Origin of the sequence: Prosthecobacter vanneervenii (genome assembly GCF_014203095.1) — a bacterium.
GTDB classification, from domain to species: Bacteria; Verrucomicrobiota; Verrucomicrobiia; order Verrucomicrobiales; family Verrucomicrobiaceae; genus Prosthecobacter; species Prosthecobacter vanneervenii.
The window spans coordinates 1-114193 of the sequence record NZ_JACHIG010000012.1 but is presented as its reverse complement, the minus strand read 5'-3'; the positions used below and the strand labels follow the sequence as shown (position 1 = coordinate 114193).

The 114193-nt window shown below is 60.3% G+C and carries 97 protein-coding genes and 1 pseudogene; 56 read left to right on the top strand and 42 right to left on the bottom strand.

Features of this window, described 5'->3' with window-relative positions; genetic code table 11:
* Positions 1–41 precede the first annotated feature (41 nt).
* Entirely contained in the window at positions 42–1286 is a 1245-nt protein-coding gene (gene fabF, locus HNQ65_RS22290; protein WP_184343204.1) for a beta-ketoacyl-ACP synthase II, read from the bottom strand.
* Between the two features lie 118 nt (positions 1287–1404).
* Here fabF and HNQ65_RS22285 point away from each other — a divergent pair, with 118 nt between their 5' ends.
* On the top strand, positions 1405–2037 hold the full coding sequence (locus tag HNQ65_RS22285; RefSeq protein WP_184343203.1) for an outer-membrane lipoprotein carrier protein LolA: 633 nt from the start codon (positions 1405–1407) through the stop codon (positions 2035–2037).
* 66 nt (positions 2038–2103) lie between these two features.
* Positions 2104–3300: a hypothetical protein gene (locus HNQ65_RS22280; protein WP_184343201.1), complete on the top strand. Its 1197-nt coding sequence runs from the start codon at positions 2104–2106 to the stop codon at positions 3298–3300.
* Between the two features lie 76 nt (positions 3301–3376).
* Here the strand turns inward: HNQ65_RS22280 and HNQ65_RS22275 are convergent, their stop codons facing one another.
* The gene (locus HNQ65_RS22275) at positions 3377–4261 is read right to left on the bottom strand and encodes a polyprenyl synthetase family protein (protein ID WP_184343198.1); all 885 of its coding nucleotides are present in this window, start codon (positions 4259–4261) and stop codon (positions 3377–3379) included.
* Between the two features lie 376 nt (positions 4262–4637).
* Here HNQ65_RS22275 and HNQ65_RS22270 point away from each other — a divergent pair, with 376 nt between their 5' ends.
* Together HNQ65_RS22270 and HNQ65_RS22265 are read left to right on the top strand one after the other, a co-directional pair.
* Positions 4638–5843: a sensor histidine kinase gene (locus HNQ65_RS22270; protein ID WP_184343197.1), complete on the top strand. Its 1206-nt coding sequence runs from the start codon at positions 4638–4640 to the stop codon at positions 5841–5843.
* Between the two features lie 4 nt (positions 5844–5847).
* Entirely contained in the window at positions 5848–6510 is a 663-nt protein-coding gene (locus HNQ65_RS22265; protein ID WP_184343195.1) for a response regulator, read from the top strand.
* Between the two features lies 1 nt (position 6511).
* Here HNQ65_RS22265 and HNQ65_RS22260 read toward each other — a convergent pair whose 3' ends face one another.
* The 4 genes from HNQ65_RS22260 to HNQ65_RS22245 all read right to left on the bottom strand — a co-directional run bounded on the left by HNQ65_RS22260 (position 6512) and on the right by HNQ65_RS22245 (position 13054).
* The gene (locus HNQ65_RS22260; protein WP_184343193.1) at positions 6512–7792 is read right to left on the bottom strand and encodes a dihydroorotase; all 1281 of its coding nucleotides are present in this window, start codon (positions 7790–7792) and stop codon (positions 6512–6514) included.
* A gap of 122 nt (positions 7793–7914) precedes the next feature.
* The gene (locus tag HNQ65_RS22255) at positions 7915–10176 is read right to left on the bottom strand and encodes an FG-GAP repeat domain-containing protein (RefSeq protein WP_184343191.1); all 2262 of its coding nucleotides are present in this window, start codon (positions 10174–10176) and stop codon (positions 7915–7917) included.
* Between the two features lie 22 nt (positions 10177–10198).
* A complete protein-coding gene (locus tag HNQ65_RS22250; RefSeq protein WP_184343189.1) occupies positions 10199–12040 on the bottom strand; it encodes a hypothetical protein in 1842 nt (613 codons plus the stop codon).
* 42 nt (positions 12041–12082) lie between these two features.
* A complete protein-coding gene (locus HNQ65_RS22245; protein ID WP_184343187.1) occupies positions 12083–13054 on the bottom strand; it encodes a S1C family serine protease in 972 nt (323 codons plus the stop codon).
* A gap of 90 nt (positions 13055–13144) precedes the next feature.
* Between HNQ65_RS22245 and HNQ65_RS22240 the strand changes: the two genes are divergently transcribed.
* The 3 genes from HNQ65_RS22240 to HNQ65_RS22230 all read left to right on the top strand — a co-directional run bounded on the left by HNQ65_RS22240 (position 13145) and on the right by HNQ65_RS22230 (position 15406).
* Entirely contained in the window at positions 13145–13870 is a 726-nt protein-coding gene (locus HNQ65_RS22240; protein WP_184343185.1) for a uracil-DNA glycosylase family protein, read from the top strand.
* A 118-nt stretch (positions 13871–13988) separates the two neighbouring features.
* Positions 13989–14609, top strand: a complete 621-nt coding sequence (locus HNQ65_RS22235; protein ID WP_184343183.1) for a hypothetical protein — start codon at positions 13989–13991, stop codon at positions 14607–14609.
* A 197-nt stretch (positions 14610–14806) separates the two neighbouring features.
* A complete protein-coding gene (locus tag HNQ65_RS22230) occupies positions 14807–15406 on the top strand; it encodes a hypothetical protein (RefSeq protein ID WP_184343181.1) in 600 nt (199 codons plus the stop codon).
* On the opposite strand, the gene HNQ65_RS22225 is transcribed toward HNQ65_RS22230, so the two are convergent.
* Together HNQ65_RS22225 and HNQ65_RS22220 are read right to left on the bottom strand one after the other, a co-directional pair.
* Positions 15407–16201: a hypothetical protein gene (locus HNQ65_RS22225; RefSeq protein WP_184343179.1), complete on the bottom strand. Its 795-nt coding sequence runs from the start codon at positions 16199–16201 to the stop codon at positions 15407–15409.
* On the bottom strand, positions 16198–17730 hold the full coding sequence (locus tag HNQ65_RS22220) for a hypothetical protein (RefSeq protein WP_184343177.1): 1533 nt from the start codon (positions 17728–17730) through the stop codon (positions 16198–16200). Before HNQ65_RS22220 ends, HNQ65_RS22225 begins: the two co-directional genes overlap by 4 nt.
* 179 nt (positions 17731–17909) lie before the next feature.
* On the opposite strand from HNQ65_RS22220, the gene ppnP reads away from it, so the two are divergent.
* The 9 genes from ppnP to HNQ65_RS22175 all read left to right on the top strand — a co-directional run bounded on the left by ppnP (position 17910) and on the right by HNQ65_RS22175 (position 29417).
* Positions 17910–18239 (top strand): pyrimidine/purine nucleoside phosphorylase, encoded by a 330-nt coding sequence (gene ppnP / locus HNQ65_RS22215; protein ID WP_184343175.1) that lies wholly within the window; start codon positions 17910–17912, stop codon positions 18237–18239.
* A 121-nt stretch (positions 18240–18360) separates the two neighbouring features.
* A complete protein-coding gene (locus HNQ65_RS22210) occupies positions 18361–20310 on the top strand; it encodes a potassium transporter Kup (protein ID WP_184343173.1) in 1950 nt (649 codons plus the stop codon).
* Between the two features lie 196 nt (positions 20311–20506).
* Positions 20507–20590, top strand: a complete 84-nt coding sequence (gene kdpF, locus HNQ65_RS27120; RefSeq protein WP_184343343.1) for a K(+)-transporting ATPase subunit F — start codon at positions 20507–20509, stop codon at positions 20588–20590.
* A 15-nt stretch (positions 20591–20605) separates the two neighbouring features.
* The gene (gene kdpA, locus HNQ65_RS22200) at positions 20606–22318 is read left to right on the top strand and encodes a potassium-transporting ATPase subunit KdpA (RefSeq protein WP_184343171.1); all 1713 of its coding nucleotides are present in this window, start codon (positions 20606–20608) and stop codon (positions 22316–22318) included.
* Positions 22319–22349: 31 nt separating this feature from the next.
* Positions 22350–23408, top strand: coding sequence for a porin (locus tag HNQ65_RS22195; protein ID WP_184343169.1), 1059 nt, complete (start codon positions 22350–22352; stop codon positions 23406–23408).
* Positions 23409–23449: 41 nt separating this feature from the next.
* Positions 23450–25471, top strand: coding sequence for a potassium-transporting ATPase subunit KdpB (kdpB, locus tag HNQ65_RS22190; RefSeq protein WP_184343167.1), 2022 nt, complete (start codon positions 23450–23452; stop codon positions 25469–25471).
* Between the two features lie 4 nt (positions 25472–25475).
* Positions 25476–26060 carry a K(+)-transporting ATPase subunit C gene (gene kdpC, locus HNQ65_RS22185; RefSeq protein ID WP_184343165.1) on the top strand — a complete coding sequence of 195 codons (585 nt, stop codon included), beginning with the start codon at positions 25476–25478 and terminating at the stop codon, positions 26058–26060.
* An 11-nt stretch (positions 26061–26071) separates the two neighbouring features.
* Entirely contained in the window at positions 26072–28723 is a 2652-nt protein-coding gene (locus HNQ65_RS22180) for a sensor histidine kinase (RefSeq protein ID WP_184343163.1), read from the top strand.
* A 31-nt stretch (positions 28724–28754) separates the two neighbouring features.
* Positions 28755–29417 (top strand): response regulator, encoded by a 663-nt coding sequence (locus HNQ65_RS22175; protein WP_184343161.1) that lies wholly within the window; start codon positions 28755–28757, stop codon positions 29415–29417.
* A 242-nt stretch (positions 29418–29659) separates the two neighbouring features.
* On the opposite strand, the gene HNQ65_RS22170 is transcribed toward HNQ65_RS22175, so the two are convergent.
* Positions 29660–31771 (bottom strand): redoxin domain-containing protein, encoded by a 2112-nt coding sequence (locus HNQ65_RS22170; protein ID WP_184343159.1) that lies wholly within the window; start codon positions 31769–31771, stop codon positions 29660–29662.
* Positions 31772–31994: 223 nt separating this feature from the next.
* On the opposite strand from HNQ65_RS22170, the gene HNQ65_RS22165 reads away from it, so the two are divergent.
* Positions 31995–33368: an MFS transporter gene (locus HNQ65_RS22165; RefSeq protein WP_184343157.1), complete on the top strand. Its 1374-nt coding sequence runs from the start codon at positions 31995–31997 to the stop codon at positions 33366–33368.
* A 6-nt stretch (positions 33369–33374) separates the two neighbouring features.
* Here the strand turns inward: HNQ65_RS22165 and HNQ65_RS22160 are convergent, their stop codons facing one another.
* The 4 genes from HNQ65_RS22160 to lpxK are packed head-to-tail and all read right to left on the bottom strand — an operon-like array spanning position 33375 to position 36959.
* A complete protein-coding gene (locus HNQ65_RS22160; protein ID WP_184343155.1) occupies positions 33375–34496 on the bottom strand; it encodes a cysteine desulfurase family protein in 1122 nt (373 codons plus the stop codon).
* On the bottom strand, positions 34493–34915 hold the full coding sequence (locus HNQ65_RS22155) for a hypothetical protein (protein WP_184343153.1): 423 nt from the start codon (positions 34913–34915) through the stop codon (positions 34493–34495). Before HNQ65_RS22155 ends, HNQ65_RS22160 begins: the two co-directional genes overlap by 4 nt.
* Positions 34912–35715 (bottom strand): formate dehydrogenase accessory sulfurtransferase FdhD, encoded by an 804-nt coding sequence (fdhD, locus tag HNQ65_RS22150; RefSeq protein ID WP_184343151.1) that lies wholly within the window; start codon positions 35713–35715, stop codon positions 34912–34914. The genes HNQ65_RS22155 and fdhD overlap by 4 nt, the downstream gene beginning before the upstream one ends.
* A gap of 20 nt (positions 35716–35735) precedes the next feature.
* Positions 35736–36959 carry a tetraacyldisaccharide 4'-kinase gene (lpxK, locus tag HNQ65_RS22145; RefSeq protein WP_184343149.1) on the bottom strand — a complete coding sequence of 408 codons (1224 nt, stop codon included), beginning with the start codon at positions 36957–36959 and terminating at the stop codon, positions 35736–35738.
* 82 nt (positions 36960–37041) lie between these two features.
* Between lpxK and HNQ65_RS22140 the strand changes: the two genes are divergently transcribed.
* Entirely contained in the window at positions 37042–38685 is a 1644-nt protein-coding gene (locus tag HNQ65_RS22140) for a serine hydrolase (protein ID WP_184343147.1), read from the top strand.
* Here HNQ65_RS22140 and HNQ65_RS22135 read toward each other — a convergent pair.
* Together HNQ65_RS22135 and HNQ65_RS22130 are read right to left on the bottom strand one after the other, a co-directional pair.
* Positions 38654–39631, bottom strand: a complete 978-nt coding sequence (locus HNQ65_RS22135; protein WP_184343145.1) for an ArsR/SmtB family transcription factor — start codon at positions 39629–39631, stop codon at positions 38654–38656. The two genes, HNQ65_RS22140 and HNQ65_RS22135, sit on opposite strands and share 32 nt — an antisense overlap.
* Positions 39632–39699: 68 nt before the next feature.
* Complete coding sequence (locus tag HNQ65_RS22130; RefSeq protein ID WP_184343143.1) at positions 39700–40392, bottom strand: hypothetical protein; 693 nt, start codon at positions 40390–40392, stop codon at positions 39700–39702.
* A gap of 155 nt (positions 40393–40547) precedes the next feature.
* Between HNQ65_RS22130 and HNQ65_RS22125 the strand changes: the two genes are divergently transcribed.
* The 9 genes from HNQ65_RS22125 (at position 40548) to rsgA (ending at position 52168) form a co-directional block, all read left to right on the top strand.
* Positions 40548–41252 (top strand): FadR/GntR family transcriptional regulator, encoded by a 705-nt coding sequence (locus HNQ65_RS22125; RefSeq protein WP_184343141.1) that lies wholly within the window; start codon positions 40548–40550, stop codon positions 41250–41252.
* Between the two features lie 20 nt (positions 41253–41272).
* Positions 41273–44185: a DUF1553 domain-containing protein gene (locus tag HNQ65_RS26595; protein WP_221306251.1), complete on the top strand. Its 2913-nt coding sequence runs from the start codon at positions 41273–41275 to the stop codon at positions 44183–44185.
* Positions 44186–44189: 4 nt separating this feature from the next.
* Positions 44190–45644: a DUF1501 domain-containing protein gene (locus HNQ65_RS22110; protein WP_184343139.1), complete on the top strand. Its 1455-nt coding sequence runs from the start codon at positions 44190–44192 to the stop codon at positions 45642–45644.
* Between the two features lie 55 nt (positions 45645–45699).
* Positions 45700–47196, top strand: a complete 1497-nt coding sequence (locus tag HNQ65_RS22105; RefSeq protein WP_184343137.1) for a polysaccharide lyase 6 family protein — start codon at positions 45700–45702, stop codon at positions 47194–47196.
* A 64-nt stretch (positions 47197–47260) separates the two neighbouring features.
* Positions 47261–48244, top strand: a complete 984-nt coding sequence (locus tag HNQ65_RS22100; protein WP_184343135.1) for a C-terminal binding protein — start codon at positions 47261–47263, stop codon at positions 48242–48244.
* Between the two features lie 11 nt (positions 48245–48255).
* Entirely contained in the window at positions 48256–48861 is a 606-nt protein-coding gene (locus tag HNQ65_RS22095) for a hypothetical protein (RefSeq protein WP_184343133.1), read from the top strand.
* A gap of 53 nt (positions 48862–48914) precedes the next feature.
* Positions 48915–49460: a family 16 glycoside hydrolase gene (locus HNQ65_RS22090; RefSeq protein ID WP_184343131.1), complete on the top strand. Its 546-nt coding sequence runs from the start codon at positions 48915–48917 to the stop codon at positions 49458–49460.
* A gap of 78 nt (positions 49461–49538) precedes the next feature.
* Complete coding sequence (locus tag HNQ65_RS22085) at positions 49539–51056, top strand: glucan biosynthesis protein (protein WP_184343129.1); 1518 nt, start codon at positions 49539–49541, stop codon at positions 51054–51056.
* Entirely contained in the window at positions 51044–52168 is a 1125-nt protein-coding gene (gene rsgA / locus HNQ65_RS22080) for a ribosome small subunit-dependent GTPase A (RefSeq protein WP_184343127.1), read from the top strand. The genes HNQ65_RS22085 and rsgA overlap by 13 nt, the downstream gene beginning before the upstream one ends.
* 3 nt (positions 52169–52171) lie before the next feature.
* Here rsgA and HNQ65_RS22075 read toward each other — a convergent pair whose 3' ends face one another.
* Positions 52172–52885, bottom strand: coding sequence for a L,D-transpeptidase (locus HNQ65_RS22075; RefSeq protein ID WP_184343125.1), 714 nt, complete (start codon positions 52883–52885; stop codon positions 52172–52174).
* A 110-nt stretch (positions 52886–52995) separates the two neighbouring features.
* Between HNQ65_RS22075 and HNQ65_RS22070 the strand changes: the two genes are divergently transcribed.
* The gene (locus tag HNQ65_RS22070) at positions 52996–53739 is read left to right on the top strand and encodes a pseudouridine synthase (RefSeq protein WP_184343123.1); all 744 of its coding nucleotides are present in this window, start codon (positions 52996–52998) and stop codon (positions 53737–53739) included.
* 60 nt (positions 53740–53799) lie between these two features.
* Here HNQ65_RS22070 and rtcR read toward each other — a convergent pair whose 3' ends face one another.
* On the bottom strand, positions 53800–55404 hold the full coding sequence (gene rtcR, locus HNQ65_RS22065) for an RNA repair transcriptional activator RtcR (RefSeq protein WP_184343121.1): 1605 nt from the start codon (positions 55402–55404) through the stop codon (positions 53800–53802).
* A 195-nt stretch (positions 55405–55599) separates the two neighbouring features.
* On the opposite strand from rtcR, the gene HNQ65_RS22060 reads away from it, so the two are divergent.
* The 3 genes from HNQ65_RS22060 to rtcA all read left to right on the top strand — a co-directional run bounded on the left by HNQ65_RS22060 (position 55600) and on the right by rtcA (position 58936).
* A complete protein-coding gene (locus tag HNQ65_RS22060) occupies positions 55600–56292 on the top strand; it encodes a hypothetical protein (RefSeq protein WP_184343119.1) in 693 nt (230 codons plus the stop codon).
* A 41-nt stretch (positions 56293–56333) separates the two neighbouring features.
* Positions 56334–57824 carry an RtcB family protein gene (locus HNQ65_RS22055; RefSeq protein WP_184343117.1) on the top strand — a complete coding sequence of 497 codons (1491 nt, stop codon included), beginning with the start codon at positions 56334–56336 and terminating at the stop codon, positions 57822–57824.
* An 86-nt stretch (positions 57825–57910) separates the two neighbouring features.
* Positions 57911–58936 (top strand): RNA 3'-terminal phosphate cyclase, encoded by a 1026-nt coding sequence (rtcA, locus tag HNQ65_RS22050; protein ID WP_221306250.1) that lies wholly within the window; start codon positions 57911–57913, stop codon positions 58934–58936.
* 15 nt (positions 58937–58951) lie between these two features.
* Here the strand turns inward: rtcA and HNQ65_RS22045 are convergent, their stop codons facing one another.
* The 4 genes from HNQ65_RS22045 to HNQ65_RS22030 form a co-directional block, all read right to left on the bottom strand.
* Positions 58952–60028 carry a dipeptidase gene (locus HNQ65_RS22045; protein WP_184343115.1) on the bottom strand — a complete coding sequence of 359 codons (1077 nt, stop codon included), beginning with the start codon at positions 60026–60028 and terminating at the stop codon, positions 58952–58954.
* Positions 60029–60099: 71 nt separating this feature from the next.
* Positions 60100–60783, bottom strand: coding sequence for a response regulator transcription factor (locus HNQ65_RS22040; RefSeq protein WP_184343114.1), 684 nt, complete (start codon positions 60781–60783; stop codon positions 60100–60102).
* Positions 60780–62459, bottom strand: coding sequence for a sensor histidine kinase (locus HNQ65_RS22035; RefSeq protein WP_184343113.1), 1680 nt, complete (start codon positions 62457–62459; stop codon positions 60780–60782). Before HNQ65_RS22035 ends, HNQ65_RS22040 begins: the two co-directional genes overlap by 4 nt.
* Positions 62460–62606: 147 nt before the next feature.
* Positions 62607–63632 (bottom strand): aspartate-semialdehyde dehydrogenase, encoded by a 1026-nt coding sequence (locus HNQ65_RS22030; RefSeq protein WP_184343111.1) that lies wholly within the window; start codon positions 63630–63632, stop codon positions 62607–62609.
* Between the two features lie 441 nt (positions 63633–64073).
* Between HNQ65_RS22030 and HNQ65_RS22025 the strand changes: the two genes are divergently transcribed.
* Genes HNQ65_RS22025 through pncA form a run of 12 tightly spaced genes read left to right on the top strand, consistent with a single transcriptional unit; the run spans position 64074 to position 72967 of the window.
* Complete coding sequence (locus tag HNQ65_RS22025) at positions 64074–64769, top strand: NrtR DNA-binding winged helix domain-containing protein (RefSeq protein WP_184343109.1); 696 nt, start codon at positions 64074–64076, stop codon at positions 64767–64769.
* Complete coding sequence (locus tag HNQ65_RS22020; protein ID WP_184343107.1) at positions 64766–65338, top strand: NADAR family protein; 573 nt, start codon at positions 64766–64768, stop codon at positions 65336–65338. Before HNQ65_RS22025 ends, HNQ65_RS22020 begins: the two co-directional genes overlap by 4 nt.
* Before the next feature lie 8 nt (positions 65339–65346).
* Positions 65347–65976, top strand: coding sequence for a DUF4291 domain-containing protein (locus HNQ65_RS22015; protein WP_221306249.1), 630 nt, complete (start codon positions 65347–65349; stop codon positions 65974–65976).
* Positions 65973–66914, top strand: a complete 942-nt coding sequence (locus HNQ65_RS22010) for an ADP-ribosylglycohydrolase family protein (protein ID WP_184343103.1) — start codon at positions 65973–65975, stop codon at positions 66912–66914. Before HNQ65_RS22015 ends, HNQ65_RS22010 begins: the two co-directional genes overlap by 4 nt.
* Positions 66911–67837, top strand: coding sequence for an ADP-ribosylglycohydrolase family protein (locus tag HNQ65_RS22005; RefSeq protein WP_184343100.1), 927 nt, complete (start codon positions 66911–66913; stop codon positions 67835–67837). The genes HNQ65_RS22010 and HNQ65_RS22005 overlap by 4 nt, the downstream gene beginning before the upstream one ends.
* Positions 67834–68385: an RNA 2'-phosphotransferase gene (locus tag HNQ65_RS22000; RefSeq protein ID WP_184343098.1), complete on the top strand. Its 552-nt coding sequence runs from the start codon at positions 67834–67836 to the stop codon at positions 68383–68385. Before HNQ65_RS22005 ends, HNQ65_RS22000 begins: the two co-directional genes overlap by 4 nt.
* Positions 68382–68888: an O-acetyl-ADP-ribose deacetylase gene (locus tag HNQ65_RS21995; RefSeq protein WP_184343096.1), complete on the top strand. Its 507-nt coding sequence runs from the start codon at positions 68382–68384 to the stop codon at positions 68886–68888. The genes HNQ65_RS22000 and HNQ65_RS21995 overlap by 4 nt, the downstream gene beginning before the upstream one ends.
* Before the next feature lie 35 nt (positions 68889–68923).
* Positions 68924–69958: a hypothetical protein gene (locus HNQ65_RS21990; protein ID WP_184343094.1), complete on the top strand. Its 1035-nt coding sequence runs from the start codon at positions 68924–68926 to the stop codon at positions 69956–69958.
* 27 nt (positions 69959–69985) lie between these two features.
* A complete protein-coding gene (locus HNQ65_RS21985; protein WP_184343092.1) occupies positions 69986–70384 on the top strand; it encodes a hypothetical protein in 399 nt (132 codons plus the stop codon).
* An 11-nt stretch (positions 70385–70395) separates the two neighbouring features.
* On the top strand, positions 70396–71835 hold the full coding sequence (locus HNQ65_RS21980) for a nicotinate phosphoribosyltransferase (RefSeq protein WP_184343090.1): 1440 nt from the start codon (positions 70396–70398) through the stop codon (positions 71833–71835).
* Positions 71832–72371 (top strand): endonuclease V, encoded by a 540-nt coding sequence (locus tag HNQ65_RS21975; protein WP_184343087.1) that lies wholly within the window; start codon positions 71832–71834, stop codon positions 72369–72371. Before HNQ65_RS21980 ends, HNQ65_RS21975 begins: the two co-directional genes overlap by 4 nt.
* A complete protein-coding gene (pncA, locus tag HNQ65_RS21970) occupies positions 72368–72967 on the top strand; it encodes a bifunctional nicotinamidase/pyrazinamidase (RefSeq protein ID WP_184343085.1) in 600 nt (199 codons plus the stop codon). The genes HNQ65_RS21975 and pncA overlap by 4 nt, the downstream gene beginning before the upstream one ends.
* 67 nt (positions 72968–73034) lie before the next feature.
* On the opposite strand, the gene HNQ65_RS21965 is transcribed toward pncA, so the two are convergent.
* Genes HNQ65_RS21965 through HNQ65_RS21950 form a run of 4 tightly spaced genes read right to left on the bottom strand, consistent with a single transcriptional unit; the run spans position 73035 to position 75278 of the window.
* Positions 73035–73793, bottom strand: a complete 759-nt coding sequence (locus HNQ65_RS21965) for an SDR family oxidoreductase (RefSeq protein WP_184343083.1) — start codon at positions 73791–73793, stop codon at positions 73035–73037.
* A gap of 49 nt (positions 73794–73842) precedes the next feature.
* Positions 73843–74286, bottom strand: coding sequence for a DUF5069 domain-containing protein (locus tag HNQ65_RS21960; protein WP_184343081.1), 444 nt, complete (start codon positions 74284–74286; stop codon positions 73843–73845).
* A 33-nt stretch (positions 74287–74319) separates the two neighbouring features.
* The gene (gene trxA / locus HNQ65_RS26865) at positions 74320–74634 is read right to left on the bottom strand and encodes a thioredoxin (protein ID WP_184343079.1); all 315 of its coding nucleotides are present in this window, start codon (positions 74632–74634) and stop codon (positions 74320–74322) included.
* Positions 74635–74690: 56 nt separating this feature from the next.
* The gene (locus tag HNQ65_RS21950; RefSeq protein ID WP_184343077.1) at positions 74691–75278 is read right to left on the bottom strand and encodes a TetR/AcrR family transcriptional regulator; all 588 of its coding nucleotides are present in this window, start codon (positions 75276–75278) and stop codon (positions 74691–74693) included.
* 127 nt (positions 75279–75405) lie between these two features.
* Here HNQ65_RS21950 and HNQ65_RS21945 point away from each other — a divergent pair, with 127 nt between their 5' ends.
* Complete coding sequence (locus HNQ65_RS21945; protein ID WP_184343075.1) at positions 75406–75870, top strand: L,D-transpeptidase; 465 nt, start codon at positions 75406–75408, stop codon at positions 75868–75870.
* Between the two features lie 21 nt (positions 75871–75891).
* Here HNQ65_RS21945 and HNQ65_RS21940 read toward each other — a convergent pair whose 3' ends face one another.
* Positions 75892–76770: an alpha/beta hydrolase gene (locus tag HNQ65_RS21940; protein WP_221306248.1), complete on the bottom strand. Its 879-nt coding sequence runs from the start codon at positions 76768–76770 to the stop codon at positions 75892–75894.
* Between the two features lie 73 nt (positions 76771–76843).
* Positions 76844–77677: a lysophospholipid acyltransferase family protein gene (locus HNQ65_RS21935; protein ID WP_221306247.1), complete on the bottom strand. Its 834-nt coding sequence runs from the start codon at positions 77675–77677 to the stop codon at positions 76844–76846.
* Here HNQ65_RS21935 and HNQ65_RS21930 point away from each other — a divergent pair.
* A complete protein-coding gene (locus HNQ65_RS21930; RefSeq protein ID WP_184343069.1) occupies positions 77676–78116 on the top strand; it encodes a 3-hydroxyacyl-ACP dehydratase FabZ family protein in 441 nt (146 codons plus the stop codon). The genes HNQ65_RS21935 and HNQ65_RS21930 overlap by 2 nt on opposite strands.
* Here HNQ65_RS21930 and HNQ65_RS21925 read toward each other — a convergent pair whose 3' ends face one another.
* From HNQ65_RS21925 to HNQ65_RS21910, 4 genes are all read right to left on the bottom strand, one after another.
* Complete coding sequence (locus HNQ65_RS21925) at positions 78117–80297, bottom strand: sensor histidine kinase (RefSeq protein WP_184343067.1); 2181 nt, start codon at positions 80295–80297, stop codon at positions 78117–78119.
* Between the two features lie 13 nt (positions 80298–80310).
* Positions 80311–80997 carry a response regulator transcription factor gene (locus tag HNQ65_RS21920; protein WP_184343065.1) on the bottom strand — a complete coding sequence of 229 codons (687 nt, stop codon included), beginning with the start codon at positions 80995–80997 and terminating at the stop codon, positions 80311–80313.
* 96 nt (positions 80998–81093) lie between these two features.
* Positions 81094–82263 carry a vWA domain-containing protein gene (locus tag HNQ65_RS21915; protein WP_184343063.1) on the bottom strand — a complete coding sequence of 390 codons (1170 nt, stop codon included), beginning with the start codon at positions 82261–82263 and terminating at the stop codon, positions 81094–81096.
* 41 nt (positions 82264–82304) lie between these two features.
* Positions 82305–84452, bottom strand: coding sequence for a VIT and vWA domain-containing protein (locus HNQ65_RS21910; RefSeq protein ID WP_184343061.1), 2148 nt, complete (start codon positions 84450–84452; stop codon positions 82305–82307).
* 217 nt (positions 84453–84669) lie between these two features.
* On the opposite strand from HNQ65_RS21910, the gene secG reads away from it, so the two are divergent.
* Entirely contained in the window at positions 84670–85203 is a 534-nt protein-coding gene (gene secG / locus HNQ65_RS21905) for a preprotein translocase subunit SecG (RefSeq protein ID WP_184343059.1), read from the top strand.
* Positions 85204–85360: 157 nt separating this feature from the next.
* On the top strand, positions 85361–90454 hold the full coding sequence (locus HNQ65_RS21900) for a PVC-type heme-binding CxxCH protein (RefSeq protein ID WP_184343057.1): 5094 nt from the start codon (positions 85361–85363) through the stop codon (positions 90452–90454).
* 215 nt (positions 90455–90669) lie between these two features.
* Here the strand turns inward: HNQ65_RS21900 and HNQ65_RS21895 are convergent, their stop codons facing one another.
* From HNQ65_RS21895 to HNQ65_RS21880, 4 genes and pseudogenes are all read right to left on the bottom strand, one after another.
* On the bottom strand, positions 90670–92112 hold the full coding sequence (locus HNQ65_RS21895; RefSeq protein ID WP_184343055.1) for an RNA polymerase sigma factor: 1443 nt from the start codon (positions 92110–92112) through the stop codon (positions 90670–90672).
* 75 nt (positions 92113–92187) lie between these two features.
* Positions 92188–92490: pseudogene (locus tag HNQ65_RS21890) on the bottom strand (family 16 glycoside hydrolase); the annotation flags it as partial.
* An 825-nt stretch (positions 92491–93315) separates the two neighbouring features.
* A complete protein-coding gene (locus tag HNQ65_RS21885) occupies positions 93316–94413 on the bottom strand; it encodes an acyltransferase family protein (RefSeq protein ID WP_184343053.1) in 1098 nt (365 codons plus the stop codon).
* A gap of 98 nt (positions 94414–94511) precedes the next feature.
* A complete protein-coding gene (locus tag HNQ65_RS21880; RefSeq protein WP_184343051.1) occupies positions 94512–95222 on the bottom strand; it encodes an FKBP-type peptidyl-prolyl cis-trans isomerase in 711 nt (236 codons plus the stop codon).
* A gap of 126 nt (positions 95223–95348) precedes the next feature.
* Between HNQ65_RS21880 and ilvC the strand changes: the two genes are divergently transcribed.
* A complete protein-coding gene (gene ilvC / locus HNQ65_RS21875) occupies positions 95349–96377 on the top strand; it encodes a ketol-acid reductoisomerase (protein WP_184343049.1) in 1029 nt (342 codons plus the stop codon).
* A 446-nt stretch (positions 96378–96823) separates the two neighbouring features.
* Here ilvC and HNQ65_RS21870 read toward each other — a convergent pair whose 3' ends face one another.
* Positions 96824–98443 (bottom strand): sodium:solute symporter, encoded by a 1620-nt coding sequence (locus HNQ65_RS21870; protein ID WP_184343047.1) that lies wholly within the window; start codon positions 98441–98443, stop codon positions 96824–96826.
* 89 nt (positions 98444–98532) lie between these two features.
* Positions 98533–98853, bottom strand: a complete 321-nt coding sequence (locus HNQ65_RS21865) for a hypothetical protein (RefSeq protein WP_184343045.1) — start codon at positions 98851–98853, stop codon at positions 98533–98535.
* A gap of 169 nt (positions 98854–99022) precedes the next feature.
* Here HNQ65_RS21865 and HNQ65_RS21860 point away from each other — a divergent pair, with 169 nt between their 5' ends.
* Both HNQ65_RS21860 and HNQ65_RS21855 read left to right on the top strand, forming a co-directional pair.
* Positions 99023–99961, top strand: a complete 939-nt coding sequence (locus HNQ65_RS21860) for a tetratricopeptide repeat protein (protein WP_184343043.1) — start codon at positions 99023–99025, stop codon at positions 99959–99961.
* A gap of 60 nt (positions 99962–100021) precedes the next feature.
* Positions 100022–100600 (top strand): class I SAM-dependent methyltransferase, encoded by a 579-nt coding sequence (locus HNQ65_RS21855; protein WP_184343040.1) that lies wholly within the window; start codon positions 100022–100024, stop codon positions 100598–100600.
* Positions 100601–100603: 3 nt separating this feature from the next.
* On the opposite strand, the gene HNQ65_RS21850 is transcribed toward HNQ65_RS21855, so the two are convergent.
* Positions 100604–102046 carry a sulfatase gene (locus HNQ65_RS21850; protein ID WP_184343038.1) on the bottom strand — a complete coding sequence of 481 codons (1443 nt, stop codon included), beginning with the start codon at positions 102044–102046 and terminating at the stop codon, positions 100604–100606.
* 84 nt (positions 102047–102130) lie between these two features.
* On the opposite strand from HNQ65_RS21850, the gene HNQ65_RS21845 reads away from it, so the two are divergent.
* On the top strand, positions 102131–102973 hold the full coding sequence (locus tag HNQ65_RS21845) for an alpha/beta hydrolase family protein (protein WP_184343036.1): 843 nt from the start codon (positions 102131–102133) through the stop codon (positions 102971–102973).
* A gap of 36 nt (positions 102974–103009) precedes the next feature.
* Here HNQ65_RS21845 and HNQ65_RS21840 read toward each other — a convergent pair whose 3' ends face one another.
* Both HNQ65_RS21840 and lysS read right to left on the bottom strand, forming a co-directional pair.
* The gene (locus HNQ65_RS21840; RefSeq protein ID WP_184343034.1) at positions 103010–103621 is read right to left on the bottom strand and encodes a hypothetical protein; all 612 of its coding nucleotides are present in this window, start codon (positions 103619–103621) and stop codon (positions 103010–103012) included.
* A gap of 2 nt (positions 103622–103623) precedes the next feature.
* Positions 103624–105099: a lysine--tRNA ligase gene (lysS, locus tag HNQ65_RS21835; protein ID WP_184343032.1), complete on the bottom strand. Its 1476-nt coding sequence runs from the start codon at positions 105097–105099 to the stop codon at positions 103624–103626.
* A gap of 117 nt (positions 105100–105216) precedes the next feature.
* Here lysS and HNQ65_RS21830 point away from each other — a divergent pair, with 117 nt between their 5' ends.
* Positions 105217–106062, top strand: coding sequence for a hypothetical protein (locus HNQ65_RS21830; protein ID WP_184343029.1), 846 nt, complete (start codon positions 105217–105219; stop codon positions 106060–106062).
* Between the two features lie 308 nt (positions 106063–106370).
* Here the strand turns inward: HNQ65_RS21830 and HNQ65_RS21825 are convergent, their stop codons facing one another.
* Both HNQ65_RS21825 and HNQ65_RS21820 read right to left on the bottom strand, forming a co-directional pair.
* On the bottom strand, positions 106371–107276 hold the full coding sequence (locus HNQ65_RS21825) for a PIG-L deacetylase family protein (RefSeq protein ID WP_184343026.1): 906 nt from the start codon (positions 107274–107276) through the stop codon (positions 106371–106373).
* 334 nt (positions 107277–107610) lie between these two features.
* Positions 107611–109095, bottom strand: coding sequence for an MFS transporter (locus HNQ65_RS21820; RefSeq protein ID WP_184343024.1), 1485 nt, complete (start codon positions 109093–109095; stop codon positions 107611–107613).
* 147 nt (positions 109096–109242) lie between these two features.
* Here HNQ65_RS21820 and HNQ65_RS21815 point away from each other — a divergent pair, with 147 nt between their 5' ends.
* The 4 genes from HNQ65_RS21815 to HNQ65_RS21800 are packed head-to-tail and all read left to right on the top strand — an operon-like array spanning position 109243 to position 113936.
* Positions 109243–109647, top strand: a complete 405-nt coding sequence (locus tag HNQ65_RS21815; protein ID WP_184343022.1) for a BlaI/MecI/CopY family transcriptional regulator — start codon at positions 109243–109245, stop codon at positions 109645–109647.
* Positions 109644–112286 (top strand): M56 family metallopeptidase, encoded by a 2643-nt coding sequence (locus HNQ65_RS21810; protein WP_184343019.1) that lies wholly within the window; start codon positions 109644–109646, stop codon positions 112284–112286. Before HNQ65_RS21815 ends, HNQ65_RS21810 begins: the two co-directional genes overlap by 4 nt.
* Positions 112287–112342: 56 nt before the next feature.
* Positions 112343–113365 carry a methyltransferase gene (locus HNQ65_RS21805; RefSeq protein WP_184343016.1) on the top strand — a complete coding sequence of 341 codons (1023 nt, stop codon included), beginning with the start codon at positions 112343–112345 and terminating at the stop codon, positions 113363–113365.
* Positions 113366–113417: 52 nt separating this feature from the next.
* Entirely contained in the window at positions 113418–113936 is a 519-nt protein-coding gene (locus HNQ65_RS21800; protein ID WP_184343013.1) for a hypothetical protein, read from the top strand.
* The last annotated feature ends 257 nt before the right edge of the window (positions 113937–114193 follow it).

Genomic DNA, 114193 nt, shown 5'->3' with positions numbered 1-114193 from the left:
GTGGGCTTTCGCCACACCCATCTGGAGATTCCAGTTCAGTCTTAGAACTTCTTGATCAGCAGGGCGGCGTTGTGGCCGCCGAAGCCGAAGGAGTTGCTCAGGGCGGCTTCCACCTTGGCAGGGCGGGCGGTGTTTGGCACGATGTCCACGTCCACTTCGGGGTCGAGGTTTTCGACGTTGATCGTCGGTGGGATCACCTGGTCCTTGATGGCCATGACGGAGGCGATGAGCTCCACGCCGCCGGCTGCGCCGAGGAGGTGGCCGGTCATCGATTTGGTGCCGGAGACGAGCAGGCCCTTGGTGGCGTATTCGCCAAAGGTGCGCTTGATGGCGCGCAGCTCGCACAGGTCTCCCACCGGGGTGGAGGTGGCGTGCGCATTGATGTAATGCACATCGGTGGTGTTCATCTTGGCGTGGCGCAGGGCCATTTCCATGCACTTGGCGGCGCCCAGGCCTTCCGGATGCGGGGAGGTGAGGTGGTAGGCGTCTGCCGTGGCACCGTAACCAGCCAGCTCGGCGTAGATCGTGGCACCGCGCTTCTTGGCGTGTTCGAGTTCTTCAATGACCACCACACCGGCGCCTTCGCCCATCACAAAGCCGTCGCGGTCCTTGTCCCAGGGGCGGGAGGCGCGCTCGGGTTCGTCATTGCGCAGGCTCAGGGCCTTCATATTGGCAAAGCCGGCGAGTCCGCAGGGGCGGATGGAGGCCTCGGCACCACCGGCGATCATCACGTCGGCATCGCCAAATTTGATCATACGCCAGGCTTCCCCGATGTTGTTGTTGGAGGTGGCGCAGGCGGTCACGATGACCATGTTCGGCCCCATGAAGCCGTACTCCGCCGCGATCATGCCGCTGGCGATGTTGGTGATCATCATCGGGATCAGGAAGGGGGAGACGCGGTTCGGGCCCTTGTTCAGCAGGATCTCATACTGGGTCTCGATGGTGCTCAGACCGCCGATGCCGCTGCCCACCATCACGCCCACGCGGTGGGGGTCAAGGCTGTCGGGGTTGAGACCGGCGTCCTTGGCTGCCATTTTGGAGGCTGCCATGGCAAACTGGAAGTAACGGTCCGCACGGCGGGCATCCTTGTGGTTGTTGTAGAAGGGCGTGGGGTCAAAGTCCACCACTTCTCCACCGATCTTGCAGTCATACTTCTCGGTGTCCATGCACTGGATGCGGCGGATCCCGCTCTTGCCTGCCACCAGGTTTTTCCAAAAGTCATCTTTATTGTTTCCGTTGGGGGCGATGGCTCCCATGCCGGTGATGACGACGCGACGTTCGCTCATGTGTGTGAAGTAGGGGGTTGGGGTGAAGGGTCAGAGAACACGGTTTGCACGGGGGGGCAAGGGAAATCATGGCCGCGAAACGCTTGAGAACAGGGCGGTTTGGGTGTCTGGCTGTGGGGTGATTCGTCTGCCGATCATCTTTGTCTTCACCTTTCTGCTGTCCCTGTCTGCCCACGCGGCGCCAGATTCCTCCTCCATCCCACCGGTGATGCAGGCCTGGATGGCGGCGCAGAAAGAAATCGGCAGCATCAAGGTGGCTTTTGAGCAGACGCGCACCACCCCGGCGCTGAAGGAGCCGGTGCACACCAGCGGGCGCTTCTGGCGCATGGCGGACGGGCGTTTCCGGCTGGAACTGGGCGCGCCTGCGGCATCCACACTCATTTTTGACAAGGAGTCCGTGCATCTGAGGGAAAGCCCCGAGGGCCCGTGGCAGACCCTGAAGTCCGACGACAGCCGCGTGCGCATGTGGATGAAATTTCTGAGCGGGCGGGAGATGGACACCGAGTCTCTGACGAACAACTTCACGCTCAAGATCACCCAGCAGGAGCCCGGCTACACCACGGTGGCCATGGTGCCGCGCCCCCTGCTGATCAAAAAATACCTGCGCCAGCTGGACATGCAGATCGAGCCCGGCGGCAGGCGGCTGTTAGGCTTCAGAGTGGTGCAAGGGGATGGATCCACCCTGCTGCTGAATTTTGGCCCACCGGAAAAGCTGAGTGGCGGTTTGGATCAACTCTTTCAACCTCAATGATCCAGAAGAATTCTGGAAAATAGCCGAAGAAAGAGCGGACGGCCCCGTTTAGAGCGGGATACCGCCATGGATCCAACTACCGAGATACTTGAGTCCGAGGATGGATCGCCTTCAGAGGTCGTGGGGGCGCACGCTCCCGGAGCCAGGGCAGTGAAGACCTACAGGCAGCCCAACCGCCTGGTGCGGCTGTGGCGCTCTATAGGCGGCGGGTCGCTGACCTTGAGCATCCTGTTTCATGTGGGGCTGGTCGTGGCGGCTGGGTTTATTGTGTTTGCCTCCAAGGTGTATGAAAAGCAGATCGACTTCCTGCCCGGCGGTGGCACGCAGCAGGGAGCGAAGGCCTCTGCAGAGCTGGCGCACAAGGTGCAGGTGAAGCGGCAGCAAAAAGTGCAGAAGTCCATGCCGCAGCAGCGCCTGATCTCCACCAGCATCGACGCCGCGCTGACACTGCCGGAGGCTCCGCCAGCCATGCTGGACATGCCGGACTTTTCCTCCCTGGCCGGCGGTGACAAGCTCGGCAGCACCGGCTTCGGCACTGCCGGAGCAGGCGGCGGTTTTGGCAGCGGAGTGGGAATGGGAGCCATGTCCGGGCGCGCCTTCAAGCCGCTGATGATGTTTGGGAAAGAGCTCAAGGACACACGCAAGATCGCCGTGGTCATGGATGTCTCCCGCTCCATGACCAAGTTTCTCCCGCTGGTGGCCAAGGAGCTGGACAAGGTGGCCTACGGCAGTCCGCTGGTGCTCTACTTTGGCTGCGGGCTGGTGAAGCCGAAGGAGAAGATCGACGACGACATCAATCCGGTGAGCAGCGACAAGTTTCGCACCTTCTGGCAGGTATGGGAGGGCAAGACCCCGCTCAAGATCTCCAAGGAAGAGCGCAAGAAACTCAAGTATGACCCCGCCAAGCCGATGCCGCTGGAGGCCATCTATGACATGATGAGCCAGCGCCGGAACACCTGGTTTGTGGAGTTCAACGGCATCACCTACGCCTGGACTGCGCTGATGTCGAAGGAGGTCATGGAGGCTGACACGATCTACTGGTTTGCCGACTTCATGGACAAGGTGGAGTCCGAGCAGATGGAGGCAGTTTTGAAGACGCTCAAGAAGCGCAAGCAGAAGCTCTACATCCACGCCTCACGCGAAGGGCGTTCTTTTGCGCAGGTGCGCGATGAGCTCGTGATCCCCTCCGGCGGCGAGGTCATTCAGACGCAGTCCGAAGAGCCGCCGAAGAAGAAGGAGAAGGACAAGATCGCGGCGCAGTAGCAGCGGTCCGATCATTCGTAAAACCCTCCCGGCAGCTGAGCCGGGAGGCTACATGTCATTTAAAAAACAACCGATTCTAGTAATCCCGGTTCAGCAGGTAGTCCGCGAGCTGGCGCAATCTGACGGCGGAATCTCCAAACACATCGAGTGCGCGGCTGGCGGCTTCGGTGAGGCGGTGGGCTTCGGCGCGGGAGGCATCCAGGCCCATCAGCGCGGGGTAGGTGCTTTTCTCTGCCTCGACGTCCTTGCCGGCGCTCTTGCCGAGTTTCTCGCTCGTCTGAGTCACGTCCAGGATGTCGTCGATGATCTGGAAGGCCAGGCCGGTGGCCATGCCAAAGTCATGCAGCGCCTGCATCTGCTCTTCGCTGGCGTTGGCGCTCATGGCACCGAGCCTCACGCTGGTGGTCAGCAGTGCGGCGGTCTTGCCTTCATGAATGAAGCGCAGGTCTTCGAGCGGCAGCTTTTTGCCTTCACCTTCCAGATCGGCCACCTGGCCGCCTACGAGGTGCAGGCTGCCTGCGGTGCGGGCCAGCTCCAGCACCATCACCGCGACTGGATGCAGCGGCGCGATGGGCGTGCGGGTGACGAGCTCAAAGGCCAGCGCCTGCAGCGCGTCTCCAGCCAGCAGCGCCATGGCCTCGCCATAGACTTTGTGGCAGGTGGGTACGCCGCGGCGCATGTCGTCATCATCCATGCAGGGGAGGTCATCGTGAATGAGGGAGTAGGTGTGCAGACACTCGACCGCGCAGGCATTGTAGATAGCATCATCGATGGAGCCGCCGCAGGCCTCAGCCGCTGCCAGGCAAAGGATGGGGCGCAGCCTCTTGCCGCCTGCGAACATGCTGTGTCGCATGGCTTTGTGCAGAGTGGCCGGGCGGGTGTCGGCATCAGGGATGAGGCGGTTCAGCGCGGCATCCACAAAATGGCAGCGCTGGGAGAGGTATTCTTTGAGGTCGGACATGAAAGGGTATTTTGAAGCCCCGAGTCCACCTCAATTCAAGCGGGGATTGAGGGCCGATCACTCAATGAAGAATTGATTGAACAGGTGTCATAGTATTTATGTCGCATGATGAAAAATAAGTTCATGAAGCATCTTCAGAAGTTGAGCTGTTTAGGTCACGTTTCTAATTTGTCGCCATGCCCAGCAACAATAGGCGCAAGATAGGCTTCATCAGCATGACTTAAGTCATGAACTGCTAGGAATATTAGCGGATGGGAGAAATCTGTGAAAGTTAACCGCCTGCATGGTCTCAAAAGAGGTGTCAAAACAATCGGATCAACGAGTCACAAAGGAAGAAGGTGCGTGTCAGGAAGGAAAGTACCTCTCAGCCCGGTGGATGGCCTGTGTTGCCAGCGCGATTTTGACATGGGTCAGCCTGATGCCAGTGGTATGGATCGGCTGGCTGCTGGCCGAAGCAAAAATGCTTTTTGATGCATGGCTGCTCGTTGTTTGCGGCCTGCTGGTGTTTGGCTGGAATCTGTATCATCTCCGGCGGTTGCTGCACAATGTTTTTTCAGAAAATTGCCTAGACTGTGCGCTGGTAAATAACGCGGGAAGCATCGCGAGAATCTTTGGAGTGCAGATTCTGATGGCTGCAGCATGTACTCACCTCGCAGGTCCCTTCAATCCAATCGGGCTGCAGCAGTGGTTCTGGATGCCTACGGCGGGTTTTGCGGGGGTGCTGCTGAGGCGGCGAGTGCACATGATCCTGGTGCTCATCGGAACATTGTTTGTCTCCACGGTCCATGAAAATGCAGTGCGAGGTCATCAGTCGGCCTTGTTTTGGATGTGCGGTCAGCTCACTACGAGTGTCTTCATCATGGGCTGTGCCTTTGCGATGACGCAGGCCTCGCGGCAGCGGCTCAGCACGGCGCGTATGGCCGAAGAGCTGCGTGCAGCCAACGCCCGGCTGGAATTGAAAGCGGATCATGCGGCTGTAAAAGCCGTCGAGCAGGAGCGCGGCAGGCTGGCGCGGGAGATCCATGATGCGGTGGGTCGCAACTTCACTGTGGTGGGTGCTCAGCTGGAAGTGGCGGAGGCGCTGATGCGCGAGTCTCCCACCCAGGCACTGGATTCGATCCAGAAGGCGCAGCGCACCAGCCGCGAGGGGTTGGCGGAGATCCGCCGCTCCATCTCCACTCTGCGCGTCGCAGCGTCGGCCGAGCGCGCGTTGGTGGAGAGCCTCACAAAGCTGATCACTGCCGCAGAGCGGCCTGGGCTCAAACTAGTGTTGCAGCAATCTGGAAAATCGCGCCCCCTTCCGGCGCTGGTGGAGATGTCGCTCTACCGCTGCGCCCAGGAGGGCATCACAAACGCCTGCCGCCATTCAGGGGGCTCGGAAATCGTGGTGCATCTCGACTTCACCTCGGAAAAATACGTGTCACTCAGTGTTGCGGACAATGGCAGGGGCTTCAGCAGGGGCCCGGAGAGCGGGCATGGGCTGAGCGGCCTGCGTGAACGCGCGGTTCTGCTTAATGGTGAGTTTTTCGCAGGAACCGATCTGCAAGGCGGAGGCTGCTGCCGCATGGTCATACCAGCATGAAACTATGACCACACGCATCAAAACTCTTCTCGTGGATGACCAGGCCCCCTTTCGTGAGGCCATGCTCCAGCTGCTAGGGCTGGACGGCCGGGTGCATGTGGTGGCCGAGGCGGCTGACGGGGAGGAAGCGCTGCGGCTGACTGCCGAACATCAGCCGCATGTGGTGCTGATGGACCTGCGCATGCCGGTGATGAATGGTGTGGAGGCCACACGCCGAATCCGTGCCGCGCATCCGGAGGTGCGCGTGCTGATGCTGACCATTTTTGACCAGGAAGAGAATGTGTTTGAGTCGCTGCGTGCAGGTGCCTGCGGCTACGTGCTGAAAAACACCCCGGTGGACCAACTGGTGGAGGCCATCCGCACCGTCGCCAAAGGCCAGACCTACCTGCACCCATCGGTGGCCACTCATGTGGTGGCCGAGTTTAACCGCCTCTCTCAGCCGAGCCCTCTGAGCAGCGAGGAGAAGCGAATCGCCAGCCAGCTCTCCCAGCGGGAGGAGGAAATCCTGCGCCATCTGGTGCGTGGCATGAGCAACAAGGAGATCGCCACTGCGCTGTGCCTCACTGAAGGCACGGTGAAAAACTACATGAGCCGCATCCTGGACAAGCTGCAGGTGCCGGACCGCACCAGTGCGGCGCTGATGGCGCGCACGTTGGGCCTGGCGTGAGCTAGCGCGTCAGCAGCTCCTCACCGCGATACACCACGCGCTCCACCATGCCCTGAAGCGTCTGATCAAGGAAGGGGGTGTTGCTGCTCTTCGACTTCATGAAGGCGCGGCTGAAGGTGGTGGTGCGGGCGGGATTGAAGACAATGAATTCGGCAGTGCCGCCTTCCTTCACTGGCACGGGGGCCAGTTTCATGAGGCGGCGGGGTTCGGCGCTGTAGCGCTTGACGATGAGGCCCCAGTCAAGGATGTCCTTGGAGATGTAGCGGTCATAGAGGGAGACGAGAGCGGTTTCCAGCCCGGTGATACCGAAGGGTGCGCTGGCAAAGTCCTGGTTCTTTTCAAACGGCGTGTGCGGCGCGTGGTCGGTGGCAATGACATCAAACCAGCCATCCTTGAGTCCCTGGAGCAGAGCTGCGTTGTCCTCCGGCGTGCGCAGCGGGGGATTCATCTTGTAGTGCGTGTCGTAGTCGCCAATGTGCTCATGGTTGAACATGAGATGATGCGGCGCGATCTCACAGGTGACGCGGATGCCGCGGTCCTTGGCGCGCTTGATCGTGCTCATGCCTTCGGCGGTGGTCACGTGCTGGATGTTGAGATGAACGCCGGTGTATTCCGCCAGCCGGATGTCCCGGGAGATGCAGATCTCCTCGCTGATGCTGGGGATGCCTGGCAGGCCGAGTGCGTAGCTGATCTTGCCCTCGTGCATGCAACCCTTGCCGCTGAGCGCCTTGAGCTCGCAGTGGCTGGCAAGCGGGAGGTCGTAGTCGCGCGCGTACTCCATGGCACGGCGCAGCACCTGGGGATTGTCCACGGCGTAGCCGTCATCGGTGAGCATGACGCAGCCTGCGGCCTTCATGCCGGCGATGCCCGCCAGCTCTTCGCCCTTGCGGCCCTTGGTGATGGCGCCGCTGGTGTAAATGCCGGGACCGATGCGCGTGCGGCGGGCGCTTTCCAGCACGCTCCGGACCACGCCTGCGTTGTCGATGGCGGGGGAGGTGTTGGGCATCATGACAAAGCCGGTGACGCCGCCATTGATCGCGGCCTCGGCGCAGCTGGCGATGTTTTCCTTGTCATCCTGCCCCGGCTCGCGGGCATGCACGTGAATGTCAAACAGGCCGGGCAGCAGGATGCGGCCGGTGCAGTCGATGATCTCCGCATTCTCCACTCCGCTGATGCCTGCGGCTACGCCGATGATGCGGTCTCCCTCGACGAGCACGTCGGCGGTCTGGAGCTTGGGGCTGTCTTCGCTGGCGATCTGGGCGTTGCGGTAGAGGCGTTTCATGAAGCCATGATGTCAGTCAGGTTTTCAGCCTGTGCAAGCCTGTGAAATGAGATCGTGGAATGCGGGGCGTTATCGGTGCCGAATATCTTGGGAGGCTCGTTTTGCAGGCAGGAGTGCCTGCATCACTTTGGCTTCTTCCGCACATACAGCAGCACGCGGTCGTGCGTGAGCAGGCAGAGGTCCAGGTGGCCGTCGCCGTTGAGGTCGAGGGCGGTGTAGTCGTGGGGCTCGTTTTCCAGGCCGGTCTTGCCACGGAAGTGGGGGTCGGTTTCGAAAACGCGGAAGTACATGGCGCTGTCCCATTTCTGCCCTGTGGCGGGCTGGAAGATCTCGACTACGCGGCTCTTGGAGGTGTCCATGAGGGCCAGGTCGTCCACGTCTTCCCCAGAGAATGACGCGGCCAGGAGATCGGAGGGGGAGGTGTCCTTCAGCTCGCTGTCAAAGGAAGCCACGGTGTCCAGCCTGAGGGTGGTGCCATCCAGCGGGGAGAGCTGAAAGCTGGTTTTGCCGAGGAGCAGCAGGCGGGTGCTTTTCTCCACATTCATCAGCACGCACTGCTCCGGTATCATGGCGGGGAGGGCATGGGTGTGGTCGGCGCGATAGACGCGGTCGGCACCGGCGGTGAGTTCGTGCAGCTTGCTGTGCGCTGCATCGATCAGCAGCACAGAGACCTTGCCATCCTTGCGGGAGACGAGCGCGCTGTGCAGCTCTGCGGAGGCATCGTGCGCATTGAACTGCTCCACGATGTTCGCCTTGCCATCGGCATCCACCTTGAAGGCGCGCGCGAGCTGCTGATGGGCGATGATGATCTCCGCCTTGCCATCGCCGTCGAGATCGCCCGTGGAGAGCGCGGCGGGAGCGAGCTTGCTGACAAAGGTGTCGGGGATGCCCTCGACACGCTTGAAGGGGGACTTGGCGTCTGTGGTGCTCAGCAGGAGCTGCAGCGGGCCGAGATTGGAAAACAGCGCGATGTCGCTGCGGCCATCCTGGTTGGCATCGACGACGCGGATGCCGCTGATGCGGCCGGTTTTGACGGCCAGCTCCTGCGTGGTGGCAGTGAAGCCCTTGGCCCCTGCAGTCTTGCGCAGGGTGATGAGCTGCGGCTTGGACTTGATCTCGCTTACACAAAGGATTGCTGAGTCTGTTGTGAGCGTAAGCAACGTCTCGCCCTCTTTGGCCTGGTAGATGATTTCGGGATAAGACAGGCGGTTGCTGTGCCAGCGGGCGATACCGATGGACTGCTCTCCGGGGCTGAGCAGCACGAGTTCGGCTTTCTTGTCATCATCCACATCAGCGATGGCCAGGGATTCCACTCCGCTGAGAATGGGAAACTCACGTCCTTCTTTGAAGGTGCCGCTGGCGCTGCCCTGAAACAGCCAGGCGCGCGCGGCCTTGGGTTCTGAGATGACGACATCCGCGTACCCATCTCCGGTGAGGTCGCCGTAGGCCACCGCGCCGTTTTTGGATTCGGTGGGAGGCATGGCATAGCGGATGGTGGCAGCGCGCTCGGCATTCGGTTCAGCGGCACCTTGGGCCAGCTTGGCTACTTCCACCATGCCCGTTCCGTCCTGGATCCAGGTCACGCCGGTTTGTTTGCCACCCAGGCGCATGGCATGCAGCCAGTGGCGGGAAGTGGGGATCTCCAGCCGCCATTCTTCGCCAAAGGTGGTGCCTTCATGCTGGAGGCGCACCAGCAGCGCATCTCCCTCCGGTGCGGTGTAGAAGATGTCTGCGCGTCCGTCCTCATTCAGATCTGCGCAGTTCAGCCCTGCACAGCGACTCTCTCCCAGCGCGTAGTTTTGCGGCTCCGCCCACTCGCCGGGCTTGGTCTGCAGCAGCACCATGAGGCGCGTGCTGGTCAGCAGGGCGATGTCGTCGCGGCCGTCGCCGTTCAGATCGCGTGCGGCCAGCACCTCAGTGTCGTCTGCAGTGGAGTCGAGTGTAAACTCACGCTTGGCAGTCCAGGCACCTTTGTCGTCCTGCATGCGCAGCTCCAGCTTGTCCTCATCGGTGATGAAGGCGATGTCCGTCTTTTTGTCGCCATTCCAGTCCCCGATGGTCAGGGCCATGGCGGCATGGCCAATGACGAGCGGCTGCTTGTCAAAGCGGGAGACTTCCAGGATGGGATTCCAGCGGTCGGCGCGGGTGGTCTTTTCAGGAGTGCCGGGCTGCACGCCATCCTTGCGCTGAAGCAGGAATTCGATGCGAGCGCGCGCCGAGTTGATGATGGCGATGTCGGTGAGACCATCGCCATTGAAGTCGGCGGCGCGCGGGCTGGAGGTATTCCAGTCGAGCTTCACAATCTCCGGCCCGTCAAAGTACAACTCAGGCTTTTCGGCGAGGGCGCTGGTTGCCAGAAGCAGTGGCAGGAAATGAAGGCGCATGGCAGGCGGCGGAGGTGGGGGCTTACTTTGCCTCGACAGGGGTGGTCAGGTAGTGCAGCTGGATGGCATCTGGGTGCGCATAGTTGACATTCAGCAGGCTGCCAAAATAGCGCTGAAAGGTCTCGTTGGAGGGGCGTGCGTTCGGGTCAAACCAGCTGCTGGCAGCCGGAGCCGCGGCAGGGGTTTCATCCGGGGCCAGGGCTTTCTTGCCCGGGCCTTTCTTTTTGGCGGCAGCCTTGGCCTTGGCTCCGGACTTGCTCTCCAGAGTGGCGGCGGTGGTGGCCAGGAAATTCATAAGGCGTCCGGCATCTGTCACGCCCACGCTGTTGTAGTTTTTGGGAGCCAGGGAGAGCAGGTTCTGCACATGGGCGCTGTCCCAGATGCTGGGGCCCGAGGGATCCTTCATGCGGGACAGCACCTTTTTCAGGGTGTCCTGTCCGCCCACGGAGATGAGGAGGTACTTGCCGGTGTTGCAGTAGGAAACCTCTGTGGCGGCGTTGGCTGTTTGAGAGGTTTTGAGGGTATTGATGGTGTAGCCGAGGTAGTCGCTCTCTTCAAATGCGCCAAAGCCTGCGCCGACGAAGCGTTTGAGCGCGTCCAACGCCCCGCCCAGTTTGGCGGCGTCCTTGATCTTGAAGCCCGTGACCTGGCTCTCCTTGGTGCCGACGCCATCCTGAACCTGGACGACTTCATCTGACAGGCTGCCAAAGAGATCATCGCGGATCTTGAAACCCATCTGAGCTTCCAGCTGAGGGAGCTGCATGGCCACCATCATGGCCATGGGACCCAGCTTTCCGACCATGCCAAGAATGGCGTCATACACAGTACCGATGTCCACCCGGGAGACGCTGGCGCTCATGACACCTGCGGGCATGAAGGGAGGGAGGGCCACCTCATTGGCGGAGCCGCGCATGAGGGAGAGAAGACCGGTGGGCTTCTGTGGGTGGAGAATGGTCACGTCCATGCGCGACTGCGTGTCAGTAAACTCTGTGGAAAACGCGACGGCCTGCAACTCCTGCGCGCCCAGCATGTCCATGACCGTCTTGGGCTTGATGTCGATGCTGAACCCCTTCGGCTTTTCTGCATTCTTCTTTTTGGCCTCATCAGCGGCGGTCAGCGCTTTTTCGGCGTAATCGAGCAGCTTCACACCATTGAAATAGACCAGCATGTCTCCGCTGCCATTGGTGATCTGGCTGATGCGTGCCAGGTGCTCGTGCTGCAGGCCGGGAGGATCACCAGCGTTGTTTTTCAGGGCGCCGATCATGTACTCCATGAGTGAGCGCGCATTGGTTTCCACCATCACATCTCCGATCACCGCCCATGCCGTGACCCACGGTGCGTCCGCAGCATCCGAAGCGGAGGCGATCTGCACGCTCACGCCGCTGATGTCCTCGGTGCGCAGCTTGATATCCGGGTTTGTCTTCTTTTTAGATTCCACCTCGGCGAGCTTATGCGCCTCGATCTCCTTCTGCTTGCCGGCGATCTCGCACAGCGAGACAGCGGGCGGGCTCTTTTTTTCAAAGTCCGCGATGTCGTTGACCACCAGATAGCTGACCACGGCACCAGGGTAGTCTTTGAGCGTGTCGTGCATGCTCTGGCCGTAGGTGTCCTTGAAGAACTTGTCCCAAGGAGCGTCTCCGTCCTTGTGCATGGGGGCCATCCAGCGTTTGGCCTCTTCGTCCTGCATGAATTTGGCGTAGCTGCTCTTGTCCCAGTCGGCGAGCAGTTCGGGCGTGTTTTTCACGGCGATGACGCCAACGGTGTTCTTCGGCATCAGGTTGTACCATTGCTCCAGCGGGTCGGCGGCGGAGGCGGGGAGGATCCCGGCCAGCAGCAGGGACAGTGAGAGAGAGGGGAGTTTCATAAGAGGAGGGAAGAGATAGCGGTCTGCTATTTACCTGAAGCATCAGCCGCCGGTGGTTACAGAATCGGGCTTTGTTTTTTCCTGCGAAGGAGAGGGGGGCGGCAGGTAGCGGAAGCCGCTGTTGGGATTGCGCGGATCAAAGGCGAAGGCCTCGCGATTTTTCAGGAAGAGCTTCAGCACATTGGCGGGAATGGAGAACCCCAGGCCTTCGACGCCTACGCCTGCGGCTTTCATGTTGTTCACGCCCACGACCTCGCCACGCGCATTGAAGAGCGGGCCGCCGGAGTTGCCGGGATTGATCTGCGTGGTGCTCTGGATGTACCAGCGGCCGCTGCTTTCACGCGCGCGGATGCTGACGATGCCTTTGGAAACTGAGCGCTCCAGGCCCAGCGGACTACCGATGGCAAAAACATCCTGCCCCTGGGTGAGGAGGTCGGAGTCTCCTATGGGGACGAAGGGGAGCTTGTCCACGCCAGCGTCGTCGATCTGCAGGATGGCGAGATCGAGGAAGCCGTTCATGGCGATGATCTTCACCTTGGTAAACTGCTGCTTTTCCAGGCCGTCGGGCTTTTTGCGGTAAACCACCACGGTGATCTCGCGCTCTCCGGCGATGACGTGCTGGTTGGTGATGACGTAGCCGAGCTTGTTGATGATGAAGCCGGAGCCCAGGCCGGAGGCGGTCTGGATCTGCACCACGGACTCCGCCACACGCTGGACGTTCTTTTCCACCGTCATGGCCTCGCGCGCAGGCTCCACATAGTAGATGTCTTCTCCCATCACGGCGGCTGTCTTGGCGGCAGTGGCGGAGGCCTTTTCATAGATGGAGATCTCTGTGCGTGGAATGGTCAGCACGTTGTGGCCGAGGTCCAGCACCACGGCGTCTTCGCGGTCCTTGAGCACCTCGCCGCGCAGCTCGGCTCCGTTTTTGAGCACGATCTTGACGTTTTCCGCCAACAGGGATGAGGCCGTGAGAAAGCCAGCCGTCAGAATTCCGAAGCTCAGGTTTTTGCGCATTACGAAGGCAAAGTCTAGCGGGCCCGTTTTTGGATACGAGTTCTTTTTGCGCGTCTTGACTCGGCGAATCTCCACGCATCTCATGCAGGAATGCCTGCCGATGCCCTTGTCTCCGCCGCCCGTGATTTGCGTGAAACCCTGCGTCCGCTGCGCTTTGCCGCGCCGGTGGAGTATGTCTATCAGCCGCTGGACTACGCCTGGACGCCGCATGAGACCTACCTGCGTCGCTTTGGCAGCAGCCGGAAAAAGGTGGTGCTGGTGGGCATGAACCCCGGCCCCTTTGGCATGACGCAGACGGGTGTGCCCTTTGGCGAGATCGCCGCCGTGCGCGACTGGATGGGTATCTGCTCGCCTGTGGGCAAGCCAGAGCGCGAGCACCCCAAGCGCCCGGTGGTGGGCTTTGATTGCCCGCAATCCGAGGTGAGCGGGCGTCGGCTGTGGGGGCTGTTTGCCCAGCGCTTTGGCAAGGCGGAATCGTTTTTCAAAGACCACTTCGTGGCCAACTACTGCCCGCTGGTTTTCATCGAGGCCAGTGGCCGCAACTTCACGCCGGACAAACTTCCCGCCACCGAAACCACAGTCATGGAGGCAGCCTGCGACGCCCACCTGCGCGCTGTCATCGCCGCGCTGCAGCCCAAGTGGGTCATTGGCGTGGGGGCCTTTGCCGAAGAGCGTGCCAATCGCGCCAAGGAAGTCATGGGCGGCAGCTTCAAAACCGGTCGCGTCCTCCACCCCAGCCCCGCCAGCCCCGCCGCCAACCGCGACTGGGCCGGCGCCGCCACGAAGCAGCTCGTGAAGCTGGGGGTGTGGGAGTGATCACGGCACCACTTCAGTCTTGTATGTCACTGTGGATTCTGAATAACCTGCGGCCATGAAGGTGTGGAAAGCAACAGCGGTAGCAATGCTTGTGACGGTGGCTCCGGCGTTCGCCGGCATGCCTTCGCCTCAGCTTTCGGATGTGGCCAGGGCGCGTCTCGATGCGATTTCGTTCTTCCTTTTCGTCTATCTTCTCTGTGCGCTGATTTTTCGCCAACTGTGGAACCTGCTGGCCCAGGACTTTGCGTGGATGCCCAGGCTGACCTTCCGGCGCTCGCTTGCGCTGCTGGTGGTGGCGGGCTTGTTTCTCTACTTTGTGCTCACCATGATCTCGGGTGCGCGAGAGCTGATGACGCCCGGCGCATGGGCGAAGAACGGCTACACCTACAAGCTGCAGTCGCCTGATAGCGCGCCCCAGCCGTGGCTGGACGCCGCACGCAAACACTGGCTGGAAACGCTGCGCGACGCCTTGCAGGACTACGCCGCCAAACACAATGGCAAACTGCCTGCGCATGCCTACGTGAGCGAATTTAATGAGTCCCTGTGGAAAGGTGCGAGCCCCGACTCACAGTGGCTCATCTACATGCCGGGTCAGAGGTTTGGTGCTTCAAGCCGGGTGCTCGTCTATGAACCCGCCTCCTATGGTGCCAAGCGATGGGCGCTCCTCACGGATGGCTCCGTGGTGCAGATGAACGCGGCGGCACTCGATGAACGCGTGCGGAAGGAGCTTGGGCAATGAACACCGCGGAGACAAAGGAGGACGTGCCGACAAGATCGCCTGCGGGGCGGAGATGGCTGAAACGGCTGCTGATTCTCTGGCTCGTTCTGTCAGTGCTGCTGTTCCTCCTGAACCAGTCGTTCGTTCTTTTGGAGCCACCTGTGCGCCTGGCCTTGGGCTGGGTGCTCTACTTGAGAGGGGTCATACCACGGGTCCACATGAATGCGGAACTGCTGCTGTGCTCTCTGGGGGCGCTGGTGTTGGGGATGCTCGGCATGCAGGGGCTCATGCGGCGGCTGGTCACCCAATGGCAGTGGGCCTGGCGGCACACATTTGTCTGGTGTGCTGTGCTGATCGTCATGTTCTGCACCAGCATCGCCGCAGTTGGCATCGTGCATCAGATAGGCTGGTTGTTCCGTCTGCCCAATTTGGGTGTGGAGGACGACATGTCTTCTTTGGTGGTTGCGGAGAGGTATGCGATGCAGGTGGTGTCTCTTGCAAAATGGTATGCGCATGATCATGGGGGCCGGTTTCCAGACACTTTTGCGGAATTCGCCGCAGACCCGGAAATCTTTATGGTGGCCCTGGATCAAGATGAGCCTTTGGAACCTCTTATCTACGTCGGGGAAGGCTTGCGAGATACCGATTCGGGCTATCTGCCCGTGGTCTGGTCATCACGACCAAATTCCGAAGGGCTGCGGGTGGTCGGCCGACTGAATGGTAAAACCGAATTAATCAAAGAAGAGGAGTTTCAGGAATTGCTGGTCGAATTCAGAGAGAGGCAGGTGCTTCGTAAAAAGAGCGCCACAGGCGGGTAATCACGGCCCCGGATTCACTCGCGTCACCTTCAGCCTCATAAACCCCCGGCCGAGCTGCGAAAGGGTGCTCTTTTGCCGAAAGGTCAGCAGGGCGGGTGGCTGCGGGTTGGAGAGGGTGATGGCCTCGACGTCCGAGGTGCTCCATTGCAGGAGGTCGGTGGAGGATTCGATGGTGTAGCTCACATCTGTGGCATAGGGTACGTAGCTGAGGGTGAGGTGGTCGCTGAGCAGGACCGGGGCGGGGAGCAGCTGGGTGTCAGGCACCAGGGCATCGAGGGCCAGGGCGTACTCCATCAGGTTGGGCGTGCCGTCGTTGTCCCAGTCGGCGCTGTCGGCGGCGGGTGCCGAGCCTGCGCTGTCGCCAAAGGTCTGGTAGCGCCATTGATCGACGGGTGTGGCCAGCGCGGTGATGGCAGCTGTGGCGAGACTGCCGCTGGCGGTGATGTCAGTGCCGCCTAAAAGTGTGATGCTGCCGGTGTAGTTGGCCGCTGGTGAGGTGCTGCTCAAGGAGATGCGGAAGAGCGGGCCGGAGTAGGTCTCTCCCGGCAGCAGAATGCCGGGGACGTTGGCAAAGAAGGCATTGCTGGAAAGCGCGGTGTCGCTCTGCGGATCGGCGGTGAAGGCGGCCGTGAGGTCGTTGAGAAACACGCGGTCAGTGGCGCTGGTGTTGGTCAGCGTGCCGCTGAAGAGCGCCTCCGCACCTGCCGAGACGGGCTGCGCCACGGGATTCAGCGTCAGTGTCAGTCCGGCAAAGGCCGTCTGGCCGCACAGCAGCAGACAGAGCATCCACCTCATGGCGCGGCCTCCCCGATGGCGAAGAGAATGGCGTTGGCGATGACATAGATCGTGCCGTCCACGCCGATGACGGAAGGGGTGTAGGCTTCGCCGATTCCCGGCGTGAGCGTAAGCGCTTCGATGAGCGTGTTCGTTTTGAAATCCCAGCGGTACACCTTGCCGTCCTCGCTGTGCACAATGGCGGACTTCTTGGCGCTGTCGATGGCCACGGTATTCACACACCACTCTCGCACAGCGCCGGGGATGTAGGAGTACTCGTCGTCCGGCGTGGGGCCTGTGATGGTGAGAATCTCCTTCATCACCGTGGCTCCGGTCACGGAATCGGCCATCGTGTCATTCGGGTCCAGCACGGCCAGCTTGTTGATGCCATCTCCGCCGACGCCGGCGTAGTTGTTGTACTTGGAAAGCAGCAGGTACTTGGAGGTGCCGTGGTAGGTCGGCACCAGCGCGGCTGGCACGACGGAGGGAGTGTGGTCCCAGCCAAATGCGCCTGATGCCTTGGATTGCGTCAGGGTCGCGTCGTAGTGCCGCAGCCAGCCTCGGTAGTGGTTCACGCCCCAGGAATGCTCAAACACACCGAAGTACACATCGCCATCCGGGCCGACCATGGGCGTGGCGGTGCCGTCATCGAGCAGGCGCGCATCGTCAGTGGGGCTCAGCGCATCCTTGAGCCGCACCTTGCCCGTGGTGGCCAGCGTGCGGCTGTCCAGCGCCAGCAGGTAGCCGAAGCTGTTGCCATCCATCACTGCGAGGTAGAGCGTCTTGTGGTTGTTGCTCAGGGCAGGGGCCAGATTGTGTGGCAGGCGCAGGATTGAGGAGTCGCCCGCCGCGTCGGCCGCGCTGACCCAGGTACCGGTGCCGTCTTCGGCGATGCGTGCGATGCCGCTCTGCAGCGCCGGAGTGGTGGTGCCGCTGACGATGAAGCCGAAGTAGATATTGCCGTAGCGGTCTGCGGTGATGGGCGTGTTGATCCGCACATTGGCATCGAGGGTGGCGGCATCCGCCGTGTAGTTTGACGTGCCGTAAAAAGCTATCCGGCCCGTGGCACCGGAGGCTGCGTCGGGTGTATCGCGGTAAGACACCGTGCCTCCGGAGTCCGCGTAATAGAGGCGGTTTTTGGGCGTCAGGGCAAGGCCGAGAGGTGGCACCCAGTTGTGCGGCGGCAGCGTGTAGGATGTGGGCAGCGTCCATGTCAGGGCGCCTGTCACGGCATCATGCGCCTCGATGCGGAAGCCGTCATTGGCCCCAGTCTTGACCGGAAAGATCACGGTGTTTTGCCGTGTGATCAGCGGGGATCCGTAATGTGCGTAAAGCGTGGTGCCCACATACTGCGGCGCCAGATCCACCGGTGTCTGCCAAAGGATGCGCTGCATGCTTTTGGAGGCGACTTGGGAAAGGGCGGTGTGTTGCGGATCATGCCCATGCCCGCTCCAGGGCAGCGCGATGCTCTGCGCCAGCACCGTCCAAGGCATCATGGCGCAGCCCAGAAGCAGGCGGCTGAAATGAAGGCGATGAAGCTGGACGCGCATCGGGTGGCGCTGGCCAGCACAACAAATCCGACGCCCGAGGTCAACAGTGTATTGGCAGCTGCACCGGGGAATTGTAACGCGTAACCGGCTTAAGACGCTGTCACCGGGGCTGCTGATGAGACTGAATCGCAGCGGTAGGGCTTGCTGAGCGGGCTAATTGTGCTTACCTGACATGACTCATGTCCGCCATCCCCGCAGAATTTTCCGGAGTCACCGCCGTCACGAAGGCCAACGTTTATTTCGACGGCAAGGTCGTCAGCCACAGCATCCTTTTTCCTGACGGCAGCAAAAAAACTCTGGGCCTCATTTACCCCGGCGACTTTCATTTTGGCACTGCCAAGGCTGAGCGCATGGAAATCGTCGCAGGCGAGTGCGTCGTCAAAATCGACGGCAACGAGACCCCGGTGACCTACTCCGGCGGCCAGTACTTTGATGTCCCTGCGAACAGCGGCTTCGACATCACTGTCAGCTCAGGCATCTGCGAGTACATCTGCTCTTTCCTGGATTAATTCCCGGAGCTGCGGGTGGTGTGCCATTGCTGCATGTCATCTTCTTTACATATTTTCTGCCCCGTCATCATCAAGGGGTGCTTACTGGAGGCCGGGCGCCGCCCGGTGAACATCACGTTATATGAGTGACGCTACTGAAAAGACCGGGCATCATCCGAAGCTCTCCACCACCACGCTCGTGATCGCGGCGCTGGGGGTGGTTTTTGGAGACATCGGCACCAGCCCCATTTACACGCTGAAGGAGTGCTTCAGCCCGCACAGCCCGCACCACGTGCTGCCCACGCATGACAACCTGTTGGGTGTCATCTCCCTGGTGCTCTGGGCGCTGATCGTGCTGGTGTGCATCAAGTATCTGGTCTTCGTGCTGCGTGCGGACAACAAGGGGGAGGGTGGCGTTCTCTCGCTCATGGCGCTGGCATCCCACGGCATGGACGAGGTCCTGAAACGCCGCGCAGTCATCGTGCTGCTCGGGCTCTTTGGGGCGGCGCTGCTGTTCGGAGACGGCATCATCACGCCAGCTATCTCCGTGCTCAGCGCAGTGGAGGGTCTAAAAGATGGCGGCCTGCTGGGCAGCGCGCCGACGGACGCCGGTGCCGCCGCTTTGTGGGATGAGAAGATGGAGCTGCTGATCATGGGCATTACGATGGTGATCTTGATCGCGCTCTTTGCCGTGCAGTTTCTGGGCACGGCGAAGATGGGACGTTTCTTTGGCCCCATCACCGGCCTGTGGTTTGTATCCTTGGCGGCGCTGGGCGTGTCTCATTTGATCAGCGGCCCGGAGATCCTTGCAGCCTTCAATCCGCTGCATGGATGGCATTTCCTGACCACGGGTGGGCACAAATCATTTGTGATTCTCGGAAGCGTGTTTCTGGCTGTGACTGGTGGCGAAGCGCTGTATGCCGACATGGGCCACTTCGGCGCCGGGCCCATCCGGCGTGCGTGGTTTTCGCTCGTGCTGCCGGCGCTGGCGCTGAATTACCTGGGACAGGGAGCGCTGCTGATGAAGAACCCGGAAGCGGCGCACTCGCCCTTCTTCCAGATGGCACCGCACTGGGCCACGCTGCCGATGGTGCTGCTGGCCACTGCTGCCACGGTCATCGCCTCCCAGGCGCTGATTACTGGCACCTACTCGCTCACACTTAGCGCCGTGCAGTTGGGCTACCTGCCGCGCCTGAGCATCCGCCATACCTCCGAGCATGCACGCGGTCAGATCTACATCCCACTGGTAAACTGGCTGCTCATGCTGGCCTGCCTGGCGCTGGTGCTGGCCTTCCGAAACTCCACCAACCTGGCCGCCGCCTACGGTGTCGCAGTCACGATGACCATGCTCATCACCACGGTCCTGTTTTACTTTGCTGCACGGCATCTGTGGAAGTGGCCGCTGCTCAAGACGGTGGCTTTGTGCTTCATCTTTGGAGTGATCGAAATCGCCTTCCTCAGCGCCAATCTGGTGAAGTTCTTCGACGGCGGCTGGTTCCCGCTGGTGGTTGGTGTGCTCATCTTCACACTCATGACGACCTGGGCCACGGGCCGCCGTCTGGTGCGTGCCTCTATGGAAAAAAGCGCGCTCAGCCAGGAAACACTGTGCGAGAGCCTCAAGCGCCGCCCGCCAGTCATGGTGCCAGGCACGGCCATCTTTATGTCCAGCACCAGCGGGCGCACCCCCATCGCTCTGCTGCACAGCCTGAAGCACTACCGCGCCATCCATGAGCGCGTCATTTTCATGACGCTGATCACCGAGGACGAGCCTTGGGTGACCCCGGGGCGCCGCGTGCAGGTGGAGGCGCTTTCCGATGGCTTCTGGCGTGTGACGGGCCGCTACGGCTTCATGCAAAAGCCGGATGTGCCGCGTCTGCTGAGGCAGTGCGCCAACCATGGCCTGGAAGTGGAGGCTGAAAAAGCCACCTTCTTCCTCGGGCGTGAGATCATCGTGCCCAGCCATAAGCCCGGCATGGCACGCTGGCGCGAGCACCTTTTTGCCTTTGCCAGCAAGCTGGCGCAGCAGCCTGCGACCTACTTCCAGATCCCCGTGGGCCGGGTGATCGAGCTCGGCCAGCAGGTGGAGATCTAATCTCTCTTTTTTACGCTTTTTTAACGCATCAAGTCCCGCCTTTAACTCGGCAGCATCCGGGAATCGCGCATCGTGGCGGTGGATCAACATCCACCACGCCATGAATGACCTCATCTACCTCGGCATCACCGTAGCGTTCTTTCTGCTCTGCGGACTCTACACACGAGGATGCGAAACCCTCTAATCCCTCGCCACCATGGAAACCATCCTCGTCGGGCTCATCGCCCTGGCCCTGCTCGCCTACCTGATGGTGGCGATGCTGCGTCCGGAAAAATTCTAACCTGCTGCTTTCACCATGCACTCCACCGACTGGCTGCAATTTGCTCTTTTCATCGGCCTCCTGGCCCTCATCACCAAGCCGCTGGGCCTCTACCTCGTGCAGGTGCTGGACGCCGACGGCCGCACCTGGCTGGACCCGGTGCTCAAGCCTCTGGAAAATCTCAGCTACAAGCTGCTGGGCGTGGACCCCAGGCGTGAGCAGACCTGGCTGCAGTACACCTTTGCCATGCTGGCCTTCAGCCTCGTGGGCGTGGTCTTCACTTATGCGATCCTGCGCCTGCAGGATGTGCTGCCGCTGAATCCGCAGGGCTTTCCTGCCTTGAGTCATCACCTGGCCTTCAACACGGCTGTCAGCTTCACCACCAACACCAACTGGCAGAGCTATGGCGGCGAGGCCACGATGTCCTACTTTTCGCAGATGGTGGGGCTGACCTTTCACAACTTCACCTCCGCCGCCGTGGGCATTGGCATCGCCGCAGCTCTGGTGCGTGGCATCTCCCGCAGCTCGGCTAAGACGGTGGGCAGCTTCTGGGCCGATCTGGTGCGTGTGACGTATTACCTCCTGCTGCCGATCTGCCTGGTGTTTGCCATCTTCCTGGTCTCACAGGGCATGATTCAAAACTTTGACGCCTACACCAAGGCGAAGACGTTGGAAGGTGCGGAGCAGGTCATCGCCCAGGGGCCGGTGGCCTCGCAGGTGGCCATCAAAATGTTGGGCACCAATGGCGGCGGCTTCATGAATGCGAATGCAGCGCATCCTTTCGAAAATCCGACCCCGCTTTCCAACTTCGTGCAGATGCTCTCGATCTTCGCCATCGGCAGCGCGCTGACCTACTACCTCGGGCGCATGGTAAAGAACCAAGGGCACGGCTGGGCTGTGTGGGCTGCCATGATGGTGCTCTTTGTCGGCGGTGTGCTTGTGTGTGCCCACTATGAGGCCATGGGAAACCCCATCCATCAGCAGCTCGGCGTAGCCGCCGCGGATGGCAACATGGAGGGCAAGGAGGTGCGTTTTGGGGTTTTCAATTCAGCCCTGTTTGCCACCATCACCACGGCGGCTTCCTGCGGTGCGGTGAACTCCATGCACGACTCCTTCACCGCCCTCGGCGGGCTGGTGCCGCTCTTTATGATCGAGTTGGGAGAAGTGGTCATCGGCGGTGTCGGTGCCGGGTTGTACGGCATGCTTGTGTTTGTCATCCTCGCAGTTTTCATCGCAGGTCTCATGGTGGGACGCACACCGGAGTATCTGGGCAAGAAGATCCAGGCCAGGGAGGTAAAGCTGGCCATGCTGACGCTGCTCATCCTCACACTCAGCATCCTGGGCTTCACCGCCTGGGCCTGCGTGAGCGCCTGGGGCATGGCGGGCCTGAACAATGCCGGACCGCATGGCTTCAGCGAGATGCTCTATGCTTTCAGCTCAGCCACCGGCAACAACGGCAGCGCCTTCGCAGGTCTCACCGCTAATACACCGTGGTATAACACCACGCTGGGCCTTGCCATGCTCATAGGTCGCTTCCTCATGATCGTTCCCATCATGGCCATTGCCGGATCGCTCGCGGGCAAGCAGGCCGTGCCTCCGAGCGCCGGAACTTTTCCAGTCAATGGCGCCACCTTCACCGTGCTGCTCATCGGCACCGTGCTGCTCATCGGTGCGCTCAATTTCCTGCCCGCGCTCGCGCTGGGTCCTGTGGTGGAGCACTTCCTCACAACCCAAGGTCGTTTGTTTTAAATCTGCCAGTTCACCACGTGGGTCTCGCACCATGAAAGCACATTTCTTCAGCCTGCTCCTGCTCGCGCCGTTCGTGTCGCGCGCAGAAAGCGACGCGGTCACCGTGGCCTACAAAGGCTATGCGGACACCTACTATGGCTACGACTTCAACGAGCCCGTGAACCATCGCAGGCCTGGCTTTCTCTACAACCACACCACCACCGATGCACCGGCTGTCAATCTGGCGCTCATCCAGGTCGAGCTTAATGGCGGCTGGTACCACGCCAGCCTGGGGCTCATGGCAGGCACGTATTCTCGTATCAACCTGGCTGCGGAACCTGATCTGCTGCAGCACTTTTACGACACTTATGTCGGTGTCGCTTTGAACCGCAGCCGCACCCTGTGGCTGGATGTGGGGGAGTTCAGCTCGCACATCGGTTTTGAAAGCGCGATCGGCGCGGACAACTACACGCTTAGCCGCAGCCTCATGGCGGAAAACTCCCCTTACTTCCTGACCGGCGGCCGCCTGACCTGGAAGCCGAAGAAAGAGTGGGAGCTGGCGTTTCTCGTGGTGGATGGCTGGCAACGTGTGCGCCCGCTGGCGGGCAACAGCCTGCCGGGCTTTGGCACCAAGGTGGCGTGGACTCCCCATGACCGTCTGCTGCTGAACTGGAGCACTTATGCCGGCAGCGAGTTTCCAGATGACCAGCGCCGCATGCGCTACTTTAACAACCTGTATGCGCACCTGGTGCTGAGCAGTGCTGTGAGCATGTATCTGGGCTGCGACATCGGCTGGCAGCAGCGTGCCACCAGCGGAAACAACCTGTGGTGGTCGCCCAATGCCATCCTGCGTTGGAAGCTGGATGACCGCTGGGCCACAGCCTTCCGCGTGGAGCAGTATAACGACGCCTCCGGGGTCATCGTAAGCCTGCCGGGCAGGACTGCCCTCACAGGCGTGTCATTCAATGTGGACCGCCAGATCAGCAAGAATCTGCTCTTCCGCGTGGAGATGAGATACCTGCGCAACAGCTCTCCGGCCTTTCAGCGCGGAGACTCCCTGTTGCGCAGCAGCACCTCCCTCCTGGCATCCTTCAGCATCCGTTTTTCCTGACACTCATTCATTGAACTCAAAAGGCCCAAGGCCCTACCCCCATGTCACACAAACCCACCTCTCTCTTTGATGCCTCTATCCTCGTCCCCGCTGTCGGCGGGGCGCTGCAGAAGCTGGACCCGCGCCTGATGGTGAAAAATCCCGTCATGTTTGTCACGCTCGTGGGTGCGGTCCTCACTACCGTGAGCATTTTCACCAGCAAGGCCGACCACGGCTTCATCACCCAACTCAGCATCTGGCTGTGGTTCACCGTGCTGTTTGCCAACTACGCCGAAGCCGTGGCGGAAGGTCGTGGCAAGGCGCAGGCGGCCAGCCTGCGTGCCGCAAGAAAAGACACCATTGCTCGCAAACTGAAAAATGGCATCGAGATGCAGACACCCGCTCCCATGTTGGAAAAAGGCGACCTCGTCGTTTGTGAGACCGGCGATGTCATTCCCGCCGATGGCGAAGTCATTGAAGGCATCGCCAGCGTCGATGAGGCTGCCATCACCGGCGAGTCCGCTCCCGTCATCCGCGAAAGCGGCGGTGACCGAAGCGCCGTGACAGGCGGCACGCGCGTCATCAGCGACCGCATCGTCATCCGCATCACCTCGGAGAAGGGAAACACCTTCATCGACCGCATGATCTCGATGGTGGAAGGCGCACAGCGCCAGAAGACGCCGAACGAGATCGCGCTCACGATCCTGCTTTCCGCCATGACGCTCATCTTTCTGCTTGTGTGCATCACGCTGCGTCCGTTCGGCATCTACTCGGCGGTGGAATTCTCCACGCCGGTGCTCATTGCGCTGCTCGTGTGCCTGATCCCCACCACCATCGGCGGCCTGCTCAGCGCCATTGGGATCAGCGGTATCGACCGCCTCATTCGCCGCAATGTCATGGCCACCAGCGGCCGTGCCGTGGAGGCTGCGGGAGACATCGACGTGCTGCTGCTGGACAAGACAGGCACCATCACCATCGGCAATCGCATGGCGTCAGATTTTCGCCCTGCGCCTGGCATCACGGAGCAGCAGCTGGCCGATGCCGCGCAGCTGGCCTCCCTTGCAGATGAGACGCCAGAAGGCCGCAGCATCGTGGTGCTGGCCAAGGACAAGTTCAACCTGCGCGGCCGCGAGCTCGCCGCACCGCATGCCACCTTCATCCCCTTCACTGCACAGACTCGCATGAGTGGTGTGGACCTGGACGGTCGCAGCATTCGCAAAGGCGCGGCGGATTCGATCAAAAATCATGTCGAGTCTCAGGGCGGCGTGTATCCGCCTGAAATTGCCAAGACTGTTGAAACCGCCTCTCGTGCGGGACGCACTCCGCTCGTGGTGTGTGACGGAAACAAGGTGCTCGGCGTGGTGGAACTCAAGGACGTGGTGAAGGGCGGCATCAAGGAGCGCTTTGCCCAGTTGCGCAAAATGGGCATCCGCACCGTCATGATCACAGGAGACAATCCGATGACCGCCGCCGCCATCGCCGCCGAGGCGGGGGTGGATGACTTCATGGCCCAGGCCACGCCCGAGGACAAGTTACGCCGCATCCGTGCCGAACAGTCGGAGGGGCACCTCGTGGCCATGACTGGAGACGGCACCAACGACGCTCCCGCCCTGGCCCAGGCCGACGTGGGCGTGGCCATGAACACTGGCACGCAGGCCGCGCGTGAAGCGGGCAACATGGTCGATCTCGACAGCAATCCCACGAAGCTCATCGAGATCGTCGAGATCGGGAAGCAGCTGCTCATGACGCGCGGCTCGCTCACCACCTTCAGCATTGCCAACGATATCGCGAAATACTTCGCCATCATTCCGGCCATGCTCATGGCCACCTTTCCGGCCATCAGCCCGCTGAACATCATGGGCCTGGCCAGCCCGCAGAGCGCCATCCTGAGCGCCGTCATCTTCAATGCGCTCATCATCATCGCCCTCATCCCGCTGGCGCTGAAAGGGGTGCCCTATCGCCCCATGGGCGCTGCCGCCGTGCTCCAGCGGAATCTGCTCATCTACGGCTTCGGCGGTGTCGTCGTTCCCTTCATCGGCATCAAGGCCATTGATGTCATCGTTGCCACCCTTCATCTCGCTTAATCCCATGAAAGCTCTCTTTTCAGAACTCCGTCCTGCCATCTCCGCCACGCTCGTGCTTGCAGCGGTCACCTGCGGTGTGTATCCCCTCGTTGTCACCGGCATTTCCCAGGCTGCGTTCAAGAGCAAAGCCCACGGCAGCCTAATCACCGACAAAGACGGCGTCGTGCGCGGCTCCTCGCTCTTGGGGCAGAACTTCTCCGGCGCTCAGTACTTTCACCCGCGCCCCAGCGCTGCGGGCATGGGCTATGACGCCACCAGTTCCAGTGGCAGCAATCTGGGCCCTACCTCACAAAAGCTGAATGATGCGTTGAAGGAGCGCATCACGGCGTATCGCACTGAAAACGGTTTCAGCGACAAAGAGGCTGTGCCTGCGGATGCCGTCACCGCTTCAGGCAGCGGCCTCGATCCGCACATCAGCGTGAAGAATGCGGTGCTGCAGGCCGTCCGTGTGGCCAAGGCGCGCAGTCTCAGCGTGGAGAAAGTGAAGGAACTGGTCGCGGCAAATACCGCCAAGCCTGATCTTGGCATCTTCGGCGATGCCGGAGTGAACGTATTAAAGTTGAATCTGAGCCTTGATGCTTTGAAGTAATCCCCGAGGTCATGAACGACGACACACGCCCCGACCCCGATGCTCTGCTGGCGCAGGTGCAGCGTTCGGATGCCGTGGCCAAATCCGGCAAGCTGCACATCTTTCTCGGCATGTGCCCAGGAGTGGGCAAGACCTACGCCATGCTGCAGACCGCGAGGCAGCGTGTGAAAGAAGGGGTGGAGGTGTTGGTCGGCATCGTGGAAACGCACGGCAGATCGGAGACGGCGGCGCTGCTGGACGACATGCAGGTCCTGCCACGCCGGAAGCTGGAGCACCGTGGCTTTACTCTGGAGGAGTTTGACATCGACGCCGTGCTGGCGCAGCGGCCTCAGCTCGTGCTGGTGGATGAGCTGGCGCATACGAACGCCCCTGGCTCCCGCCATGCCAAGCGCTACCAGGATGTGCTGGAGCTCATCGACACGGGCATCGATGTGTACACCACGCTCAATGTCCAGCACATCGACAGCCAGGTGGACATCGTGCGGCAGATCAGCGGGGTCACAATTCAGGAGACGGTGCCGGATTCCATCCTGGATCGCGCGCATGAGATCCAGCTCATCGATCTCAGCGTAGAAAAGCTGCTGGAGCGCATGGCAGATGGCAAAGTGTACCTCGGCGAGCGTGCCGAGCAGGCCGTGAGCGGCTTCTTCAAGGAGGGAAACCTCACTGCGCTGCGCGAGCTGGCATTGCGCTTCACCGCCGAGCAGGTCGACCGCAACCTTGAAGACATCCGGCGCGCCAGACGTGTCAGCAGCGCGTGGAAAACAAATGCGCGTCTGCTCGTGGGCGTGGGCCCCAGCCCGTATGCCGAAAGCCTCATTCGCTGGACGCGCCGTGCCGCCACACGGCTGAACTGCCCGTGGATCGTAGCATGGGTGGAGACCTCCCGCGTGCTCACGCCGGTGGAGCAGGAGCGGCTGACGCGTGCGCTCGGACTGGCGCGCAAGCTGGGTGGCGAAGTCGTGTCCGTGACCGGAGAGAATATCTCTGAAGCACTGCTGCAGGTGGCTCGGGAGCGCAATGTCTCACAGATCGTGGTGGGCAAGCCCGACAAGCCCTCGTGGTGGCGGCAGTCGCTGGCGGATCAAATCATCATAGGCAGCGGTGACATCGACGTCTGCGTCGTGCGGCCGCTGGCGGCTGCGGAGAAGAGCACGTCGGCTGTTTTGCAGGACGCGGATTCCGCTTCCGTCATCGGCGAATACAGCTGGGCGCTGGTGGCTGTCTTTACCATTGCCAGCCTTTGCTGGGGTGTGGTTCCCTATACGGGCTACATGTTTGTGGCGCTGGTGTTTTTGCTGGGCGTGGTGCTGGCGGCCATGCGACTCAGCCGCGGGCCCGTGCTCGTCATGGCCACGATCAGCGCGCTTTGCTGGGACTATCTGTTCATTCCGCCCCAGTTCACTTTTCTCATCAACAAGGCGGAGGACTGGGTCATGTTCATCATGTTCTTCATCGTGGCGCTGAGCATGGGCAGCCTGACCAGCCGCCTGCGTGCCCGTGAGGAGGCTGAGCGTAGGCGTGCGCGCCAGACCGGGGCGCTGCTGCGTGTGACGCAGAGCGCCGCGCTGGCGGCAGAGCCTGCCAAGGGACTGGCAGAGGCACTGCGCAGCATCAATGAACTGCTGCACGTGCAGAGCGCGCTCATCGTGCGTGAAAACGACCGCTCCCTTCCAAAAGCCGTGCATATGGCCAGCACCTTCCAGCCGAGCCTCAAAGAGTGGGGCGTGGTGGCTTGGAGCTATGAAAACAAGCAGTGTGCCGGGCGCTTCACCGATACACTGCCGGAGTCCGAGGCCACCTGGTTTCCGCTGCAGACGGCTACCGCCACCATGGGCGTCCTGGGCCTCCAGTTTGAGCAGGAGACGCGGCTCGACTTCGCCACGCGGCAGATGATCGAGGCCTTTGCATTGCAGCTCGCATTGGTGCTGGAGAAGGAGCACTTCATCCAGGCGGTGAGCCATGCCGAGGTGCTGGCTCAGTCTGAGAAACTGCACCGCACGCTGCTGGACAGCGTCTCGCATGAGCTGAAGACGCCCATTGCCGTGATCAATGCCTCGCTCGAAGGAATGGCGGGGCAAAGCAGCCCGTATCTGACAGAAATCACCACTGCCACACAGCGCCTGCAGCGTGTGGTGGACAGTTTGCTGCAGATGACGCGGCTGGAATCCGATGTTCTCAAGCCCAACCTCGACTGGTGCGATGTACGAGATGTCATTGCGGCAGCGCGGAAAGCCGTGGGCGAACCCTTGTCTGCGCACGAGGTGCGGCTGAATGTGCCGGAAGATTTTCCGCTGCTGAAGCTGGACCATGCGTTGCTGACCCAGTCCGTGGCCAATATCCTGCACAATGCCGCTATCTATACGCCGCCAGGCACGGGGATCGAAATCAGCATCTCCCTGCGTGACCAGCAGCTCAGGTTGGTCATTCGCGATCATGGTTTCGGGTTGCCTGCCGGCACCGAGCTTCGGGTGTTTGAAAAATTCTATCGTGTGCAGGGCTCGCCTGTGGGTGGCACTGGGCTGGGGCTGGCCATCGCGCGCGGCTTTGTGCAGGCGCAGGGAGGAGACATCACCGCAAGGAATCATCCGGGCGGAGGTGCGGAATTTGTGATCGAAATAAACCGGGTGCCGGTTTTCGATCCTGCGGATAAGATGGCATGAGCGAATCTGGAGATTTGCTTTTCACCTCCCCATGACCGCCCTCATCATTGATGACGAAATCCAAATCCGCCGTCTGTTGCGCATGGCGTTGGAGTCCAAAGGCTATACGGTGAGGGAGGCGGACAAGGGACAGCTTGGGCTGCAGGAGGCTGTTTTTCACAAGCCGGATGTCATCCTGCTGGATCTCGGCCTGCCGGACATGGACGGCGTGGAGGTGCTGAAGCGGCTGCGCGAATGGAGCGGCGTGCCCGTGCTCATTCTGAGTGTGCGTGACCAGGAGTCGGTCAAGCTGGCCGCTTTTGACGCCGGTGCGGATGACTATGTGTGCAAACCCTTCAGCACGGCGGAGCTCATGGCGCGACTGAGCGCCATCCAGCGGCGGCATGGAGGGCTGGATGATGCTGTTTTGAAGGCTGGCCCGCTGGTGCTGGACCCGGTGCATCATGAGGCCGCGCTGCATGGGCAGCCGCTCAAGCTCACTCCCACCGAATATGCACTGCTGGCGCAACTGGTGCGGCATGCAGGAAAGGTGGTCACTTTGAAGCAGCTGCTGCGTGCTGTGTGGGGACCGCAGGCAGAAGAGCAGAGCCACTACCTGCGCGTGTATGCCAATCACTTGCGCAAAAAGCTGGAGGGCTCATCCCTGGAGATCAAGAATGAGCCCGGTATCGGCTATCGCCTGGAGGAAGGCTGAGCGCTTTTTCCACACCTTCTTATTGCCCTCTCTGCGGCTGTTTACTGCCGTTTGTGCCGGCATCCACCTGCTGGGTGCTGCCACCCCATACGGGCTATCTTTTTGCCGTGCAGGTCTTTCTGCTGGTCATCTTGCTCGTCGGCATATCTTGGGATTGCGGCCAGTGTTCATGAGCGAAAATGCCGGGCGGCGCATCGTGAGCCAGCTCTGCATTGGCAACCGTCTGGAGGAGGCCTTGGTCACTATTTTTTCTTTTCAATCAAGGCCAGCACCACTGAGGCAGGCACGGCTTCGTTGAGGGTCATCAATGCAGTGGCAGGGGCTCGCGATCCAGATGGTGACGCTTGCGGATTGCCATAGAGGGGGCGGATCCGCGCCACATGACCAATGACGTTGCCAAATTCATCGAGAATGGCGGAGCCGCTGCTGCCCGGCGCCCAGTCGGCGCTTACATCCATGCGTTGCTGGAGCGGGCTGGCCGGAGTGTCCGTCATGGCGGGTCCATGCAGGCGGTTCACCATCCCGGAGCTGAAATGGCCCAGCACATCCCGCGGATCGCTGAAGCAGTAGGCGGTGTCGCCTGCCTGCACATCATGGCTCAGGGGCAGTGGTTGGAGATCCTTGGCGGCCACGCGCAGGATGGCGGTGTCGCCTGCTTCATCTGCAAATACAACGCTGCTGATCTTCAAGACTTCGAGCTCACCACGAACGACAACGGGATGGCCCGAGCCTGGTTTCATGGAGGCAGGCGGGGCCACCACATGGCGTGCTGTGACGACGGTGTCCGGCGCGATGGCGTAGCCCCCTGACAATGCTGTGTGCCAGCGGTCGCACTTGGTGCATTGATACACCCATCCCACGCGCAGATGGGCTGCCGCAGCCCTCTTGGCGATCTCCCTTCCGCGAAGGGAGGTGCTGCCTGGCGGAATCAGCTCCAGGCTGTCTGCCTTGGGATGTGCCAAAGCAGAAAGGAAAGCCCCGGCGGAGATCACGCCGTCTTCAGCTGCCAGTTTTTGCACCTTCGCAGTCAGGGGACTGGACGGCGCATCCGACGTTGTTTTTGGTTCTGCTGAGGGCGTTCCGGTCTTGATCTCCCTGCCCAGATTTGCCAGTGCGTGTTTCACTGTTCCGTGCAGGGCCTCGCCACGGAGGTCCACTGAAGTGGCGACGATGCGACCTGTGTCGCCATCGATGAGCCAGCAGGAGGGGATGCCGCGCACACCGTACTGCCGCGCAATATCAGCCTGCCATCCCTTTCCATCACAGATCTGAGGCCAGCGCATGCCATGGGATTGGAGGAACTCTGGAAGGCCTGCAGCTGTTTCATCCTGGTCAAGGCTCACTCCCAGCACTGCAAATCCGTGCTCAGCAAATTCATCGTGCACCTTTCGTAGTCCCGGCATTTCATTCAGGCAAGGGCCGCACCAGGTGGCCCAGAAATCCAGCATGACCAGCCGACCTTTGTAGTCTTCAGGAAAGCGCACCATTTTGCCATCAAGTGTCTTTGCCTCAAAGGCTGGGGCTGGTTTGCCGAGATCCGCCTCCTGCGCCTTGCGCTGAACTGTCATTTGGGCCGATGCCTGGCTTTGCTTCTGCTCCGCCACCTGGGCCGCACTCTGGCTGGATGCCACCAGTTCAAAACGGGAGCCGTCAGGAGAAAGACTCCTGGCCTCAAACACTGAACCTTGGATAACGAGAGGCTTTCTGAACTGGAACAGCTCTGATCTGGTTTCGATCCGGCCGTCTGCATTCACGTCAATGCACAGACTGGATCGCTCCGGAGTGAATTCGCCTGTGGTGGAATCGTCACTGAGGTAGATGTCCACTTCCCGACCACTGATCGAAACTTTGCCGCTCCGGCCGTAATCACGGCGATAGATGAGCGGGCCGGGGCCAGATGAGGAGCCGTTGCGGTAAAATGCCAGGCCCATGTCCCGAGTGCCGTCAGGGTATTTGATCTGCACGGAGGCCTCACCATGCCATGAAATGATCTTCCTGTCTTCTGGGCCACGCACCGCAGACTCCCATTTGACTTTGGGGTCATTGGTCAGGTCTCCGTCTCCGTTCGCGTCCAGCCACATGTGTGCCTCCTTGGGCGAGCGCTGATCCAGAATGAGCCCCAGCAGCTTGCGCTGTTTCTTGGGCCCTGTTTCCAGAAGGACATACTGCGGACTGACAAGGCCTTCCGGCACCTTGACGATCTCCGCAGGCTTTTCCTGCAGAAATCTGGTCACCGTTGGCGAGTGGTAGTGGACCTTGTAGTACATGCCGGTGCTCATCCACTCCAGCCGGACTTCTTCAGCCGGAGCGGAGGCAAGTGAAAGCAGGCAAAGGCTTAGCATGAAAGGTTTCATAGCAGAAGAGGGGTGGTGGGTTGGGCTGGGCGTCGCAACGAGCGCCGCATACCGAATTAGCCCGGCGGAAATTGGTTGTGACGGGCATGAGGGCCGGCTCGTGCACTCCAAGTCATGCTCGGGTCAAGGTGAAGCATGAATTCAGGCTTTCCGCACGCACAGCCCTGTGGTTAATGGGCGGATGTCTTTGTCCCCAACTCAAGCTGGCACCTCATCACCTGTCATGCGCCGTGCATGGCTGATCGTGGGGCTGCTTTTTCCTGTGGCGCTGCTGAACTACCTGGACCGCCAGATGATCGCCTCCATGAAAGTCTCCGTGATGGGGGAGATCAAAGACATTGGCACCGAGGAAAACTGGGGGCATATGCTGGCCTCGTTCAAATGGGTGTATTCCATCTGCAGTCCCATCGGCGGATACATTGCGGACCGCTTCAGCCGTAAGTATACGATCTGCGGCAGCTTGTTTGTGTGGTCTCTCATCACCTGGATGACGGGGCATGTGGGCACCTTCAATGAGTTGTACTGGGCGCGTACGCTCATGGGCATCAGCGAGGCGTTCTACATTCCGGCAGCGCTGGCCTTGATCGCGGACTATCACATCGGCGGCACGCGTTCCCGCGCCATCGGGGTGCATCAGATGGGCATCTACTGTGGTGTGATGGCAGGCGGTTTTGCCGGATTTGTGGCCGATGCCCCGGCCCTCGGCTGGCGTTTCATGTTCGACTTCACCGGACTCGCGGGCGTGCTTTACGCCATCCCGCTGCTTCTTCTGCTGCGCGATGCGCCGTTCCAATCTGAGGCGACTTCGGAAGCGCCCAAGACCAATGGTGCCACCGAATTGGTCAAGTTTGACTGGCTTCTGCTGTTCCTCTTGCTGGTCCTAGGAGGAACAATGCTTTTGATTTGCATCGTTCTGCTTCATGGCTGGGCTGTTCCAGTTGTTTTGTTCATTGCTATAGCAGCCATTTGGGGGCCACGCAGTGTGTTGGGGAATCTCAAAGAGCTGCTGTTGAATCGCAATTTCGTCCTGCTCGTGTACTATTTCACCCTGCCGGCTCTTGCCGCTTGGGTGGTGCGGGATTGGATGCCCGCCATTCTGCAGCAAGCATTCAATATCAGCCAAGGGAAGGCGGGTGTGTCCGCCGCACTCTATTGGCAAGGGGCGGCGCTTCTCTCGGCAGTCATTGGTGGCTGGCTGACGGATCGCTGGATGCGTCGCAGTCACCGTGGCCGTATTTACGTCAGCGCCATTGGCATGATGCTCATCATTCCGGCCATGTTTGGTGTGGGCAATGCACCTGCGCTGAATTCCTTCGCGCTGGCCATCGCCGCACTCGTCCTCTTTGGCGTGGGCTGGGGTTTCTTTGACTGCAACAACATGCCCATCCTCAGCCAGATCGTGCGCCCGCACCTGCGCGCCACCGGCTATGGCCTCATGAATTTCGTCAGCATGATGTGCGGCGGCCTGGCCGATTGGGGCTTTGGCAGAATGTCAGACATGCATGTGCCACTGAATGTCATCTTCAGTGTCTTCGCGATGGTCTGCGTTCTCTCCCTTGTGCTGGTGCTTATGATCAGGCCAAAGCCGGGCATGTGAGCCCGCCTACTGCGGCCTGCCGCCACGGTTTAGCTCCTCATGCACTTCGAAGAAGGCCGCAGCAAGTGCCTGCCAGTCTTCCGCCGTGCTGTCCCAGCCGCTGCTGATGCGCACCACGCGTCTGAGTTCTGCGGCATCTGCGCCCAGTGCCGTGACCACCACTGAGGAGCCCTCCTTGCCAGAGCTGCAGGCCGAGCCGGTGGAGATGCTGAAGCCGCGTCTTGAGAGCCTTGTGAGCCATTTCAGGTTGTCATGCTCCGGCATCACCATCAGCACGGTGTTCCAAAGACGGGGGGCGGATTCGCTGATCACCCGCAGGGAGTCAAAGCGTGCGCGCAGCGATGCGATGAAGGCTTCGCGCAGACTACTCTGCGTCTTTGCGACCTCACTCAAACGAGGAGTGAACGTCTCCAGCGCAGTGACCATGGCCTCCACCGCAGGATAGTTTTCCGTGCCTGCGCGCCGCCCATGCTCCTGCGGGCCGCCACGGATGAAGCCCAGGCGTGAATCCTCCTGCGGCAGCACGAGGAATCCACAGCCTTTGCCGCCGCCAAATTTATGTGCGCTGCCGGTGATGTAATCGCAGATGCCGAGATCAGCGGAGTCGAGCTTGCCGAGCCACTGTGCGGCATCGGTATGAAAGAGCACACCCTGCTCGCGGCAGAGTGCGGCTAGCTCCTGCCAGGGCTGCAGCGCCCCGCTTTCATTGTTGGCGGCCATCACTGAAACGAGCGCGGGGCGGTGGGTGGAGAGGTGGCTCCTCAGGGTATCGGGTTCCACTACGCCGTCGGTATTTACCGGAAGTTCCACCACGTTACGGCCACGCGCAGCTTCATGCACGCTTGGGTGTTCGATGGCGGAGATGATCACGTGTGCGTCGAGCGGCAGGGTGGCAAAGAGTGCGTTGTTGGACTCCGTGGCCCCTGAGGTGAAGACGATGCGCTCGGCCTCCGCGCCGATCAGCGTGCCCAGCCGTTCGCGCGCCGATTCCAGCTGCTGGCTGGCCATGCCGGCATCGCGGTAGAGGCTCGACGGGTTGTGCCAGTGCCTCTCGCTCGCTCGCAGCCATGCCTCACGTGCGGCCGGGTGCATTGGGGTGGTGGCATTGTGGTCAAAGTAGCCGTTCATGCAGCGGGTTTGAAACGAGATGGCAGCGGAATGTGCAGCAGCATGAGAGCCAGCGAGAGGCCGATGTAGGGCAGCCAGGCATCGCCCTGTCCGTTGGAGAGAATGCCGTTCACAAATCCCAGCACACCGATGCCCTCGCTCAGGGCAAAGACCACGATGTGACCCGCGATGAAGCGTCCGCGCTGCTGCGGACCGTCCAGACCGAGCGCGCCAGTGGTGAAGCCACCCAGCAGAAGCCTGCGCATGAGGAAGCTCAGTGCCATGGCGCTGACTGCTATGAGGGCTATGATCTGGCCCATGGCGCTTGGGGCGCTTTGAGACGGCGCAAAGGTCATCGAGCTCAGCATCACGGCATAAAGCACGAGGGAACTGCACAAAGCCCCCCAGATGATGAAGACAACAAGCTGTACCTGTTTCATGGTGACATCTTCACACGCTGCGGATGCGTGTAAACATTCATGGTTTCTCCGCGCAGAAAGCCCACCAGCGTCTGACCCGCTTCGTGGGCGAAATTCACGGCCAGGCTGCTTGGGGCGGAGATGGCCGCCAGCAGTGGGATGCCTGCGGCCAGCGCCTTTTGGATGATCTCAAACGATACACGCCCGCTCACCAGCAGAATGTGGCGGTCCAGCGGCAGCAGGCCACGCTGCAGCGCGTAGCCAAGGATCTTGTCCAGCGCATTGTGGCGGCCCACATCCTCGCGCAGCACAATGAGATTACCCTCCAGATCAAAGAGGCCGCTGGCATGTAGACCGCCGGTTTTTGAAAAAGTTTCCTGAGCCGCACGCAACTTGTCGGGCAGGCTGGCGATGAGTTGTGGTTCCACCTGCCAGTTTCCTTTCACGGAGGGAAACTGCTGAAACACGCTTTCGATGCTGCTCTTGCCACAAAGTCCGCAGCTGGAGGCGCTGAAGACATGGCGCGTGAGCGAGTCCCAGTTCACCACCGCACCGCCCAGCAGCACATCCACGATGTTGCCATGCTTGTTGTTCACGCTGGGGCATTGGGAGACCTCCAGGATGTCGCGCGGATTTTTCACCACGCCCTCGCTCACGAGAAAGCCGCAGGCCAGCTCCTCGTCGTGCCCCGGAGTACGCATCACCACCGCCACAGAGCGGCCCTCCACGCGGATCTCCAGCGGCTCCTCGCGTGCGGTCACATCATCCACCACAGTTGCAGCACCAGAGGTCGTCACCTTGTGCAGGTGCAAGGCGGCCATGGCTGGATTTTCAGCACTCATCAGGATGCCTCCATGAAATCTGCCGGAAGCACCCCTGCCGGCACACGGCGCGGTTCGGCTATCAGGCGCACCATTTTGTCAAAGATGTCGCGGCCGCGGATGATCTCGATTTCGACGCGCATGAAATAGAAAGGGATGTCGGCCACGGGCAGCTTGGGAAAGCGCACAAAATCCTTCTCCGTGGTGACCATGCAGTGCACATCGCGTCGCACGCAGCGCTCGATGAAATTTTTCAGCTCTGGTCCGCGAAAACGGTGATGGTCCGCGAAGCGTGCGATGACCTCCACTTTGGCACCGAGTCTGCGCAGGCCGTTCTCAAAGCTCTCCGGCACGGCAATGCCTGATAGCGCACCGACAAACTTGTCCCGCAGGCCGTCAATGGGGATGCGTTCGCCGGTATGAATATTTTCAAAGTGCATCGCTCGATGTCGGCACTCGATGATTTCAGCTGCTCGATTATAGCGGCGGATCTGCTTCACCACATCCTCGCTGTCGCCATCGGACTTGGTGATGAAAATGTAGCTGGCACGGCGCAGGCTGCGCGGCGGCTCACGCAGCGTGCCGCGCGGCAGCATGTGGCCGTTGACCCCGAAGACGGCAGTTTTGTCGATCAGCACGATGTCATGCCGGTGCTTGAGCTTGAGGTACTGCAGGCCGTCATCCAGCACGAGCACGTCCGCGCCAAAATGCTGGATGGCAAAGGCGCCGGCCTTCACGCGGTTTTTATCCACCACGACCGGAATGCCGGTGCAGTTCTTGGCCAGCATGAAAGGCTCGTCCCCGGCATTGTGGGAGTCCAGCAGCACTTTTTCACCATCAGAGACAATGCGCGGCGGGGGCTCCGCAGGCTTGGGAATGAAGCCCAGCCGCGCGGCCAGTTTTTTTGTGAAGGGCAGCTTTTTCTGCCGCTTGCTCTTGTAGCCACGGCTGAGGATGCACACGCGGCGGCCGCGTTCGTGCAGGGCCTTTGACAGCATCTCCACCACGGGAGTTTTTCCAGTGCCGCCGGTGGTGAGGTTCCCCACGCTGATGACTGGCACGCCCAGATGATGATCATGAATGTAGCGGTGGCGGTACAAATAAAGCCGCGTGCGCACGGCAGCGGAGTAAATGCCCGAAAGCCCCCGGAACACGACGCGCAGCAATGATGCACGGATGCCTCGGCGATTGTTGATCACCACGTCGATGACGAAGTTTTCGATGTCTTCCAGGGTGTCTTTCACTGTAGGGCATAGGAGGCGGGAAAGCGTGCCGCGTCAATGAGACGCCTTGCTGTTTCCGGCGGAGTTTTGTAGCCTCGGGATAATGAAAAATCTTTTCCGGATGCTGTCGGGTTTGCTGATCGCGGCTCATTCCGCCCATGCGGGCGCTCTGGCAGAGGCCGCTGCGCGCAAGGCCAAGCTTTTGCCGTCGGGCTGCATCGTGACTGGCGAGCGCCTCGGCGACCAAGTGAGCTATGCCATGGTGGGCCAGGCTCCTGAAACTGGAGACACGAAGCCTGAAAAAATCGTGTTTGAGATCGGTTCGATCTCCAAGGTCTTCACCGGACTGCTGCTGGCACAGGCGGTGGTGGATAAAAAAGTGACACTGGAGACCACGATCGGCAGTCTGCTGGAGGAAAAAGTGAAATTTGCCGATCCGCGTGTGGCAGCCATCACTCTCAAGCAACTGGCCACCCACACCAGCGGCCTGCCATGCCTGCCGGACAATGCCATCGCCGGTGCAGTGGAGGAAGATCCTTACGCAAACTATGATGAGAAACTCCTGTGGAATTATCTCGCCACCGCAAGATTGGATGGAGAAAGCCCTTTCTCCTTCAGCTATTCAAATCTCGGCGTGGGTCTGCTCGGGCATCTACTGGGAGGGCTTTATCAAAAGTCATGGGATAAGGTGGTGGTGGAAAAAATTTGCCAGCCGCTGGTAATGAAAGACACAGCCCTATATCCTGAATCCAAGCAGCGGCTGGCTACACCGCATGATGGCGGCAAGGAGGCCAAGCCCTGGCATATGGACGCCTTGGCAGGCTGCGGAGCCCTTCGCAGCACGGCGGCTGATTTGATGACATTTGGAGAGGCGTTGCTCCATCCTGATCAAACTCCGCTGAAGGAGGCATTCACGCTGGCTCTGCGGCCGCAGGCTGACGCAGCTTCCATGGGAGGGCAGATTGGCCTGGGCGTGCTGCTGGGGAAGTTTGACGGCGATGCCACCCTGCACCATGACGGTGGCACCGGAGGGTTCTGCTCCGGGCTGCAGGTGATCCCTGCCAAGGGGATCGTACGTGTCGTCTTGATCAACAACAATACCCTCGCTGGCAGCGAGGTGATCGCTGGCACATCCACGGTCAAACCGGTCGATCCTGCGACCCAGAAAGAGATCACCCTTTCTGCGGAGATGATGAAGCAGTTCCCTGGTCTGTATGATCTCGACCGCGACTCGCGCTTCATCGTGAAGCTCCAGGATGGCCGTCTGTTCGTCAAGCTGACCGGACAGGTGTTTCTGCGGCTTTTTGCCAAGGCACCAGACCGTTTTTTTATGAAGGAAGTGGCGGCGGAGGTTGCCTTTAACCGGCGCGAGGGAGTCATTCACTCGCTGACGTTGTTTCAAAACGGCAATGAGATCACCGCAAAGGTCAGCGCCACCCCTCCGCCGGATTACAAGCTGCGTTCTGCCAAGGCGCTGCAACCTTATGCTGGCGAGTATTCGCTGATGGGACTGCGAAAGGTGACCATCTGCGTGCGCGGATACACACTCTTTGCGAAGCTGGAGGGCCAGCCCGAATTGCCGGTCTTTGAAACCATGCCTGACCGCTTTGAATACGATGTGGTGGCGGCGGCGCTGGTTTTCACGCGCGATGACGACAAACAGATCAATGGACTGACACTTTTTCAAAATGGCATGACCATGCCTGCACCGCGCGTTAAGACCCCATCCAGTGCCCCGAAGCAGTGAGTCGGTTTTCCTTTTCAGCGAGTGCCAGCACGGTCTGAAAATGCGGGCTTTTGTTCTCGCGGTGCACCACGCTGGTCTCGATTTTTTTGAACCCAGCCTTGGTCAGCATGTCATGCAGATCGCTTTCGGAAAAGCCCAGCCAGACATCGGCATACAGCTCGCGCGCCTGCTCAAACTGGTGCTTCAGCAGGTCCAGCACCGCAATGCGTCCGCCCGGGCGCAGAATACTGAAGGCGGCCTTCAGGGCCTTTTCTGGATTCTGCGCATGATGCAGCGCCTGGCTGAGAAAGACGAGGTCCACGCTCAGCGGCGGGATGGGCGGTGCTTCGATGTCGCCGAGACGGAATTCGAGGTTGGTGAACCCATGCTTCTGCGCCAGCTCAGCACCGTAGGACACCATCTTTTCGCTGCTGTCCACGGCGATGACTTTTTTGGCCCGCTCGGCCAGCAGTTGGGAGAGTGTGCCCTCGCCTGCGCCGAGATCGGCGATGACCAGCGGCGGCATAAGCTTGAGCAGCGTCTCGCCCAGACCCTTCCATGAACGGCCGGGAATGTAGTGGCGGCCAAATTTTCCTGCCAGCGCGTCAAAGTAGGCCTTGGCTGTCTGCGCTCGTTTGCGCAGCACGATTTGCAGTGCGTCGGCATCCTTGGCCACCTCGCGCAGCTCAGCACCTGCGGCCTCCAGCAGGGCGAGAAAATGCTCGTGGGTGGGCTGGTCCTTGGTGCCTGGCTGATCCAGCTGGTAGAGGCGGTTCTTGCCGCTGCGGCGGTCACTTACCAGCCCGGCGGTCTTCAGTTTGGCCAGCTGGGCTGAGATATTGGACTGGGGTAGGGACAGCACCTCCTGCAGCTCCGCCACACTCAGCTCCTCCTGCTTGAGCAGCAAAAGGAGCCGTACCCGCGTGGGGTCGGCAATGAGGCTGAGGGATTTGAGTACGGAAGCCAAGGTGGAATCATCGTATCAACGTATGATGATACATCAATGCCAGAATTTTAGCCGGTGCGGCCCTGGCTTTAAAGCTTGGATGCTGCCCAAATGCCCGCTTTGTTCTGCTGTGCCAGTCTGCGCAGCACCTGCAGCTCGAGTGCATAGTCATTGATGGAGCGTGCGTCTCCAGGAAGGCTGGAGGTCACGCCGCCCAACCTGGCGTAGCCGTTCTGCACCAGCAGGTCGGCCAGATACACTTTTTTGCCGGGCCTGACCTCCACCAGGATCAGGGCGTAATAGCGGCTGAGTCCGGGCACTTCTTCCCAGCGTGTCATCACGGTGAAAGGGTGGTCTTTGAGCAGCTGAGTCACATACTGCGTGGCGCGCTGACCTTCCTCGATGATCCGCTGGCTGCTCACGCCAAAGTAGCGCGCCTGGTCCTGCACGCGTTGAGGGTGCGTCAGGGAGGCATCCAGCGCATCCACATAGTAGAGCACAAAGATGTGCTCGTCCTCGGTGTCGCTCAGCTTGACGCGCAGCGTGTCGGCCTCATTGGCACGGCTTTCGATGAGGCGGGCTTTCGGGAAGATCCTGAATTCCGGCAGGGGGGCGCGGCCTGGGTCTGCCTGCACCTGCCCTCCCGGCACCAAGCCCCCTGCGGGGGCAGGTGTCTGCAGTGGCAGCGGGTGGTTTTCCTTCATGAGGATGGCCACAAGCACGATGATCAGCACCAGCACACAGGTGATGGCGAGATTGAGCAAAGTGTCGCGGAATGGCATGCGGCGTGGCAGGAGGTGGGACCGGGCATTGTCCCGCGATTGAGGGGAGGCTCAAGTTTCAACTGCGGTTGGCGCGAGAAAGCAGGGCTATGGAAAATCTGGCCTGAAAGAATGAATTGAAATCTTCGTAATTGGTATGACCTCCTACCAATCGCATGATTATTTCCCCGCTCAAATCCGCCCCGTCGCTCGTGGAGCAGGTCTGCTCTCGTCTGGCGCTTCAGCTTCGGGATGAGGCCGAAGCCGGTGATGGCAAGCTGCCGCCGGAGCGCCAGATGGCCGAGAGCCTGGGCGTGAGTCGTACAGTGCTGCGTGAGGCCACCAAGCGTCTGGAACTGCAGGGGCTGCTGGAGATCCGCCATGGCAGTGGTATCCGGGCGGTGAACCGGCTGCACAAACCGCTGAGCAGCTCGGTGGCCATTCTACTGCCTGAGGCGGCCGAGAGACTGCGCCAGTTGATCGAGGCCCGCGCGGCGATCGAGCCGGAGATCGCACGACAAGCGGCGTTGAAGGCCAAAGCCGCCGATGTGAAGCAGCTGCGCATCGTGCATGAGCGCCTGGTGGCGGCTGAGACGCATGATGACGAGGTGGAGGCGGACATCGATTTTCACCGCACGCTGGCGCGCATCGGCGGAAACGAGATCCTGAAGCTCATGCTGGAATCACTGGCCGATCTGGGGCGTGAAAGCCGCCGTGTCACCATTGGCAATGTGGGCAGGCAGCGTGCCATCGATCATCACGCCGCCATCCTCAATGCTGTGGCAGCGCATGATGCCGATGCTGCGGCTGTGGCGATGAAGCACCACATGGAAGAAGCCGCACGAGATCTGACAGGCGCAAAGCCCAAAGCAAAACGATGAAAACGGCACTCTGCATCCTCATGGCAGCTGCATCCGTGCGGGCTGTTGACTTCGATCAGGATATCCGACCGTTGCTCCAGCAGCACTGCGTGGAGTGTCATGGCGAAAAAAAGCAAAAAGGGGAGCTGCGGCTGGACGCCAAGGTATTTGCGTTCAAAGGTGGCCACGACGGACCCGCCATCGTGGCCGGGAATGCAGGCAAAAGCCTGCTCTATCAGCGCATCGCCTCCGCCCAGGAAGATGAGCGCATGCCGCCAAAGGGGGATCCGCTTTCGAAAGCACAAATCGCACTGATCCAGTCATGGATTGCATCGGGCGCTGTCTGGCCTGAAAACGCCGCCGACAAGGCCGCGACCACCGACAAGCGCCTGCAGCATTGGGCGGTGCAGCCTGTGGCTCCGCAGGCTCAAAAGGCCTCCATCGATTCATGGATCAACGCCAAGCTCGCAGAGAAGAATCTCACGATGTCACCGCAGGCTGACCGGCGCACTTTGATCCGCAGGTTGAGCTTTGACCTCCTCGGCCTGCCGCCTGCTCCAGAGCGCGTGGAGCAGTTTGTGAAAGATGCCGATCCCCAGGCCTATGAAAAGCTGGTGGACGAACTGCTGCGCTCCCCGCACTACGGCGAGCGCTGGGCGCGGCATTGGCTGGACATCGCCCACTATGCCGACACGCACGGCTTTGAGCGCGATCAGCTGCGGCCAAACGCATGGCGTTATCGCGACTATGTCATCCAATCTCTCAATGCCGACAAGCCCTACGATCAGTTCATCCGCGAGCAGATCGCAGGAGATGTGATCGCTCCAAATGATCCGCAGGCTGTCATTGCCACCGGTTTCGTTGCAGCCGGACCGTGGGACTTTGTGGGGCAGGTGGAAACCAAGAGCGAAATGCTCAGGCGCGCCGCCCGTGCAGGCGATCTGGATGATATGGTCACGCAGGTCATCACCTCGACGATGGGCATCACCATCAACTGCGCACGCTGCCATGATCACAAGCTCGATCCCATCACGCAGGAGGAGTATTACCGCCTCTGGGCCGTATTTGCCGGAGTGAAACGCGGAGACCGCGATGTGGACGTGGCGGAGGCTAAACGCGTGGCTGAGGAAAAAGTGCGCCTGAGCAAGGAGCTGGCACAGACGCGTGCGCAGATCGCCAAGCTGGCAGGGGAGGGGTTGGATCTTGCAGCAATGGTGGGCGGAGGTGTCAAAGGCCGTGGCATCGACCTGCGCACTGGTAATCTGACCGCGAACAAGCTCGGATATCACCGCGACATCCAGACGAATCGCCTTCAGCGCATCGAGTGGCCTGCCGAGGTGGCAGACACAGACCGCTTTGTCTCGTGGGTCTTTGTTCCCGATGGCCGGAACCCGGTGCCCGTGGCCCCCAAGCTGGAGGTCAAAGGACTGCCTGCCACCGGCGGTCATACGTGGGACATTATTAGAAACGGCCCGCTAAATGCACAGCGCAGCACCAAAATCGCCGGAGTTGATTACGCAGAGAAAGATCATTCCATTCTCGGGCTGCATGCCAACAGCGGCATCACCTTTGACCTCGTGAAAATCCGCCGTAGCAGCGGTCTAGGGGCCATGCGTCTGGCGGCAGCGCTCGGTTTTGGTGCAGATGCCGGTGCTGCGGCCTCGCGTGCGGACTTCACCGTGCATGTCGATGCGGAGCGCAAGTTTCAGAAGCTCAAGATGCGCAAAGATGAGTTCACGCATTTGGACATCGCCATCCCGGCGGCGGCAAAAACGCTCACGCTTATCGCTACGGATGGTGGCGACGGCATCGGCAGCGACCTGCTGTTTTTGGGCGATGCACGCCTGGTACCCGAACTGGAGCACAGCAGGCTCACGGCTTCCGATCAGGACAAACTGAAACAACTGCGCGCTCAGGCCGCCAGACTGGACGCAGGTCTCAAAGCGCAGGCAGATCCGGCCAAAGTGTACGCTGTTGTGAGCGAAGCGCAGCCGCCTGTGGTCAGGGTGCAGCGGCGGGGCAATCCCGAAGACCCACAGCAAGAGGTGCAGCCCGGTGCCTTTGCCTGGGCACCTCACGCCAGCTGCGACTTTGGCACAAACGAAACGCCCGAGGGCCAGCGCCGTCGCCTGCTGGCTGAGTGGATCACCCATCCGGCCAATCCGCTCACCAGTCGTGTGCTCGTGAACCGGCTTTGGCATCATCATTTCGGACAGGGCATTGTCACGACGCCGAGCGACTTCGGCCTCGGAGGAGACAGACCCTCCAACCCAGAACTGCTGGACTGGCTGGCCGCTGAATTTCAGCGCGGCGGCTGGTCCGTGAAGCACATGCACAAGATCATCGTTATGAGCGCCGCGTATCAGCAGCAGTCTGTTGCGCCGAATGAAACGGCAGGACGGATCGATGCTCAAAACCGCCTGCTCTGGCGACAGAATCCGCGCAGGCTCGACGCCGAGTCCCTGCACGACACCGTGCTTAGCGTGGCCGGCACCCTGAACCCAGCGATGGGCGGCCCCGGCTACCGCGATTTTAATTATACCGAGGCTTATGCCCCCATCTACGACTACCTCACGCCTGACAAGCCTGAGTTGCTGAGGCGCAGCATCTACCGTTTTGTGGTGCGCACCACGCCGCATCAGTTCATGTCCACCCTGGACTGCCCTGATCCCGCCAACCTGACACCAGCGCGTGCGCAGACCACCACCGCACTGCAGGCGCTGACGCTGAGCAACAACGAGTTCATGCTCCAGCAGGCCGCCAGCCTCGCCACTCGCATCGAAAACGAAACCGACTCGCGTGCAGCATCCATCCGCCGTGCGTTCCAGCTTTGCTTTCAGCGGGCGCCCAGCGAGGAGGAACAACACGCTGCCACAGGTCTAGTGACGGAGCAGGGGCTCTTCGCGCTGTGCCGCATGCTGATGAATGCGAACGAGTTTGTGTACATCGACTGATTTTATGAAACCCGCCTTTCCCTGCCGTCGTCGCAAGAAAGCTGTCAGCCGTCGTGATTTCCTCTGGGAACTCGGGGGCGGGCTGGGTGGTGTCGCACTCTCTGCAATGCTGAGCGAGGCGCAGGCTACGACGAATCCTCTCTCAGCCAAGCGGCCTCCATTACCAGCCAAGGCCCGTGCGGTGATCCAGATCTTCTGTCCCGGCGGTCTCAGCCACGTGGACTCGTGGGACTACAAGCCGGAGCTGGCAAAGCGTAGCGGCAAGCCCTTCGATCTGGATGGCAAGGTGCAGTTCTTCGCCTCCAAGCCGGGCAACTGTCAGGGCAGCTACTGGCCCTTCCGACAGCACGGCCAGTGCGGACGCTGGATCAGCGATCTGTTTCCCAAACTCGCCACCTATGTGGACGACATGGCCTTCATCCACTCGATGCAGAGCAAGAGTGCGCTGCATGGCCCTGCTATGTTCATGGCCAACACCGGCTTCATCCTGCCCGGCTTTCCCAGCATGGGCGCGTGGGTGACGTATGGACTCGGCAGCGAGAGCGAAAATCTGCCAGCCTTTGTGGTGCTGCCGGATCCTCGTGGTCTGCCGCCTGGGGGTGGGATCAACTGGGGCGCTGGATTCCTGCCAGCCGTTCATCAGGGCACCATCTTGCAGACGGATGCCGGCAAACCGCCCATCGCGGATCTGTTTCCACCGAAAAGCTTTGCGCAACTGCGCGGCGATTCCGAGGAGGCCAGCCGCGACTTTTTGCAGACGCTAAACCACGCCCATGCCGCCGGGCGTGCGGGCAATACAGAGCTGGAGGCACGGATCTCCGCTTATGAGCTGGCCGCGCGCCTGCAGCTCAGCGCGCCTGAAGTCACCGATTTGCATGGGGAATCAAGTCTCACCAAACAACTCTACCAGCTCGATCACGAGGACATCGGTCCCTTCGGGCGGCAGTGCCTTCTGGCACGTCGTCTTGTGGAGCGCGGCGTTCGCTTTGTGCAGATCTACTGCGGTGCCGAAAATACCATGGCCAAAAAAATTCGCCCCAACTGGGACAGTCACGAAGACTTGGTGCGTGACCATGGCTACTGGGGGCAGGTTCTCGATTCCGGAGCAGCGGCGCTGCTGAGAGATCTGAAATCTCACGGCATGCTGGACAGCACGCTCGTCATCTGCACCAGCGAGTTTGGTCGCCAGCCTGCGGCTCAGGGGAAGGGACGTGACCACAATCCCGGTGCCTTCACTGCCTGGATGGCCGGTGGTGGCATTCAGGGCGGCGCCGCCTATGGCAGCACGGACGACCTTGGCTCCAAGGCAGCTGAAAACCCGGCCTACTGCTACGATTTGCACGCCACCGCGCTTCACCTGCTGGGCATCGACCACGAGAAACTCAGTTTTTACAACAACGGCATCAAACGCCGGCTCACGGATGTGCATGGGCATGTCATCAAAGACATCCTCGCATGAGAAGGAGTTTTTTTGGAAGACACTGGCAGGCTTCTCAGTTTGTCGCCTTCCTGAAATGAAGACGAGGCCATACCACCTGTTCCTGACAATCCTGCTGCTGAGCGCCGCTGTCGCCAGTGCGGAGGTGATCGATTCGATGGAAGCATTCAGCAAATCTTTCTCTTCCCTGGTCCCCGGTTCGGTCATCGATGTGGCAGACGGCACCTACACCACGAAAGGTGGGATCAAGATCGTGGGGAAAAAGGGAACTCCGGAAAACCCCATCACGATCCGGGCGCAGCATCGTGGAAAAGCAGTAATCGCAGGAGCGGCCGGCTTCATTCTCAAGGAGTGCGAGCATGCAGTGCTCGAAGGCTTTGTCTTTGAACACGATGCCGACCAGCAGTCCGTGCTGCTTGAAAACTGCCACCACGTGCGTGTGACACGCAATGTCTTCCACCCTGCCGAGCGTGCCAAGCCGCGCCACTGGGAGCATTGGGTGACCGTGGACGGAGCCCACAGCAGGGAAAATCGCATCGACCACAACTCATTCGGGCGGAAAGTCAACCGCGGCAGCCCTGTCTTTGTGCGTGGGGATGACGTAGCGCTGGTTTGCTCCCAGCATGATCGTGTGGACCACAATCACTTCCGTGATGTCGTCTTTGCTAAAGGGGAGAACGGCCATGAGACCATCCGCACCGGAGGCAATGACCTCGGCGCTTCCGGGTGCAGTTCATTCACAGTGATCGAGGACAATCTTCTCGAACATTGCAGCGGAGAGGACGAGCTCATGTCCCTGAAATCCTCTGACAACATCGTCCGCAACAACACGATCCTCAACTGCCGTGGCGCCATCTGCATGCGTCTGGGCAATCGCAGCGTGGCTTCTGGAAACTTCATCATCGCCACCGAAGACGGTCCCGGCTTCGGCGGCATCAAGCTCTTTGGTTTCGAGCATCGTGTCTTTAACAACTACTTCCAGGGTCTCACCGGCCGACGTCATGAAGCTCCTTTTTCACTGGTGCCGGGCATGCACGACACGCCCACCACCGAAAACATCGGCAAGAAATACGATGACAATACCGCGACAGCTCCAACCCGGTGTTGGGTCGCCTTTAACACTTGGGTGGACTGCGCTCCGCTGCAGTTCGGCTTTGAGAAAGAGGACAAGAAATGGACCAAGCTGCCCACGGACTGTGTTTTCATCAACAATGTGGTGGTTCACACCAAGGCCATGCCTGCACCCATCGTGAGCCTGGGTCTGATCAGCGCATTGAAAGCGAGTGACAATTTGGGCTTCGCTCCTGAGTCGCCCTCCCCGGCAGCATGGAAAGAGTGGTTCCATTTTAAAGATCCCTTGATGAAGAAGACAGAAGGAAATCCCGCCCTGTGGAGGCTGACAGCTCAGAGCCCGGCGATTGATGCCGCCATAAAACAAAAAGCGAAGATCGAGGAGGATGTCTTTGGTCATGCACGCAGCGGCACCCTTGATCTTGGAGCCGAGGAGTTCAGCCATGAGGTGGATCTTCGAGGACCTTTGACGCCGGATCAAGTGGGCCCAGACGCACCTTGATCTGCAAGGCACCGCCAAGCATTCACGCTTTACCTTCATTTCACACGCTTCATCACTTTCCATCATGTCCCAACCTCACATTGCCATCATTGACTGGACCACCTCGCCGCAGGGAGACCCCGACTCAACCATCGAGCGCGAGATCATCGGCAGCGCGGCGCGCATCAGCCGCACGCTCTGTGAGACCGACGCCGACCTGACCGATGAGGTGTGCGAGGCGAATGCCATCATCATTTGGCACAACATGCCGCTCACCGCCAAAGGCATCGCCCGGTTGAAGAACTGCCGCGCCATCATCCGAAATGGCGTGGGTTTTGACAGTGTGGACGTGAACGCAGCCCGCGAACGCGGTATCGCCGTCTGCAATGTGCCTGACTACGGCACCGAGGAGGTGGCAGACCACGCCATCGCGCTTGCCATGGCTCTTTGCAGGCAAATCCTGCCGCTGGATGCCGAGGCCAAGCAGCTCGGCTGGAACATCCGCGTCACACCAAAGCTGCGTCGGCTCAGCGCGCTCACCTTTGGCATCGTGGGTCTGGGCCGTATCGGCACTGCCACCGCGTTGCGCGCCAAGGCGCTTGGCTTTCGCGTGGTCTTTCACGATCCCTATCTGCCCAATGGGGCCGACAAGGCCGTCGGCATCACTCGCTGCCGCAGCCTCGATGAACTGCTCGCACAGGCTGACGTGCTCTCGCTGCACTGCCCGCTCAATGAAGAAACGCGTTACCTGATTTCCGAGCGCGAGCTGGCCCTGCTGAAACCCACTTCCTTTGTCGTAAACACCGCACGCGGTGCCATCATTAAAAAGACCGCCATTCTGGCAGCGCTTTATGATGGACGCCTCGCCGGGGCTGGGCTCGATGTGATCGAAGACGAGCCCCTGCGCTCCGAGGAGGAGGCTGCGGCTCCCAATCTCATCGCCACCTGCCATGCCGCCTTTTGCAGCGTGGAGAGCAAGATCGAGATGCGCAGCACCTCCGCCCGCATCGCATTGGCGGCTGTGCGCAATGAGCCGCTAGAAAACATTGTGAACGGCGTTCGCTCTTAACCCATCATACCATGAACCTCCGCCATCTTTTCGCCGTTTCTCTTGGTCTGCTCGTTTCATCCGCCGCTCTGTCGGAAGACGCCAAACCGCTGCTGCATGACCATACGCTGCCAGTTCTGGCCACGCCTGATTTCAAAGGTCCGCTGGAAGCCAGATTCAGCATCGCCAAGGGAAAATGGACGCCTCAGGACGGGGTGCTCAGCGTGCTGGATCTGCCGGAGCAGAAACACATCCCCGTACTGCATCATAAAGTGGGGCTGGCCAGCGCCACCATCGAAGTGGAGTTCCTGATCGAAGGTCCGGGCAGCTTTCTGGTCGGTTGTGATTCAGACAAGCATGTGGGCCGTGTGGTCGTCAATGCCACGAGTTTGAGCATCGCGGAAGATTCCGTAAAGCCCTCGCATACCATCGCCAAGCTGCCGATGACCGTGAAGCCCAACGAATGGCACAAGCTGCGCGTCGAGTGGCAGGGCGACCAGATGGCCGCCAATCTCGACGGCCAGGAGCTCAAGGCGCAGCATGCCTTTCTGGCTACGCCGAAGCGCCAGAGCTGGCTCGCTGCCGGGAAATCTGTGAAGGTGCGCAATCTCAAGATCAGCGGAGAGACCAAGCCATGAGGCAGCTCGTGTGGTTAATGCTTTTGCTGGGTATTCAGCTCCATGGGGGCGAAGTGAAGACTTTGCTCGAAGAGAGCTTTGCCGACGGCCTGTCCAAAGACTGGTACTGGGGCCTGGGCACATGGACGGCCAAGGATGGCATTCTGCGCGGGTTTGAGTCAGGACTGCGCCGTCACGGGCCTGTGAAGGTGCGCAAATTCCCGCTCAAGGATGGCGTCGTCGAATGCGAGTTCCGTCTGGAGGGCAAAGCCCAGTTTGCCGGCATCATCTTCAATGGTTCCCAAGACCGCGGGCACATCGTGCACCTGGTCATGAGCATCCGTGAGCTGCGCATCCTGGCGCACCCGAAGAAAGGCGAGAGCGCCGAGCTGCTGAAACAGCCAAATGCTCTGGCTGCTGGCGTGTGGCATCAGGTGAAAGTCGTCTTCAAAGGCGAAACCATCACCGCAACGATCGATGGCAAGACGATTTCGGCCAGCCATCCTTGTATTGCAGAGGAAAAACTGACCTTTGGCTTGGGGGGCGAATCTGGCGGCCCTGAGGGCGAGAAAGCCGGGGCGCTGGAGTTCCGCGGGCTCAAGATCAGCCTGGTGCCCTGACGGGGATCTCTGCAGGTATCTTGTGGCACACTGGTTGACTGGCATCCTGCGTGCTGCATCCTAGCACACCCCTCCCGCATGAAATTCATCCTCCCGTTTGCCGCCCTGATCTTAGCTGCATCTCCCAGCCCGGCCCAGGTCACCCTGGAATCGGTCAAAGGCTTTGCCGATCTCGAAAAGGTTGCCGCACAGCTGGCGTTGCAGCCTTATCAAGCGCCCTCCCAGCAGCTGGATCCGTTTTTTGAGGGGCTGAAATATGATGGCCACCGGCAGATCCGCTTCCTGCGTGACAAGGCGCTCTTCGCGGATCAGGGCGATGTCTTCCGCGTGGAGTTTTTCCACCCCGGCTGGATGTTCAAGAAGCCCGTCGTCTTTTACAATATCCAGGATACCAAGACCTCAGGCGTGCCCTTTGACGGCAGCCACTTTGACTACGGCGAGCTCAAAGTACCTGCCGGCGCCAAAAATCCAGTGGGCTATGCCGGCTTCCGTGTGCTGGCGCCTGACTCTCTTGTGAAGCATCCTTTTGAGTTCATGGTTTTCATGGGGGCCAGTTACTACCGCGCGGTGACGACCCAGCTCGGCTATGGCATTTCCGCGCGTGGTGTGGCGGTCAACACCATCGGCGGTGAGCCCGAGGAGTTTCCCGATTTTACCCACTTCTGGTTTCAGCAGTCCAAGCCGGGGGACAAGTCCTTCAAGCTCCTGGCCCTGCTCAATGGGCCCAGTGTCACGGGGGCTTATGAATTTGAGTCCACCCCGGGCGTCAGCACCGAGATGAAGATCAAGGCCACTCTGCACCTGCGCAAGGCGGTGAAGATGCTGGGCATCGCTCCCTTCTCCAGCATGTTCTGGTTTGGTGAAAACTCCCACCCCAAGCCCTACGATTTCCGTCCCGAGGTGCACGACTCAGACGGCATGCAGATCGAGATCGAAGGCGGTCCGAGCATCTGGCGTCCGCTGGATGTCAGCCGAGACATGCGCCTGAGCATTTTTGAAACCGGCAATCTGAAGGGCTTTGGCCTGGCCGAACGTGACCGTGACTTCAATAACTTCCAGGATCTGGAGGCCAACTACCACCGCCGCCCTGCGGTGTGGGTGCAGCCCATCAGCGGCTTTGGCAAAGGTGCAGTGACGCTGGTGGAGCTCTCCAGCGGCGAGGAGACCTGGGACAACATCGTGGCCATGTGGAAGCCCGATAACCTGCCAGCCACCCCGCAGGAGCCTCTCAAGGTGGAGTACAAGCTCAGCTGGCTGGACCAGCACGAGCCTGGCACGCTTTGCAAAGTCATCAGCTCCCGCCGTGGCTTTGTGATGGACTCAGACGACCACCTCTATGTGATCGACTTTGCCAAAGGCGGTGAAAACGGAGCCGGCAAGCCCAAAGACTGGACGCCGGACATTGACGTGGTGCTCAGTGGTGGCGAAGGCAAGGTGCTGGACAAGCGCGTGATGCGGAACAACGAGACCGGCGGCTGGCGCGCCTTCTTTAAGCTCGATATCCCTGAGGCCACCAATCTGCTGGAAATCATGATGGAGCTGAAGGACGAGAAGAAGGTCATCTCCGAACGCTGGATGTATCAATGGCGTCGCTAAGTCTCATCGATCTGGGCTGGAATGACTTCTTTGCGAAGCATTTTGAGCCCTACCATGCCCAAGGCTGGAAGCCTGCGCGCCTGATCCGGGACAACAAGATCAGCTACGGCGCGTTGCTGGAAGACGGTGCCAAGGGTTTTGATGAGTTCGAGGTCATCCTCAGCGGCAAAGTTTATCACGATGCCGAAACCGATGCAGACCTGCCCGCCGTGGGCGACTGGGTGGCTCTGGAAGTGGGAGGCGAAGATGGTGACAACATCATCCGCGCCCGCCTGCCACGGCAGACCTGCTTTTCCCGCAAGGCCTCCGGCTTCAGTGCCGAGGAGCAAGTCATAGCCGCCAATGTGAATGCAGTCATCGTCGTGACCGATGCGGGTCCTGATTTCAGCCTGCGCCGCATGGAGCGCTACTTCACACTCATCGCCCGCAGCGGTGCCAAGGCGGTCGTGCTGGTCAACAAAGCCGACCTCTATCCCGACAGCCAGAACCAGGAGGCCGCAGACTCCATCCGTGCATTGAATGCCGAGGCCGACGTGCATGTGACCAGTGTCAAAAAACGCAAAGGGCTCAAGGTGCTGAAAGATTACTTCAAGCGCGGGCAGAGCGTGGCCATCATCGGCTCCAGCGGCGTGGGCAAATCCGCGCTGGTCAATCTGCTGCTGGGAGAGGACTGGCAGTGGGTGGACGAGGTGAACGAGATCACCGGCAAAGGCCGCCACACCACCACCGCCCGAGAGCTGCTGGTGCTCGATAAAGGTGGCATCATCATCGACAACCCCGGCATCAAGGAAGTCCAGATGTGGACGAATGAGACCACGCTGCGCGAGCGCTTTGCCGACATCGACGAACTCGCCCGGCAGTGCAAATACGGCGACTGCAAACACGGCTCCGATGCCGGATGTGCCATCCGTGGTGCTGTGGAGGCGGGTACTCTGGACGCCGAGCGCTACGAAGGCTACCTGAAGCTGGAAGAGGAAATCGCCAAGCTGCGCAAGCAACGCAAGAAACGCCAGATGACCGTCGAGCGCCGCAACAAGCGCGACCACAAGATCAAGGCGCGCAATCGCGTCGATCGTGAGGACATCGAGCGAGATCTGAAGCCTCGCGCCTGAGTATTAATCCTTCGTCACGCTCACCGGCGTGCCGCTGAGCACCCACTCGTAGAAAAACTTGGCCGGATTGCCATTTGTCAGCGGCACCCGGATGCAGCCGTGGGAGGCGGGGTAATCGGGAACGCTGGTGAAGCCATGGATGAAAATGTTGCCGTTGATCTGCACACTCCATGGCATCGGCGCATTTTGAAAGAGGCTGGAATAGTGCATGGCCGTCCGGAAGGGGCCTGCGTGGAATTCACCTGCGGGCGTGCGTCCGTTGCGGCCGGAGCTGATGTGCGTTTGCATCACCAGGCGGTCGCCCTGCCACCCCTGGAGCACCTGCCGCTTGAGGCTGACCACCACCCGCTGTGCTCCGGCCTTCAGCACGAAACCACGAAACAACCCTCCTACTTTGACGCTGCCATCTTCATCCGGCGGTGTCACTTGCGCTCCGGCTTGGGCCAGGAGCTCTGTGCTTACCAGCTCGGTGCCATCTGGCAGGATGCGCAGTGTCCCGGCCTTCACTTCCATTTCGTTCAGCAGAGAGATTCTTCCTTTATCATCCCGGGCCACCGGCCATTTTAGCTCATCAAGCGCTTCATTGGCAGGCAGAAAAAGCTTTCCCGGTTCAGCAGCAAAAGTGATGGCGTCGATCGTCGCTGCAGATGCGTGAGACGTCAGCAGCAGGCAGGCAAGCAGGAGAAAGATCAGCTTGATTGCGCGTCGTGAAGTCATGAGGTTCGTTATTTCCAAACGAGGTTGATGCTGTAGTTATTGCCTGCGCAGGCCTCTTCACCAGCAGATTCCCCCGGCAAAGCTGTCACGCATGCGCTAACTCTGCCGCCATGTCACAACCGCCACCCACCACCCGCACCGGACTCGCCCGCGCCATGTCAAAGCTGGGCTTCTGCTCGCGCAGTCGAGCCACGGAGCTGATCCGCATGGGCAAGGTGCAGGTGAATCACGTGGTGAGAAAAAATCCTGAATTCCCCGTCGTGCTCAAAAAAGACATCATCATCATGGATGATGTCAGCATCAATCAGGCAAAGCAGGTCTATGTCATGCTCAACAAGCCGCGCGGCCTCGTCACCAGTGCTTCGGATGAGCTCGGGCGTGAGACGGTTTACTCCTGCTTTGAGGGCTCACGCCTGCCGCATCTCTCCCCCGTAGGCCGCCTGGACAAGGCCAGCGAGGGCCTGCTGCTCTTCACCAATGACAATACTTGGGCGGATGCCATCACCAATCCAGACACCCATGTGGACAAAACCTATCACGTGCAGATCGGCGGCACTGTGGATGAAAAGCGTCTCGCCCAGATCCGGCAGGGCGTCGAGGATGAAGAATTAGGCGGCCACCTCTCCGCCAAGGCGGTCAAAATTCTCCGTGCCGGCGAAAAAAACATGTGGCTCGAAGTCATCCTGGATGAAGGGCGCAACCGCCACATCCGCCGCCTGCTGGAAGCCTTCAACATCGAAGTCCTCCGCTTGATGCGTGTGAAAATCGGCACGCTGGAGCTGGGCAGTCTGCCGAAAGGAAAGTGGCGCGAGCTGAGCAAGAACGAGATCGCGAAACTGTGCGTGCAGATGTAGGGCGAACTTCCAAGTTTGTTCTCTTCTTATGAGTCGGTGCTCTCTGCCTGCTTAACCCAATCACTCTGCCAGGTCATCCCAGCGCAGTTTAAAGCGGGCCAGATACTTCTTGAGCCTGTCGGCATCATTCATCTTCGCCCGCTTGGTGCGCGAGACGGCGAAGAGCTTTCGTCCCGCATCCGAGAGCGTTTTGCTCTCTCGGCAGACCTGCAGCACGTAGTCGAGTTGCGCCAGGTCAAAAGGATCAATCGCCGCTCTCTGCTCCTCAGTCAGCACAGGATTTTCTTTCCGCGGCATGTCCGCGTTCACTTCCCGCCAGCCTTCACGCAGGCGTGCCATTTCTGTCTCCACACACTCCACGGTGATCCTGCCTCGGGGTGCCAGCGTGGCCATGCGTGTCACTGCTGCATTCAGGTCGCGGAAATTGGCGCTCCATTTCGCCTCCGGGCTGCGGGCAAATTTCAGGAAGGCCTCCCGAGCCTCTTTGTTCATGCGCACCTGACGCCGATGCGTTTTGGCAAAGCGCTCCAGCTCAAAGTCGAGATTGGCTGCGATGTCCTCACGCCTTTCTGCAAGGCTGGGCAGCGTGAAGGTCCACAGATTGATGCGCGCCAGCAGATCATCACGAAATTTGCCGGCGGTCACCTGCGCACGCAGATCGCGGTTCGTGCCTGCGATGAGCTGGAAATCACTCTGCACCGCCTTGTCGCTTCCCAGAGGGAGAAAGGTTTTGTCTTCGAGCGCACGCAGCAGCATCGCCTGCTCGTCCAGTCCCAGCTCGCCGATTTCATCCAGAAAGATCAGCCCCTTATCCGCCTCCTTGAGCAACCCTGGTCTGTCCGACTGGGCACCGGTGAAGGCTCCGCGCCTGTGGCCAAACAATGCGGACATCGCCTGGTCTCCGCGCAGCGTGGCGCAGTTCACCTCCACAAAGCGGCCGCTCAATCCCGCGCGCTCGCGGCGCAGATCGTAGATGCGGCCTGCCAGCATGGATTTGCCCGCGCCCGTTGGCCCCATGATCAGAATGGGAGCTTTGGAGTTCACCGCCACCAGCTCGATCTGCCCGATGAGCTTGTTGAAGCTTTTGCTCTTCGTGGCGATCCCGCTCTTCAGAAAGTCCAGCGTTCGCTCCTGCTCCTGTGCAAAGCGCGTGGAGAGCCGGTCATACTTCGAGAGATCGAGATCGATGATCTCATACCGCCCTGCAGCGCTCGCATCGCGGCCGCCCTCACGCGAGGGTGAGGTTTGCAGCAGTCGCGCGGGGATGAAGTTCGCCTCGTTCAGCAGAAACCAGCAGATCTGCGCCACGTGTGTGCCCGTCGTGAGATGGATCAGATAGTCCGCCTTGTCCGTGTCGAAGCTGAAGCCACGCGCAAAGTCATAGAGCCGCTCATACACTTCCTGAAAATCCCAAGGATCCTTCAACGGAAACTCATGTATCACCACCTCTGTCTCTGGCGACACCTTCTCGATGTCCGCCTTCACCTGCCGCGCCAGTTCCACAAACTTCGGCTCCACCAGCAGTTCCAGCCGTGAAATCAGCAAATCCTCCTGCTGACACATCGCCACCGTAGGCCGCCATTTTGACCATCTTTCCGGTCCATTGGCACGGTCCAGGTTCGAACCGAGGAATCCGAAGACGATGGTTGATCTGGAGGATGGCATTAAAGATAAAAATGTATCCAATAAGATAATAAAATGTAACAAGACGCAAGGACTGAAGTGGTCTTGAAAAAGGGCTGAAAAGTTTTCTTTCCCTTGTTTTTCAAGGCCTCCAGCCTCACTCGCTCCCCCAGCCTCAGGCACTTGGCACGTGGCTAGCAATAGAGGTTGGCATACGCACTCAACCAACGCCAAGCCATGCTTTCCAAAACGGACATTGAATTCGCGCTCTCCATCCAAAACCGCTGCTTCAAGCTTTTGCAGTGGCTCGGCAATGCCATTCGTGAGGGGGTTGTTCCCGTCATGAAGGCTCATGATGTGACGGACGCAGGCCATGCTGCCAGAATTTGGGTGGAAGCACATTTCTACAATCTCCCGGATGAATGCCGTCCACTGCCAGATGAGATGACGCCATTTGCGAACTTTTTCGGAACTTACTTGGAGACCTCTTTTGACATCGAAGCCCGCCCCAAAGACCGTTATGTCAGCGATGGCGACTGCTTTTGCTCCTATTGCGTGCGTCTGGTTCGTGCACAACATTTGAAGCCTAAATCTCTCACTCGTGCAGACAAGGAGCGTGCTGGCAGGCTGAGGGTGCGCCGAATGGAGATGCTCGCACGCGAGGAAGGTCTCCCATCCTTCGAACTGCAAATCAGGAAGAGCCTCTGCGATGAGGCTTTGCGGGTTCAAGCCTCCCTCTCGGCGTACGGCGCGGCATTGTTGAATCGCCTACAGGGTATTTCAGACGGCCCTGCCGTTCTTGCACTATGGCGTGATTTTGCCTGGACTCGTTCCGGTTCTCCCATTCGCCGGTTCAAACTTCAGTCACGTCACATTTTAGAAGCCGAGCAGAAGCTGCTCGGAGTCATTCAAAGTCACATCAGTTTATAATCCAACTTATTCATCACCTCTTTCTTTTTCAAAACACCATTATGCCAGACTCCCCATTCCACATCACCAACGAAGCCGAAGCCTTTCTGCCTGCGCGCAACAACGCTGGCAAGCCGATCACCGTGATCGGTACCGATGCTATTCGTTCCGGTTTCGACCAGACCTGCATCGATCAGGCTCTCAACTCGCGCTCCGCTCCAGGAGTGACCGATCTCGTCCTCAATCCTGACGCACATGCCGGCTACGGTGCCCCGGTGGGTTGCGTGATGGTTTCGCCAACGCATATCTATCCAGGCCCGGTGGGCGTGGATATCAAGTGCTCCATGTCCCTGCTGCAGATGGACATTCCTGCCGAGGAGATCGTGGATAAAACGATCCGCCGCCGACTCATCGAGGCTATCGTGGCCCGCACACCCACGGGCGCGGGCCGTGGTCAGCGCGAGGCTAAGAAATCGCGCCGCGTCTCTGCGGACCTCGGTGTACAGGTGTGCACCGAAGGTGCGAGCAAAAGCGTATGCGAAGCACTCGGCATCCCGCCGGAGTGGGCGCTGCGCTGCGAGGACAGCGCGCACGTCGGCCACGATGGAAATATCTCCACCCTGCACGATCGGCTGCACAAAATGCGTGCCTTCAACGGCTTCCCTGGCTTTGAGAACAAGATGACTCAGCTCGGCTCCTACGGAGGTGGAAACCACTTTGGTGAGTGCGAGATCGTGCACCTTGCCGATGATCCTGTGATGCGCCGTACCGCCGAGGTCTTCGGCCTGCAGGACAATCGTGTCGCCTTCCTCAGCCACTGCGGTTCCCGTGGTTTCGGCAACATCTTGGCACAGCGTCAGTTCAAGGCGCTGGAAGGCTTCTTCCGCACCTGGGGAATGTCGTTCCCGGCCGATGACAAGCAGCTCGTTTATGCGCCGCTCGGTACGCCTGAGGCGGACGCCTATCTCGATGACATGGCGCTCGGGGCCAACTTCGCCACCGTGAACCACATGCTCATCAATGCGCTCGTTCTTGAAGCCTTCCAGGAAGTGCTGCCAGGGACGAAAGGCCAGCTTGTGTACTTCATCAGCCACAACATCGCACGTCAGGAGGTCGTGGACAACCAGCTCTCCTGGGTGCACCGCAAGGGGGCCACCCGAGCCTTCCCCGGCGGCCACCGCGCTCTCAAAGACACGCCATTTGCCGAGACCGGCCACCCGATCCTGCTGCCGGGAAATCCCCGAGATGGCTCCGTGGTGATGGTGGCGAAGCCCGATGCCGTGAAAAGCTGCTACAGCGTTAACCACGGCGCCGGTCGCTGCATGGGCCGCAAGGCCGCTGCACGCACCCTCGACCAGAAGGCCGTGGACGCCGACTTCGACACCCACGACATCCTCTTCAACTCCCGCCAATACCCGATCGACGAAGCCCCCAACGCCTACAAGGATTTCAAAGAAGTCCTCCGCAGCGTGGAGGCAGCCGGTCTGGCCCAGCAGGTGTGCAAACTGAAGGCCCGCTTCGTCATCAAGGACGCGGCGGAGGCGGATGATTGATCACTGTCGCCTGCTACATGCAGCAGGCGCACCATCTTTTTCATAATGACCCACGAGGTCAGAAACATGACATTTTATTTCTATTCGTGAAATCCACCCCCATCCTCCAAATCTCCGGCGACTCCGGCGGAGGACAACTCCTGCGCTCGGCACTCTCTCTGGCGATGATCACCGGCCTTCCGTTTCGGATGACCAACATTCGTGGCAAGCGGCCCAAGCCGGGCCTCATGCGCCAGCACCTCACCTGCGTTAAGGCCGCCGCAGAAGTCTGTGATGCTTGCGTCGATGGCGCAGAGCTCGGCTCGGTGGAGCTTGTGTTCCGCCCCGGCAAAGTCTCGGGTGGGTATTACTCCTTTGCCATCGGCTCCGGCGGCAGCACCACGCTAGTTTTGCAGACCCTGCTTCCAGCACTGCTGCATGCGGAAAAGGCCAGCACGCTTCGCATCGAAGGCGGTACGCACAATCCCATGGCTCCGCCCTTTGACTTCATCGAGCACTGCTACCTGCCGGTGATCCAGAGCATGGGTGTGAAGGCCTCCGCCACGCTGGAGCGCAATGGCTTCATGCAGGCAGGCGGCGGCGTGCTCACCGCAGAAATCCATCCCATCAAAAAATGGAAGAAGCTCAAGCTCACCGAACGCGGTGCGCTGCATGAATCATTTGGCCGCGTGCTGCATGCCCACCTGCATCGGGACATCGCTGAGCGCGAAATCGCCACCGCCACCCAACTGCTGGAGTGGCCGGTGGGGCAGATCGATCTGCGCTATGCCAATGACAGCACCGGCCCTGGCAATGCCATCCTGCTTGGCGCACGCTTTGAAAACGTTTGCGAGATCAGCACAGGCATCGCCCAGCAGGGCCGGTCGGCAGAAGCTGTCGCCACAGGAGCAGCGAAGGGCCTGCGTTCTTACCTGGCTTCACCCGCACCTGTGGGCGTACATCTGGCGGATCAGCTGCTGCTGCCCATGGCGCTGGCTGGCGGCGGCGTGTTTCACACGCTGTCGATTACTGACCACACGCGGACGAACATGGCGCTGATCGAGCAGTTCCTGCCCGTGAAGTTCACGGTCGAAGAGCTTAAGGCCGGTGTGAAGAAAATCCGCTGCGATTGAGTCTGACTCGTGGCATCACTCCGCCAGGGCTCCACGCAGCAGCCGCAGGTAGTTGCCGTGCATGATGTTGGCGATGTCTTCCTCCTTGTACCCACGCTTCCTCAGCATGTCCGGGATGCGCGCCAGATCAGCAATGGTGTCCAGATCTTCTGGCGTTTGCTCGATGCCGTAGCCTCCGTCCAGATCCGTGCCGATGCCGCTGTGCAAAGCATTGCCCGCCAGCTGGCACACATGGTCGATGTGGTCGCAGATCACTTCCAGCTTCAGACCCATCTCCTTCGGAGTGGTCTTGCCGCGGATCCATCCAGGAACCATCATCCACGCATCCAGCGCCGCGCCCACCACCCCGCCGCGCTCGATCAGTGCCTTGAGCTGCTCATCAGAAAACTGGCGTGGATCAGGCACCAGCGCACGGCAGTTGCTATGGCTGGCCCACACGGTGCCTTGGTGGATCTCCAGCGCCTGCCAAAAGCAGTCATCGCTCAGGTGTGTCACATCCAGGATCATGCCCAGGCGGTCCATTTCCTGGATCAGCTCCTTGCCACCAGCGGGCAGGGGGCCCACCTGATCATGCCCCAGGGCATAACGGCACACACCATAATGCGCAGGCCCCATCGCACGCAGGCCTTGCTCCCACGCTTTTTCCAGATGGCCTACCGTTCGGATCGAGTCAGCACCTTCCAGGCTGAGGATGTAGCCAATGGCCTTCTTGTCATCGGGGATGGAGCTGTCATTCCACAGCGCCACCATTTCATCCAGCTGTCGCACCGTGGTGATCTGCCTCATCTCCCCCGCCTCCTCCATGGCGCGGTACCAGGAGAGCTGGCCCTGCGTCTCCGCCCAGGCTTGCTCCGGAGACATCCATCCCGCGATGGGGGAGGGGCCCGGCATGCACCCTGCCAGTTGCGTGGCCACGCAGAGCCCCACCTTGCCACGCCGCATGTCGGGAAACGCTGTGGTGCCACCGGCACGCCCTTTCCCCGTCATGCCAGCCTCACGCCGACGAATCTCATGCACCGGCAGGCGCAGGTCGCGATTGAATCCGCCTAGGGCATTGAGGCTGAGGTCGAGGTGGGCGTCGAAAGTGAGCATGAGGATAAAGGACGATTATGGGCGGCAGAATGACAGAGGCGAGCGTCATTCTACGCACAATGCGTCCCTCCTCATTCAAACCGATATCCTGCTCCGTGCACCGTGCGGATGATGCGCGGCTGTGCCGGGTCTTTTTCGATGCGCTTGCGCAGCTGCGAGATGTGCTGGTCCAGCGCGCGGCTTTCTGGAAAATAATCCACGCCCCAGACCTCGTCGGCCAGGGTGTTGCGGTCGATCACCTTGCCACGGCGCTCGTAGAGCAGACGCAGCACCTTCACATCGCGCGGGCTCAGGGCTATCTCCACCTTGTCTCGGTAGGCACGCAGCTCTGTCGGCACCACGCGCAGGTCATCCATCATGAAATCATCATCGCCCCTGCCGCCGCCACGGGAGGCGGTGCGCCGTAGGATGGCACGGATGCGCGCGATGATCTCCTTCACCCCAAAGGGCTTGGTCATGTAGTCGTCTGCACCCAGTTCCAGTCCCAGTACCGTGTCGATCTCCTCCGCCTTCGCCGTCAGAAAGAGGATGGGCACCTTCTCATCCTGGCGGCGGATCTGCTTGCAGACCTCGTAGCCATTCAGGCCGGGCATCATCACATCCAGGCAGACGAAATCGGGGTTTTCAGCACGGAAAAAATCCACCGCCTGCAGTCCGTCGCTGGCGGGGATCACTTCGTAGCCCTCCATGGTGAGCACCTCGCGCAGGGCATCCCGCGTATGGTCGTCATCTTCGGCGATGAGTATCTTGGTCATGGCTTGTTGGGTAGGGTGAGTATGAATCGTGCGCCTTCGCGGTAGTTGGGGCACACGGTGAGGGAGCCGCCGTGCAATTGTGCCAGTTCGCGCGAGATGGTCAATCCTATGCCTGTGCCGCTGACCCCCTCGGCCAGGTCCGAGCGCAGGCGCTCAAAGGGCTCAAAAACCGAGCGCCGCTTGCCCGCCGGGATCCCCGGGCCGTGGTCTTCCACAATCACGCGCGTATTCCGCTCGTCATGCTCCGTACGTATGGCGATCCACTTCCCGGAGTTGGCGTATTTTTCCACGTTTGAGATCAGATTGCCGAGGACCTGCTCGATGGCATCCGGATCGGCCATGATCGCTCCGGGCCCGTTCAGGCATGTGACGATTTCAAAGCCCTTGTTCTCCAGCAGCGGCTTCCAGAATTCCACAATACGCGAGACGTTCTCATCCAGCGCCACCTGTTTGGGCTGGATCGTCAGCTTGTCGCGCTGCTGGCGGGCGTAGTTCAGCACGTTCTGGATCAGGCGGTCCAGGCGCGATGTCTCCGCCTCCACCACACCCAGCTGGCGCTTCGCGATGCTGTCTCCCTGCGACTCCGCGCGGTGCGCAGCCATCTCGGCGTAGAGGCGGATGTTCGTCAGCGGCGTCTTCAGTTCATGCGAGATCTGGTTCACGAAAGTCACGCGCTGCTGCGCCACACGGATTTCGCGTGCGCTTTCGTGGAAATACAGCCACCCCACCACAAACACGAGCACAATGCCTGAGCTGACCCCGAGCAGGATGGGAAAGAGGTAGGGTTTTGGAAACTCCTCATTCGCCGGTGTGTAAGACATCTCCCACTGGGATAGCGGCTCAGAGCAGGCACGGTGCGCCGCAGGCGGGCCCTCGGAGCCGGCCAGTCTTTTGCCCCATTCATGCAGGGGTATGCCCTTCACCGTGGTCAGCATCATCCTGCCTGGAGGGATCGCCAGCCCTGGCTGAGGCAGACGCTGAAACAGGGCATTCATGAGCATCTGCGGATTGACCAGCGCACAGCTCAGGCTCCCGTCTGCAAAGCGGTGCCAGTACATAAAGACACAGTCTCCCACATGCCAGCCGCTCCAGCTCATCGGCGCCTCAGAAGGCTGTGGCCGGTCATCAATATGGTAGCCGTGCATTTTGATGTACGTCATCCACTCAGAGTAGCGCTTGCGCTTGCTGGAGAGCTGCTCAGGAGCATACGCCCGCTGAAAGGGCGGCCCGCCACCCTCCAGCACTGCTATGAGCTGCGGCATGCTGTCGGGGTTTTGGGTCGAATCCTGGATGGCCCGCACCCGTTCCTCAGGGCGGAAAATGGAGCCTGGCTCGTAGCCGGCTTTTCCAGCAAATGACTCGATCGCATCTTTTGTCCCAGAAGCCGGGACCGACCACGTCTGCGCCATCCAGGGGTGCTCGGCCAGCCGCTTGGACATCAGGGTTGCAGTGCCGGTGCTCTGCGCTCCCCACTCATCCAGCCGGTCTGTCAGCTGCCGCATGTCGTGCAGAAGGTGCTTGTCTGCTGAGCTAAGTCGCTCGGCCAGAATGGCTTGCATGGAGGCATCCGTGCGCTTTTCAGCATCCCGGATGAGGTAGGTGCCCAGCCACGCCAGCAGCGCCAGTGGCAGTACCACCAGGATGATGAAGAGGATTGTGGAGCGGCGTTGGACCATGCAAGAGGCTGAAAATTTACCCTCGCGATTTATCCGGTCACCTAAAATTTATAAAATCCATAAAAGAACCGGGGCGGACTTTGGGTCCGCCCCGGTCATCAAATGGCTGTTTTCTCTGCCCCTTGACTCAAAGGAGCAGGCTGCTCATCACAGCAGGCACTCGGCAATCTGCACTGCATTCAGCGCCGCGCCTTTCAGGAGCTGGTCACCCACCACCCAGAAGCACAGGCCGTTGTCCAGCGCGCAGTCCAGGCGCAGGCGGCCCACGGCGCAGTTGTCACGACCGGCGATGTCCAGCGCCAGCGGGTACTGCTTGGCAGCCGGATCATCCAGCACGTCCAGGCCAGGGGCCTTGCTCAGGACTTCACGTGCTGCGGCCACGGTCACCGGCTTCTCAAATTCGGCGCTGATGGCGATGCTGTGCGCGCGGAAGACGGGAATGCGCACGCAGGTCACAGACGCACGGAATTTGTCGTGGTGCATGATTTTGCGGCCCTCGTTCTCCATCTTCATCTCCTCCTTGGTGTAGCCGGAGTCGAGGAATGAATCCACGTGCGGGATCGCGTTGAAGGCGATCTGGTGCGGGTACACATGCGGCTTGCTGTCCAGCTTTGCCGCATCCCAGGCGCGGTTTTCACTCGCCCACTCGCGGGACTGGTTCGCCAGTTCCTCAATCGCCTGCGCGCCCGTGCCGGACACTGCCTGGTAGCTGGAGGCAAAAATGCGCTTCACACCAAAGGCCTGGTGCAGCGGATACAGCGCCATCAGGGAGATCGCCGTGGTGCAGTTCGGATTCGCGATGATGCCCTTGTGGTTCTTCACATCGGCAGCATTGATCTCCGGCACCACCAGCGGCACGTTCGGGTCCTGGCGGAAGAAGGAGGAATTGTCCACCACCACCGCACCGGCCTTCACCGCATGCGGGGCAAAATCGCGCGAAATGCCGCCACCCGCGCTGAACAGCGCGATGTCGATGCCCTTGAAGGAATCCGGCGTCAGCTCCTGGATGGTGATGTCTTCACCTTTGAACTTCAGCTTCTTCCCGGCGCTACGTGCGGAGGCGAGGAGGGTCAGCTGGCCCACGGGAAACTTGCGCTCTTCCAGGCAGCGGATCATCTCCGCGCCCACAGCGCCTGTGGCTCCGACGATGGCGACATTCTTCAGGGTGCTCATGATATTCTAACGGTTCTAACGATGGGGTTGGTTCAAGGGGGCCGCGATACTACCCCCTCCCGGCATGGATGCAAGGACCGGGTAAGCCCTGGGGGGCGCAGCCCCCCAATCCTCCTCTTCCTCCTACTCATACTCCTCCTCCCTCGCGGCCTCGTCTCGTCCTCGTCCTCCTACTCGAACTCGTCCTCGACCCATCCGCCCCGCCCTCTCCAAAGCGCCGCATCATCCACAGCATCCTCTTTCTCTCACCTTCCTCCTCCTCCCAGGCCGCTCAACACGCGCCAGCAAAGTAGCTCAGTTGCGCCGCAACTGAGAACCGAACGGCCCCGCCCCTCACCACGCCCCAAACCGCCCACACCCAGTCGCAGCCAACCGGACAACTTCCTCCCTTCCAAAAATCCCATCCTTGACTTCGTGTAAAAAACACACATTACTTCGTGTGTGAAACACACTTATGAATACCCGCGCGCCGCGCTCACCGTGGACTGCGTCGTCTTCGGCTTCGACAGCACACAGGCCGCCCTGCAGGTCCTCCTCATCCGCCGCGGCCTCGCCCCCTTCAAAGACCACTGGGCTCTCCCCGGCGGCTTCGTCCGCGTGGAGGAAACCCTCGACGAAGCCGCCCGCCGCGAGCTGGAGGAGGAGACCAATCTCTCCACCGTCTTCCTCGAGCAGCTCTACACCTTTGGCACCGTGGACCGCGACCCGCGCGAGCGCGTCGTCAGCGTCGCCTACTACGCCCTGACCAAACCCGCCGATCACACCACCGCCGCCTCCACGGACGCCGCCGAGGCCCGCTGGTTCCCCGTCTCAGACCTCCCCCCGCTCGCCTTTGACCACGCCGAGATCTTCGCCACCGCCCTCGCGCGCCTCCGTGGAAAGCTCCGCTACGAGCCCGTCGGCTTCGAGCTCCTCCCCCCCAAGTTCACCCTCACCCAGCTCCAGCGCCTCTACGAGAGCGTCCTCGGCACCCCGCTCGACAAGCGCAACTTCCGCAAAAAAGTCCTCAGCCACGACCTCCTCGTCCCCCTCAAAGAAACCCACCGCGAAGGCACCCACCGCCCCGCCCAGCTCTTCCGCTTCGATCCCGTGCGGTACGAGAAGCTCAAGAAGAAGGGATTCCTTTTCGAGATATGAAAACGACATTACCGCGGACACAGACCGAACTCAGCCAGGCAATGCAGAAGGGATGGCGTCCCAAGTGGGCTTTTTTCTGGGGACATACTCCATCGAAAGACGGGTCTGTGACGAAGTCGTGCTTCAGCCAGTGGTGGGCCGGGCATCCATTCGATGTCGACGGTATACGTTACGCTACTGCCGAGCACTACATGATGGCAGAAAAGGCGCGGCTTTTCCATGATGACGCCACACTCTCAAAAATCGTCGCCGCCAAGAGTCCGGCCATAGCCAAGAAGCTTGGGCGGCAGGTGGCCAATTTCGATGACCGAACGTGGTTGCAGCATCGGTGGGATATTGTCGTGCGCGGTAACGGAGCGAAATTCGCCCAACATGAGGAGCTGAAAATTTTTCTGCTTCAGACTGGTGATCGAGTTCTCGTCGAAGCCAGCCCATATGATCGCATTTGGGGCATCGGGATGTTGGCCACGGATGACAATGCAGAAAAGCCTCAGTTTTGGAAAGGCCTGAACCTCCTGGGGTTTGCCCTCATGGAAGTGCGGGAAAGGCTTCAAGGGACAACACAATGAAAACAAGTTTGAAAATCACATCCTATGCCGGGCAGGCTCAGGCATGGCCGCAATCAGGTCGCCACATCATGGCGCAGTTCGATGACGATTCGATCGTGGTCTATCAGGCTTATCGTCCGGCCATCGCTCGCTTCGCTGTCGAGCATCAGCGCTTTGGTGGCGAGTTCAGCTTTTCGCGTATGAGTTGGATCAAACCCAATTTTCTTTGGATGATGTTTCGTTCGGGTTGGGCATCGAAGGAGGGCCAGGAGCATATTCTGGCGGTGCGCGTGAAACGTACCTTTTTCGACGAAATCCTCGAAGCTTCAGTGGCATCATCTTTCGCCGCCAGTCGCTTTGACGCTCACGAAAAGTGGCAGGAGGCAGTCTCGCAATCGGATGTTCGTCTTCAATGGGATCCGGACCACGACCCCCAGGGTGCTTGTCTTGAACGGCGCGCTGTCCAGCTGGGGCTGCGTGGAGATACACTGCACCGATACGGTCAAAGCGAGCTGATCAGCATTGAAGACATCACTCCCTTGGTCATCGAGCAGCGGGAGAATCTCAAGAATGGCTTCCAAGCACTGCAAACGCCCTGCGAAGAAATTTATCGTCCTCACTCCACCTCTGCCGCACTTGCGGTGGGCATCGACCTATGAACAAGGAAAAACACATACTCGGCGGCCTCTACGGCTCGCTGGTCGGAGACGCCCTGGGCGTCCCCGTAGAATTTGCCCCGCGTGAGGCGCGGCAGAAAGATCCTGTCATGGGCATGCGCGGCGGTGGTGCGCACGGCCAACTGCCTGGAACCTGGAGCGATGACGGCTCTCTGCTGCTCTGTGCGGCTGAAAGCCTGGTGGAAAAAGACGGCTTCAATCCGCAGGACATGGGCGAGCGCTTCCTTCAATGGTTTGAGCTCGGGCACTGGGCGGCGCGCGGGTTGGTCTTTGACATTGGCATTGCCACCCGTCAGGCGCTTCTCCGTATCCGTCATGACATCCCAGCAGTGCAAGCCGGAGGCAGCGGACTCTACGACAATGGCAACGGCTCGCTCATGCGCATCCTGCCAGTGGTGCTGGCCAGTCTGTGTCTCCCTGACGAAATTTTCGTCAGTCGCATTGAGCAAGCCTCAGCCATCACTCACGGGCATGCACGTTCCAAGATGGCCTGTGTCTTTTACGGACTGGTCGTTCGCGGTCTGGTGCGTGGTGAGTCAGCGGCTGCGTCTCTGGTTGCAGCTCAGGAGGCTTTCCAGCATCTCTATGCAGATGCGGAGGAACTCGGCACTTTCCGCACCCTTCTTCGCAAGGATCTCGCTTCGGAGCCTGAACTCCACATTCACTCAGGCGGCTATGTCATGGAGACCCTCACCGCCTCTCTCTGGTGCCTGCTCACCACAAACAACTTCTCAGACTGCGCCCTCAAAGCAGTGAACCTCGGCGACGACACCGACACCACCGGCTGCGTAGCCGGTGGTCTGGCCGGCATCGCCTATGGCTTCGATGCCATCCCTGCCGAATGGCGGCTCGCATTGCCACGCCAGCAAGAACTGCGGGAGCTGATCACCAAGTTCGAACAAAAATTTTCAACTCTATGAATGCCGATAATCAGTCAGACCACGATCAGCGCCTTCAGCGCGCACTGCTCTCGCTCGACGGCTTGTCCGTGGGGGATGCTTTTGGACAGAGTTTTTTCTTTGTCACCGCTGTTACGGCTGATCAACGGCTGGAAGGACGCTTCATTCCACCGCCTCCGTGGTTCTACACAGACGACACCGTGATGGGAGTCGCCGTCACGCGTTGCTTGCAGAAGCATCGGGCAATAGAGCCTGACTGGCTTGCAAAAGAGTTTGCCAAGGAGTATGCCAGAGAGCCGGATCGCGGCTACGGCGGCACTGCTCGTGGCATCTTGCAGGCGATTGGTGAAGGCGTGGCCTGGCGGGAGGCTGCAGGTCGTGTCTTTGATGGTGAAGGCTCTTGCGGCAATGGTGGTGCGATGCGCGCCGCGCCCATAGGTGCCTATTTTGCGGATGATCTGCAGATGGTGATCTCGCATGCCCGCAAATCTGCCCAAGTCACCCATTCGCACGAGGATGGTCAGACTGGCGCAATAGCCGTGGCGCTCGCAGCCGCCTGGATGGTTGCGCAGCGTGACACCTCAAGACCGCAAGAGCTCGAGATGATCCGTTTTGTGCTGGCCAATCTGCCCCAAACGGAAACTTACTGGAGGCTTAAAAAGGCGCTGACATTGCCACATGAGCTGTCGCCCAAGACCGCGGCGTTGATTCTCGGCAACGGCTCACAGGTAATCTCCTCTGACACAGTGCCTTTTTGCCTGTGGTGTGCCTGCCGTCATTCCGATGATTATGCCGAAGCCCTGTGGGCGGCAGTGTCAGTCTATGGCGATATGGACACCAACTGCGCCATCGTTGGCAGCCTGGTAGCCCTTTCCACAGGCCACGCTGGCATCCCAGCCGAGTGGCTCGCATCCCGCGAACCACTCAATTTAGAATTTCAATGAACCCCGCCCAAACAACCCGCGCCAGCAAGTTTCTCAGCCTGGTGCTGCGTCATCAACCTGAAACGGCCTTTCTGACCCTCGATTCCGCCGGATGGACATGCGTGGAAGAGCTGCTGCGTGGCTGCGCCAAGGCAAGACGTCCCATCACCCGCGAGCAGTTGCAGCACATCGTGGACACGAACGCGAAAAAGCGTTTCGAGTTCAGCCCAGACGGTACCCGCATCCGCGCATGTCAGGGCCACTCGGTGGAGATTGATCTCGCCTACGAGCCGCAGGTACCGCCCAATGTCCTTTACCATGGCACCGCCACCCGCTTCCTCGACTCCATCCGCACTCAGGGCTTGCTCAAGATGCAGCGCCATCACGTTCATCTCTCCGGCGAAACCAAGATGACGATGGACGTCGGCGCACGTCATGGCAAACCCGTGCTCCTCACCATCCTGGCCACTGCCATGCACGATGCTGGCCACACCTTCTACCGCAGCACCAACGGCGTGTGGCTCGTGGAGCAGGTGCCGGTGAAATTCATTCGCTTCCCTCATTCATGAAAACCACTCTTGTAGCCCTCCAGGCCGACATTACCACCCTCGATGTCGATGCCATCGTCAACGCCGCCAACTCCTCCCTCCTCGGCGGCGGCGGGGTGGATGGTGCCATTCATGATGCGGCAGGGCCTATGCTGCTGACGGAATGCCGTGCTCTCAAGGGCTGTGAAACGGGGGAAGCAAAGATAACGAAAGGCTACCGACTGAAAGCTCGGCATGTCATCCATACGGTGGGTCCGATTTGGCACGGTGGAGGTGAAGGGGAGCCAGATTTGCTTCGCGCCTGCTACGAAAACTCGCTGACGCTCGCTGCGGAGTACGAGCTGAATAGCATTGCATTTCCGGCCATCTCAACAGGCGCTTTTCGGTTCCCATATGAGCAGGCAGCGGACATAGCCGTGAAAACGGTGCGTGATTTCGTGGCTCGTCCCTCGTCAATCAAGAGGGTGGTGTTTTGCTGCATCGGCCGGAAGTTTTTGGACATCTATCAAAAGCTGATCGCATAAAAGCATGGACTCCCATTCGAACTGATGTCGCAGCCATGAACCAACCTGCTTTGCTTCAAGAAATGGAATGGGATGCCGCGCAACTGGCGGCAGATTTTCCTCCGGTGTGGCGGCATGCGCACAAGCAAGCCGTTTACAAACGTGTGCTTGAGGAAGGCGGGCATCCGCAGGGGCGCGTTCATCTCACACGCTGGAGCATGGGGCTGCTGCCGGAAGAGGTGAGGCTTGGGAGCTGCACAGTGAGGGCTGAGCCTGGTTTCTTCACCTACAGCACCTCAAATGCAGGTGTATGGCATCTGAACTTTGCTGATCCGCGTCTGTTCGCTGCGTATGGATCACCCCTGATGGCGCAGGATGAATGGCAGGTGATGGAACATCCGATCTTGGGATCTATACGAGAGGCGCTTCTGCATGACGAACTGCCAGCGCTTACACGTGCCGATGGGGTGAGCACACCGGTGCTGGTCGCTCATGTGCCGCGACAGTGCGTGCTGGATCTGGCTGGTAGGGCCGCACCTGCCAAGTCCGGGTTGCGTGGCTGGCTGGAAGGTCTTTTTGGCGGTGCGGTCACAAACCTCAGCCCGCTGTATGGGAACGACTTTGGCAAAGCCACGTTGGAGCAGGTGATGAGTGCGCTCACGGTGCTTAAACCAGCGGTTCCCTCAAACATACTGGCGATCTCTTCGCCGACCGGCACCGGCACCTACACTCGCATGCAGATCACGGATATTCTGCAAACGGCGTACAACGGATTTGTTGCAGCCCGGCTTGAATCTCAGCGCGGGAAGGTGCCAGCGAGCGATGTTGAAATCCACACCGGCTGGTGGGGCTGCGGTGCCTTCGGTGGCAACCGCACGCTGATGGGGCTGCTGCAGATCCTCGCCGCGCACATGGCAGGCATAGGCAGGATCATTCTTCACTATGGTGCTGAAGATGGGCGCGTGCCATTTGGCGATGCCATGGCATTCCTCAATCTGGTCGCAGACGGCAGCGTGCGAACAACCACCTCCTCCGTTATTGACGAGGTGGAGGCGCTGCACTTCCGCTGGGGGCACAGCGACGGGAATTGAAATTTAATAGACACGACATTTGCCATCATGACACCCAACCATCAAACAGCACGGCGTCATCACGGCTTCCGCTTTTCCATGAGCGACGCATGCGTGCTTCTACTTGCCGCAGGATTGACCTGGTGGCTGGTGGGCAAGGATTTTGCGCTCTGGTGGGTGGTTCCGGCTGCTGTTGGGCACTTCTTCTTGTTCTGCAATGTCTTCCTTGTCTGGCGGCGGCTGGAGCTGCTGTGGGCGCTGGTGTTTGTGCTCAATGTGGCGGTGCATTTTCTCATGGAGGTATTTGATCCTGCACCGTCGCTACTTTGGCAGGCTCCGGTGACGATCCTGGTGATTGCATTGCAGATGCGATCGCCGTGGTATCACGGAATTTTCGCACGCCGGATCAATCCGCGTCTTGCTGACTACCTCAACGACAGCCTTTAATCACTCCCCCAATGACCACCAGCCCTCTCCTCACAGATCTTTACCAACTCACCATGGCCGCCGGATACTGGAAATGCGGCAAGGCGGAGCAGGAGGCGGTGTTTCATTTGTTTTTCCGAAAGCTGCCGTTTTCGAGCGGCTATGCCATCGCGGCAGGACTTGGAGATGTGGTGAAGTGGCTGCAGGGATTTCGCTTCAGCACGGCGGAGCTGGAGTATCTGGCCACGCTGCCGGGGCGGGATGGGAAGCCGCTCTTTGATCGCGGCTTTCTCGACTACCTCGGCACGCTCGAATGGCGTTGCGATGTGGATGCCATTCCAGAAGGCACCGTTGTTTTCCCACATGAGCCGCTGCTGCGCATTCGCGGTCCGCTGGTGCAGGCGCAGTTGGCGGAGACGGCGCTGCTTAATATGATCAACTTCCAGACGCTCATCGCCACCAAGTCGGCGCGCGTGTGCCTGGCGGCGCAGGGAGAGCAGGTGCTGGAGTTTGGCCTGCGGCGTGCGCAGGGGCCGGAGGGCGCTGTGATGGCCAGCCGCGCGGCCTTCATCGGCGGCTGCTCAGCCACATCGAATGTCCTCGCGGGAATGACCCACGGCATTCCCGTGCGCGGTACGCATGCGCACTCGTGGGTGATGTCGTTTGAGACGGAGCTGGAGGCCTTCGATGCCTACGCCGAGGCCCTGCCCAACAACTGCGTCTTCCTCGTGGACACCTACGACACCCTCGAAGGCGTGCGCCATGCGGTGGAGGTGGGCAAACGACTGCGCGCACGCGGGCATGAGCTCAACGGTGTCCGCCTCGACTCAGGCGATCTCGCCTGGCTCAGCATCGAGGCTCGTCGTATTTTGGACGAAGGTGGTTTCCCCAACGCCTTTATCGTGGCCAGCAACGACCTCGACGAGAACCTCATCGAAAGCCTCAAGCACCAGGGCGCAAAAATCAGCGTCTGGGGCGTGGGCACGCAAATGGTCACCGGCGGTGCACAACCCGCGCTCGGCGGTGTGTACAAGCTAGGCGCCATCCGCAATGAAGCCGGAGAATGGGAGCCCAAGATCAAGCTCAGCGAAAATGCGGTCAAGGTGAGCAATCCCGGCATCCAGCAGGTGCGGCGCTTTATCCTGAACGGCGAATTCCGAGGCGATGCCATCTATGATGAGGAGCACGGCTGCGCAGAGCCCGTGGAGATCATGCATCCCACCGATCCCACGCGCAGCAAGGTCATCGAAGCGGGGAGCTCGCATGAAGATCTGTTGCAGCCGGTTTTTAAAGGTGGAAAACTCGTGGCCGCGCTGCCCACGCTCCCGCAAATCCAGGACCGCTGCCGCCAGCAGCTCACGCATCTGCACGCCACCGTGAAGCGTCTTCAGCATCCGCACGCTTATCCAGCCGGGGTGGAAAGAACATTGCATGAGCGGAAACTGCAGCTCATTCAAAAAGCGAAATCGTGAATGTCTCCCACGCCTTAATCACTGCTGTGGATGTGTGCTACCACGACCACGGAGCCACGGCCGCCGCCATCCAGTTTGCAGACTGGGCGGACGAGCAGGCCTGTGCGCAGTACCTCTGCGATATCCCACAAGTGGCCGATTATCAGCCCGGGCAGTTTTACCGCAGGGAGCTGCCATGTGTACTGGCCGTCTTGAAGCAGTTGCCGCAGCAGCCTTCCATGATTGTCATCGACGGCCATGTCTGGCTCCGGCCCGGAGAGCCCGGCCTCGGCTGGCATCTGCATGAAGCCATAGGAATCCCGGTGATCGGCGTGGCAAAGACGTCCTTCGACCAGTCTCGCCACGCAGCGCATGTCTTCCGTGGCGAGAGCCTGAAGCCCCTCTTTGTCACCGCCATCGGCATGGATCAGCAGGAGGCCGCACGCCACATCGAGTCCATGCACGGCGCGTTTCGTCTGCCCACCTTGCTGAAGCTCGTCGACCACCTCTGCCGCAGTGGCGCGCCAGCCGCATCCCCTGACAATCCCCCCATATGAAAACGCTCCTCCTCATCGACATCCAAAACGACTTCATGCCCGGTGGTGCGCTGGCCGTATCAGGGGGCGATGAAATCATCCCCATCGTGAATGGCCTCATGCCGCAGTATGAGCTGGTCGTCGCCACTCAGGACTGGCATCCGGCAGAGCACGGTAGCTTCGCCGCAAATCACCCTGGCCGGAATGTCTTCGAACAAATCGACCTCGACAGCCTGCCGCAGACACTGTGGCCCGTGCACTGCGTGCAAAACACCGGCGGTGCGCTCTTTGCTCCTGGCCTCGACACACGACGCATCACCCGTGTTTTCACCAAGGGCATGAATCAGCGCATCGACAGCTACAGCGGCTTTTACGACAACGGCCATCGTGCCTCCACCGGCATGGGAGAGTGGCTGAAAGCCCAGGGCGTCACCGAGCTCAGCATCGCCGGAGTCGCGACGGACTACTGCGTGAAGTTCACCGTACTGGATGCGCTCAAAGAAGGCTTCCAGGTGAATCTGATCGAATCTGCCTGTCGTGGAGTGAACTTGCAGCCCGGCGATGTCGCGAGTGCTATTGGTGAGATGAAGGCTGCAGGAGCGACCATTCAAGGCTGATCGGGCGCAACTACCAAAAAGCCCGCGCTCTGCTGTCAGGCAAAGCGCGGGCGCGAGAGAATGGAGGTTACTGTGCCAGGAAGCCACCGTCCACATTCAGCGAGATGCCGGTGATGAAGGAAGCCGCATCGCTGGCCAGGAAGAGCACCGGATTGGCAATCTCCTCCGACCGCCCCACGCGACCCACAGGATGCAGATTGCGCATGTAATTGAGCGCATCTTCATTGCCGCCAGTGAAGCGGTCAAACATCTCGGTCTCGATGGCAGCAGGTGCCACCGCGTTCACACGGATGCCTTGCTTTGCATATTCCATCGCAGCGGATTTGGTGAGTCCCTCCACGGCATGCTTGCTCGCCACATAGACGCCGACGCCGCCCATGCCGATGTGTCCGGCCACGCTGCTGGTGTTGATGATGACGCCGCCGCCCTGCTTCAGCATCACAGGAATCTCATGCTTCATGGAAGAAAGCACTCCCCACACATTGATGTCAAAAACACGGCGGTAATCGGCCTCGGTCACATCCGGGATGTGGCCGGTGGATTCGATGCCGGCATTGTTGAATGCCACATCGATGCGGCCATACGTGGCCACAGTTTTGGCCACGAGCGCGGCCACATCGGCCTCCACGGCCACGTCGGCTTTCACAAAGCTGGCCTCGCCGCCTGAGGCTTTGATTTCGGCCACGACCGCCTGGCCTTCGGTTTCACGACGGCCGCTGACGACGACCTTGGCCCCGGCTTTGGCGAAGGCGAGTGCGCTGGTTTTGCCAATGCCGCTGGTGGCTCCGGTGATGAGGACGACTTTGTTTTGGAATGAGGTTTGCATATTGTTGAATGGGTGTGTTTTGAGAGTGTGGGATTGCAGGGGGATGAACTCAGGCTTTGCCGCCGAAGGAGACGTAGTCGTCGAAATCGAGGAAATCGAACCACGTGCCGATGTCTTCGCGTGCCGCACCGCCCGCCTTGGCGATCTGCGCGCTGATGTACTCGCGGCTCTCGTTGTCGGACGGCACGGCGTTTTCGCGGTATTCGCTCCAGTGGGCGATCTCATAGTCGCTGCGTTTGTGCAGCGCGGTCTTCTCGATCCAGGAGAACATATCAGCGTCTCCCAGGCCCTTGGCGGCCTCGGCCTTCAGTGCTTCAGGGTCGATGCCCGTGAAGCTCAGAAAGCGCTGATCCATCGGGCAGTTGTAATGGTACTCGCCGTTCTTGCCGGCGATCTCGGCGCGGCATTTGTCGAGCAGGCGGGGCAGGATGACATAACCGCCGAGGCGGACACGGGGACTGCGCGGGGGGCGTTGGGTCAGGTCGATGGACATGGAGGGGGGGTTGTTTGGGTTTTCGGGGAAAAATCAGGCAGCCAGTGCGGTTTCGAGGAAGCCCTTGCTCTTCACGCCGGTGATCGTGTTCACGGGCTGGCCGTTCTTGAAGACGATCAGGGTCGGGATGGCGCGGATGCCAAAGCGGGCCTGCAGGTCGGGGTAGGCGTCGATGTCCACCTTGGCGATGGTGGCGCGACCTTCCTGTTCGCTGGCCAGCTGGTCGAGGATGGGAGCCATCATTTTGCAGGGGCCGCACCATTCCGCCCAGAAGTCCACGAGGACGGGCTGGTCGGTGCCGGAGAGCGTGGCATCAAAAGTTTCAGAGGTGAGGGCGATGGGTTGCATAGGATGTGTTTGGGTTTAGATTAGACCAGTCGGTTTATTTACGGCTAAAAAGAAAATCAGGCCGCGAGAAGTGTGCGAATAAAATCCAGCGCCTCGCGCGGCGGGGAGACGTCACGGCACACGATTGAGCGCTGCATGGCCCCATTCCACAGGTCGTGAATGATGCGGGCCATCTCGGCAGGACGGATGGATTTGGCGATCTTGCCCTTCTCGAGGCACTCCTGCAGCACCTGCTCCAGAATGGCGATGGCCTCGCGGTTTCCCTCGGCCAGCACCTCACGCATCGGCTCGCTCATGTCAGAGACTTCAGCCGCCAACTTGAGCACCAGACAGGGGCATTTCCCCTTCGTTTCCAGCACGCGGCAGATCGTTCCCTCGCACATGCTCAGCAGCCTGCGCAGCGGGTCCGGCTCGGGCGTGGGAGAGAGCAGCATCTGCCTTTTGTAGGCATTGGCATCTGACACGTAATGCTTCAACAGCTCCACGCCAAACTGCTCCTTGGACTTGAAGTGGTGGTAAAACGAGCCCTTGGGCACCTTCACGGCTTCCAGGATCTCGTTCAGCCCGACCGAATGAAAGCTCTTCTCGAGCATCAGCCCTTCGGCTGCGTCGAGAATGCGTTCTTTGGTCGTTCGGTCGCTCATGATGATGGAATAATTAGACCGACCAGTCTAATTCGTCAAATGCTTTTTCAAACAGGCGCGCCAGTCGTTCACCGGCGCAGTTCTCGCGTGCAGTCATACGTATGCTAAGGAATCATGCTTTATCGCCATGAATCTCGCCTCCCCACGCCTCGAAGTCAGCATCGGTACGCAGCGGCTGCGTTTGTATGATGGCATGAAGCTCGTGCGCGAATGGCCGTGCAGCACATCGAAATTTGGCATCGGCTTTACGGAAGGCAGCAACAAGACACCGTTGGGCCGCTTTGTGGTCAAAGAAAAGCATGGCGATGGCGCGGAGAGCGGCACCATTTTCAAATCGCGCCAGCCCGTCGGGCGCTGGGTGCCGGGGATGGACACAAAATCCGACTTTGTGCTCACCCGCATCCTCTGGCTGCATGGCACCGAGCCACGCAATGCCAACACCTACCAGCGCTACATCTACATCCACGGCACGAATGACGAAAACGCCATCGGCCGCCCAGCAAGCCATGGCTGCGTGCGTCTGCGCAACCAGGAGATGATCGAGCTCTTTGATCTCGTGCCCGCGGGCACAGAGGTATGGATTGAGGAATAAGCTGGCAGCGCAGGGAAAGCCTCAGTTCAGAAGCCCCAGCGACTTCAGAAACACATCGGTCTTCTGCAGGGTGTCGTCGTGCAGCTCTTTGCTGCGCATGAGGTAGCCGTGGGCCCCACCTTCATTGATGTCGAGCTCGCAGCGGTTGCCCGCTTTCAGCATGGCCTCATGAAAGGCCTTGGCTCCTGCAAAGGGGGTGACGGTGTCTCCGGTACCGTGGAAGATGATCGTGGGCGGCAGGCCGGGGTGCACATGGTGCAGTGGTGACAGCTCCTGCCAGCGTTCGCCGATTTTTTCATTCCCATACCCTTCCTTGGAGGTGTCGATCACGGGAAAGAGCAGCACCAAGGCGTTGGGAGTCGGTGAGATTTTGAGGTCGTCACCTTCTTCGTTCACGTTGTCAAAGAGGGCCGTGGCTGCCGCCAGATGCCCGCCTGCGGATCCGCCGCTGACGATGATCTTCTGCGGATCGATGCCCAGCTCCGCCGCATGGCCGCGCACGTAGCGCATCGCGGAGCGTGCATCCTTCACGCAGTCAAAAACGCTTACGCCTGTCTTCTTGCTGTGCAGACGGTACTGCATGCTGATCCCCACCATTCCGTTCTTCGCATAATGCGCGGCAAAGGAGTACATGCGCTGTGGCACGCCGCCCGTCCAGCCGCCCCCGTGAATGATGAGGAAACAGGCGCGGCTGTCGCCCGGCTTAAAGCCCTCCGGCTCAAACACGTGCAGCTGCAGCTCGGTGTCTCCGACCTTCTTGTAGGGCAGGATGCGCGTAGGTTTGAGCGCTGCCGTCATCTTGTCCACCGCATCGGCGGCTTTTGGCTTGGCCGTTGGAGCCGGGGTTTGGGCATTCAGAGAGCAGGCGAAAAGAAGAAGTGTGAGGCAGAGGCGTTTCATCGTTGCTGGGTGGAACGGTGGTGAACGTGCGCGCATTTCACCGCAGTGTTCGCATGCCTGAGTTCAGGCGGCATCAGGCCTTGGAAGCACTGCCCAGTCGCGATTGAAACAGCTCGTAGAGCCGCTGGTTGAAAGCGGCGGCGCTTTCATCCGGCGGGCTGGCGATGGGCTGACCCAGCGTGATGCGCAGGCGGACCTTTTTGTCTGGCAGACGCCAGAGCGGCCAGCCTTTGCACAGGTAGTCGCTGTTAGTTTCGATAAAGACCGGCCACACAGGCGCGCTGGACTGCGTGGCGATGATGCCGATGCCGGTCTGGAGAATATTGATGCGGCGTTCAGGCTTGCGGGTGCGGGTGCCTTCCGGGAAAAGCAGCAGCCTGTCCCCCTGGCGCAGCGCCTCGATGGCCATCTGCAGCATTTTGGGGGCAGGTTTGTTGGGGATAAAGCCTGCCAGCTTGGCTCCGCCGCGCAGGAAGGGGTTGTGCATCAGGGTGTCCTTCAGGATGCAGCGCAGGCCGTTCACTTTGGAAAGCATGAAGACCGCATCCCACAGCGCCGGGTGGTTGGGGGCGATGATCAGGCCCCCGGTGATGCCTTGCAGCGCCTCAAAGCCGACGTACTCGCACTCATAGATGCCGCATACGCGGAGGATGCCGAGGAAGCCGCGGAAGCCCCAGTACAGCAGCCAATGGCCCAGGGCGCGGGTTTTGTCCGCAGGGAGGATCGGTGCCAGCACCGCGCCCATCAGCAAAAAGAGAAGACCGCCGACGGCCCAATAGCTCATGCTGATGACAAAGACCAACACCATCCAGATGATCATGAGCGCACGGCCCGCCTTGGACGCCGGTGTGCATCGTGGACTTGGAGATTGCTCTGGTGGTGAATCGTGAATAAGAGACTTCAGCATGACATCTTCATCCGAGCTTGTTCAAGCGCTTTCCTCCCTGCCACATGGTTCTGAGTTTCGTTTTATCGACGAGATTGTGGAGCTGATTCCCGGTACGTCCGCCAAAGCATTGTGGAGGCTGAAAGGAGACGAGGAGTTTCTCAAAGGGCACTTTCCGGGTGCTCCCCTCATGCCAGGGGTGCTCATGATCGAGGCGCTGGCGCAGCTGGGAGGCATTCTCCTACAGACGCGCCCGGGCGAGCCTGTGCTCAAAAATCTCCGCCTCACGGCCGTGCGGCAGATCAAAATCCTGGGCAGCATCACTCCAGGTCATTCCCTGCATCTCAGTGCCACGCTCCAGGGAGTGCTGGACACCCTGGGGCAGGTGAGCGGGGAAATCCGCGATGATGCGGGTAATGTCATCCTGACTGGTGCAGTGACGCTGGCGGGAGAGCGGTGACTACTTTGGCAGGCGCAGCAGGAAGCACGCGCCATCCTTGTGCGTGCTGTCCAGCGTGATCGTGCCACCGAGGGCTGCGGCCAGCCTGCGGCAGAGGGCCAGGCCGAGGCCCACGCCCGGGGCCGAGTGGGCTGCCTGACTGGCACTTTTGTGGAAGGGGTGGAAAATCCGCCGCCGCTCGCTGCGGGAGATGCCGCCGCCGTGGTCGCGCACACGCAGCATGGCGAATTTTCCGCTGGTGTCCGCCTCCAGGTGGATGACGGGCTGTGCGGCGCGGGGAGCCGCGTATTTGCAGGCGTTGTCCACCAGGTTGAAAAGAATTTGCTCCACGGCTGCAGCGTCCACATGCAGCTGGGTTTTGCGGTCTGCTTCCGTGGCCTGCACCTGCACGGTCATGCCGCAGTCGTCTGCACGCTGCTGCAGGCGTGGCAGTACTCTTTCCAGCAGAGTGCCGATGGTGATGCTTTCCGCTCGTGCTTTGGCGCTGCCACGCTCGAGGCGGGCGTAGGCCAGCACGTTTTCCACCAGATGGCTCAGTCGGCCTGCTTCTGCCGTAAGGGTGTCGAGGTAGGTTTTGCGCTGGGCTTCATCCGTGACCATGCCGTCTGCCAGCATTTCGGAATAGAGGCGGAAGGTGGTCAGCGGGGTGCGCAGCTCATGCGTCACGGCAGAGACGAAGTCGGCGCGGCGCTCGCTCAGCGCCACGGTGCCAAAGAGCACCAGCCCCACGGCCACTGCAGCCAGCAGGCCGCAGGCCAGTGCGATGCCGAGGGAGCGGCGCAGAGGAGTCCAAAACGGCAGCGGCGGCAGAGCGATGGTGCCCGGCACCAGGCGCACCGGCAGCGCAGCAAAGCGCAGGGGATCGTCATCCGGGCGTGTGCCCGTGATGGCATTGGGCGCAGGCTCCAGCCGCGCATCAGGGAAGAGGTCGGTGATCTCCCGCAGCAGCGATGCACGCACTGAGGGCCAGTCCAGCCACACTCCCTGCACCATGCGCACGCCATCCACCAGGGCTTCGCGCGTGAGCATGAGATGGTCGCCGATCCAGACGCCTCGGAAGGGCTGTGAGCTGTTGGTGGTGGTGGCGTTTTTGCGTGTGGTGGCGGTTGATGGCGGTGCTGCTGGTGGCGGGGCGGGAGCTGCTGCAGCCGTGGAGGCTGCTGCTGAGGCATCTGCCAGCGCCTGTTTGCCTGGCATGTCAGCGGGGGCCTTTTCTGCGATCACGGCTGACTTGGGCGGCGGAGCACTGCTCGCTGAAGCGTTGTCCGCTTTTTTCAGGGCTGGTGCTGGCACCGGTTTGGCCGCTGGAACCTTGTCTTCTTCTTTGGCGAGTGCCAGCGTGCCTGATCCTTGCTTCAGCTTGATCATCGGCTGCTGCTTGATCGCTTCCTCGGCCTGCTGGCTCACGGCGCGGTTGCGCGAGTAATTCTCCAAACTGTTGAGAGAGAGCTGCTGCGCAGCAGCCTGGCTCTGCTGGGCGTTCCAGGCCGGATTGCGCGGCATGTTTGCGTCATTGCCTTTGGTTTCGCTGACCTTCGCATCGTCAAAATCAAAACGGGTGATGCATGCCGCCTCGGCCAGCAGCTGGCGGTTGAGCACGGACGAAGGCTCGTGCGTGGACGAGGCTTTGCGCATCATGCTCTGCCAGGGCAGGTAGCTGCGCTCCCGCTGCGGCTGGATCACCTGCATGGGTCTGGCCAGCAGCTCACGCAGGCTGCTCAGGCGCTGCTCGCTGCGGATGAGTTCATCGCCATTGATAAACTGCGCCAGCGCCAGGGCGCGCTCGCCATTTTGCGGCACCTGCGGGGAGAAGACCTGGCCGCGTGCATCCATCTGGAAATGCAGGAGCACATGCTCGGGTACCTCCGAAAGCAGCGGGGAGGGCAGCAGCACCTCACCTTTGGCCACATTGTCATACGCTTTGCTGACCAGACCCTCTGGAGAGTGAAAGGGGCGGAAATCATAGGAAGGTCGTGAGTTTTCCCGGATCAAGAGCGCACTGGCCTGAAAGTCGAGCCGCCACAGGGCCAGCCGCGTGCGCTCCTGCTCCTCCGCCTCGCGTGCTGCCGTCTCGCGCTCGTGCTCCAGCGCCAGCGTGTGCCAGCTCACCCAGGCCATGGCCGCGAGCAGCAGCCCGAGGCAGGCGATGAAGGTGATCCAGATGTGGAGCGGTTTGCGCATGAAGTTTTGGGAATCAGGCGAGCTGGTAGCCTTTTCCACGCACGGTGACGATGACGCGGGGAGATTCCGCATCATCTCGCAGCTTGTGGCGCAGATTGGCAATGTGCATGTCCACGGTACGTGTTTCGGTCTGCTTGTTTTCGATGTGCCAGACGCGTTGCAGCAACTCCTCGCGCGAGACGGGCCTGCCGCGGTTCAGTGCAAGGTAGCGCAGCACGTCGCGCTCACGCTCGGAAAGCTCGGCGCTCTCGCCATTGTCAAAGCGGGCCACACTCTGGCCAAAGTCGATCGTGGCTGCGGTGAGGGTGAGCGTTTCGCTCACGGGCTGGCGCTCGGGGGCGCGGCGCAGCACGGCCTCCACGCGGGCCAGCAGCTCGCGCACGCTGAAGGGTTTCACCACATAATCATCCGCCCCCAGGCGCAGGCCGCGCACGCGGTCATTCTCCTCGCCACGTGCGGAGAGGATGATGACCGGCGTGCCGGGGCGCTCCCGGCGCAGGGCTTTCAGAATGTCAAAGCCACTGGCATGCGGCAGCACAAGATCCAGCAGCATGAGGTCAAAATGGGAGCTCAGGGCCAGCTTCATGCCTTTCTCGCCATCGCCCGCCTCCAGTGTGGTATGGCCTGCAAATTTGAGCGCATCCAGAATGCCGCGCCGGATGGCGGCATCGTCTTCAACAACAAGGATGGTGGCGGGCATGGCGTGGAAAATAGATGATGAATGACGAATGGGAATGCCTAATTCAGCCAGGCTGGACAGGGCATTCGACACTCGTCATCCGGGTTTCGTCACTTCTTACTTCTCCCAGGAAATGCCTTTTTTCTCCGCCTGGGTGCGCAGGGCCTTGGACATGGCGGTGTCGAGTGTGTCGGCTTTGGAGGATTCCTTGCGCTTGGCAGCCACGTAGGCTTCGCGTTCCTTGTTCAAGGTCAGCACCTGCTTCTGGATTGCCTCACGTTCGGCGGTTTTCTTTTCCAGCCAGGCCTTGCGTTCTTCGACCGTCATTTTCTTCATCTCTTCCGGAAGGTCCTCTTCCTTCACCTTGGAGAGATCAAATTCCTTCTGCTTGCTGGCGTCCACCAGATCCCAGCTGGTGTTGCTGTAGTTGCTGCTGGATTTGGCAATGACACGCTGGAGCATGGAACCTGCTGCGGATTTTTCGGCGGCATTGTTATCTTGGGCGATCTGGCGGGACCTCGCAGCAGGAGCGGCGCGGCCATAGCTGATGTAGGTTTCGTTGAGCTTCTCATTGAGCTTCACGATTTCCTTGTCCTGCGGTGCCTCGATGTGAACGATGGCCTGGTTCTGGTCGATGACGAGGTATTTGCCGTCTGCGAGCAGCGCGCCCTGGTTCCAGTTTCCGGCAATGCCCTCGGCTTCGCCGCCGCAATGAATGGTGTTTACAATGATGCCTTTGGCGATGGCCTCTTTGCAGCTCTTCTGGGAATCCACCGGCCCCTGGGTGAAGGGCTCGTTGCCGGCGATGAAGATGGCCTTGTACACCTTGGGATTGGCATCCCAGGCGAGGTCTTTGGTGGCGCGCTTTATCACCGCGCCGCAGTATTCTTCCCCGCCGTTCGTCTTCAGGGCGAAAAGCTCCTCAGATACCTTGTCGAGATCGCGCGTGAGCGGCTGGATCTGGCGAATCCAGTTTTGTTCGGCGCTGAGCGAGGATTTGCCATATTCGTAGAGAGCCACCTGTACGACGGGTGTTTTGCCGTCCTGCTTGGCGGAGATGAATTCGTTCACGAGTTTCCAGAGCTGGGTCTTGGCCTGCTCGATGAGCCCGTCCATGCTGCTGCTGGTGTCCAGCAGCACGGCGATCTGCACCAGCGGCGTGTCTGGGGCGATGGGTTCGACTTTGGCGATCTCCACGGCGCTGTCTGCAAGTGGAGGCGGAGTTTCTTTGGCGAGGGCAAGGCAGGCGGCGAGTGCTGCGGTGATGAGGATGTGCTTTGTTTTCATGGTGGTGTGTTGATCTGGGGTGAACTGACGGGGAAAAATTCTCAGCGGATGAGCACGAGCTGGCCGCGATGCTGCAGGAGGAGCTCGCCACGCAGGGCCAGCAGGCTCTGGCGGTTGTCAGCAGCGAGCTCATCGACGAGGCGGCCAAACTCCGGGCTGCCGATCTCGATGGTGCGGTCCGGGGCGCGGTCAGCTTTGGCGGCGCCCGAGTCGGTCCAGCGGTTGCCTTTGTTAAAAAGTGCGCCGCCCTGGCACTGCTGCACGCTGGTGATTTCAACCGCCTGCATTTTGTCATTCAGGAAGCGGTTGCGGATGTTGAGCTGCTTGGATTCCACACCCTTCTTCAAATTGTCCTGCTGAGACACGGCGGCGGGTCCGCTGCGCACCTTCATGGCGCGGTCGTTGTAGTTGAAGGCGGCCTTGCTGGCATTGGCCGGGGCGGCGGCGAGGGTGGTGCCTTCTTCCGCCAGGAAGGCGGTGTATTCCGTGAGGATGCCGAACTGCGTGGAGAGGCGCACGATTTCATTCACGAGCTCGGTGGTGCTGCCGGTGGCTCCATCGGCACCGAGATCGCGGATGGCCTCGCTGAGAACGGCGATCTTGCTGCTGGCCCAGAGGCGTGCCACGAAGGCGTTGGCGGTGCTGGCCTTGTCGAGATTGAAGGTGAAGTCGAACTTCCTCTTTCCCTCCGCTGCGTCTCCGTGCAGCTGGAAGTGCAGTGGTGCGTCACCCCGATAGGTGCCGGAGAGCAGAATCTGCTCGCCTTCAAACACATCGGGCAGCGGAGAGGGGATGAGGTCGCTGACGCGGTTTGGGTCATCGACCACCTGCACGATGGGGCGTGTGAGTAGCGGACCGCGCAGGCGCTCAAAAACGCGGCCCACTTTGACTTCCACATCCTCCTTGGGCAGCACGAACTCGGCGCTGGCACGCGTCTCGCGGGCGATGCGCGCTAGCAGCGGTGTATTCACATCCACGCCAACGCCGAAGGTGAAGACGCGGCGCTGATGTGGATTGCCCTTGGCCACGGCCTCGCGGATGGCCTTCTCCGAAGTCTGGCCGATGGTAGGCAGGCCGTCGGTGAGAAAGAGCACCAGTGGCAGCATGCCTTCGAGCGGCTTCTGGCGCAGCGCCTCGACCACGGAGTCGTGGATGTTGGTGCCACCGCTGACACGCAACGCGCTGATGTAATCCCGCGCCTGCTGCGTTGTGGTGGCGTTTTTGACCACCGGCTGCGCGGCAAACATCTCGACTGCTTCATTATAGACGATGAGGTTGAATCCTTCGCCGTCGTTCAGGCCCTCAATCACCTGCAGGGCGGCGGCTTTCACCTGATCCAGCTTGGGGCCGGCCATGCTGCCGCTGCGGTCGATGACGAGAGTGACTTCACGCAGGATGGGTTTCGCATCGGCCCTGGGCTTTGGCGGTGCGATCATCACGAGGAAGTATCCGCCGCCGATCTTGGGATCTGGATAGGCCAGCAGGGAGGCGGTCATTTCATCCTTCGCCTCGCGAAGGAGTGAGACGCGGAAGGCACCGGGGTCTTTGGTTTCGCAGGAGAGAGTGGCGGTGTGCTCATCTGGCTGCTTGGTGGAAATTTCGTGACTGGGAGAGTAAACCGAAGCGATGCGTGACGTGGATTTGACGCGCATGGAGAGCTTCCACGGCACGGTGTACTCCACCGCCTCCGAGCGCGGCAGGACGTAGTCGAGCCGGGCACCGTCAGCTTCGAGCAACTGCTCATAAGTCACGCGCACTTTCTGCGTGCCGTTGGCCGGGACGGGGAAGACACTGGATTTCACCACGGAGTGGCCCACGAACTCCAGAAGCGCGGGATCGCGGGTTTGTGCCACGATGGTGTCGTAGATTCGGCGTGCTTCCTCACGAGGCAGCAGTTTGGCGGTGCCCTCGGAGTTGCCGCCCTCAAAGGCAAAGGATTTTAGGACTGCCCCGCTGGGGACAGGAACGAGCAGCTCGGACTCCTGCGGGCGGGAGGTGGGATTGCGCAGGGCGATGTCCAGCGTGGTGATGGCGAGCTGGTCGGCGATGTCGATGCGGGCCTCGACCTGGGTCACCTGGACCGGCTGGGCGTGGATGATTCGGGTGTTGGGGGAAATCCACGAAAGCGCCCTGGAAGTCTGGGCCAGGAGCGGCGTGGCGAGCAAAAGGAGTGCTAGAATGGGCTTCATGCCGCCACGGTGTGACGGGTGGCTGGCGGCGTCTGTAAACGCCATGTAAAGAGAGGGGCGGTCCTAGGCCTGCGGGGTGAAGTTTGGGGTTAAAGATATGTAATTTATTTATTATCATTGATTTATGGGTGGGTTGGTGGTGCGGACTCCGGCCCGGTGCAAACTGGAACTCCCCCTTGCCAAGCTGGGAAGTGCCCCCATATTCGCGCCCCCTCTTATGGACATCTTCATTGGAATTCTCACCGCAGTGGAAGTCATCGTCAGCCTTCTGCTCATCCTCGTCGTGCTTATGCAGCGCCCTCGTCAGGAAGGCCTTGGCGCTTCCTTCGGCGACGCCGCCGCCAGCCAGGTCTGGGGCGCACAGACCACCAACGTGCTGCAGAAGTTCACCGTTTATCTGGCGATCCTCCTGTTTGGCCTGACCATTCTGCTGGCCGTGCTGGTGAGCCGCCACCAGACCGGCAGCAAGAGCCAGAAGATCTTTGGCGATGCCAAGCCTGAGGCTGCTGCACCTGCCGCCGCTGCTCCTTCTGCTGATGAGCAGGCGAAGGCCAAGGTGATGGAACAGATCCAGAACGCCATCAAGAAAGAGGCCGCCAAGAAGGACGCACCTGCGGCTCCTGCCCCGGCCAAGACTGAGCCTGCCAAGGCTCCGGAAGCTGCCAAAGCACCCGCTCCGGCACCGGCGGCAGCGCCTGCTCCTGCGGCCCCAGCGCCCGCAGCTCCGGCACCTGCTGCACAGCCGAAGTAAAGAGGGCGGTTTCAGTTTCACATTTCACTCGAAGGGCACGACGAAAGTCGTGCCTTTTGCTTTGGGATGCAGCGCCGTGCATGTGCATTTCTGATAGTGTGCCGTGCGAAAACGGGCTTCCCATTTTGCGTTGGTTTTGCGTAGCATCGCACCAACCATGAAACGTTTCCTTCTCAGTCTCGCACTGGCATTGTCCTGCGTCGTCCTGCAATCATCCTTCGCGGCGGAGCCGCTGCGGGTCTTTATTCGCTCAGGGCCGAAGTCCCACGGGCCGGGGGCGCATGATCATCCTTCCTTTTTGCGCGACTGGGTGCCGCTGCTGAACGAACGGGGTGCGAAAGCGACGGGCGGTGACGCATTTCCGACCAAGGAGCAGCTGGATGCCACCGATGTCCTCATCCTGCATCTGGACAGCGGTGGTGACATCAAGATCGGGCAGGAGAGGAAGGACCTGATGGAGTTCCTGCAGCGCGGGGGCGGCATCGTGACGATCCACGCGGCATCGGTTTCCAAGGATCATGACTGGTTCAAGGGCATCATCGGCGGGTCATGGCACCATGGGCAGACGAAATGGCGCGAGGGTCCGATGCATTTGTACTTCACGGATCACGACAATTTAATCACCAAAGATGTGTCGAATTTCGCAATGGATGACGAAATTTATTACGACATGGATGTATTGCCGGAGTGCCGGATTCTGGCCGGGGCCTACACCCCCAAGCCGTCCGGGGCGCGGAACGAAAAGGCCGCGAAGCGGGCAACGGAGATCACCAAGGGGGGCAAGGAGGTGAGCATCTATGACATCCAGCCGCAGATGTGGACCTATGAGAAGGACAACTACCGGTCGTTTGTCAGCATCCCGGGGCACTACTATGCGAACTTCAGCCGGCCGAATTTCCGGGCGCTGCTGCTGAGGGGGATCGCGTGGGCGGGGAAGAGGAGCAATGTGGATGAGCTGTGCAAGCCGGAGGAACTGGGGGACAACCTGCGCTATGTGGAAGGCGGACCGACGCGGCCGGAGAAGGCGGCTGAGAAGCTGGAGGTGCATCCGGAGTTTGACATCTCACTGGTGGCTGCGGAGCCGCTGATCAACAAGGTCATGAATGTGGACTGGGACGAGAAGGGCCGCCTGTGGGTGTGCGAGACGCCGGAGTACCCGAACGGACGCCGTGAGCTGAATGTGGAGAAGTGGAAGGACAGCGGCTCATGGGTGAAGAAGTACGACCGTGATCCGATCGACCGCATCTCCTGGCTGGAAGACACCAATGGCGACGGCGTGATGGACAAGAAGCATGTGTTTGCGGACAAGCTGGAACTCGTGACGAGCTTCTGCTTTTACAAGAAGGGCGTCATTGCCTGCGCGGCGCCGGACATCTGGTATCTCGAAGACACGGATGGCGATGAAGTCGCAGACAAGCGCACGGTGCTTTACACCGGCCTCGGCACGGGGGACACGCATGCGGTGATCAACAATTTGCGCTGGGGGCTGGATGGCTGGGTGTATGCCACGCATGGTTACAGCGCCGGGCATGTGACCTCGCCGGATGGGAAGAAGGATTTTGGCACGGACGGCAGCGGGGTGGTGCGCTTCAAGCCGGATGGCAGTGCGTTTGAGCAGTATGCCTCCCGCGGTGGTAATACCTGGGGCCTGGACATTACCTCGGATGGTCAGGTGTTTTTCACGCAGCCGACGAGCGGGAATCACTTCCTGCATGTGGTGCTGCCTGAGTATGTGCTGGCGAAGGGCAAACTGCCCGGCGTGATGGGCACGAATGGCATGCTGCCGAAGGAGCCGACGTATCCGCTCATGACCTGGCCGGAGCAGGCGTATGTGCAGATCGACCAGGTGGGTAGCTACACGGCTGCCGCTGGCTGCGCGATCTATGAAGGCGGCGCCTGGCCAAAGAAGTGGAACTACAGCTACTTCTGCACCGAGCCAACGCTGAACATCGTGAGTCATTTCTTTGTTGAGAAGGATGGGGTGACCTACAAGGCGCATCGTGAGGCGGGGCGTGAGAAGACTGAGTTTATTCGCAGCAAGGATTTGTGGTTCCGGCCGATTGAAAACCGAGTGGGGCCGGATGGCGCGCTGTATGTGGTGGATTTCTACAATCAGGCGGTGATTCACAATGACACGCGCGGCCCCGTCCACGGCCCGGCCAATGCGGCGGTGCGGCCTGACCGTGATCATTACTTTGGCCGCATCTGGAAGGTGCAGCACAAGGAGGCGAAGAAGATCGCGGTGGCCGATCTCAGTCAAAAGAGCACAGATCAACTTCTTGATTTCGTCGGCACTTCACCCAATGGCCCGGCGAGACAGACGGCGCTTCGGCTTCTGGATTCGAAACTGACTTACGACGAAGCCAAAACTCGGGTTGCAGGGCTCATTTCAAAGGTGAACGCCAGCAACCGTGTCCTTACTCCGCAAGAGGAGGCTCAACGAATCGCTCTTGCCCGAGTCGAACATGCACTTCGTCCATCCGATGAAAAGCCGCTGGAGCAGGACGTCCTGATAGACGGATTGGGAACATTTGGAACGAAATTGTCGCCAGAAGATCTTTATCAAACGATTGAAGCTGGACTCAAAACATCCGGAGCCTCTAAAGTCGTGGCTGAAGCGTTGAAGGTGTTTGCATCAGCAACCAACGATTGGACGCGCTCTGCCGTCATCGCCGCTACGGCTGATCATGCAGAGGAAGTCATCACCGAGGCGCTTGCGGCTCCGGCAGGAGTCGAACAACTCGTGAACGCTTTGATTCCGTCAGCCAGATCGGCAGAGACACTGGTTGTTGCTTGTGCTAACTCTAAAGCTGATGCGCTGAAAATCATCATCCTTCAGGGCCTCGCGCAGCAGTTGAATGATGTGCCTGCGCTTACACCAGAGCTGACGGCTTCTTTGAAGAAGCTACTCGCGCAGCCTGGGCTTGCGGCAGCGGCGTTGCCGCTGGTGGTGAAGTGGGACAAGGCGGGGGCGCTGGCGGCCGAGGTGAAGGCGCAGATTGCGAGTCTGACGTCCAAGCTGGAGGACAAAGGAGCTGCCATCGCGGACCGCATCACGGCTGCCAAAGCCTTGGTCGGAATCGGTGGCGATGCGAGCCGGCAGGTGGCTGGCGTGCTGTCCCGTACGGATTCTCCCAACGCGCTGCAGGCTGCAATCATCACAGCGATGGATGAGAAGGGCAGTGTCACCGATCTGGTAGCGAACTTGAACGGGCTGAAGCCCGAACTGCGGACGCAGGCGTTTGATGCGATCTTGAAGCGGCCTGAGGCGTCGCTGGCACTGCTGGGAGCGATTCAGAACGGGAAGATTGATCCGAAGGAGATCGGGCCGGGGAACATTGCGCGTCTGCGGACGCATCCGAACAAGCAGGTGGCGAAGCAGGCGAATGCGATGATTGACAAGCTGAGCCCGAACGCGAAGGCGAAGAACGAGCTGATCGCGCAGCTGACGCCGGAGGTGGAGAAGCCGGGGGATGCGGTCAAGGGCAAGGCGATGTTCACTGCCGCGTGTGCTGTGTGCCACAAGCTGGGAGATGTGGGGCTGCGTGATGTGGGGCCGCAGCTCACGGGCATGGGGGCACATGGACCGGCGGAACTGCTGGTGCACATTGTGGACCCGAACCGCGAAGTGGATCCGAGCTTCTGGGCTTGGAACATCACCACAAAAAAAGGCGAAACGCTGGCAGGGGTGATCATCACGGAAAACCAGGCGAGCCTGACGCTGCGGAATCAGGGTGGTGATTTTGAGATCAAGAAGGCGGACATCGCGACGCGGGAAAACACACGTCGGAGCCTGATGCCGGAAGGGCTGGAAGGACTGGGGGCGGAGAACATCCGCGACATTCTGGCCTTCATCTGCGGAGGGGAGCAGAAGTTCCGGGTGGTGGACCTGCGCACGGCTTACAATGCGGACAGCCGCAGCGGCATTTTTGCGAAGGAGGATTCCAAGGACGAGACGGTGACGCTGCACAAGTTTGGCAACGTGACGGTGCATGGCGTGCCGTTTTTTGTGATGGACCCTGAGAAGTCGCAGACTGGGGCGAGCCTGATCGCCCTCAAGGGCGGTGGCAAAGGGACTCCGGCGGCGAATTTTCCTGAGAAGGTGGAGATCGCCATGAACACCACCGCCGCGAGCCTGCACTTCCTGGGCGGTGTGGCCGGCTGGGGCTGGCCGTTTGGCGGGGACAAGGCACGCGGACAGCCGGCGATGACGGTGCATGTTGATTATGCCGACGGCGACAAGGAGAGCATCGTGCTGAAAAATGGAGAGCACTTTGCCGATTACATCGGCAAGGCTGAGGTGCCGCTGAGTGATGATGCGGGCGACTTCACACGGCGCGGACAGCTGCGTTGTTTCGCGATCAATCTGAAGAAGAAGGGCGCGCTGAAGAAGATCACGCTGGAGACGAGCGGCAGCATCGTGACGCCGTGCACGGTGGCGATCACCGCGAGCACGGAGCCGGCGAAAGTGGAGGCAGCGGCGAAGCCCAAAGCCAATGCGCAGGCCGGTGGTGCGGCAGAGGCCGGGCCGAAGGAAGGTGGCAAAGGCGACGGGCCGTTGGTGGCTGCGACTCCGGTGCAGTGGGAGGCCGGAAAGACGAAGGTGCTCGTCATCGGCGGCGGGTCATCGCACAACTTTGCGAAGTTCTTTGGCGAGACGGATGTGGCGACGCTGAAGAGCGCCGGATTTACGGTGCACTATACGGAAGACCGTGATCAGGCGGCAGCGGAGCTGGCGAATGCGGATGTGGCGGTGATCAGCGTGAACCGGAAATTTTTCGACACGGCGGCGTATCGCAAGGCGCTGTTTGATTTCGCGGCGGCGGGCAAGGGGATTATCATGCTGCATCCTGGCACGTGGTATGGTTTTGGCGGATGGCCGGAGCTGAATGCGCAGATCGTGGGCGGTGGTGCGCGCGGTCATGACAAGATTCATCCGTTTGATGTGAAGGCGGTGAAGGCGGAGCACGCGATCATGGCGGGAGTGCCTGCGAGCTTCACGGTGGAGGACGAGCTGTATTATGTGAATGCAGAGCCGGACAAGATCCCGGCGGGTACCGCGAAGATCACCGTGCTGGCGGAGACGAGCCCGAGCGACAAGTACAAGGCGTCGCATCCGAGCGTGTGGATCACGGAGCACCCGAAGGCACGGGTGGTGGGCATCGCGCTGGGGCATGATGCGCGGGTGCATGACCTGAAGCCGTATCAGCAGATTTTGACGAATGCGGTGAAGTGGGCGGGTGGGAAGTGAGGGCGGTGTTGCACCACCTGATCATAGCTACGTGCTGGAGCTTGCAGAATGCGTCAGGGAATTGTCAGCGCCTGAGTCCTATATCAGGCACATGTTTTCGTTTCTGGATTCTTGAGCTGAATCAGGGTGCGTGTGGTTGAATCTGATTAACACAGCCTATAGGGCTGCACCAAGGTGCTCTCGTCGCTACACTTCATGCCTTGACCCACGGCTGGTCAGAGAGAGGTTTTGCCCCACTTTTCCCATCGCCAGTAAAGGTGGCATCCGATTAAGGTGACGAGCCATATGCCCAGAGAGAACGATTGGATAGCTATGATCGCTATGGAGTGCTGCCAGGCTTCCTTGGATTGGCACCACTGCTGCCACATGTAGGCAGTGAGCCCGGCATACTGAAGGAACAAAGCGCCAATCAAAGCCATCAGAATTCGTCGCCACTCCCACGGCCAGCGGAGAAGGGCAACGACAGCCACTGCTGCCAGCGCGAGCGGCATGGCGATGACCAGCGTGCGCATCCAACCCAAGACGACGAGGAAGTGTGGAACATTGCAGGCTGAACCTAAAACCACGGCGAATCCGATCACACCCGGCCAGAAACCTTTGTCAGCGGGCTCCATGCGCCACACGGAACTTGCTGCCTCTGCACTCAGACCATCTGCTATCCGGATCATCTGACGACGGTGGTAATACCAGAACCCAAAAGCAAAACTTGCTGACTGTATTAGCACACCCACAAGAAACGACACAGCCACCAACCACGATGATCCCGCCATCAGTCGAATTCCGCGCAGCCCGAAAACCAGCGCAACGGCCAAGCCTATGAGTATGGCACCAGCGAGCGTCCAAACTGCAAACCGATGCTCGCGCGGCGTGCGTGCCGATTGAGTCTGCGAGCGGAAAAGACTCCACATGCCTGCCGCTCCAGTGATGAGAGGCAAAGCCGCCGCACCGCCTATCGCGCTGCTTTTTGCCAGCTTCGCACCCGCGCCTGAGGCAGCAGCAGCCGAAGCTGTTGCCGGGCTGGCAGCGAGAATACCTATCACGGCCAGCGTGAATGCTGCTGTGGGCCCCGACGTGCGAAGCACACTGCCTAGCGAACGTTCCACCCGCTCCGTTAGCATCGCGCGACCTCGCGCCAGCCGCTGCTTTACCGCATCCTCGGAAATCCCCAGCGCCTCCGCCACAGAGATCACGGATTCGTTTTGCCGATAAAAGAGCACCATCGGCTCGCGATACAGCACCGGTAGCTCCAGGAGGTGCCGTAGCAGAATCGTACGCTCCTCGCTGTCGATGGCATGCTCCGCAGGCGTGGAAGCCTCGACCTGCAAATCTTCGCCGCTTGCCCCGTCCACCCGTGCCGTCGGCGTGCGGTCATTTCGACGTATCGAGCTTTTCGCGATGTTTTGCGCGATGCCGCAGACCCATGACCTGAACTTCCCCGGCTCCTTTAACGCGCCCAGTTGCCGCCACGCACCCACAAACGCCTCCTGCGCGATGTCCTCGCTGTGATGCAAATCCCCGCAAGCGCCGAGCGCCAGCGAATAAACGAGCGACTTATGTCGCTCGACCAAAAGGCCGAACGCGGCGGCATCGCCTCCGCGAGATTGTTCAACAAGCTCGGCATCGGAGACATCTGGGGGATTTATCATCTGAGTGTTCATTGCTGCCCATGAGTGGTCCAAACATGCCCCACGGTGACAGAAAAAGTGACTGCGGCTTAAGCCGCAGTCATCATATCACCTCGATCCTAGCTGCAGCAGCTTCACCTTCCGAAACTCAATGCCAGCATCCGCACGTCTGCAATTGAAGCCTATGCGGTCTTTGAGTGGCATTTTGGACCACTGCTTGCCTGGGAGCCGTTTCGGCATCGCAGAGCCGTCGGGAGTTATCTCGCCATCCTTCAGCGTCGTAAGGTCGATCTCGTCCACGACTTTGCCGTTGAGCACGACGGTCATTCTCGAGCCTTGAGCTTTTGGGGGCATGTGGTTCCACTCGCTGGTGGGTTTGACGGTGCTCTCGGTCGTGGGCTGATGGTCGAAGAAAGCACCGCAGCGCTAGTTGGCGGGCTTTTACTGCAATTGTTTGGCGCCTGAATGGGCAGGCCTAGGTGGTCCATATGCGAGAGGGGCGTGCAGATTTTATGCGAGCGCTGGGTGGGTGAAGGCTTCTCGCATACCTCCGGCATGCGGCCTTTAGATATGCGTGATGCCTGTGGCAGCCCGGTGGTTCTCGCTGCACCGCTTCGCGGTTTCGCTTCACCACCGGCTAATCTCTCTGCTCCCTTCCGGGAGCCCAGAGCCGCGTGCAAAAGTATAAGGCAGATGGAATGGGGAGTGTTAGACCAACTCTCAAAAATCTTGTCACATTGCCCTGACGGCGGAGCGGCCCCATTGGCTGCGTTAGTCGCTTGCCTGTTATCTTCAAATAGCAGGCGGCGCTCCCGCCTTGCCACTGGGGCCGCTGCGCTCGCCGGTTCATTATGACAATCTTTTCGAGAACAGGTCTAGCTGGCCGGAAGGGGGCTTTGTTGGCAGTGGTTGCGAGAAACCAGGCAACGAGACGATCAGACATTCGGACAATCAGGGGCTGGGAAAAGATTTCTGAGGCGGGGATTTGGACTGCAGGTTCATTCGCGGGGACATGAACGCGGAGATATGGTTGTGGAGGGATTCCCGGTGAGCTTTGATTCTGTGCTGGCCGTCGTGCTGGCGAAACCATTGTCCGCTCCCGCCTTTGGGTGTTTTGTGGAATGTGCAGGCAGGCTGGCACGCCGAAAGCGGTAGCTGCGCTCGTTCCTCGCTCCGCGACCGCACTCCAAATGGGGCGGCTGCTTCGGCGTGGTTGATATGGCGATTCTGCTTCGATCAAACCTTGAGGAAGATCTTTCTTTGATGCAGCCAGCGGGCGGTGGCGAGCATGATGAGGAAGGTCGTGGCGGCGGGGATCCAGTCGTAGGGCGGGGGAGTTTTGGTGACGAGGCGCTCGCTGAGGGTGCGGAAGAAGCCGAAGCCGGAGCAGAGGTAGAGGGCGATGGGATTGGAGCCGACCCAGAGGAAGGGGGCGAGGCCGCGACGGAAACCGAGAACATCGACGATGAAGTAGAAGGTGCCGAGGAGGATGGCGCTCCAGCCTGCGGCGACGAGGACGAAGCTGGAGGACCAGATCTTTTTGATGATGGGAAAGAAGGGATGCCAGGCCCAGCCGAGCGCCAATAGGATGAGGCCGGAGATGATGAGGCCGCCGGCTTTGCGTGAGGGGGCGGTGTCTGAGGTGATCCATTTTCCAGCGAGGAGGCCGAGCAGTGCGGTGGCGATGGCGGGCAGGGTGCTGAGGATGCCTTCGGGGTCGTGGTCGCCGTCGTATTTGCGGCCAGGGAGCCAGATGCTGTCGAGGTAGTTGGTGAGGTTCATGCCTTCGGCGAAGTTTCCTGCACCGATGCCAGGTGCGGGGACGAAGCGCAGCAGCAGGAAGTAGCCGAGGAGAAGAGATGCGGCGGCCACGATGAGGCCACGAGGCTTGAGCCAGAGGGAGAGGATGCCCGCTGCGGCGGAGGCGATGCCGATGCGCTGAAGCACGCCGAGCCAGCGAATGTGGTCCCAGCCGTCTCTCATGCCGCCGGAGAAGATGACGCCGAGCACCACGAGAGTGACTGCACGTGAGAGCAGGTGACGCAGCGCGGAGATGCGGCCTTCCCGCTGCACGCGCCGAGGGACTGCGATGGCAAGGGAGACTCCGGCAAGGAAGAGGAAGAGGGGAAAGATGAGGTCGTAGAAGCGGAAGCCGTCCCACTTTACGTGAGTGAACTGCGCGGCGAGATCTGCCACTGTCTCGTTGCTGGGGAAGGTGCGATTGAGCACCTGGGTGAGGACCGACGAGAGGCCGAGGATCCAGCACATGTCGAAACCGCGCAGGGCATCGAGGGATAGGAGACGCGTGGGCGCTGGAGTGGTGGAGTCGGGCATGGGCGTGTGAGGATGGCCGGAAGGGATGGCAACAAACGGCACGAAAAAGGGCGATCCTGCGCGGATCGCCCTTCAAAGATGACTATGGATGGAAGTGATTACTTCACGATGCCGAGGAGCTCGACTTCGAAGACGAGAGCTTCGTTGGGGCCGATGTCGCCACCTGCGCCGTTCTCACCGTAGGCGAGGGTGGAGGGAAGGAAGATCTTCCACTTGGAGCCAACGGGCATGAGCTGGAGGGCTTCGGTCCAGCCTTTGATGACTTCCTGCACGCCGAAGGTGATGGGCATGCCGCGCTCGACGGAGCTGTCGAACACCTTGCCGTTGGTGAGGGTGCCGTGGTAGTGGACGTTCACCTTGTCGGTGGCGACGGGCTTGGCGCCGGTGCCTTCCTTGATGATTTCATACTGGAGGCCGCTGGCGGTGGTGGTGACGCCTTTGCGCTTGCCGTTTTCGGCGAGGAATTTTTCGCTGGCGGCCTTGGCGTCGTCGCCACGCTTGGCGGCCTTGGCCTGCATGCTGGCTTCGAAGGCCTGCATGGCGGCCATGAGCTCCTCCTGGGAGTACTTGGGCTTGTCACCACTGGTGGCGGACTTGATGCCTTCGACGAGGGCGGTGGTGTCGATGGCGATGCCTTGTTCCTTGAAGTTTCCGCCGAGGTTTCGGCCGATGAAATAGCTGACTTTGTCCATGGGTACGGGTCCTGCTGCGGGGGGGGCTTCGGCCTGCTGGGCGGGCTTTACTTCCTGAGCTTGGGTGAGGGAGGCGGCAGCAAGTGCGGCGCAGAGCAGAGCGATGGTGGGTTTCATATTGGAGGCGCGGAGACTACGCACGGGGCGGGGGCGGTCAATGGCGGCCTTTCCGGGCCGGGAAAAAGCCGTTTGACCCCGCCCCCCCTATGAAGCAGTATCGGCACCCCTCTAACCAGAATTAATATGCCCGCGAAAATCTACACTGAAAAAGACGCCAGCCTTGCACCGCTCAAAGGCAAGACCTGCGCTGTGATCGGCTTCGGCTCCCAAGGCCACGCTCATGCCCTGAACCTCAAAGAGAGCGGCGTGAACGTGATCATCGGCCTGTACCCTGGCAGCAAGAGCCGCAAGGTGGCAGAAGAAAAGGGCCTGAAGGTCTATGACACTGCTGAAGCCGTGAAGAAAGCCGACGTGATCTTCGTGGCCGTGCCGGACACCAAGATCCCGGACGTCTTCAACAAGGACATCAAGCCGAACCTGGTGAAGGGCAAGACCCTGCTGTTCAGCCACGGCTTCGCCATCCACTTCAAGACGATCACCGTCCCTGCCGACGTGAACGTGATCATGGTGGCTCCGAAGGGCCCCGGCCACATCGTGCGCCGCCAGTATACCGAAGGCAAGGGCGTGCCTGCTCTGATCGCCATCTACCAGAACGCTGACAAGCAGGCCAAGAAGATCGCTCTGGCCTGGGCGCACGGCATCGGCGGCACCCGCGGCGGCGTGCTGGAAACGACCTTCAAGGAAGAAACCGAAACCGACCTCTTCGGCGAGCAGACCGTTCTTTGCGGCGGCGCCAGCGCGCTGGTGCAGGCTGGCTTTGAAGTGCTGGTGGAAGCCGGCTACTCTCCTGAGATGGCCTACTTTGAGTGCCTGCATGAGCTGAAGCTGATCGTGGACCTCATGAACGAGTCCGGCATCGCCGGCATGCGCTTCTCCATCTCCGAAACCGCCAAGTGGGGCGACGTGAAGGTGGGTCCGAAGATTATCGACAAGTCCGTGAAGAAGCGCATGAAGGAAGCGCTGAAGGACATCCAGACCGGCAAGTTTGCCAAGGAGTGGGTGCGCGAGACGAAGACGGGCTACAAGAAGTTCAACAAGCTGCTGAAAGACGGCGAGAAGCACCCGATCGAGAAGACCGGCGCACGCCTCCGCAGCCTGATGCCGTGGATCAAGAAGCGCGACATCAAGGGCCAGCAGGCCAGCTACTCGTAAGAGTGGTGAGCGATCGAGGCGGTGAGAGCCGTCACGATTGTCTAAGAATCAAGAAGAGCGCGGATCGGAAACGGTCCGCGCTTTTTTTGTGGGCGGGGGGAGGGGGCTGAATTTTACACCGCGAGAGATTAGAAGACCGCAGAGAAAACCTCTGGAGCAAGACGCGCTGTGGTGAATGCTATGCGGAAGGATCGAGGACGAGTAGGAAGACGAAGAGGACAGATGCGCAGGACCTTGCTGCATTATGTGCCATAGACCACGGCTGCTTGAGGACAAGCAGCCCTACCAGCGCTGGGTGACCTGCCCGCGCTGGGCATGCGAGCGCGCAGTGCTCAGGCAGGGCTGTCATCAGCCCTCCGTCGTCGGAGCTGAGCATGGATTCGCAGCGTGTGGATCGAGGACGAGTTCGAGTAGGAGGACGAGGACGACGATGAGGAAGCGAAGGATTAGTTTGCGCGGTCCTGCTGGGGCTGAGAAGGGAAGAGGATGGCGATGGAGAAGGTGACGACGGTGCCGAACATGATGCGCCAGGGGAACTCGATGACGGGGACCCAGTCGGCGTGCTTCCAGGTGCTCTTGGGGTTGAAGAGTTTTAGCAGGTCGATGTCGAGGCCGCTGAGGTAGGCGACGGCGATGAATCCGGCGAGCATGGCGAGGGTGTTGCCGAAGTCGCTGCCGCGCGAGCGGGTGAAGAGGCCGACCATGAAGACACCGAGCAGGGAGCCGTAGGTGTAGCCGAAGATGCCGAGGATGATGGGAAGGATGCGCAGGGTGGGATTGTGCGTGGTGACCCAGGCGGTGCCGAGGGCGACGGAGATGAGCAGCACCGCAAAGAGCACGGTGCCGAAGCGCAAGACGCGGACGCGGCCGGCGTCTGTGGCGGGCTCGCCAAACCAGCGGAAGTGGAAGTCGCGAACGTAGCTGGTGGCGAGGGCATTCAGCGCGGTGCTGAGGGAGCCCATGGCGGTGGCGAGAACGCCTGCGAGCACGAGGCCGCGAATGCCGCCGGGCATGACGGTGAGGATGAAGTGGGGGAAGACTTTGTTGGCAGAGACGATACCGGATTCGCTGCGGGGCAGGGTGGTGTCCGGATGCTGCTGGTAGTACACCCATAGGAGGATGCCGATGGCGAGGACGACGAGGGTGATGGGTACATCGGCGAGGCCGGAGAGGATGGTGGCCATGGCGCTCTGTTTTTTGTTTTTGGCCGTGAGCATGCGCTGCACCATGTCCTGGTCGGTGCCGTGAGTAGCCAGCGTGACGAAGGTGGAGCCGAGGAAGGCGGCCCAGACGGTGTATTCCTGCTCGAGGATTCCTTTGATGTTTTCCCACACTCCGGCACCGGCTTTGATGCCCCAGTCCCAGACGAGGAGATCTTTTTCTCCAGTGAGCATCTTGGTAGCGCCGGCCCAGCCGCCGGGGATGTGGCCGAGGAGGTAGATGAGGGAAAAGCTGAGGGCGCAGATGAGGACGATGATCTGGATGACGTCTGTCCAGATGACGGCGCGAATGCCGCCGATGGAGGTGTAGAGCGCGGTGGCGAGGGTGACGAAGATCAATGCGCCGCCGGTGAGGAGGAATTCCTTGGTAGGAGAAAGTGTCTCGCCGGGATACTGCAGATGCCATACCAGCACCAGGAGCATGCTGGGCACCCAGAGGCGTGTGCCGCTGGCGAGGGTGCGTGTGACGAGGAAGATGGCCGATGTGAGCCGCCGTGTGCGCGGCCCGAAGCGCTGGCCGAGGAACTCATAGATGCTGACCACATTGTGCCGGTAGTAGGCCGGAATGAAGACGGCGCTGACCACCACACGCGCCAGCAGATAGCCGACGATGAGCTGGATGTAGGTGAAGTTTTTGAGCGCGTAGCCTTCGCCCGGTGCGCCGAAGAAGGTGCCTGCGCTGATCTCTGCCGCGAGGATGGAGGCGAGCACGGCCCACCATGCGATCTGGCGATCTCCTAGAGTGAAGCCCTCGACGCTGCCGCTTTTGCTGCGCTGCGAGAGGCCGATGCCGATGATCAGGGCGAAGTAACCGAGGATGACGATGGCATCGAGAAGGTAGGGCATGGCGTGTGTGGCACGAAGTCTCGCTGCAAAGCACCACACACGTCAAGCGTACAGCCTAGGGGCCGAGGAAACTCATGCCCGGGCTGGGATCAGCGGGTGACGACGTTGGTCTCCAGCTTTGGCAGGGCGCGCACGATGATGCGGTCCTCCACCGAAGTGCCGCGAGGGGAGACGATGGTGATTTCCTCGTAAACTTTGCCGATGTCCTTATTCGTCAGCGGATGATGGATGAGCCTGCGGGTGGCCACGGTGGTATCGCCCAGGGTTTGCACCGAGACATTGCCCGTGGCGGTCGGGGTGGCGGACTGAGCTGTGCGCACCGTGGTCCGATGGCTGGCGCACTGCGTGAGTAGCAGAGCGGCGGAAAGTGCAAGAGCGGCGGAACTAAGGGATTTGAAGAGGGTTTTCATGGGTTGGGTGTCGTCTTGTCTGCTTCGGGTGGAGCAGTCACGGTGTTGGATGCCCATGGTAAAACATTGTTCAAAGTTTGTGGGGCTTGGCCTGTGACGAATTGGGATTGGGGATGCCATTTTTAGTCTTGATTCGGCCTGGCGGGGTTCGCATTCTTTACTCTGTTTCATGCAATTAAAGCCTCTCTATCCGCTGGCGCTTTTCGTGAGCGTGCTGCCATGGTCCAGCCTGGAAGCTGAGCCGAAGGGGATGGATAGTGCCGGCGATAAAGGCCGGCTGCTGGTGCTGCATCAGCATTACCAAAGTGCCGCGGCCCTTTCTGCGCAAGGGAGGCTGGTGGAGGCGGAGGCTGAGCTGAGGAAGATCGTGGCTGTCAGTGGCGAGGTGTTTGGGAAAAACCACCCTGACACGCTGGTGAGCCGCAGTGATCTGGCTGCCACGCTGGCTGCAGAGGGCAAGTATGCGGAGGCTGAAAAGGAAAACCGCGCGGTCCTGGCCATCCGCGAAAAGGTGCTGGGCAAGGAGCACCCGGACACACTCATCAGCCGCAACAACCTGGCTGCCGCGCTGCAGGAGCAGGGGCGGGCGGGCGAGGCGGTGCGCGAGTATCGTGCGGTGCTGGCCGTGCGGCAGCGCGTGCTGGGGCCGGAGCACTCCGATACGCTGGACGCACGCAACAATCTGGCCACCGCGCTGAATGAACAGGGCAGGCATGCGGAGGCTGAAAAGGAACACCGGGCGGTACTGGCGCTGCGGGAAAAACTGCTGGGTGCCAAACACCCGAAGACGCTGGCCAGCCGCAACAACCTCGCGGCGGTGCTGCAGGAGCAGCAGCGCTATGAGGCGGCTGAGCAGGAGCACCGCACGGTGCTGGCGCTGCGGGAAAAGGTGCTGGGCGCGCGGCATCCGGACGTCTTCATGAGCTGCTTTAACCTGGCGCTTTGCCAGGAGGCGCAGGCGAAGCATGCCGAGGCGCTGGCGCTGATGAAGCGTGCGCAGGCAGGATTTAAGAAGAGCCTGGGGACGGCGCATCCCTACACGCGCTATGCGGAGGAGTGCAGGGCACGCATCGAGGAAGAGATCAAAAAACAAAAGCTTCCGCGATAGTTTATTCTAGCCCGCAAAAAGCCTCGCGTCATGAATGGTACTCGTTAACATCCGCGCCGAATGTCTGCCGTCAGCTTTGTCAAAGAATTGCGCCATAACTGGAAAACCATCGGAGCGGTGGCGCCTTCCAGCGTGGCGCTGGCAGAGCGGATGATGGAAGCGGCGGGTGTGTGGAAGTCTAAACGCATTCTGGAGCTGGGGCCCGGCACGGGAGCCTTTACGGCGGCGATCGCCGACACAATGCCGCATGGGTCCGAGTATCTGGGCATCGAGCTGATCGACTCCTTTGTGCAGCAGCTGAGGCCGCGCTTTCCGAAGATGCGCTTTGAGTGTGCAGGGGCGCAGGAGTTTGACTTTTCGCAGGTGCTGCCTGAGGGGGAGAAATTTGACACGATCGTGAGCGGGCTGCCGTGGACGGCGTTTCCGCGCGGGCTGCAGGAGGCCATTTTGGGCAATGTACTGCCGCACCTGGCGCCGGGCGGGTGCTTTGCCACGTTCGCGTACTGGGGCTTTCACAAGCTGCCGGGCGGCCGGCAGTTCCGGGCGCTGCTGCATGAGCTGACGCATGGCGTGGAGACCAGCCGCATCGTGTGGGGGAATGTGCCGCCGGCGTTTGTGTATCTGGCGCGGAAGGGGTGAAGGCTATTCGGCCTTCTCCTGCTTCTTTTTGCCTTTGCCCTTGCCCTTGCCTTGTTTTTTTGGAGCAGGAGTGGTCTGCGCTTCGTTTTTGGCAGGCATGGGGGCTTTGATGGCTTCGCGCCAGGCGAGCATTTTGGCGTGGAGTTCCTTGGTTTTTTCGGGCTGCTCGGCGGCGAGGTTTTTCTGCTCGCCGATGTCGTCCTTGAGGTTGTAGAGCTCAAGGCGGCCGTCTTCGAAGAACTCCATGAGCTTCCAGTCGCCCTGCTCGATGAGGCCGACGGGGGTGGTGCGCCAGGTGTTTTCGCCTGCGCCGAGATAGCCGGGGAAGTGCTGGTAGATGGCGTCGCGCTTGAGGCTGGCGGAGGCGGAGCGGAAGACGGGCACGAGGCTCTCGCCATCAAGGGGCTGGTTTTCGGGAAGGGGGGCTTTGGCGATTTCGGCGAGGGTGGGGTAGAGATCGACGTGGATGGTGGGTACGTCGCTGCTGGAGCCGGGCGTGGTGACGCCGGGCCAGCGGACGATGAAGGGGACGCGGGTGCCGCCTTCATAGAGGCTGCCTTTGCCGCTGCGGAGGGGGGCGTTGTCGGTGATGTCGCCGCCTCTTTTAATGCCCTCGCGGGCGTAGCCGCCCACGCCGCCGTTGTCGCTGGTGAAGATGAGGACGGTGTTGTCGGCGAGCTTGAGTTCTTCCAGCGTGGACATGACGCGGCCGACGCTCTCGTCCACGCTGGCGATCATGGCGGCGTAAACCGGATCGTGATGGCCGCCGACAGGGGCTTTGTCCTTGAAGCGGGCGATGAGGTTTTCCTTGGCTTCGTGAGGGGAGTGAACGCCGAAGTGGGGGAGGTAGAGGAAAAAGGGGGCGTCTTTGTGACGCTGGATGAAATCGACGGCTTTGTCGGTGAGGAAGTCGGCGAGGTATTCATCCTTGGGGTGCTCGATCTTGGGCTGGGTCTTGAAGTTGAAGTGTTTTCCCATGGAGACGATGGCCTCGTCGAAGCCGCGTGCAGCGGGGTGGTGGGTCTCGTCTTCGCCAAGGTGCCATTTGCCGAACATGGCGGTGGCGTAGCCGGCTTTTTTCAGGGTCTGGGCGATGGTGATCTTTTCCAGCGGGAGCTGGGTGACGTTTTCCACCGGGCGCAGGGGGCGGCTCTCCCACTCGAAGCGGCCGATGCCGCCGACAGTGTAAACGCCGGTGCGCGGGGCGTACTGGCCGCTCATGAGCGCGGCACGGGTGGGCTGGCAGTTCTGGCAGTGGTGGTGGCGGGTGAGCTTCATGCCCTGCGAGGCCAGCTTGTCGATATTGGGCGTCTCGTAGTACTTGGAGCCGAAGCAGGCCACGTCTGTGTAGCCGAGGTCGTCCGCCAGGATGAAGATGATGTGGGGCGTGCGGTCGGCTGCTGGTAACGCGGTGGCGAGGAGGAGCAGGCAGAGTAGGTGCTTCATGCGCCCCGTGAACGGTGGGGGGAGCGGCCAGATTGCACGATTTCAGCATCGACAGCCGAGGGCGAAGCCGCTTTCATCGCGGGCATGTTCCGCTCCCTCCTGATCCTCCCCTGCCTGGCTGCGCTCGGTTTTGCCGCTGACACCACCAAGAACGCCTACGGCAACATCAAGCCCGGCGTGCGCTCGCCGATCACGTTTACGGTGTCGCCGCAGGTTTCGGACAATGCGCAGATCAAGATGCGCATGCATGCGATGGAGACTCCGCCGCCGTATGACGTGAGCATGGAGAAGTACGACATCATTGTGCCGAAGAAGTACAAGAAGGGTGTGCCGCATGGGCTTTTCATCTGGGTGAGCCCGAGCAATGCGCCCTCGATTTCCCCCGAGTGGGAGGCGGTGCTGGCGGACAAGAAGCTGATCTTTGTGGGGGCGCACAATTCCGGGAACAACCGCGAGGTCTTTGCGCGCATGCGCCTGGCGGTGGATGCGAATGACAACCTGCGCAGCCTCTTCGACATCGATGACAAGCGCGTGTATGTCTCCGGCTTCTCCGGCGGCGGCCGTGTGGCGAGCATGCTGGGCGTGACGTATGCGGACATGTTTACGGGGACCATCGCCTTCATGGGGACGAATTTTTACACGGACATCGTCAGCCTGGACAAGAAGGAGGTCTTTGAGGCGCGCTACATTCCGCATGAGGAGATCGCAGCGCTGGCGAAGGCAGAGGGGCGCTATGTGCTGGTGACCGGGGAGAATGATTTTAATCTGGGCAACACACGCGCCGTGTTTGAAAACGGCTTCAAGAAGGAGGGCTTCAAGCACGTGGACCTGATCAATGTGCCCGGCCAGGGCCACCAGCCGCCGCAGGCGGAGTGGCTCAAGAAGGCGATCGATTTTCTGGATGGGGGGAAGGCGGGGAAGAAGTGACTTCAGCAAACATCGCCATACAATTCTTTTGAAGCGTCAGGGGTCTCGTGTGTCATTGATCTCTTTTACCATGCGTCTCAAGCCACTTGGAGAGACGTGATATCGATCCCACATACGCCGTCTGAGAACAGATGTTGTCTGGAGCTTTTCTCTGTTAGTGCCTAGAGACATCGTTCCGCCCTGCTCTGCAGCGGAGAAACTGGCAACCCCCTGATAGGGAATTGCAAAAAGAACAAAATCTGAGTTCCTGGATTTATACTGGCTTCGATAGCGAGCATCAATCGCGCCGACCAAAACCAACAAATGGTAGCGCTTTTTTCCGCCAGATCCGCGGAATTTGTGCCATACCCATTTTTTGGAAGAGGAACCTTTGCTGGTCGAAAGACAACCGGAAGCTTTGATTTCGATTCTACATTTGCCGACTAACAAGTCATGATCACTGTGACTGTGAGTGGCTACTCCCTTTTTGAAAAGGTTCTGCACATACCTTTCGGCCTCCGCACCGGTTTTTGTTCCCGTGTGGTGTTGTCCTTTTTTAAGATCTGCAGATAAATTTGCACACTCTTGCTTCTTTTTCGATAGTTCGGAACGAAGCCGTTTAATTTCCCTAATAAGGGCCGCCCGCGGCGCTGTTGTTAGGGAAATCATTTTTAATCCCGGCGCTTCAACTGCGGGAAGAGGATGACGTCGCGGATGCTTTCGGCGCCGGTGAGCATCATGATGAGGCGGTCGATGCCGATGCCGATGCCGCCGGCGGGGGGCATGCCGTGCTCGAGGGCGAGGATGAACTCCTCGTCGATCTTCTGGGTTTCTTCGCCGGCCTGGTGCTCCAGGCGCTCGCGCTGGACGATGGGATTGTTGAGCTCGGAGTAGCCGGGGCTGATTTCCTGGCCGTTGATGACGAGTTCGTACACATCGACGATGGAGCCGTCCTCGGCGTTTTGCTTGGCGAGGGGAACGAGCTCCTTCGGGCAATGGGTGACGTAGAGAGGATCGAACTGTTTGGCTTCGATGAGGCGCTCGAAGACATGCTGAGTAACTTCGTAGTCTTCGAAGTTGGCGCCGATTTCGACGCCGAGCTCCTGGGCGCGGGCCTTGCGCTGCTCAGGAGTGTATTCATACCACTGGGGGTCGATCTCCTTGAGAAGGTCGGTGTAGCGGGCACGACGCCAGGGGCGCTGCAGATTGATGGTCTTGGTGACGTTGCCGTCCTCGTCCTTGTGCTCGATCTTGAGGCCGCCGCAGAAGTTTTCGGCGAGGTGGCAGATCATGCCTTCGACGAGGTCGGCCATCTTTTCAAAGTCGGCGTAGGCCCAGTAGGCCTCGAGCATGGTGAACTCGGGGTTGTGACGACGGCTGAGGCCTTCGTTGCGGAAGTTGCGGTTGAGCTCGAAAATCTGCGTGAAGCCGGCGACGAGCAGACGCTTCAGATAAAGCTCCGGCGCAATGCGCAGGAACATGGGCTGATTGAGCGCGTGGAAGAAGGTTTCGAAGGGCTTGGCTGCCGCGCCGCCGGCGACGTCCTGCATCATGGGGGTTTCGACTTCGAGGAAGCCGCGCTCCTGCAGGAAGCTGCGGATGGAGGCGACCATCTTGCTGCGGGTCACGAAGATCTCGCGGCTGCGATCATTGGAGATGAGATCGAGGTAGCGCTGGCGGTACTTGATCTCCTTGTCGGTGACACCGTGCCACTTGTCCGGCAGGGGACGCAGGGCCTTGGAGAGCGGGGTGAGTTTTTTGACGTGGATGGAGCGCTCGCCGCGCTTGGTGATGAAGCTCAGACCTTCGACGCCGACGAAATCGCCGATGTCGATGAGCTGGTTGAACTGCACGTAGGCTTCGTCGCCCACATCGCCCTTGCTGAGGTAGCACTGCATGCGGCCGGTGATGTCGCCGAGGTCAAAGAAGGTGGCCTTGCCCATCTCGCGACGGGAGAGCACGCGGCCTGCGACACGGACTTCGAGGCCTTCGGTGAAGTTGGCCTTGAGCGCGCCAGGCTGGTGGGTGGTGTCGAAGCGGCCGCCAAAGGGATCGATGCCCGTCTTCACCAGTCCTTCCAGCTTTTCACGGCGGAATTGGAGAAGTTCAGACTCGGAATGTTCAGGGGCTGCGGGCGTCGGTTGCATGGTCGTACGGATAGTGGGGCCGTGTTCATAGCCCGTTCCGGGAGGTTTGCCACTGCAAATGCCGCCGGGGGTCCTGGAGATTGCCAGACGCGGTCCGGGATGCCAGAATCCGCCACCATGAGATTTTTGCCCTCTGTTTTGCTTTGCTTCTACGCCCTCGCTGGCCTGGCATACGGCCAGCAAAAAGAATGGCCTGAGGTGGAGAAATTTGAGGCGTCTATTCAGAACGTGCTGTGGGATCTGCGTGGCACGAACTCGCTGAAGCATCTGCGCTATGACGGAGAGAAGTTCTTTTCGGTGAGGGCGGACGGGACGAATCAAGGTGCGTTCAAGGACCATGCCTTTGTGGACGCGGGCGTCTTCCAGCTTGTTTTCAGCGACACGCGGGCCGCGTGGTATTTTGTGAGCGATGATCTGAAATACATCACGCCGGTGAACATCAGCGAAATGATCGAGTTCAAGGCCGAGCCTGGCACCGCGATCAAGCCCGTGAAAAATTTCCCGCAGGATGTGCAGAACGTCGTCTGGGTGGGCAGAAACCAGGTGGCTGAGCTGAAGATGCGCTGGAATGGCAAGGAGCTGGAAGTGGGAGCGAAAAAGGATGCGTGGATCGTGCAGAAGGTGGATGCGGTGGTGGCGAACCGCCGTGTGCTGGAGGCGGGTGGTGAAGGCGGCGCGCTTTTCTGGCTGGCGGTCTCCGAGGATGGCTCAGAGGCCACGTGGCTGAAGGTGGAGGATGTCTTCGGCGGGCATGCAGGCGCCAATGCCAGCAAGGCGGCTCAGAGCACGCCAATGACGGGGCTCTCCGCTCAGCAGAATGATCTGGCCAACCATGCCGAAGACTTGATGAATGCGGGAGATAAAATGCGTGCAGCAACGCTGCTGCGCGAGCTGGTTCGCAAAAACGCGGACAACAAGGAGGCGCTGAAAAAGCTGCAGGCCCGGTTTAAGACGCTGAAGTGAGATGAAGAGATAATGAATGGAGCGCGTTCAGGCTCGCTACGTAGATTTGGTGACGGGACTTCCTGTGCAGCAGGCATGCTTCGGGGCTCGTTGCAGACGCTGCTGGTGGAAGCTGAGTGTGGCGGAGTGCTGGGTTTGCTTTCCCGGATTTGTTGGCGGACAACCCAGGGCTTGCTCGTTCCTCGCAGCGCCCTTGGCTGAGTCCCCAGTCCTTTCAGGGCTGAGATGAGTTCGAAAACGGTTTTGTTAAAGAGGAACTCAGTGGAAATGCGATGAGAAGGAAACTTCCGAAATTCGGTGAACGGGCCTTACTTCTGATCGTAGAAAGGGAAGAGCTGTTTGATCTCGGTGGGGCTGGGACGGCGGCCGTATTCGCAGACTTCGAAGGTCTCGGCGTACTTCACGGCTTTGCCTTTTTCTTCGCCGTAGAGCTTGATGAGGAGGTCGCGGAATTTTTCGGCTTCGCTGCTCTGGCGGGCACCCCAGCGGCGTTTGAGCCAGGCGCGGCGTGCGGTTTCATCGGCGGCGGGCGGGACTTCTTTTTCGACGTATTCGGCAGAGCCGCTGGCACCGCCTTCGTAGGCCTGGGAGGTGAGCTCGTGGAGGCCGTCGAGCTTTTGCTCAAAGGAGTCGTCCACGCTGACGGCGATGTCCGGGGTGAAAGGGTAGGGTTTCTGGAAGCCGTCGCTGGAGTAGAGGAAGACGGGGTTCTTTTTCAGCGGCGGGATCTCCGGGCAGATGAAGGGGACGGTGACCATGAAGGCGGCGTCTTGTAGAAGGACGCCGACATAGCGGTGGTCGGGGTGGTAGTCCCACGGGCGGTGGGCGATGACGATGTCGGCCTTCCACTCGCGGATGATGCGGGTGATGAGCTTGCGGTTTTCCAGAGAAGGAAGCAGCTCCCCATCGTGGATGTCGAGGACCTGGGAGGTGACGCCGAGCTTCTGGGCGCAGGCTTTGACCTCGGCCGCGCGGCGCAGGGCCAGTGGGCCGCCGGCTTCTTTCCAGTGGCCGATGTCGCCATTGGTGACGGAGACGAGCTTCACATGATGGCCCAGGCGCGCCCATTTGACGGCGGTGCCTGCGGTTTTGTACTCGGCATCGTCTGGATGCGCGCCGAAGACGACGATGCGGAGCTTGCCGTCGTCCTTGTCCTCGGCGTGAAGGTGGAGGGCGGCGAGGCAGACGACGAGGGTGAGAAGGGAGCGAATCATGGCGGGAGGGGTACGCCGTAATGATGAGGAGTTGTTCAAAGCTCAGTGGCTGAGATTCTCAAAAGAGCCTGAAGTGGAACCAAACCCGGAGGGTCAGTTCCAAAAACGAAAGGAGCGCAAGATAGGAAAAAACAACGAGGCAACATTTCCTCCAAAAAGGGGCACGCCTGATCAAGTAAACTGCGAGCCCTGCGTGGACAGCAGCAAAGGGCAGAATCTGCCAGAACAGCGCCCTGTAATCAGGCGATGATGCACGGGACGCGAGCAGTGTCCAAAACCCGCTCAGAAGCAGGACGCCAAAGAGCAGGGCTTTGGACATAGACCCGGGGATGGATCAGCCTTCTTCAGCCTTCGGCTCCGGCAGCATGAAGCCGACGACGAGGGCGATGACGGCCATGGCGGTGGCGATGTAGCCTGCGGCCATGGCGACGTGCATGGGCTTCACCGCCTGCGGACCACCAGCGAGCATGGGGGCGAGCCAGCTGGTGTTCAGCGTGGCCATGCAGGTGCCGATCATGCGGCCGCCGACATTGGTGGCGAAGCTGCCGCCGGTACCGCGCAGGTGCATGGGGAAGACTTTGGGCAGGTATTCGCCGAAGTAGCTGAACTGGGCCACGGTGACGAGGCCGCAGATGGCGTAGCCCCAGAGGAAGGCCTGGCCACCGTCTTTAAAGAGGACGAAGTAGGTGACCGGCAGAATGAAGAGCGCGGGGATCTGGAAGACCTTGAGCAGCGCCACACGGCTCATGCCCACGATGAGCAGGACGGCGAGCAGCACTCGGCCAACGAGGCCGCCCATTTCCTGATGGAACTGGACCTTATCGCTCATGGCCTTGACCTTGGCATTGACGGGCTTCTGCTTGTCGAAGTTGGCCTTCATCTCGGCTTTGAGCGCGCCTTTGGCGGCATCGTCGAGGCCGGGGGCTTTCAGCTTGGCGCTGATTTCCATGTCGGTCTTTTTCAGGGCGGCGAGCTGGCCGGCCTCGGCTTTCAGCTCAGGCAGGCCGGGTGTCACGCGGGCCACGGTGACCTGCAACGCACCGAAGGCGATGCCGTAGGCGCAGGCGGAGAGGATGGTGGTGACGAGCGTGACGCGGCGAAGCTCGGAGGAGAAAAGAGCGCCGAAGCTGGGGCGCTTGAGAGTGCCGGCGATTTTTTTGTCCTTCCACACCTTGGACTCAGGCACGAAGGGCAGCATGAGCGCGATGGGGATGGCGGGCAGGATGCCGGACATCAGAGTGTAGCGCCAGGCGCCGATGCCGGTGCTGCCAGCGGGCAGTCCCCAATGAGGAAGGGTGTCGAGATTTTTGCTGATCCACACGCTGACCATGGTGACGAACACGCCGCCCAGAGAGGCGCAGGCCTGGGTGATGCCGAGCCATTTTTCCTTCTGGTGCTTGTCCTCAAAGACCTCCGCCAGCCAAGTGATGGCGGCGACGAACTCCACGCACACTCCAATGAAAGTGGTGCAGCGGAAGAAGATGAAGACGGGCAGGGAGGTGGCGAAGGCGGCGCAGAAGGGAGAGAAGGAGTAGATGAAGATGCTCAGCGCCATGATGGTCTTGCGGCCAAATTTATCGACCAGCCAGCCGCCGAGGAGACCGAAGACACCGCCACAGAGCGCGGCGATCCAGAGCAGCTTGCCGACCCATTCAGTGACGGAGGGATCGCTCGGCAGGACCTTGAGCAGCTCGGCAATGGCGGGGGCTGCGACGAGGGGCGTCATGAGCAGCTCGTAGGTGTCGAACAGGAAGCCGATGCTGGCGATGAGGATGATCAGCCAATGAGTGAGGGTGAATTTGGGTGCGGGAGTGGACATGGCGGGGCGATGCTGTCAGGAGATGGGAGGCAAGTCAACGGGCGGCGTGGGCGGAATTCATCATTCGGATGGTGATTGGTGTGAAGTCCTACATGTGTCGTATTTTTGAATCGACAAATCCGACAAATGTCGTCAAACTCGCGAAATATGGCTAAAAAATCACTCCCGCCACTGTCCGCCGCCGAGCAGGCGCTGATGGACATTCTCTGGAAAAAGCATCCGGCAAGCGTGCTGGAACTGCTGGAAGCGGTGAATCAAGGGCGCAGCGAACCGGTGACGCGCAACACGCTGCAGACACAGCTGACGCGGCTGGAGGCGAAGGGGTGGATCAGCCGTGATGACTCCAGCCGCAGCCATGCCTACGAGCCTGCGGTGGCCGAGCAGAAGGGAAGGACGAGCGTGCTGGCAGATCTGAAGCAGCGCTTTTTTGGCGGGAGCAATCTGGCGCTGGTGCGCTGCCTGGTGGAGAGCGGTGACATCTCCGAGGAGGAACTGGTGGAACTGCGAAAGCTGGTGCGTGGGAGCAGTGCGAAGAAAGGAGACGAGCCATGAATGCGGAGACGATCGCGTGTCTAAATTACGTGGTGCACAGCCTGGTGATTGGAGCAGCGGCGTGGCTGCTGGTGCGGTTTGTGATCCGCGATGCGCTGAGGCGCTGCATCCTGGCGAATCTGGCGGTGCTGATGTGCCTCTATACACCTTTCAACATCGGGATGGAGGATCTGTTTCCACCGCAAAAGCCTGTGCCGGTGTGGACGCCGATCCGGGAGACTTTCAAGGCGGACTGGCGGGTGAGCGTGGCACCGGCGAAGGTGCTGGCGGTGGATGCAGCGCCGCAGGTGAGAAGCTGGGATGTGAATGAGGTAGTGAGGGGGATCCGTTGGTTTGTGTGGATCATCGCGGCGGCTGTGCTGATGAGGCTGCTGTACCAGACCGTGCGGGTGCAGCTGTGGGCGTGGCGGCTGCGAGAGCCCACGCAGTCTGAAATGAGCGGGCTGCCGACGGGAGTGCCCTATGAACGCATCAGCGTGTTTGAAGGCGAAGGCACGCCCTGTGTGGCGGGCTGGTTTTTCCCGGTGATCGCTGTTCCGGCCTCGGCGTTTCAAACGCTCACGCCTCGTGAGTGGAGCTGGCTGCTGCGGCATGAGGCCGAGCACCTGCGGCTGCATGACACGGTGGTGGCGCTGCTGCAAAACATTGTGCGCGCCTGCCAGTGGTGGAACCCTTTTGTGCATGCGCTGATGGAGGAATATGCGCGGGCCCGTGAGGAAATGTGTGATGCCGCCGCGGTGGGGGGAAAGCGTGAGACTACGGCCTATGCGGACTTTCTGCTGGCCTGGGCTGCGAAGCCGGTGGCGCAGCAGGCGTGCGTGATGCCGATCGCGTATTCGCGGCCCGCACGGCGGCTGAAGGCCAGACTGGTGGCGCTGATGGAGGCGCGTGGCGTGAGGAAAAAGGCGGGGGCGCTGTTTGTGCTGGGGTGTCTCGCATTCGCAGTGATTGCGCCGATGATTGCAGCGTCGTTTGGGATTGCGACTGCGGCAGCGCAGGAAGCGGTGAAGGCGGGAGATGATGGGGCCATGCGCACGCGGAGATACACGGTAACACATGGTTTTCTGGATGCTGAAGCGGCACATGCATATCCTTTTGCACCGGGGGAAACGCCGCCTGCCCCTGCTCCTCGGAAGACCGCCCGCCAACTGCTGGAAGAGAAAGGCGTGCTGTTTCCGCCGGGGGCATCAGCAGTATACGATCCGAGGACTTCACAGCTCATCGTGCGGAATACGCCGGCCCATATGGAGAAGGTGGAACGGGCCATCGAAGTACTCAATCAGCGCCTTATGATGGTGCACTTCAACTGCAAGATGGTTCAGGCTGATCGTTTTTTTGGCATTCATCAGAGCATTCTTTCAAATGCTGATTTGCAGGCGCTCATGGGCACTTTCAGTGTGCTGAAGGGAATTGATCTGCTGACTTCTCCGAATGTGACGACCCGATTTGATCAGAATGCGATCATTGAGGTGACACGCGAGGTGCAGCCCAAGGTTTTGCCAGACGGGAAGCTGAGCGGAGATCAGAAGTATGTGGGAATGCACATCGAGCTTCTCGCCAAATCACCTGTGAGGGGGAAAGCGATCATTGAAACCACGGCCAGTCTTGGGATCGATCCGGATGCAAACGACGTGTGGTTGCCGAAAGGCATGAGCGATGCCGACTGGGGAAAGGTACGCATCCACAGCGTGGGTGGCAAGGCAGCGCTGGCCAGCGGGGAGACGCTGCTGCTGCATCTTCCAAATTCGAAACGACCGGTCACGGTGCTCATCACTGCCAATACGATCGATCCACGTGGCGGCCGTGGGGGCAGTTTTTCCTCGACTATGGGGATGGCTCCGCCAGCGAGTCAGGGAAGTAATGTGACTGATGAGAAGGACGCTGAAAAGAAGACGGCTGAACTGCCCCGGCGTGTTTACCTTGTGCCAGTCGGATTTGGAGATGGTAAAAAGCCAGCGGAATACCTGGAAGCCAAGGGGGTGGACTTTCCTCAGGGAGCCAATGCGGTGCTGGCGGATGGCAAGCTGACTGTCCAAAACACGCGCAAAAATCTCGACCTTATCGAGCAGCTGCTGCTGAAAAGCATGACTGCGGGCGGAGACAAAGCGGTGTCAATCAAGGTCGATGTGCACGTGGCTGAAGTGGAGGACGGCAAGATTTTGGGCGAATGGAATCCTGAAAAATCGACATGGATCCGCGAGCCGGGAGCCGCCCCCGTGTCCATCAGGCAGGCACCGCCGGAGGTGAGGCATGTCTTTTCTGCGGCAGGCGTGATGACGGATGCTCAATGGCGGACGCTGCAGGGAGGCATCAAGGGGAAGGCGGGAGTCTTGCTGGATGCGCTGCCAGGCAGGAGCATGAAACATGACGAGAGAGCCGTGTTTGATATGCCGGCAGCTTTGGGTGGCGGGCAGCTTGCCGTGAGGCCGCAGATCACATCGAGCAGCGGCAGCCTGAGTGTTAACCTGCAGTTTCCTGACCTCATCCCTGCTGCGAAGAGACTGATGACGACCCAAGTGCAGATCTGGGACGGTCAGACGGTGGCTTTCAGCGGCATTCCCTCAGAGAAGGAAAAGGTTTTTCGGGTGATCTTTGTCACCGCCAGACTGGTTTACCCGTCTGACGATGGGAAGAAATGAAGTGACCGATTATTCGGCAGTGGTGATTTGGGATTCGTCATTCATGGTGCGGCACCATGCACGACCTGACCTCCGCCCCTGCCACTGATCCGACCAGCATTTATCGTTATCGCGACTGCCTCTATGGGGCTGACATGGTGACGGCGGCGCTGAGCGTGGATTTCTTCACGTGGCTATCGGCCAATCCATCTTCGCTGGCGGGGATCTGCGAGCACTTTGGATTCACGGAGCGTCCGGCGGACACGATGATGACGCTCTTTGCGGCGAATGACTGGGTGCGGAATGTGGGTGGTGTGTTTCACACGACGGAGGTGGCGCGGGAGTTTATGTGCGCGGGGCCGGTGTGGGATGTGCGGCCGTATTTTGCCTCCCTGCATGATCGCCCCATCGCGCGCGATTTTCTGGAAGTGCTGCGCACGGACAAGCCTGCGGGCTGGAGCGGAGACAAGGCGGCCTTTGACTGGCACAAGGCGATGGAGCAGGAGGATTTTGCGCGGAAGTTTACCGCCGCGATGGACTGTCGCGGGGTGCTGCTCTCCCAGGCATTGGCAAAGAAGCTGGATCTGACCGGGCGCAGCTGTGTGCTGGATATCGGGGCGGGGTCGGGTGTGTATGCGTGTGCGATCACGGCGCAGCACCAGCACATGAGAGGTGTCGCGTTTGATCAGGCGCCGGTGGATCGCATCGCGGGCAAGCTGATCGAGGAACGTGGCTGCGCAGATCGCGTGAGCGTGGCCACGGGCAACATGTTTGAAGGCATGCCCGCGGGGTGTGACGTGCATCTTTTCTCCAATGTGCTGCATGACTGGGGCGTGCCGGAGGTGAAGAAGCTGCTGGCTGTTTCTCATGCCGCGCTGCATGTGGGCGGGCTGCTGATCATTCATGATGCGTTCATCAATGCCGACAAGACGGGGCCGCTGCATACGGCGGAGTATTCGTGCCTGCTGATGCATGCCACGCAGGGCAAGTGCTACAGCACGAGTGAATACGCAGAGATGCTGGATGAAGCTGGATTCACCCCTGGTGATTATCATGATACGATCATCGCACGTGGATTCATGACCGCGATCCGGCGCTAAAATTTAGATTGTGCAAAGAAAGCGAGTTGTCGTATCGTCTAGGAGATTGCTTATGAAATTAATCACCTTGCTTTCTGTCTTCGCCATTGCCGCATCCGTACGTGCTGAAACCACGCTCGTCATGACGGGCGTGCACAACTGCTGCAAGAGCTGCACCAACGGCATCATCAAGGCTGCATCTTCACTCAGCGACGTGACCGTGACTCCCGAAGGCAAGACGGTGACCATCGTGTCCAAGAAGAAGGGCGATGCGAAGAAGGCCGCCGAGGCGATCATCGCCGCAGGTTACTACGGCAAGATCGAAGGCGAGGAATCCGCCTCCAAATCTGCCAGCAAGCCCGCCGCTGCCGCCAAGTCTGAAGCCAAGATGACGAAGGCCACCGTTTCCGGAGTGCACCTCTGCTGCAAAAAATGCGAAGTGGCCGCCGCTGATGCGGTGAAGACCGTCGCAGGCATCACGAAGAGCGACATCGTCGCCAAGGCCACATCATTTACTGTCGAGGGCGAGTTCACCAAGTCTGAACTGGCGTCCGCCCTCAATGCCGCCGGCTTTGCTGGTGACATCAAATAACTACCGCAACCAACAACGAGCGGGGCCGGGGCTTGCGAAAGCGACCCCGGCTTTCTTTTTGTCCCTGAGGCGTGACAAGGATGCCGAGGTATTTGTTGCCAGGGCAATTGTTCAGGAGAGAATTTGCAGGCTTGACGTCTAAAATCGACATATGATTTTATCCTAGTGTTGTGTTAGGTTAGTTCTTTTCAAAACAAGGAAAGGTGCTAGGATACCAGCATGGCTGGAGGACGTCCTACAATTCGATTGAAGTTGAA

Bases quoted from the DNA above. Each gene is read 5' to 3' on its own strand.
- fabF (WP_184343204.1), bottom strand. From the start codon at position 1,286: ATGAGCGAACGTCGCGTCGTCATCACCGGCATGGGAGCCATCGCCCCC.
- HNQ65_RS22280 (WP_184343201.1), top strand. From the start codon at position 2,104: ATGGATCCAACTACCGAGATACTTGAGTCCGAGGATGGATCGCCTTCA.
- HNQ65_RS22275 (WP_184343198.1), bottom strand. From the start codon at position 4,261: ATGTCCGACCTCAAAGAATACCTCTCCCAGCGCTGCCATTTTGTGGAT.
- HNQ65_RS22270 (WP_184343197.1), top strand. From the start codon at position 4,638: ATGGCCTGTGTTGCCAGCGCGATTTTGACATGGGTCAGCCTGATGCCA.
- HNQ65_RS22265 (WP_184343195.1), top strand. From the start codon at position 5,848: ATGACCACACGCATCAAAACTCTTCTCGTGGATGACCAGGCCCCCTTT.
- HNQ65_RS22260 (WP_184343193.1), bottom strand. From the start codon at position 7,792: ATGAAACGCCTCTACCGCAACGCCCAGATCGCCAGCGAAGACAGCCCC.
- HNQ65_RS22255 (WP_184343191.1), bottom strand. From the start codon at position 10,176: ATGCGCCTTCATTTCCTGCCACTGCTTCTGGCAACCAGCGCCCTCGCC.
- HNQ65_RS22250 (WP_184343189.1), bottom strand. From the start codon at position 12,040: ATGAAACTCCCCTCTCTCTCACTGTCCCTGCTGCTGGCCGGGATCCTC.
- HNQ65_RS22245 (WP_184343187.1), bottom strand. From the start codon at position 13,054: ATGCGCAAAAACCTGAGCTTCGGAATTCTGACGGCTGGCTTTCTCACG.
- HNQ65_RS22240 (WP_184343185.1), top strand. From the start codon at position 13,145: ATGCCTGCCGATGCCCTTGTCTCCGCCGCCCGTGATTTGCGTGAAACC.
- HNQ65_RS22235 (WP_184343183.1), top strand. From the start codon at position 13,989: ATGCCTTCGCCTCAGCTTTCGGATGTGGCCAGGGCGCGTCTCGATGCG.
- HNQ65_RS22230 (WP_184343181.1), top strand. From the start codon at position 14,807: ATGAATGCGGAACTGCTGCTGTGCTCTCTGGGGGCGCTGGTGTTGGGG.
- HNQ65_RS22225 (WP_184343179.1), bottom strand. From the start codon at position 16,201: ATGAGGTGGATGCTCTGTCTGCTGCTGTGCGGCCAGACGGCCTTTGCC.
- HNQ65_RS22220 (WP_184343177.1), bottom strand. From the start codon at position 17,730: ATGCGCGTCCAGCTTCATCGCCTTCATTTCAGCCGCCTGCTTCTGGGC.
- ppnP (WP_184343175.1), top strand. From the start codon at position 17,910: ATGTCCGCCATCCCCGCAGAATTTTCCGGAGTCACCGCCGTCACGAAG.
- HNQ65_RS22210 (WP_184343173.1), top strand. From the start codon at position 18,361: ATGAGTGACGCTACTGAAAAGACCGGGCATCATCCGAAGCTCTCCACC.
- kdpF (WP_184343343.1), top strand. From the start codon at position 20,507: ATGGAAACCATCCTCGTCGGGCTCATCGCCCTGGCCCTGCTCGCCTAC.
- kdpA (WP_184343171.1), top strand. From the start codon at position 20,606: ATGCACTCCACCGACTGGCTGCAATTTGCTCTTTTCATCGGCCTCCTG.
- HNQ65_RS22195 (WP_184343169.1), top strand. From the start codon at position 22,350: ATGAAAGCACATTTCTTCAGCCTGCTCCTGCTCGCGCCGTTCGTGTCG.
- kdpB (WP_184343167.1), top strand. From the start codon at position 23,450: ATGTCACACAAACCCACCTCTCTCTTTGATGCCTCTATCCTCGTCCCC.
- kdpC (WP_184343165.1), top strand. From the start codon at position 25,476: ATGAAAGCTCTCTTTTCAGAACTCCGTCCTGCCATCTCCGCCACGCTC.
- HNQ65_RS22180 (WP_184343163.1), top strand. From the start codon at position 26,072: ATGAACGACGACACACGCCCCGACCCCGATGCTCTGCTGGCGCAGGTG.
- HNQ65_RS22175 (WP_184343161.1), top strand. From the start codon at position 28,755: ATGACCGCCCTCATCATTGATGACGAAATCCAAATCCGCCGTCTGTTG.
- HNQ65_RS22170 (WP_184343159.1), bottom strand. From the start codon at position 31,771: ATGAAACCTTTCATGCTAAGCCTTTGCCTGCTTTCACTTGCCTCCGCT.
- HNQ65_RS22165 (WP_184343157.1), top strand. From the start codon at position 31,995: ATGCGCCGTGCATGGCTGATCGTGGGGCTGCTTTTTCCTGTGGCGCTG.
- HNQ65_RS22160 (WP_184343155.1), bottom strand. From the start codon at position 34,496: ATGAACGGCTACTTTGACCACAATGCCACCACCCCAATGCACCCGGCC.
- HNQ65_RS22155 (WP_184343153.1), bottom strand. From the start codon at position 34,915: ATGAAACAGGTACAGCTTGTTGTCTTCATCATCTGGGGGGCTTTGTGC.
- fdhD (WP_184343151.1), bottom strand. From the start codon at position 35,715: ATGGCCGCCTTGCACCTGCACAAGGTGACGACCTCTGGTGCTGCAACT.
- HNQ65_RS22140 (WP_184343147.1), top strand. From the start codon at position 37,042: ATGAAAAATCTTTTCCGGATGCTGTCGGGTTTGCTGATCGCGGCTCAT.
- HNQ65_RS22130 (WP_184343143.1), bottom strand. From the start codon at position 40,392: ATGCCATTCCGCGACACTTTGCTCAATCTCGCCATCACCTGTGTGCTG.
- HNQ65_RS22125 (WP_184343141.1), top strand. From the start codon at position 40,548: ATGATTATTTCCCCGCTCAAATCCGCCCCGTCGCTCGTGGAGCAGGTC.
- HNQ65_RS26595 (WP_221306251.1), top strand. From the start codon at position 41,273: ATGGCAGCTGCATCCGTGCGGGCTGTTGACTTCGATCAGGATATCCGA.
- HNQ65_RS22110 (WP_184343139.1), top strand. From the start codon at position 44,190: ATGAAACCCGCCTTTCCCTGCCGTCGTCGCAAGAAAGCTGTCAGCCGT.
- HNQ65_RS22105 (WP_184343137.1), top strand. From the start codon at position 45,700: ATGAAGACGAGGCCATACCACCTGTTCCTGACAATCCTGCTGCTGAGC.
- HNQ65_RS22100 (WP_184343135.1), top strand. From the start codon at position 47,261: ATGTCCCAACCTCACATTGCCATCATTGACTGGACCACCTCGCCGCAG.
- HNQ65_RS22095 (WP_184343133.1), top strand. From the start codon at position 48,256: ATGAACCTCCGCCATCTTTTCGCCGTTTCTCTTGGTCTGCTCGTTTCA.
- HNQ65_RS22085 (WP_184343129.1), top strand. From the start codon at position 49,539: ATGAAATTCATCCTCCCGTTTGCCGCCCTGATCTTAGCTGCATCTCCC.
- rsgA (WP_184343127.1), top strand. From the start codon at position 51,044: ATGGCGTCGCTAAGTCTCATCGATCTGGGCTGGAATGACTTCTTTGCG.
- HNQ65_RS22075 (WP_184343125.1), bottom strand. From the start codon at position 52,885: ATGACTTCACGACGCGCAATCAAGCTGATCTTTCTCCTGCTTGCCTGC.
- HNQ65_RS22070 (WP_184343123.1), top strand. From the start codon at position 52,996: ATGTCACAACCGCCACCCACCACCCGCACCGGACTCGCCCGCGCCATG.
- rtcR (WP_184343121.1), bottom strand. From the start codon at position 55,404: ATGCCATCCTCCAGATCAACCATCGTCTTCGGATTCCTCGGTTCGAAC.
- HNQ65_RS22060 (WP_184343119.1), top strand. From the start codon at position 55,600: ATGCTTTCCAAAACGGACATTGAATTCGCGCTCTCCATCCAAAACCGC.
- HNQ65_RS22055 (WP_184343117.1), top strand. From the start codon at position 56,334: ATGCCAGACTCCCCATTCCACATCACCAACGAAGCCGAAGCCTTTCTG.
- HNQ65_RS22045 (WP_184343115.1), bottom strand. From the start codon at position 60,028: ATGCTCACTTTCGACGCCCACCTCGACCTCAGCCTCAATGCCCTAGGC.
- HNQ65_RS22040 (WP_184343114.1), bottom strand. From the start codon at position 60,783: ATGACCAAGATACTCATCGCCGAAGATGACGACCATACGCGGGATGCC.
- HNQ65_RS22035 (WP_184343113.1), bottom strand. From the start codon at position 62,459: ATGGTCCAACGCCGCTCCACAATCCTCTTCATCATCCTGGTGGTACTG.
- HNQ65_RS22030 (WP_184343111.1), bottom strand. From the start codon at position 63,632: ATGAGCACCCTGAAGAATGTCGCCATCGTCGGAGCCACAGGCGCTGTG.
- HNQ65_RS22020 (WP_184343107.1), top strand. From the start codon at position 64,766: ATGAAAACGACATTACCGCGGACACAGACCGAACTCAGCCAGGCAATG.
- HNQ65_RS22010 (WP_184343103.1), top strand. From the start codon at position 65,973: ATGAACAAGGAAAAACACATACTCGGCGGCCTCTACGGCTCGCTGGTC.
- HNQ65_RS22005 (WP_184343100.1), top strand. From the start codon at position 66,911: ATGAATGCCGATAATCAGTCAGACCACGATCAGCGCCTTCAGCGCGCA.
- HNQ65_RS22000 (WP_184343098.1), top strand. From the start codon at position 67,834: ATGAACCCCGCCCAAACAACCCGCGCCAGCAAGTTTCTCAGCCTGGTG.
- HNQ65_RS21995 (WP_184343096.1), top strand. From the start codon at position 68,382: ATGAAAACCACTCTTGTAGCCCTCCAGGCCGACATTACCACCCTCGAT.
- HNQ65_RS21990 (WP_184343094.1), top strand. From the start codon at position 68,924: ATGAACCAACCTGCTTTGCTTCAAGAAATGGAATGGGATGCCGCGCAA.
- HNQ65_RS21985 (WP_184343092.1), top strand. From the start codon at position 69,986: ATGACACCCAACCATCAAACAGCACGGCGTCATCACGGCTTCCGCTTT.
- HNQ65_RS21980 (WP_184343090.1), top strand. From the start codon at position 70,396: ATGACCACCAGCCCTCTCCTCACAGATCTTTACCAACTCACCATGGCC.
- pncA (WP_184343085.1), top strand. From the start codon at position 72,368: ATGAAAACGCTCCTCCTCATCGACATCCAAAACGACTTCATGCCCGGT.
- HNQ65_RS21965 (WP_184343083.1), bottom strand. From the start codon at position 73,793: ATGCAAACCTCATTCCAAAACAAAGTCGTCCTCATCACCGGAGCCACC.
- HNQ65_RS21960 (WP_184343081.1), bottom strand. From the start codon at position 74,286: ATGTCCATCGACCTGACCCAACGCCCCCCGCGCAGTCCCCGTGTCCGC.
- trxA (WP_184343079.1), bottom strand. From the start codon at position 74,634: ATGCAACCCATCGCCCTCACCTCTGAAACTTTTGATGCCACGCTCTCC.
- HNQ65_RS21950 (WP_184343077.1), bottom strand. From the start codon at position 75,278: ATGAGCGACCGAACGACCAAAGAACGCATTCTCGACGCAGCCGAAGGG.
- HNQ65_RS21945 (WP_184343075.1), top strand. From the start codon at position 75,406: ATGAATCTCGCCTCCCCACGCCTCGAAGTCAGCATCGGTACGCAGCGG.
- HNQ65_RS21940 (WP_221306248.1), bottom strand. From the start codon at position 76,770: ATGAAACGCCTCTGCCTCACACTTCTTCTTTTCGCCTGCTCTCTGAAT.
- HNQ65_RS21930 (WP_184343069.1), top strand. From the start codon at position 77,676: ATGACATCTTCATCCGAGCTTGTTCAAGCGCTTTCCTCCCTGCCACAT.
- HNQ65_RS21935 (WP_221306247.1), bottom strand. From the start codon at position 77,677: ATGCTGAAGTCTCTTATTCACGATTCACCACCAGAGCAATCTCCAAGT.
- HNQ65_RS21925 (WP_184343067.1), bottom strand. From the start codon at position 80,297: ATGCGCAAACCGCTCCACATCTGGATCACCTTCATCGCCTGCCTCGGG.
- HNQ65_RS21920 (WP_184343065.1), bottom strand. From the start codon at position 80,997: ATGCCCGCCACCATCCTTGTTGTTGAAGACGATGCCGCCATCCGGCGC.
- HNQ65_RS21915 (WP_184343063.1), bottom strand. From the start codon at position 82,263: ATGAAAACAAAGCACATCCTCATCACCGCAGCACTCGCCGCCTGCCTT.
- HNQ65_RS21910 (WP_184343061.1), bottom strand. From the start codon at position 84,452: ATGAAGCCCATTCTAGCACTCCTTTTGCTCGCCACGCCGCTCCTGGCC.
- secG (WP_184343059.1), top strand. From the start codon at position 84,670: ATGGACATCTTCATTGGAATTCTCACCGCAGTGGAAGTCATCGTCAGC.
- HNQ65_RS21900 (WP_184343057.1), top strand. From the start codon at position 85,361: ATGAAACGTTTCCTTCTCAGTCTCGCACTGGCATTGTCCTGCGTCGTC.
- HNQ65_RS21895 (WP_184343055.1), bottom strand. From the start codon at position 92,112: ATGAACACTCAGATGATAAATCCCCCAGATGTCTCCGATGCCGAGCTT.
- HNQ65_RS21885 (WP_184343053.1), bottom strand. From the start codon at position 94,413: ATGCCCGACTCCACCACTCCAGCGCCCACGCGTCTCCTATCCCTCGAT.
- HNQ65_RS21880 (WP_184343051.1), bottom strand. From the start codon at position 95,222: ATGAAACCCACCATCGCTCTGCTCTGCGCCGCACTTGCTGCCGCCTCC.
- ilvC (WP_184343049.1), top strand. From the start codon at position 95,349: ATGCCCGCGAAAATCTACACTGAAAAAGACGCCAGCCTTGCACCGCTC.
- HNQ65_RS21870 (WP_184343047.1), bottom strand. From the start codon at position 98,443: ATGCCCTACCTTCTCGATGCCATCGTCATCCTCGGTTACTTCGCCCTG.
- HNQ65_RS21865 (WP_184343045.1), bottom strand. From the start codon at position 98,853: ATGAAAACCCTCTTCAAATCCCTTAGTTCCGCCGCTCTTGCACTTTCC.
- HNQ65_RS21860 (WP_184343043.1), top strand. From the start codon at position 99,023: ATGCAATTAAAGCCTCTCTATCCGCTGGCGCTTTTCGTGAGCGTGCTG.
- HNQ65_RS21855 (WP_184343040.1), top strand. From the start codon at position 100,022: ATGTCTGCCGTCAGCTTTGTCAAAGAATTGCGCCATAACTGGAAAACC.
- HNQ65_RS21850 (WP_184343038.1), bottom strand. From the start codon at position 102,046: ATGAAGCACCTACTCTGCCTGCTCCTCCTCGCCACCGCGTTACCAGCA.
- HNQ65_RS21845 (WP_184343036.1), top strand. From the start codon at position 102,131: ATGTTCCGCTCCCTCCTGATCCTCCCCTGCCTGGCTGCGCTCGGTTTT.
- HNQ65_RS21840 (WP_184343034.1), bottom strand. From the start codon at position 103,621: ATGATTTCCCTAACAACAGCGCCGCGGGCGGCCCTTATTAGGGAAATT.
- lysS (WP_184343032.1), bottom strand. From the start codon at position 105,099: ATGCAACCGACGCCCGCAGCCCCTGAACATTCCGAGTCTGAACTTCTC.
- HNQ65_RS21830 (WP_184343029.1), top strand. From the start codon at position 105,217: ATGAGATTTTTGCCCTCTGTTTTGCTTTGCTTCTACGCCCTCGCTGGC.
- HNQ65_RS21825 (WP_184343026.1), bottom strand. From the start codon at position 107,276: ATGATTCGCTCCCTTCTCACCCTCGTCGTCTGCCTCGCCGCCCTCCAC.
- HNQ65_RS21820 (WP_184343024.1), bottom strand. From the start codon at position 109,095: ATGTCCACTCCCGCACCCAAATTCACCCTCACTCATTGGCTGATCATC.
- HNQ65_RS21815 (WP_184343022.1), top strand. From the start codon at position 109,243: ATGGCTAAAAAATCACTCCCGCCACTGTCCGCCGCCGAGCAGGCGCTG.
- HNQ65_RS21810 (WP_184343019.1), top strand. From the start codon at position 109,644: ATGAATGCGGAGACGATCGCGTGTCTAAATTACGTGGTGCACAGCCTG.
- HNQ65_RS21805 (WP_184343016.1), top strand. From the start codon at position 112,343: ATGCACGACCTGACCTCCGCCCCTGCCACTGATCCGACCAGCATTTAT.
- HNQ65_RS21800 (WP_184343013.1), top strand. From the start codon at position 113,418: ATGAAATTAATCACCTTGCTTTCTGTCTTCGCCATTGCCGCATCCGTA.